The following is a 115,343-nucleotide window of genomic DNA, read 5'->3' on the forward strand; positions in this document are numbered from 1 at the left end:
CCCCGTGCTACGCCCTGTACGCACGCGCGCAAACTCCGGACTGCACCTTGGCGCAGCGCCGGAAAAAACAGGAGAGCGGAGACGCCCACCGCCAGTAAAAAATACAGGGGCAGTAGCAGCAACAAGTTAGGTCCCTCATGTGAAGGCGTAATCTTTTGTTCTATTCGCGCATGAGGCAAGTGATCCGGCGTTGCAAACAGCGTCCGACCCTTAGGAATCGTAACAAGGAGCAATGTTCAAAATAGGCCTATCGGGTATTCTCGTCGAGCTTGGTTACAGGGGGGCTGCACACGCCTCCTGCTGACACGGGAACCCGCATGGCAGAAGAGAAAAAAGAAGCTCGCCCTACGATGACCGCGCCGAGTTTGCTCAGCGCTTCAGCACCCGCGCGCGGCGAGGCCGAGTCGTCGCGAATTCTTGCCGCGCTTGAAGGGCGCGCGCCGGAAGCCGAAGTCAAACATCTTGCGACGCCGCGCGAGGGCCGCGCGCGGCGTTGGGTGGCGCTGGCGGTATTGCTGGCGCTGATGGCGGGCGGCATCAGCTGGATCATTCATGAGGACGGGGCCGCGCCGATGGTGGCGCAGGCTCCGGCGCCTGCCGTGGCATCCGCTTCCAACCCCGTCGCCTCGTTGCCGCAGGCGTCAATGCCGAGCCCGTCTTCGCCATCGGGCGAGCTTGCCATCAAGCCCATGGATAGGCCGCCCGACGTGGCCGCCATCATTGACGAAGCGCCGCCCGCGCGCGATGCAGGCGTGGGCCGTGGTGAACCTGAGCCGCAAAACGAACCCACCAATCCGCTATCCATGCTGGCGATGACGACACCGCCCGCCGCAGGGACGCCTGCCGCAGGGACGCCCGCCGCGGGATCGCCCGCCGCAGGATCGCCTGCCGCAGGGTCGCCTGCCGCAGCTCCCGGTCCCACGCGCCAGGCTGCCGAGCAACGCGCGCAGCATGCCAACGCGCCGCGCGCCGCCAAGCCCGCCAGCACGCCGCCGCGCAAGACCGCCAAGCCCTCTGATACCGACGCCGCGCTGTTATCCGCGTTGATGAACTATGGCTTGCCGCCCGCATCGCCGCCGGGCACGCGTGTGTATAAGTCGGAAGGCGTTTTCATGCGTGAGATGCCCGACTCGCCGCTGTCCGAGCGCTTGAAGGAATGCCGCAAGCTCAGCTTTATCGAAGGCGAACAATGCCGCCTGCGCGTGTGTGCAGGGCAGTGGGGCACCGCGCCCGAATGCCCCACCCCGCAGGCCAACGTCGAACCCTGAAATTTGCCGTCCGTATCGGGCCGGTATCGCTAACGTCCCCCACGAGGTTTTTGCTCCATGGCTGTGAACGCAAGCAACGGCAGCGCCAGCGCCAACTCCCGTCTCTACCGGCTTGACGGCGAGGGCGCGATGGCGTCCCTGCAAGTTGAAGGCTGGGTCGCGCGCGAAGGTTTGTCAGCGTTGGCCGAGATGCGCGTCGTGGCGATGGCCGACGACGCGGCGCTGGACCTGAACGACATGGTGTCGCGGCCCGCTACGTTGTGGACCACGCGCGCCGATGGCAGCGAGACCGGCCGCAGCGGTGTCGTGCGTGCGGCCGAGATGCTGGGCGGCAATGCGGGCAAAGCGCGCTACCGCGTGACGTTGGCGCCGTGGCTGTGGCTGGCCACACAACGGCGCGACAGCCGCATCTATGAAAATCAGCCCGTCCTTGAAATCGTGCGCCACGTGCTGGATAGCTACGAGGGCTACACCTACAAGATCGCCGCCGAGGTCGAGCGCCATCTGGCCGATCTGCCCGCGCGGTCGTACACCACGCAGTACCGCGAAACCGATTACGCCTTCCTGTCGCGCCTGCTCGCGGAATCCGGCCTGGGCTGGACCACCGTCGAAGACGATGCTGCTCCGGCGCGCCACGCCGTACTGATCTTTGCCGACAGCCGCAGCTTGGCTGAAGACGCTGAGTCCGCCGGCGCGGGTGTGCGCTTTCAGCGCGCGCATGCAACGGAATCGCGCGACGGCGTGCAGGCCCTGGCGCGCAGGCAGCGCCGAGGCGTCGAACGCGTCACCGTGCTGGCCTGGCACGACAGCGGCAAACACGCCATCACCGGACAAGCGCTGGCCGGCCCCGCCAGCGGCGCCGACGACGAGAGCGCGGGCCTGGAATGGTTTGAACCCCTGGGCCACGGCGGGCTGCTGAATCAGGCGCACGCGCAGTTCCAGGCCACGTTGCTGATGGAAGCCGTGCAGGCAAGCGCCGAGACATTCTTGGGACGCGGCAATGTGCGTACGTTCCGATCCGGCACGCGCTTCACGCTGCAAGACATGTCGCCGTTGGGGCCGTCAGGGGAATCGGGTTTTGAACCGGTGTTTGCGTTGGACCGCGTGGAGCATGTGGGTGTGAACAACCTGCCCGGTCAGGCCGACGCCAACCTGGCCAACAAGCTGGGCGCGTTGGACGACTTTCTGTGTTTTGAAGACGACGAGTCGGCGGCGGGTGACGAGGATGAATATCACGGACAGCCCGAGGGACAACGCGACGGACATTGCAACGACGGCGACATCGGCGTCGGCCGCCCCGAAGCCGCCGTGCTGGCGCGTGCGCACGAAGTGGGCTACGCCAACCGCTTTCGCGCGGTGCGTTGCGACCGCCCCTGGCGCGCCATGCCGCCCACCGCGCGCGGCGCCAGGCTTGCCGGCGCGCCATCGGCGGTGGGCGTCCACACTGCCATCGTGACGAACGCCGAAGGCGCCACCGAAGCCAGCGGCGAAGACGAGATCTACCGCAACGCGCGCGGTGACGTGCGCGTGCGCTTTCATTGGCAAGCCGACGGCGACGGTCTGGCCAAAAGCCGCTGGGCGCGCGTCGCGCAACGTCAGGCGGGCGCGGGCATGGGCATGAGCTTTGTGCCGCGTATCGGCCAGGAAGTACTGGTGCGATTCCTGGATGAAGACATCGACCAGCCGCTTGTCGTAGGTGCCCTATACAACGGACGCGGCGAAGGCGGCATTCCGTCCACCCCCGGCGGCAAAGCCGGCGAACCGATGAACACCGAGGTCTATGCCGCGGCCAGCGATGGCAAGCCCAGCGCACAAGCCAACTTGGCCAGCGGCAACGCGCCAGCCTGGCACGGCGCGGCGGGCGGCGACGAGCAGCACCGCAATGCGGCCGCGCTAAGCGGCTTCAAGAGCAAGGAGTTCGGCGGCGACGGCTACAACCAGATCGTGTTCGACGACAGCGACGGCCAGCTGCGCATGCAGATCAAGTCCACGCAGTCTGCCAGCGAGCTGAACCTGGGCCATCTGATACACCAAGCGGGTAACTATCGCGGCAACGTGCGCGGCGTGGGCGCGGAATTGCGCACCGACGGCTTCGGCGCGTTGCGCGGCGGCGGCGGTGTCCTGCTGACCACCTACACGGCGGGCGGCAGCGAGCCTGCCGGCGATGCCGCAGCGCCGCTGGCCTTGGCCGGGCAGGCCGACATCATGGCGCAGTCATTCGACGGCGTGGTCGGCGCGCACCAGGGCGTGCGGCTGGCCTCGGCCCGCGGCACGACGTCCGCAGGCGCGAGCCGGCTGGACGGCGAACGTGCGCCGCTGGCCGCAATGACGCACGCCGTGTCCGGCACCGTCGCCGGCGACGCCCTCGGCGGCGCATCGGGCGATGCCTCGGCCAAGCACACGGAAGTGGCCGACGGCAAAGTGCCGCACCTGACCGATCCGCTGGTGCTGATGGCGGGCCGCGCCGGGCTCACGCAAGCCGCCGGGCGCAACGTGCAAATCACGGCCGGCGAGCTGGTGCATTGGTCGTCGGGACAAGACCACAACCTGGCCGTCATCGGCTCGTTGCGCGTGCACACCGGCCAGGCGCTGGGCATTGTGGCCGGCGTGCAGCAGGGCGGCGCCGAGTCGGGCCTGGACCTGATCGCCGGCACCGGCGAAGTCGACGTGATCTCGCAACACGATGTGCTGACCGTACAGGCCCAGCAAGACCTGCGCATGATCAGCGCCAACGCCGGCATTGAATATGCGTCGCCCAAGCGCATCCGCATCGCCAACGCAGCGGGCGCCAGCATCGTCATCGAAGGCGGCAACATCACCGTCACGGCCCCGGGCCGCATCGACGTCAAGACCGGCAACAAGCAATTCGCCGGCCCGACGCAAATGCCGTATCCGTTTCCGCAATTCACCGTGTGCAAGACCTGCATTCTGGACGCCCAGGACAGCGTGCAGTCGATCACTGACAAGGCGTGATGGCGATGGCTTATTCCTGGCAGCAGGCGCTGCTTTCCACGATGGCTGAATTGCCGCAACACCGCGGCCCCTACGGCGAAGCCGCGCGCGCCTATGTGATCGTCGACTTTCGTGGCCACCCCGATCTGCTGGCGCGCATCACCGCCACCGAAGACCTGAGCTTTGGCTCGATCTGGGCGCAGACCGGCCTGGACATCTACGGCGACGTGGCGCCCCTGCTGATCGAAGTGGACGGCGCATCGCAAGGCGTGCTGCGCGGGCCGCGCCGGGCTGATTTCAGTACGTCGCTTGTGCGCGTGTTGAACGCTCTGCATGAACGCAATGGCGGCCGCTACGCAATGATGAGCTTCGCGTCCGCCGTGCCACTGGAAAAACTCATCGCGCACTTCGGAAGGTTTTGCGACTACGCCTTGCCCGACGCCAGCGAGTTCTTCCTGCACTGGTACGACGCCCGCATCCTGGCGCGCGCCCTGCAAGTCTGGACCACCGAGCAGCGCACGCGCTTCGCCTCGCCGCTCATCACCTTGCGCTACGCGCGGCGCGATGGGACGCAGGCGGACGTGTCCGGCACGGGCAGGCTGCCCGCAGACCCGCCCGACGGCATCCAACGCTTCACGCCCGAGCAGCACCAGATGCTGTTTGATCTGGACTACCCGGACAAGCTCGCGGTGCAACTACGCCGTCTGTATCCCGGGCTGCTGCCCGGCGATCCGGATCAGGATGCGCTGGTGCCTCGCGTGCAAGCCCAGCTGGAACGCGCGCGGGCGCATGGAGTGAAGGGCGACAAGGACACGTTTGACTATGTGGCGTGGGGCGTGTCGATTTCACCTGGTTTTGATGAGCATCCGTTGATCCGTGAGGGCTTGCGGGGATATCGGCCGGATGCTGACGGCGCGCTGGCGAAGGCGCTGGCGAGCGTGCCGGATGCGGTGTGGGATGAGGTGCAGGCGTTGCATTGGGCGCGGGGCGGTATGGCGCGGGATGCCAAGTGAGTCACGAATGCGTAAAGGGTTGATCGGCGTACTGATATGGCTGGGCCTGTTGGCGGGCTGCAATGGCGAGCCTACTTACGGGGGAGTCAGCCTCATTGCGTACAACTACACGCCCTGGAGCCTGAATCCAATTCGGATTAGTGATGCATCGGGGAATGTGGCGGGTTCTAGTACCTTGCCCCCCGGCGGGGGCGAGGGAAGTGTCTCTTGCTGCTACATGTTTAAAGGGACTGACTTCACCGTGAAATGGAGTGGGGGCGACCCTGATTTGATGCGCAAGCACATGTATGACGGGAAGTGCGATGAGGTCATCTTCAAAAAGCAAACTGCGGTTCATTTTCCGCCCACGGAAGTGCCCGACGGCGATGGGACGCTCATTCTGGAATTGCATATCTATCCCGATGAACATATGGAGCTTGCGTTGAGCCGCAAGCTGGAGGGACAAGTCAGGATTCCGATCGTAGAAACCACGCACTGGTTGTACGAGAAGTACCGTAACGAGCTGGTCGGCTACGAGCAGGCTTACGAGTTGAGAGACGTGCTTGCAAAGGTGACGAAGCAGGCTTGGATTCAATATGGGATTGAAGATGTCGGGGACATGCGCGGCTACATGTATCTCTACTTCATCGTGGCTTCCGATTTCGACAAGAACGTCGAGGTCGCGAAAATTCTGAAAGATCCCAACCGAAATCCCGGCGACTTTGGTCGCGCGGTAGCCGCCTTGTCCGAAGAGAAAATCGCGCAGATCAAGGCGTCTGGGAAGCCTCCCGGAGAAAAGAATGTCCAGTGATCAAGTCTCGTGTGCAAGCGCAACTGGACCGCGCGCGGGGGGCATGGGTTGAAGAGCGATGTCAGAAGTGAAGATGAACAAAACGTCGCGGCAGCAGAGCGGTATGGCGCGGGACGCCAAGTGAGTCACGAATGCGTAAAGGGTTGATCGGCGTACTGATATGGCTGGGCCTGTTGGCGGGCTGCAACGGCGAGCCTACTTATTCAGGCGTCAGTTTCATTACGTACAACTACACGCCTTGGAACTTGGAGCCGGTTAGCCTTAGTGACGCTTCGGGGAATGTGGCCAGTTCCAGCACGCTCATCCCGGGAGGGGGAGCGGGAAGTTTCTCCTGCTGCTCCTCCTTCAAGGGCACTGACTTCACCGTGAAATGGAGTGGGGGCGACCCCGATCTGCTTCGCAAACACCTGTTCGACGGAAAATTTGATGAGGTGAAATTCAAGAAGGAAACGTCGGTGCATTTTCCAGCTACGGCGGTGCCCGCCGGCGATGGCACGCTAATCCTGGAACTGCATATCTATCCCGATGAGCATATGGAGCTTGCTTTGAGTCGCCAGATGGCGGGGCAAGTAAGGATCCCCATCGTCGAGACCACTCGCTGGCTGTACAGGAAGTATCGCAATGAGCTGGTCGGATATGAGCACTCTGATCAGTTGAACGATGTTCTTTCAAAGGTAACGAAGCAGGCTTGGATGCGGTATCGCATCGAAGATGCCGAAGACATGAGAGGCTATATGTATCTCTACTTCATTGTTGCTTCTGATTTCGACAAGAATGTCGAGGTCGCGAAAATTCTGAAAGATCCCAACCGAAAGCCCGGCGACTTTGGTCGCGCGGTAGCCGCCTTGTCCGAAGAGAAAATCGCGCAGATCAAGGCGTCTGGGAAGCCTCCCGGAGAAAAGAATGTCCAGTGATCAAGTCTCGTGTGCAAGCGCAACTGGACCGCGCGCGGGGGGCATGGGTTGAAGGGCGACCAGGACACGTTGGCCTATGTGGCGTGGCGCGTGATGCGTAGGGGCAAGGCCTGGTGGCATCGGATGCGGCGACGGGAGATAAGCATGTCAAAAGTGAAGATGAACAAAACGTCGCGGCCGCGGGGCGGTGGGGCGCGGGATACCAAGGGAGTCACGAATGCGTAAAGGGTTGATCGGCGTACTGATATGGCTGGGCCTGTTGGCGGGCTGCAATGGCGAGCCTACTTACTCAGGCGTCAGTTTCGTTACGTACAACTACACGCCTTGGAACTTGGCGCCGGTTCGCCTTAGTGATGCGTCGGGGAATGTGGCCACTTCTAGCTCCCTTGCAGCCGGCGGAGGCGCGGGAAGAGTGGCTTGCTGCTACACGTTTACAGGCACTGACTTTACGGTCAATTGGCGTGGAGCTGACCCCGATGTGATTCGCAAGCACTTGTTCGACGGCAAGGTCGACGAGGTGATGTTCAAAAAGGAAACGTTGGTGCATTTTCCTGCCACGAAAGTGCCAACCGGCGATGGCCCACTCATTCTGGAATTGCACATCTATCCCGATGAGCATATGGAACTTGCATTGAGTCGGCAATTGGCGGGGCAAGAGCGGATCCCGATCGTCGATACCATTCGCTGGTTGTACAGAAAGTACAGTAGCGAGTTGGTCGGATACGAGGACGCAGATCAGTTGGGAGACGTTCTCGCAAAGGTTACGAAGCAGGCCTGGATGCGGTATCGCATCCAGGATTCTGAGGATATGCGGGGATACATGTATCTCTATTTCATCGTGGCTTCGGATTTCGACAAGGATGCTGAGATGGCGGCGATTCTAAAAAATCCCAACCGAAAGCCGGGTGAATTTGGTAGTGCTGTGGCAGCGCTTTCGGCCGAGAAAACTGCACAGCTAAAGGCGTCTGGTAAGCCGCCTGGAGAAAAAAATGTCCAATGACCAGATTCCTGAGCAGGACAGAACGCCGGCCTCGGTATTGAAAGCCATGGCTGAAAATGAGGCGGCCTATCCGAAGGACACGTGTACCGAATGCGGTATCACACTGCGCATCGGCTTTTTCTTTGACGGGTTCGGTCGAAACAAGGACCTGGATGAGAACGATCCAACGTTCCTCTCGAACGTGAGCAGGTTATGGATGGCGCACTTCGCCGACGACGATCGAAATATGCCGAGTAAGCAGCGATGGTTCGCGCTCTACTACTCCGGCCTTGGGGTTGAACTGAACGAGAGCGCAAAGGCGGACATCGTCGTCAACGCACTTAAGATTGCGGGCGGCAAAATGGCAGACAAGGCAGTCGCCAGTGCGCAGGATGCCGCGAAGAACATTACGCGTCTTGATGAAGTGCCCAATGTCGACGGTATGGGCCGCGTAAAAAAGGCAACCCAGCAGTCTGTCAAAGATGGTTCCTTCCAACCCATGGTGAAGGTATTCAAGGACGTCGTTAATGATGTCAAAACCCTGCCCGAGAAGACCGTAAGAATCTGGAATGCCATGGATCCAGAGCGGATCGGTGATCGGGCGCGCGCTACCCTTCGCGAATCTTGGGCGAGTTTCAAGAAGAACCCGCTGAAAGTCGCTTGGACGGCGGCGAAGGGCGCCGTCAAAGCCACGATCATGGAAGGTGTTCCGGTAGTGCGCGACAACGCTGCCGTTGCCGAATTGATGGGAACGGGCGTTGACACGCGCTTGGAGGCAGCCAAGCGCCAGTTCGAGCAAACTTATGAAGCATCGAACGCCGGCACTGAAAAGGTCGTGCGTATCGAGATCACCGTATTTGGCGCGGATCGGGGCGGCGTTATTGCAAAGCAGTTCGTCAACGATATCGTCAAGAAGTACAAGCGTCGCCACGATCAAGACTTGGCAATCATCGGTAAGGATGGAGCGCCCGATGCAAAGATACGTATCCGATTCTTAGGGTTGTTTGACTCCGTTGCATCCATCATGGACGAGAACACCTTTCTGGGTTTTTTGCCCTTTACCGATCTGCTTAAGCAAACGCATAAGGACCGCACCCTGACCGTACCCGCGGCGGTCGAGAAGGCCGTACATTTCGCAGCGGCGCACGAACTTCGACGCAATCAGCGACTGGATTCTCTGGAAAAGACTCGTGGCTTGCAGTATCTGTATCCAGGCTCAAGCGGTGACGTGACGGGTGTGGCGCCGTTGGGGACTCTGGGAACTCGCGCGTCGTTATCCCGTGTTCCCCTGCGAGAGATGATGAATTTGGCGCTATCTCACGGCGCGGCAATCCGCAGTATGGAAAGGCTTCAGAAGGGGGCCCCGTATGTTTATCCATTGCTTAGCCTCGCCGTCCCCATCGAAGACGAAGGCCAGAGCTACCACGTCCCGGAACTCGTCGCGGCCTACCGCGAACTCGTCAAGTACGAGCCCGGTTGCGATTTCGCTCCGCACATGGAAATCTTCTTGCGCTGGCTGGCGGTGCGGTATCAGGACCCGGTGTTTCGCGCCGGTCTTTCAGACCCCGCCGAAGCATGGCTCAAAGACCGCGATTACATGACTCCCGAGCAAGAGGCCCAGGAGGAGGCGCGGCGCTTGTCGACGCTGTCGCGGGAAGAGCTTGCCAAGCCCGAAACTACCGCGCGGCATCGCGAACTCCAAGCCCTTGCGAAAGAACGCCGCGAGCGCGCCATGGCGAGCCGGGGCGAAGCGCCACCGCAACGATTCAAGCCACTCTGGGATCGTCTGGAAGAGGAATACAAAAGCCTTGAAAAGGCCGAGCAGCGGGATGCCGACACCGAGCAGCGTCGTCTGGATTTGGAAAAGAATAACCCGCAGATTCTTCGCACGATTGAAATGTGGGATCGAGAACGGGATGCCAACGAAGCCATGCGCAATGGGGCAAAGCCGGGCGACGCCCAGAGCGCACAGAAGGCCCCCGACCCGCTGGCCGACATGAAGGCAGAACGCGCCATGCAAAAGCGCCTGCTGACCGCCTGGCGCGATGCGCGCGACGGAAAAACGCAGTTGCCACCCAAGGTCATGACCTTGTTCGACTGGCTGGTGCACGACGCCATGTTGAGCAGTTGGCCCGATCACCTGTTGGCCAGCACCACGATGTACTTCCGCGTACGCGACAAAGACATATTTGCCAAGACCGATGCGAAGGCGGAAATGGACCAACGTGCCAAGGACATGCGCAACGCGGAGAAGGTGGAAGCTCTGGCGGCCAGATCAGAGCAGAACATGCAACAAATGACACCCACCCGGCCTTGACGGCGCGAGCGACAGGCATGCGTATGGCATGGATCGCGTTGCTGTGTTGTGTGGGCTTGTTGGCCGGCTGCAATGCCGAGCCGGTCTACCAAGGCGTCAGCTTCATCGCCTACAACTACACGCCGTGGAATATCCGCAGCATCAGCGTCAAGGACAAGGGCAATGGCGTTGCGTCGACGATGCAGGTCAGCCCGGGCGGTGGTGAAGGCTCGGTCACCTGCTGCTTCACGCTCAAGGGCACCGAGTTCATCGCCGACTGGCGCGGCGTCGATGCGGAGTTGTTGCGCACGCATCTGCATGACGGCAAGGCCGACTCGCTGTATTTTGATCGGCAGCGCGCCATCAACTTTCCGGCGGCGGAGATCCCGCCCGGTGATGGTCCTCTGTATCTGGAATTGCACATCTATCCGGACGAACACATGGAGCTGGCGCTAAGCCGCAAGCTGCTTGGCCAGACGCGGATTCCGATTGTCGATACCGTGGACTGGCTGTGGCGCGAGCATCGCGCTTCGCTTGGCGACTACCGAAGCGACGCCGAACTGTTGCGGGTGGCTGCAAAGGTGTTGCAGTCTGCTTGGCAGAAATACCGCATTGAAGACAAGCAAGACATGCGCCAATACATGCGGCTGTATTTCACCGTCGCATCGAACTTCGATTCAGATCCGCAGATGAAGACGATTCTGGAGAGGCCGGGACGCACGCCGGGCGACTTTGCTCAGGAAGTCATGGCGTTACCGCGGGCCAAGCTGGATCGGTTAAAGAAAACGGGCAAACCACCGGGAGACAAGAATGCGTAGGCTCGCAGTTGGCGCGCTGTTGGGACTTGGCCTCTTAACGGGTTGCAACGGGGAGCCGGTGTACAGCGGCGTCAGCCTGGTTGCCTACAACTACACGCCATGGAACCTGGAGCCGGTTCGCCTCAGTGATGCATTTGGCAACGTGGCCGGTTCCAGCACCCTCATCCCGGGCGGCGGTGGAGGAAGTGTCTCGTGCTGCTACACGTTCAGGGGAACCGACTTCACCGTGAAATGGAGTGGCGGCGATCCGGATTTGCTTCGCAAACACCTGTTTGATGACAAGTTCGATGAGGTGCTCTTTAAAAAGGAAATGTCTGTACATTTTCCCGCCGCGAAGCCGCCCGACGGCGATGGCACCCTCGTCCTGGAATTGCACATCTATCCAGATGAACATATGGAGCTCGCGTTGAGCCGCAATTTTGGGCGGCATGCCAGGATTCCGATCGTGGAAACCACGCGCTGGTTGTACGGAAAATACCGCAACGAGTTGGTCGATTACGAACACTCTGCCCAGGTGAACCAGGTTCTCTCAAAGGTCGCGAAGCGAGCCTGGATGCGGTACCGCATCGAAGACGCCGCGGACATGCGCGCCTACATGTATCTGTACTTCATCGTCGCGTCCGATTTTGACAAAGATGCGGAGATGGCATCTATGTTGAAAGCCCCCAACCGAAAGCCCGGCGACTTTGGCCGTGAAGTGGGAAAACTTTCAAAAGAAAAGATCGCCCAGATGAAGGCGACCGGCGCGCCGCCCGGTGACAAGAACGTGTGCAGGGAAGTCCGGGGCCTCGTCGCGGCTACGAAAGTGCATGCGCCTGGAATGCTCGCAAATGAAGAATGCGTGTCGGAATGACGCGCGCGTGATGGGGGCTGGCCCGCATCGGGCAGCGCGGCACGCTTCCCGCTTTGCCGCGATTACTTCTTCGCGGCTTCGACCTCGATCGTCACCGTATTCGACTTCACGGTTTCCGCCTCGATATACACCTCGTACGTCGCGGGCGTGGCGGGCAGATGCAGTACCCCGGCCATATCTGTGGTGAAGCGCGTTTCGACGGTCATGCCTGGCGGCAGCGGAATCTTGGGCGGGGGGGCGCCTTCGCTGGGGTCAACCGACACGTTGGGCAGCTTAGGCCGCACGTAGTTGAACGCGATGCCGCGATAGACCTTACCGGTGCGCGTGTCCACCGCCACAAAGCGCGGCAGCTGCGGGTCGTCCACGACGGGCAGGATGCCGCGCGCGCAGACCGGAATCGTCAGCGTGCTGCCGTCGCGGATCGTCACGCGGGTGGGCGCGGCGATGCGCATCTGCGCGTCGTAGCCTTGCAGCGGCGGCATGCAGGCGTGTTCCTTCTGCGAGTGCGAGGGCACCGAAGCGAAGGTGGCGGGTTCAATCCAATCGGTCGTCATGATGGGCATGTCGGAATCTGAATTTGCGTAAGCGGGCGGCGGTGGTCGTCGGGGCTAAGGCGGCGGCGTCAGAATGCCGTCCAGCCTTCGGAGCAGTCAACCTTGCGCACGGCCTTGCTGCAACTGGGGCAGAAATGAATGTTCGCGCAGGTGATGCCGTACATCACGCACTGCCCGATTTCTTCGTTGTACTCGCCATTCTGGTCGGGCAGGCCGTAATAGCAGTGGCCCCCTGCGTTGTAGTAGAAGTGCGGCGGCGGGTCCAGCTTTGAGTCGTCCGCCGACTCGTCCTGGTTGCGCAGCCCAGGCCAGTCGGGGCCGCTGGGCACCATGCCCAGCAAGTGGCCCATTTCGTGGGCAAGGGTTTCGGTCAGGTAGGCTTGCGAATTGGGTTCGTAAGGGTCCAGTGTCGACACGAACAGCAGGTTGGTGCCCGTGATGGCAAGGCCGGCGTAGCTGGCGGCCACGGTGTTGAACTGGATGTTCAGCATGCCGGTCAGCGGGGTGGGCGACACGCGGGTCAGGTCCACTGACACGGACCAGACCGACCCATTGCTCTCGCGGATGGGCGTGATCAGGTGGCGCGGAATCGGAATCGAGCGCTCGGCCCCCGAGGCGTCTGTGTAGAGGTAGCGCGCGTGCACCAGCCAGTCGTCGCTGGCGTCGAATTCGTACCAGAGGCTGGACCTGCTGCGGTCGTCATTGACGATGGGTACGGTCATGACGCGCCCGCCGGGGCCGGCGGGCACCGGCAGCCGCATGTCGCCGCTGACGCCCGGCGCGGCCAGGCGGTCCACGTGGCAAACGACCAGCGTATAGGGTTCGCGCTGCTTGCCTGCGGAACTGGAATAGACAGCGCGCACGGCGTTCATGATGGCTTGCTGGGACTCGGGGGTGTCGGCCGCGTCAACCGCCGAGCGGCCTCGGAATTGCAGGCGTGGAAGCTGGATCATGTCGATGCCGTGCAGCGCGAATTCCGCGGTGACGGGGGTGACGTCAGCCAGGTGGCCGGCCGGATGCGCGCTCATGCACATGACCTCCTGGATGTACAGGCGGCGCACGGTTTCGACGCGTTCGGTCTTGATCAGTTGCCCACGTTCGTCGCGCACTTCGAACAGGTACAGGTTCAGGCCGGCGGCGGGCAGCGTGATGTCGTCAACGATGCGGGTGCCGTCGGCGTTGGTGACGTAGCTGCGCGGGTTGCTGTGCGGTTCCTGATAGCTGGGGCGCCGGCCGCGTTCGCGTGCAGAGTAGGGAATGTTGGCGGGGTCGGGCTTGACCGTGATGGTGAAGCGGTGCTGGCCGGGGCGGTTGAACTCCACGTGAATGCGTGGGCGGTTCGATTGCCGTTCGGTGGTGGTCAGCGCGCTGCCGTCGTTCCAGCGTTCGGCCACTTGGGCCAGATTGACGTATTGCAGGCGCGCGCCGTCCTGGCGGGCGCGGTAGGTGGAGACGCCCGCCACCACGCGGCCGGAGCCCGCGGGGGCACCGCCAGGCAGGTTCGTGCCTTGCGTACGCGCCGTGGTTCCCAGCCCGACCGAGTCCAGCACATCGCGTGCGATCTGCGGCAGCGGTGAATCTGCCACGCCGGGAATTTTCATCAGCACGTCGGCCACCTTGGGCAAGGTTTCGGTGGCAAGCGTGGGGGATTGCAGGATGGCGCCGATCACGCTCGGCACCGACGACGATGACAGGCCCGGCATGCTCAGGATGGCCCCGGCCACGGATGGGATGTTCGATTGATTGACGTCGGGCAAGTTGAACAGCGTGTCAACGGCGGAACTCAAGGCGGCCATGCGGTCGCCACTGGCGTTCAACGCCTGCGTCATGACCGGCACGATCGCCGCGCCAACGTTGGCGCTGACGCCGCCTGCGGCGAACGTGGATGCGCTGGAGATCGCCGTGGACGCGGCGCTGGCCTGCTGCGCAAACGTCGCCAGGCCGCCGCCTGCCGCAACCGCGGCGATGCCGGATGCGCCCGCGCCACTGCTTGAGGCCGCGGTGCTTGCGGCGGCGCCTGCCCCTGCTGCGGCTGACAAGTCAGTCGCGCGGGTGGCGGGCGTGCTGTCTGACATGCCCGCCGCGCGCGCGGTCGTGTTGCCCAGGACGCTGTCGGGGCTGGAGGCAGGGGCGGTGCTTGCGATGGGCGCAGAGGCGGTGGGTGGAGAGGCAGTGGGCGCAGTGGCGGTGGGCGCAGTGCCTGCTGCCGAACCCGTGGCCGCGCTGCTCGTCGCCGCTGCGCCAGTTGTAGCGGATGGCGAAGCCGTGGCAGGGGAGGCGCTGGAGGGAGTATCGACGCCACCCGGGTCCGTGGAACCGGTGGCGGCGGAACCTTGATGCGTGGAGCTGGCCGGGTTGCCGGTGTCGGCGGACGTGGCGGTTGTAGCGGTCCCGGCATTGGCGTGGCTGCCTGCGTTGATGCCAGCGGTAGTGCCGGTATTGGTGCTCGCAGTGCCGCCAGCGTCTGCACCGACGCTCGCACCCGCACCGGACACAGCGTCCGTTCCCGCGACGCCACCCGAGGCAGAACCTGTTTGCGCGACTGTCCCCGCACCCGCACCCGCACCCGCACCCGGCGCAGACGCGGCCGCTACGGTTGCATCGCCGCCTGTCGCAGCCGTCGAGGCCGAGGCAGCGCTGGAACTCGTACTCGCCGCAGCGGCGGTCGCACTGGTTCCCGCGCTGGCGGTGCCAATCGCCGCGTTGCCAGAGGCTGACGCGTCGACGCCGGGAATGCCCAAGCCGCCACCGCCTGCACCCGGAAGGCCCGCGCCTTGCGGCAGCGAGGTTCCTGATGCCGGAACGAAGCCGGGCGTTTGCGGGGCAGCTTGCGGCATGGACGGCGCGCTGTTCAGCACGGCATCCGATCCCGGGACGCTGGTGGTGCTGGCGGTAAGGACGTTGGAGTCGCTTGTGATGCCAGCCTTGGACATCGTGGATAGGCTCGCGTCGTGGCTCGCTTCTGTGACCCGGGAATAAGCCTCAACTTGGGGCAAGGGTTCGGCAACCGACGGGAGCGTACTCGTCGTGACGTCAGGCACGTTGACGCTCGGCATCGCCGTGCCGGCAGGCGATGCAACGTTGGGCAGATCCAGTGCGCCGGACAAGGTGCTGTCAGCGGCGGACAGGGTTGATGCGGCGCTGCTGGCTGCAGAGGCGCTAGCGCTGAACAAGCTGCTGGCGCCTGCCGCGAGCGTCGTCAGCAAGGCCGCGTTCGGGACAGCGGAAGGGCGTTGCGCGGCATCGTCTTTATGCGTGGCGTCTGCTTGGGATGCTGCGTCTGCTTGGGATGCGGCGTGGGCGGACGATGCGGCGTGTGCGGACGATGCGGCGGCTTGCGTGGATTGCGTGGCATGCGCGGATGACAACGCGGATGGCAACGCGGATGGCAATGCCGATGATTGCGCCGATCCGTGTGCCTTCTCGCCGGCAGGAGTCGCGTGCCGCGTATCGCTGCTAAGTGCGGCGGCGGTGTGGTGGTGCGATGCTGCCGCGCCCGGCGTAGCGTGTGTTGGCGTCTGCGTGGTGGCGTCGTCGCGGGCGTCGTCATCCGAGCGCGAGCGTAGCGGCGTAGTCGCCGCCACCGTTGCCGCAACGGCGGCCAACAGGCCGGTGCTGGCGATAGCGGCGTTGTCGATCGCGGTTCCGATCGACAACTGCGTGGCGATGGATTCCGCTGGCGGTGCGTCGGCGGCAACCGGTGTCGACGGCAACGTCGCGGACGCGGTGTTGATTGAGCCGGACAGGGAAGTGTCGCGCGCCGAAATATTTTCGGCGTTGCTATTCAAGCCGTTTGCGTAAGGGGCCACGCTGGTCTTGTCGATGGCCGAAGCGTTGACCGTTGCGCCCAAGGCCGCCGTAGTGGTGGCGGCCGCGCCCAGATTCACCGCGTCAAGGCTGACGGGCGCCGCGCTGGCGGTTCCGAAGCTGGCCGTGCCTGCGTTGGCCGTCCCTGCCTGGGTTGCAATGACGCCCGCCGCATCCGCACCCATCGCGCGCGTGCTTGTCGGGTTGAGCGCCTGAATGGCCGCCTCCGAAGCGACATGCTCTGCCGTCACGCTTTGAACATCCGCCGCGCTGGTAGCGTTGGTCAACCCTGCGGAATTGACGTTCGGCGTGGATAGGTCAGCAGTCGAATAATCGGATGCGAACGTGGCCGGCTTCACGACTGCGGGCGCATCGACTCCTGGCGCATCAATGGCGTTCACGCCGAATGGCGAGTTGCCCAGGCTGGCGGTGTCGATGCCCGTTGTCGCAGGCGCGGTGGCCAACGTGGTGGCCGGGATGGCGTTGCCGGCTGCCGATTGCGCCAACGTGTTCGTTGCAGCAACGCCTGCACCCGCTGCGCCCGCTACGCCCGCTGCGCCTGCACCAGCGGCGACACCAGCGCCTGCACCCGTGCCTGCGGCGGCGCCAGCAATGACGCCCGTGCCGGAGGTGACCCCCGTGCCGGAGGTGACACCCGTGCCGGAGGCGACACCTGTGCCGGAGGCGACACCTGTGCCGGCGGTGACACCCGCGCCGGAGGCGACACCCGCGGCGCCGACGGGCGCGTCCATTCCCGCCACGGCGGGGGCTGAGGCCGTCGAGGCCACCGGCATGTTGGCGGTACTTCCCATCGATGCTGGCGACGTCGCGGATGCTTGCGCTGCGGCCATCGGCGACCCGGCGGCAGTCGTTGCTGCATCAGGCGTACCGGAAGACATGCCGGTGCTGGTGGACGCTGACATCGGAGCGGATGCGGTGGCGGCCGGCGACACGCTGGCAGGCGCGCCATCCGATGCGGTGGCGCTGCTTGTTCCATTTGCGCCAGCCACGTTCGTCGAGGTTGTATTGGGCGAGGAGGCAGCGGATGCCGCAGGCGTCGGCGCAGCAGTAGACGCCGTCGCGGTAGAAGGTGCAGCCGCTGAACTCGGTGCCGTGGTGGCAGGCGCCGATGCGGATGCCGCCGGCGAAGTCGATGCCGAGGTAGGAGCCGAGGCCGATGCCGAAGCGGGAGCCGAAGCAGGAGCAGCAGCCGAAGCAGCAGCCGAAGCAGCAGCAGGAGCAGCACCAGGAGCCGTCGCCGATGCAGATGCCGTTGCAGCACCGCCCGCCGAACTCGCACCCGCCACACTCGCCTGGGGCGCGGCCCCGACGCTCGACCCGACACCTGCACCCGCTTCAGAACCCACCCCCGCACCCGCCCCAACGCCCGCAAAGCCTGCCGCGCTGCTGATCATCTTCGATGCGCCTTCGGGCGCAACGGATGCCAGCATGTCGGTGGCGGCGGGCAGGGCCGATGCGGGGTTCTTGATCAAGTCCGCCGCCTTCGTCACCGTGCCAGCCGCCGACGTCGCGCTGTCGATCATGCCGCTTGCGCCCGGCGCGACGGAGCCCAGCAGGCCCGATGCGGCGGGTAGCGCCGACATCGGGTTGGCGACCATGGCTTGCGCTTGCGACACCATGCCCATTGTGTTCTTGGCGGTCGACATCAGGCCGCCCAAGGCGGGGCTTGCGTTGCCCAGCAAGCCAGAACCTGCCGAGAGTGCGCCCATCGGATTCTTCGCCAGCCCGGCCAGCGTGTTCGCCTGGCCGGCCAGCTGCGACAGCTTGGAGGCGGCGCCGGCCGCGGTCTTGCCCAATTCACTCAAGCCACTGGGCACGACATCGCCCAGCCCTGCCGCGGCACCAGCCCCCGCGCCGGTGCCCGCGCCGCCAAACCCCGCCATCAAACTCGCACCGGCCTTCTTCGCCGCGGTGGCGAACACGCCGTCCTTGTGCACCAGCTCCGCACTGACGATCAGCGGATCGTCAACGGTGGTGCTGGGCAGCGCCGGAAGATTGGCGGCGTCGTTGCCCGGCCCGACGAAGTTGTGCGTTGCGCCCTTGACCGAGAACAGGCCCGGCCCCTTGAAGACGATGTCCGCGCCGTCCAGCGTGACGCTGCCGCCTGCGGCTTGCAAAGTGACGCGCTGGTTGCCCAGGATCTCGATGCCTTCGGCGGACGAGGTGACGGTGATGTCCTGGCCGGCCAGCGCTTCCAGGATGTCGGTGTGCGCGTGCAAGGACACGGGCGCTTGCGCCGAGATGGCGCGGATCGGGCCTTGCTGTGCGAACACGCTGGCAGAGCGCGCCGAGACGGCCGCGTAGGTCTGCTGGGCGGCGACGTGGGCGTCGGACTGCGCGGTGGTGTGCAGGTGCTCGCCCGCGTGCAGCACGGCGCTGGCGGGCGTGGCCAGGTTCAGTGAATTCGGGGTGTCGATAAACAGATGCGGGCCGTTGATGCGTTCGACGGCGGCATCGCCCGTGCGTTGGCCGTTGGCGGCTTTGCCGGCGGCTTGTCCGTTGACTTGCGGCGTGTAGCGGCCGTCTTGCTCGGGGTCCAGCGCCTGGAGCAGGGCGTCGTAGCCCTCGGCCGCAGCCAAGGGGCGCGCCTGATGTTGGCCGGCGCTGTCGTTCAAGCGGCGCGAGGCGTCTTGCGCGCCGCGCAGCAGCAACAGCGCTTCTTCGGCGTCGGCCTGCGTCGACTTGCCTTGTTCGCGTGCCGTGGCCGATATCAGCATGCCCTGGCCCGAACGCGCCACGGTCCAGGCATCCGAGCGTAGTTCGAAGCCGGTGCCGCGCCATTGACCGCGGTTGGCGTCGTCGAGTTCTTGGTCGACCAGGTAACCCAGGCCCAGCTGCGTGGCGGCCGTGGAGCTCGCCAGGCGCGTGCGCAGTTTGCCCTTGGTGTCGTCAAAGACCCATTGGTTGCGTCCTGCGCCGTCCAGCCCCTGGCTGTGCCAGCCGCTTAGTACGCCCGCGTGGTTGGCGTCGCCGTTCTCTCCGGCGGACCAGGGCGGCAGGTCGGCGTCGTTGTATAGCTGGCCCGCAACAACGGGCTGGTCGATATCGCCATCAATAAATTCGACGATGACTTCGGTGCCGCCGCGCGGCAGATGGTGCGCGCCCCAGTTGGGGCCAGCCTGCGAGCTGGCCACGCGCAGCCATGTGCCGGAGCGTTCGTCGCCGGGGGCGTTGCCGCTGGCGTCGCCATGGGTGCGATGGGGCAGGCCGCCGGTCAAGGGCTTTTCCCCGCGTTGCCACGGGAATTGCACCTTCACGCGCAAGTCGCGGTCTGACGTGATGGGCGCATCGGTGGCGCTGACCACGACCGCAGCCAGGCCCTCGGGCGCGGTGGGGCGTGGGCGCCAGACCGGGATCAATGCCGCGGCTTCGGGCTGTGCGCGAAAGCGGTTGCGATACGTGCCGCGTTCCATGTCGGGCGTGTTCAATATTTGCGCCGCCTGGCCGCCCAGATTGTTGGTGGCTTCGTGCGTGACATCCAGCAAGACGTAGCGGTTGACGCCCAGCTCGTCCACAGCCTGCCCGCCGCCGCCTGCGGCATAGCGGTCGTGCTGGCTCAGCGCGAACAGCCGGCCGGGCGCAAGCGAGCGGGCCGTGCCCGCGCCTTCAAAGCGCACCAGCGTGGACTCATGGGCGCGCAAGGCGCGCGCCACGCTTTGTTCAGCGGCGTCGTCATCGGCGTAGCGGCCATGGCCGGAATAGTCGTAGTCCTCAAGCACGGGCAAGGCTTCGACCTGCACCTGCGAACGGGTTTGCGCGGCGTGCGCGGTCAGCGAGCGCTCGTTCCAGGCCGCGCGTGCGACCGAGTTCGGGCGCACCGTCTGCACGGCCGCAAAGCGCGTGATGCTGTCGCGCGTTTCGGTGGCGTCGCTGCGATGAAAGCGCAAGGGCGATGCCGGGTCTTCGGGGCGTGCCGCGTCGGCGTCGAAGATGACGACGCGATGGCGCGCGCCGCCGCCTGCGGATTGCGCATCGTCCTGCTGGTGTTCGAAGCGATAGCTCAGGCCCGCTTCGGCCAGGATGCGCTGCACGAAATCCAGGTCTGACTCGCGGTACTGCGTGCAAGCGGCGCGCGGTGTCAGGGCGGCAGTCACTTCAAAGGCGAACGCGGCCTGGGGATAATCCGAAAACACCTCGCTGACGATGTCTTGCACCGACAGGTCTTGATAGATGAAGCTGTCGCGCCGCAAGGCCAGCGCGGCCATCCACGGCGCGGCGTGCAAGCGGTAGCGGGCCAGGCCGCCATCTGCGCCCAAGGCATCGACCCCGTCGACCACCGCATGCCAGCGCCGCATCGAGCCATCGGCCTGCAACAGGCTGACGCTGATCTCCTTGCCCAGCAACGCCGCCACGTCGAGCTCGGCGCTGGCCGCCAGGCAGTCCAGCGTCAGCGAGAACAGACGCGAGACGCCTTCGCGCAAGGTCATGTGTTCGGCCACCAGCTCTGCATCCAGCGGCGTGCTCACGCGCAGCAGCCGCGCTTGTTGCGACAAGGTGGCGATGTTCAGCGAAGAGTAGGCCGGGGCGTTCGAAGACAAGGCGTTCATAGGACTTGGCGGTGTTCGATCGGCAGTGCCGAAGGCGCGCAGTACGCGCCGGAAGGGGCGGGGGCGGCGTGGCGGTTACGGGCTACGGCAGCGAAATGGTCAGGTGCGCGGCGCGTGGACCCAGCTTGACGATGTCGTGATACGGCGCCATCGCGGTCTGCATTTCGCTGTTCAGGAAGTGGCCCATGCCCAGGAACGCCAGCAGGCCCAGCAGCGCAAACACCGCCATGATCGACCACAGCGGCACGTCGCGCTTGAGCGTGTGGGCCACTTTGTCGGGCAAGGGCCAGTGCGGTGCGAAGCCGGTGCGCTTGCCGCGCAGTAACGCAATTTCGTCGCCCAGGCGCGCAGTCAGATAGCCGAGCTTTTCCTGGCCTTCGATCAGGTACTTGCCCTGAAAACCCAGCAGCAGGCACATGTAATAGATCTCTAGCGATTGCAGGCGCGGTGCGCCTTGGGCACGCAGGTCTTCAAGGCGAGCGAAGAAATTCTCGCCGGCCAGTTGTTCGCCGAACAGCGTCAGCTGCAAGGGTTGCAGCATCCACGCATCACGAATGGCGAAGCGGGAATTCAAGACGGTTTCATCGACGGCCGCGCAGAAGGCGTACTTGGTGGCGTACACGTCTTCGGCAGGAATATCCATTTTCTTGGCGGCGCGCTCGTAGTCCGCCAGGAACTGCTGCACGCGCGCCGAGAAGGCGGCCGCATCGGTGGGCTCCTGTCCGCTTTTCACCAGGAACAACATCAAGAAGCCGTCGTACAACAGGTCCAGCAATGACTTGGCGGGGCGGCTGGCGTGAAAGTCGGCCGCGCGCGGGGGCAGGGTTGCGCCGGACATCAGGGAAGGGGTGTCAGCGGTCATGGCGGTGTCGTTCCTGTCAGCGAGTCACTGCGATCAAATCCAGCTTGAGTTCGGGAATGCCTGCGGGCGCATAGATGGCGATGCTGCGCGCTTGCAGCATGCGGTCGTACAGCGAGCCGCGCGTCTGCAAAGCGAAATAGACGGCGCCGGGCTTTACCGGCACGGCAGGCGGCACTTGCGGCGTGTAGGCCAGCGGCACGCCCGGCATGGCCGACAGCACGAGCTTGTCCACGTCTTCCGGCGCGCCCACCTTGAAGCGCATGGGCACGCTCTCGGAGAGTTCGGCGGCCGGCATCGCGGCCTGCACCGCCAGGTACAGCGAGGTGGTTTCGTCGAGCTTTTCGGAGTCGAGCCGGCCCATGTGGAACGAGGGCCGCAGTTCTTCGAGCACGATGGAGAAGTAGCGCGTGGAAATCACCGTTTCAAGCAGGTCGCGCAGAATCTCGTCCATGCGTGCAAACGCAGGGCCGGGCGCGTCGTGGCGATACACGGGCAGATCGGCCAGCGTGTGGACTTTCGAGAATGTCATCAGCGCGCCGGCCAGCCGCGCCAGTTCCTGGAACAGGCGTTCGGGATGCAGCTGCGGATGATGGAACAGGTGCGAGAGCGTGGCGTAGGCTTCGTTGGCGGTATGCAGCAGCCAGAACGAGGCCACGTCGCCCGAGCGGAATTCAATGATGTTCTTGCTGGGCTCGCGATGAAACCCATAGAGCGCGTTGACCTTCGCTTGCAGCGCGTCGAGCAGGCGGCGCAGCTGTTCATGCAGCGCGCCCGAAGCCGTTAGCGACAGGCTGGGCGCGATGAATGTGCTGTCCAGTTCATAGCCCGCGCTGGCGGTGCGGCGCACGCGCGCAACAGGTATCGCCAGCAGTTCGTCGCGCGGTTCGAATTCGGAAATCAGGCGCACGTCTTTGCGCAGGAAGGCCAGTTCCGCGGTGGTGGCGCCGGTGTAGAGATCCGGCGCGGGCGTGTTGTTGTGCGTGTAGCGCGTGTCGAAACTCGCGGCCTGGCCATCACGGTAGTTGCCGCCAATGGCCTTGAGCGGATGAATCGCCAGATAGAACACCGCTTCGCTCACGCCATCCAGCGCAGTCAGCGCAACCGGGGGCGGCAGCTCATCGCCGTGGGGCGCGTTGTAGAGCTCGCCGTCTGGAAACACGGCGCTCATTTCGGTGGCGCGCAGCATGCCGTTGGCAAGCGCCGACGCATCAAAGCGCGCGGATCGCAACCCCCATGCATAAGGGTGCAGTGCGCGGGCCATCTCGGCCAGCCGGTCTTCGTGATACGCGTCCTGCCGCTGGAAATGCTGCGGTCTCAGGAACAATCCTTCGCCCCAAAGGACTTTGGCTGAATAACTCAAGTTGGCGCTCCCTCTCTTGTCTTTCTATGTCTATCTATATAGAAGGCGGGCGGCCGCGCAGTGCGCGTCAACCAGGGCACTGCACGCCGGATAAGCGTGCGGGGTCAAAGGTTGGTATGCCCGCCGGCAGTGTGGGTTTGCCCGTGGCGACTGTCAGCGCGCACGCATGCGCGCCTAAAACAATGCCACTGTCTTCCACACCGTCGACCTTGAATACGTACTTCCAACGCATTGGCGCGGGGGCGTAGAACAGCCCCGCGATCGCAATGTATTCCGCTTGTTTAGGGACCTTTTCCACGGTCTCGTAACGCTGGCCAGGTGTGAGTGTTAGCTCGCGTACGCCCAACACTGTTTCACCCAGCGCGGCTTTCTCTTGCGCAGTGTCTATCAATTGCGTGAGCGGTGCACGCTGGAATTGCTCAGGATTCTTCAGGTAGTATATTTTTGTAACGACAGCCATCGATTGCCCGCTGCTGGCATTCAAATTTTCTCCGGCGTGAATCGCTAATTTCACTTCCACAGGCGCGTTTTCAGGCTTTTTCAGGCCTGCCATCTCCATCGCATTACCGGTCAAACCGGCCACTGCGCCGATAGCCGAAACGGCCGCACATCCAGTAACGGCGGTGCTTGCAAGCGCGCAAGCCGCCACTGCGAACAAACGTGATAAATGGATATGTTTGGACATGGCCCTTTATACCGGAACTGTGTGAAGCAATACAGATCGCGGCATGATGAATGCAATTTCGATGCAAGTAACATGAAGACACGCGCTGTAGCGCGGTACTAACAAAAGGTTGTTGAAATACGGCCCCTAGTTACAACCTTGCTAGGTGCTTAAAAATGCCCTTTTCCCGCCTCGTTGTTATTGCTGGTGTTGTTGCAGTAATGGCCGGCTGTGCCACCGTCAAACCACAGTCGGAAGCTGAATTCAAACAATCCATGGACGCCGCGCAAAAGACGCTGGAGCAGAAGGGTGCTGACCAGGCTGTTGTGCAATTCGAAGAGATCGCGCAGCGCAATCCGTCCAAGGGCGAGCCCTGGTCTTACATCGCCAAGATTCGTTTTGACGAACAGAAGTATGGGCAGGCGATTGTTGCCGCCGATGAAACGCTGAGCCGCGACCCGCAGGACTTTGTCGCCAAGACCGTGCGCGCCGTGGGTGGCTTGCGGGTGGCGATGCAGTCGCTGGCGGACCTGCGCGCCGATGCGCTGTTGGCGGGCAACGCGCGTGCCGATGCGGTGGCGTTGGCCGAATCCATGCGCGAGACGCTGGGGCAGGATGTGCTGTTCCCTGAAGGCCGCCGCCCGCCGCCGCGTCCCCGCCAGCCTCCGCGCAAGGTGGACCCGGCGCCTGGCGCAGCCACCTCTGGCGCCGCAATCCCGGCCACTACGACTCCTGGCGCCGCAACCCCGTCATCGCAAGCCGCGTCGTCTGGCGCGGCCCCTGCCACCGTTCCCGCAGCACCCCCGGCGGCTCAGCCGTCGGCGCCTCAACCCGCTTCCCCGCCCGCCCAGCAGCCTAACCGCGCGCCGAATCCGTTCGGCGACCTGCTTACCAAGTGATTTGCCTGAGCGTGCGCCGCGCCATGCGGCGCACGCTTGACCGACAGACACGATCCTTTGCACGGAGCCTTCCATGGCCAAGAAAGAAAGCGTACAGAAACGATTGCAGAAAGTTCGTCCGCCGCGCGTTCAGCTCACGTATGACGTGGAGAAGGGCGACGCCATCGAACAGAAGGAGTTGCCCTTCGTGGTCGGGGTGGTGGGCGATTTCAGCGCGCAATCCGAGGCGGAACTGCCGCGGCTGAAGGACCGCAAGTTCGTCAACATCGATGTCGATAATTTCGACGACGTGATGCGCGGGCTGGAACCGCGCGCGGCCTACCGCGTGAAGAACAGCCTGACGGACGAGGGCGGCACGTTCGGTGTCGACCTGAAGTTCCGCTCGATTGAAGATTTTCGTCCGGAAGCCGTGGTGCAGCAGGTGGACCCGCTGCGCGAGCTGCTGGACATCCGCACCAAGCTGGCCGACCTGCGCAACAAGCTTGCTGGCAACGACAAGCTTGAAGACCTGCTGGGCGAAGTGCTGACCAGCACCGAAAAACTGCAACAGCTGACCAGCGAGACCGACAAGGGAGGCCGCAATGAGTAATTCCGCCGCCGCACAGAACACTGCCGCCACATCGGCCGCGTCCGAGAACGGGCTGCTGGACCAAATCGTTGAGCAAAGCCGCGTCGCCAAGTCCACCGCCGAACATGACCGCGCCAAAGACATCATTGGGGAGCTGGTGCGTGAAGTGATGAAGGGCACCGTGGTCGTCTCCGACAACCTGTCGGCCATGCTGGATGCGCGCGTGGCCGAGCTGGACCGCCTGATCTCCGCGCAGCTGAGCGAAGTGATGCACGCGCCTGAATTCCAGAAGCTGGAGAGCACGTGGCGCGGCCTGCACTATCTGTGCCAGGAAACCGACACCAGCCCCATGCTGAAGATCAAGGTGCTGAACACGACCAAGCGTGACCTGGTTCGCGACTTCCAGACTGCGATCGACTTCGACCAGAGTTTGATGTTCAAGAAGGTCTACGAAGAAGAGTTCGGCACCTTCGGCGGCGCGCCGTTTGGCGCCTTGCTGGGCAACTTCGAGATCACGCGCCAACCCGAGGACATGTACTTCATCGAACAGATGTCGCACGTGGCTGCGGCGTCGCACGCGCCGTTCATCGCATCGGCGTCGCCCGAGCTGCTGGGGCTGGACAGCTTTGCTGACCTGGGCCGCCCGCGCGATCTGGCCAAGGTGTTCGACACCGTGGAATACACCAAGTGGCGCAGCTTCCGCGACTCGGAAGACTCGCGCTATGTCGGCCTGACGATGCCGCGCTTTCTGGGCCGCCTGCCGTATGACCCGGTGGAAGGCACCACGGTCGAAGGCTTCAACTTCGTCGAAGACGTGGATGGCACCGACCATTCGAAGTACCTGTGGTGCAACGCCGCGTGGGCGTTCGGCGCGCGCCTGACGGCCGCGTTTGCGGACTTTGGCTGGTGCGCGGCCATCCGTGGCGTGGAAGGCGGCGGCCTGGTCGAGAACCTGCCCACGCACACGTTCAAGACGGACGACGGCGAAATTGCACTGAAGTGCCCGACCGAAATCGCCATCACCGACCGTCGCGAAAAGGAACTGAGCGATCAGGGCCTGATCCCGCTGGTGCACTGCAAGAACTCGGATTACGCGGCCTTCTTCGGCGCCCAATCGGTGCAGAAGGCCAAGAAGTACAACACGGACAGCGCCAACGCCAACGCGGTGTTGTCGGCGCAGCTGCAATACATCTTCTCGGTATCGCGCGTGGCGCACTACCTGAAGGCGATGATGCGCGACAAGATCGGCAGCTTCGCATCGGCGCAGTCCGTAGAGAGTTTCCTGAACCGCTGGGTGTCGCAGTACGTGCTGCTGGACGACAACGCGACGCAGGAACAAAAAGCGCAGTTCCCGCTGCGTGAAGCTTCGGTGCAGGTGGCCGAGGTCCCGGGACGTCCTGGCGTCTTCCGTGCCGTGGCGTTTTTGCGGCCGCATTTCCAGCTTGACGAACTCTCGATCTCGTTGCGCCTGGTTGCCGAACTGCCGGCCCAGGCCCAGAAATCCTGAGCGTCATTGCACTGACAACTTATCCATTAAAAGAGGTTATCAACAATGAAGGACATCTACGTCAAGTTCGGCAATCCGGCGCTCAAAGGCGAGTCGCAAGACAAGGACCACCCGGATTGGATCGAAGTCAGCTCGTGGCGCCACGAGATCATCCAGCCGCGTTCGGCCACCGCTTCGACCTCGGGCGGGCACACCGCCGAGCGTACCGAACATGGGGAAATGGTCTTCACCAAGGACCTGGATGTGGTCAGCCCGCTGCTGTATCAGCACGCCTCGGGCGGCACCACCTTTGACGAAGTCACCATCGACTTCCTGCGCGCCGACGGTGAAGGCAACCGCGTCAAGTACCTGGAAATCAAGCTGAAGTACGTGATCATCGCGCGCGTGGCACCCGAAGTGGTGGCCGAAGGGCTGCCGCACGAGTCGTTCTCGCTGAAGTACGCCGCCGTGCAATGGAAGTACACGCAGCAGAAGGTGGGTGGCAACCAGGGCGGTAACGCCCAGGGCGCCTGGAGCCTGACCAAGAACGACAAGACCTACTCGGTCTGATCGCGGCTGCGCTGGCAAGAAGACCGCGGCCCGAGCCGGGTCGCTGTCTTTTTTTATTTGAGGCCCCGATGAAAGGATTCGAACCGAGTCTGTTCGACAAGCTGTTCGAAGGCGAGGGCCAGTCGCCCTATGCCCTGCGGCGCTTGTCGATCGAGGAAATGAAGGAGACGGTGGCGCGCGACATCGAGGCCTTGCTGAACACCCGCATGGTGTTCACCGAGGAAGACCTGCGGCGTTACCCGAATTGCCAGCGGTCGCTGTTGACGTACGGGCTGTCGGATTTTTCCGGCCTGAGCCTGGCCAGCCACTACGACCGCGAGTTCATCTGCCGTTCGCTGGAACAGGCGATTGCGCGGCACGAACCGCGGCTGACCCATGTGCGGGTGATGCTGCAGGTGGATAGCCGGGCGACGTCGGTGCTGTACTTCGCCATCACGGCCATGCTGGATGTGGGGCCCGCCCACGAACCCGTGACCTTTGATGCGACGTTGCAGCCGTCGACCTTGCAGTACTCCGTCACCAAAGGCTGGGCCAAGAGTCCGGCCACGGTCTGACGCAACACCCATCGCTCATGCGCTGGCGCGCTGGAAAGGAAGACATCAATGGAAGAATTGCTGCCTTATTACGAGCGCGAACTGGGTTTTCTGCGCACCTCGTCGCGCGATTTCGCCGAACGCTATCCGAAGATCGCGGCGCGTCTGGGGTTGTCGGGCGAGACCTGCGAAGACCCGCACGTCGAACGCATGATCGAGTCGTTCGCACTGCTGAGCGCCCGCATCAACAAGAAGCTGGACGACGACTACCCCGAATTCACTGAAGCGCTGTTCGAGGTGATGTACCCGCACTATCTGCGGCCGTTTCCGTCGTGCAGCGTGGCCCAGTTCGACCTGGGCGGCGCGGGCGCGCAACTGACCGCGCCCGTGCGCATTGCGCGCGGCACGGAATTGAAATCGCATCCGGTGCGCGGCGTGTCGTGCCGTTTTCGCACGGCGTACGAGGTGACGCTGGCGCCCGTGGAAGTGCAGCGCGCGGGCTTTGTGTCCAGCGCCAATGCGCCGGCCACCGCCAAGCTGCCCGCCGGCGTCACCGGCCGCTTTGCGCTCACGTTGGGATGCCAGGGTGAAAACCAGCACTTCGGCATGCTGGGTGTGGATAAGCTGCGCGTGTACTTGCACGGCGAGCCGTCGTTCGTGGCGGCGCTGCGCGACGCGCTGTTCCTGCGCACGGCGGCGGCATATGTTGAGCTGCAACCGGGCCGGTGGGACCGCTTGCCTGCGATTCCGCTGGCGCAAGTCGGCCTGGCGGAAGACGACGCGCTGATTGATTTTCCGGCCAGCTCGCATCCGGCCTACCGGCTGCTGGCCGAGTACTTCGTCTTTTCCGAGAAATTCAATTTCGTCGATATCGATCTGGCGGCGTTGCGCCCGTATCTGGGTACGGTGCGCCAGTTCACGCTGCATCTGCCGGTAAGCGGCCTGCGCGCGGATTCGAATACGGCGCGGCTGCTGGAATCGACGTCGGCCGACAATCTGCGGCTGGGCTGCACGCCGGTGGTGAACCTGTTCACGCAGCGCGCAGACCCCATCCGCGTGACGCATGCGGCCGCGTCGTATCCGGTGGTGGCCGATGCGCGCCGCGCCTACGGCTACGAGGTTTATTCCATCGACCGCGTGCGCCAGGTGCGGCAGAACGCACAGGGCGATGCGGTGGTGGACTTCCGGCCGTTCTATTCCCTGCATCACGGCGAATCACCCGAGGCCGCCGGCCATTACTGGACGATGCGGCGCGACGCCGCGATGGCGCAACGCAGCCCCGGGTACGAGACCGAGATTTCCATCGTCGATATCGACTTCGACCCGATGGTGCCGCAAACCGAAACGCTGAGCCTGGACCTGACCTGCACCAATCGCGACCTGCCGTCGCAGATTGCGGTGGGGCAGTCAGGCGGCGACTTGTTCCTGGAAGGCGGCACCGTTGCGCGCAGCATCCGCATGCTGCGCCGGCCGACGAACTCGCACCGTTTCCAGCAGGGGCGCGCCGCACACTGGCGGCTGATTTCGCATCTGGCGCTGAACCATTTGTCGCTGGTGCAAAGCGGTTTGCCCGCGCTGAAGGAAACGCTGCGCCTGTACGACCTGTCGGGCTCGCCGGTGGCGGCGCGTCAGATTGAAGGGCTGGTTGGCCTGGACTACAAGCCGGCTACGCACTGGATGCCGGGCGAGCCGTTCGCAACCTTTGTGCGCGGCATCGAAATCCGCCTGACCGTCAACGAAGACCATTTTGTGGGCACGAGCCTGCACACCTTCGTGGCGGTCATCAACCGATTCTTTGGCCTTTACGTGCACGCCAACAGCTTCGTGCAACTGGTTGTGCTGTCGCGCCGTGGCGCAGAGGAACTTCTACGATGCCCCCCATGCAACGGCGACGCCATCCTAGCGTGATGGACACGCTGCTGGCCGAGCCGCAGCGTTTCAAGTTTTTCCAAGCGGTGCGCCTGCTTGAACAGTGCTTTGCAAAGCAGGAGCGCGGCGCGACGCGCCATACCGTGCCGGTGCACCTGCGCTTTCCCAATTCGCCCGGCCTGGGTTTTCCGCCCAGTGAAATCGTTGACGCCGTGGCCTACGACAAGAACGGCGACGTGCTGGAGGACGAGGCTTCACGCAAGGCAGCGGTAGCCGAAGGGCGGTTGGGCCGGGTGGATCTGACACCCGCCTTCTTCGGCCTGCTGGGCGCGCAAGGGGCATTGCCGCTGCACTATTCCGAGATGCTGGCGAACCGGGAAAGCCTGCGCCGCGACCGGGGCGCGCGCGCGTTCTTCGACATCTTTTCGAACCGGGCGGCGGCGCTGTTCTATGCGGCCTGGAAGAAGTACCGCATGCCGCTGCGGCACGAGACCGAGCAAGACCATCATTACCTGCCGCTCTTGCTGGCGTTGGGCGGCATCGGGCACCCGGCGCTGCGCGACCGCCTGCACAACGGCAAGGGCCGCGTGTTTGATGAGTCCGTCGCGCACTACGCCGCGGCGGCACGCCAGCGGCCCGTGTCGGCGCCTTTCCTGCAACGCGTGTTGCAGGATTACTTCGGCGTGCCGCTGCGTGTTGAACAGTTTGTGGGCCGTTGGTATGACGTGCCGCCGCAAAACCGCACGCAGCTGGGCCAACCGGGCGCGGTGCTGGGCGTGTCGGCGTTGGCGGGCGATCGCATCTGGCAGCGCGACCTGCGCATCCGGTTGTGGATAGGCCCCTTGTCGGGTCAGGCCTTCTCGGACTTTCTGCCGGGCGGCGATCGCGCACAGGCCCTGGAGAAGCTGCTGACGATGTTTGGCGGCATGACGTTCGAATACGAAGTCCGGCTGGTGATGGCCCGCGAAAGCGTCACCCCCAGCCAGCTGGGCGCGGGCGGCGACGTGCGGCTGGGCTGGAATTCGTTCCTGTGCAGCGGCCCGGCCGAGTCGGATCGCGACGACGCCAGCTACGAACTGCACACCATTCACTGATCCTTAAAACAACATAGACACTCATGGCCACACCGCTGAAGACGTTGATCGGGAAGTTGAACCAGACCTGCCGCCAGGCCGCCGAGCGCGCCGCCAGCCTGTGCATGGCGCAAGGCCACTACGAGGTGGATCTGGAGCATCTGTTTCTGGCGCTGCTGGAGAAGCCGGCCAGCGATGTCAGCATCATCGCGCGGCGTTGCCACATTCATACCGACGCGCTGGAGGCCGACCTGAAGGCGGAAATCAGCCGCTTCAAGCATGGCAATACGCGCACGCCGGTGTTTTCGGCGCACCTGCCCAAGCTGTTTGAACACGCGTGGCTGATCGCGTCGCTGGACACGCAGACGACGCGCATCCGTTCCGGGCATTTGCTGTTGGCGCTGCTGACCGAACCCGATCTGGCCCAGCTGGCGCGCCGGGGTTCACCCTTGTTCGAGTCGTTCCGGCTGGACGAACTGAAGCATGACTTCGCCGCGCTGACCGAAGGCTCGGAAGAGGCGGGCCAGGCGGTGGGCTTTGCCGATAGCGCCGCATCACAATGCGAGGCCGGGCAGCCAGCGCCGGGGCTATCGCAATCCCCCGCGCTGGACCAATACACCACCAACCTGACCGAGCGCGCGCGCGAAGGCAAGATTGACCCGGTGATTGGGCGCGATGCCGAAATCCGCCAGATGATCGACATTCTGACGCGGCGGCGCCAAAACAACCCCATCCTGACCGGCGAGGCGGGCGTGGGCAAGACGGCGGTGGTGGAAGGCCTGGCGCTGCGCATCGTGGTCGCAGACGTGCCGCCCGCCCTGGCGGATGTGACCTTGCGGGTGCTGGACATGGGCTTGCTGCAGGCGGGCGCCAGCGTCAAAGGCGAATTCGAAAATCGCTTGAAGAACGTGATCGACGAGGTCAAGAAAAGCCCGTCGCCCATCATCCTGTTCATCGATGAAGCGCACACCATGATTGGCGCGGGCGGGCAGGCGGGACAGAACGACGCCGCCAACCTGCTCAAGCCCGCATTGGCGCGCGGCGAGCTGCGCACCATTGCCGCCACTACGTGGAGCGAATACAAAAAATACTTCGAGAAGGACGCGGCGCTGGCTCGCCGCTTCCAGGTCGTGAAGGTGGAAGAGCCCGACGAAACGCTGGCTGCATCCATGCTGCGCGGCATGGCGCCGTTGATGGAGCGCCATTTTGGCGTGCGCATTCTGGACGAAGCAATCAGCGCGGCGGCACGCTTGTCGCACCGCTACATCACCGGCAGGCAGTTGCCCGACAAGGCGGTCAGCGTGCTGGACACGGCCTGCGCGCGCGTGGCGTTGGGCCGCAGCGCCACGCCGGCACTGATTGATGATGCGCGCCATCGCCTGACGCGTTTGCGCACGGAACAGGCGGCGCTGCGCCGCGAAGCCGCGACCGGTGCGCCGCATGCGCGTCTGGCCGAACTGGATCAGGAGATTGCGGCGGTTGAGCAGACGCTGGCTGATGCCGAGGCGCGCCACGCGGCGGAGACGGGCTTGGTGGAACGCATCCACGCGTTGCGCGCCGAGCTGGAAGCGCAGGGGCAGGATGCGCAGGGGCTGGACACGGCCTTGGCCGAAGGTGCTGCACCGTCGGCTGCACCTGCTTCGAAGCGCAAGTCCGCCGCACCGGCGTTATCGCCGGAACAACAACGCCTGGCCGGTTTGATGGATGAGTTGCGCGCGCTGCAAGGCGAACAGCCGCTGGTGCCGGCCTGCGTCGACGCGCAGATCGTGGCCGAGATCATTTCCGCGTGGACGGGCATTCCGCTGGGCCGCATGGTCAATGACGAAATCCGTACCGTGCTGCAATTGCAGCCGATGCTGGCGGAACGCGTGATTGGCCAGGACCACGCGTTGCATGCCATTGCGCAGCGGGTGCGCACGGCGCGCGCCGGTCTGGAAGACCCGGACAAGCCGAAGGGCGTGTTCCTGTTCGTGGGGCCGTCAGGCGTGGGCAAGACCGAGACCGCGTTGGCCCTGGCCGACATTCTGTACGGCGGCGAGCGCAAGCTGGTCACGATCAACATGAGCGAGTATCAAGAGGCCCACAGCATCTCGGGCCTGAAGGGTTCGCCGCCAGGCTATGTGGGCTACGGCGAAGGCGGCGTGCTGACCGAAGCCGTGCGGCGTCAGCCCTATAGCGTGGTGCTGCTGGATGAAATTGAAAAGGCCCACCCCGATGTGCTGGAGCTGTTCTTTCAGGTGTTCGACAAGGGCGTCATGGATGACGCCGAGGGCCGGGAAATTGATTTCCGCAACACGCTGATCATCCTGACGTCGAACGTGGGTTCCAGCACCATCATGCAAGCCTGCTTGAACAAGCCCGCCAGTGAGCGGCCGTCGCCCGATCAGTTGTCGGAACTGTTGACGCCGCAGCTGTACAAGGCGTTCAAGCCTGCGTTCCTGGGCCGCATGAAAACCATTCCCTATTTCCCGGTGGATGATGATGCGCTGGCGCACATCATCGGGCTGAAGCTCGGCCGCATCGCGCGCCGGGTGCAAGCCACGCACCGCGCCACGTTCGAGTGGGACGATGCGCTGGTCGAAGCCGTGCTGGCGCGTTGCACCGAAGTGGATACCGGTGCGCGCAACGTCGACCACATTTTGAACGGAACGCTGTTGCCCGAAATCGCCGAGCAGGTGCTGAGCCGCATGGCGCAGGGTGAAGCCATCGCCAAGATCCGCGTGGGCGCGGGCAAGAACGGCGACTTCCGTTTTCGCATGAGCTGACGCAGGAGACGCCGACATGGCTCTTGAACTCGCCGCCGCCAGCCTGTTGGGCGCAGGCTTCACCCAAGCGGATCGCCTGCTTGATCTGAGCACGCCGTTGGGCCAGGACAAGCTGCTGGCGGAACGGCTTCAAGGCACCGAGCAACTGAGCGATGGCGGCTTTGCCTTGCAGGTGGATGCGCTGTCTGATGACGCGCACATTCCGCTGAAGTCGTTGATCGGCCAGCCGGTGCAGGTGACGTTGCAGACGGCCTTGGGCCGGGATGAGCGCCGCGTTTGGTGCGGCCTGGTATCGGAAGCCCGCTTTGATGGCGCCAACGGCGGCTTTGCGCGCTACCGCTTGCGCATTGAACCGTGGCTGGCGTTGCTGAGGCAGCGGCGTGACAGCTATGCGTTCCAGGACTTGTCGGTGATCGACATCGTTGACAGCGTATTTGGCGACTACAACGGCCAGGGCGCGGTGGCGCCGCAGTGGCGTTGGGAAGTGAAAGACCGTGACGCGTATGCCAAGCGCAGCCTGACCATCCAGTACCGCGAAACCGACTACGCCTTTGTGGAACGATTGCTGGCGGAAGAGGGGCTGTTTTATTGGGTGGAACACGAAGCCGGCGAAGGCGAACCGGGCACCCATACCGTCGTTATCGCTGACCACAACGGCGCGTTTGAAGCCGGCCCGCAAGAAAGCGTGAAGTTCCAGCGCGCGGACGCCACTGAAACCGAAGACACCATCCAGACCTGGCGCCAAAGCCGCACGTGGCGTACCAACGCCGTGCGCCTGGCCACGTGGGACTACCGCGCGATGCAGGCACGCAAGGTCAGCGCGCAGGTGGATGACAAATTGCCGAATGCCATGGAGCTGGCCGATTCTGATTACCCCGGCCAGTACCTGTTCGAAGATGGCGGCCAAGGCGAGCGTCTAGCGCATAACGCGCTGGCCGCGCAACGCGTGCGGCAGTCGCTGTACGAAGGCGAAGGCACGGTTCGCACGCTGGCGCCCGGCCACCGCTTTACGTTGACGGGCCATTGGGGGCCGTCGCAAGGCGAGGGGGCCGATTTTGTGGTGCTGCGCATGCACCACGACGCCCGCAACAATTTCGATGAAAGCCTGGGCGCGGCGGTGACGCAGGCGTTGGGCGCAGCGGGCGAGCCGCAGGACGGCGATGCGGATTTCTATCGCAATCGGTTCGAGGCCATTGCCGCCACGCTGGAATACCGGCCCAGCACGGTGGATGGTCATGGCGCGCGGCTGCATCCGCGGCCCACGGTGCATGGCTCGCAGACCGCGTTGGTGGTGGGGGCGGGTGACCCGGTCTATACCGACCGCGACCACCGCATCAAGATCCAGTTTCATTGGCAGCGCGGCAGCGCCTCCAGCAATCGCCAAGACCATCCGGCAGGGGCCGACAATGCGCCCGCCAGCGAAGCCTTAGGCACCTGGGTACGCGTGGCGGAACCCGTTGCCGGGTCGGACTGGGGCGGGCATTTCGTGCCGCGTCTGGGGCAGGAAGTGCTGGTGCAATTCCTGCATGGCGATATCGACCGCCCGGTGGTGGTGGGTGCGCTGTACAACGGCGCAGGCACGGATAACGCGGCGAACAATCAGGTGCAAGGCGGCGCGGCCAAGGCCACCGGCAACGCACCCGCGTGGTTCGCGGGCAGCGAGGCCGGTCATGCGCACAACGTGGTGATGTCGGGCTTCAAGACGCAGGCGCTCGCCGAAAGCGGGCAGGGCATGGGCGGCTACAACCAGCTGGTGCAGGACGACACGCCGGGGCAGTCGCGGCTGACGGCGTCGACCACGCAAGCCGAGGCGCGGCTGAACCTGGGCCATCTGAAGCAGCAGCGCGATAACGAACGCTTGTCGGATCTGGGCCATGGCGCGGAGCTCGCGACGAGCGAAGCGCTGGCGCTGCGGGCGGGCGAAGGCCTGCTGATCAGCGCGGATAAGCGCGAAGGCGCGGCGGGTGGTTTGCTGGATAGCGAAGAGGCCATCCAGCAGATGGAGAAAGCCATCGAGCAGGCAAACGAGCTGTCGGCCACGGTGGTGCGGCAGGAAGCGCTGCTGCCGGGCGATAGCGAGAAGACACGGCCGCTGAACGAGCTGGACGCGGTGCGCAAGGTGATGGAAGGCACGAAGGGTGAAGAAGGCGTCACCGTGCCCGCCTACACGCTGCCGCACATCCAGGTGAGCGCGCCCAAGGGCATTGGCCAATACACGCCGAAGAACGCGTACACGGTGGCGGGCACGACGCTGTGCCAGGTTGCGCCGGATGTGAACTGGGCGGCGGGTGCGAACCTGGCGGTGTGCGTGGCGCAGGGCGTGGTGCTGTTCACGAAGGGGCTGGGCGGCAGCGGCCGCGCGGTGGAGGAGCAAGGCATTCGTCTGCATGCCGCAGGCGGCAAGCTGCGCTTGCAGAGCCAGAAGGCCCGCATGCGCCTGGCGGCCGAGAAGGCGGTGACCTTGGTGTCGGCGCAGGGCGCGGTGGATGTCAACGCGTCAAAGAAAGTACTGGCCACGGCGGCGGGCGCCTATATGCGCATCGAGGGCGGCGGTATTCAGCTGCATGCGCCGGGCAAGGTTGAACTGAAGGCGGGCGTGCATAGCTGGGTGGGGCCGCAAAGCGGAACCGGCCCCGCGCAGCCGCCGCAGGGCGATATGGAAGGCTGCGCCGCCGCGCTCGAAGACGCGGCCGGCAGCGGCGCATTGGCGGCATGACGATGACCAGGATGCCGGGCAGTCCTCACCAAGCAACGGCGCGCGCCGAAGACCGTGTTGAACGCGCCATCGCCGGTTTGCGCGCGGTGCTGGATGGCCGCGCCAACCGCCGCGTGCTGCTGCTTTGCGATTCGACGCTGGCCGATCCGCTGGCGGAAGATATCGCCACGGCGGGGCTCGCGCGGCGCGAGGTCAATCTGATTTCCCAAGGTGCGGCCGCGCCGCCGTTGTATCTGGCCGAGGTGCCGGATGAGATCCGTCATGAACGCCTGATCAACGCCAGCATCCGCTTGGCCGTGGACGAAGCCATGCGCGCCGCGCCTGCGGCCAAACGTCCGCGGTCGATGTCGGCATGGCTGGCCACCGACTTGCCGCTGGCGGAAGTGGCGCAGCGTCTGATCCTGCGCGCGCGGCTGCGCGACGCGCAAGGCCGCGTGCGCATCCTGCGGTTCTGGGACCCGCGCACGACTCAATATCAAAGCGAGCTGTATGCCGGGACGGTGCCTGCGTCGTGGATACCGGGCGTGACCTGGATGTCTGTGGACGGATTCGCGCGTTGGCAGGTGTTGCCGGACACGCCCGACCCGATGCAGACGGTGACGCCGGAGTGGCCGCGATTGGCGCGCCTGGGCCGTATCAACGCCGTGCTGCAACGGCTGAACGCAGACGGGCTGTGCTGGGGGCCGTCGGTGCTGGACGCAGTGCGGCGTGGGCTGGATGCCGGGGCGGCTTGCGGCATGGATGACGATGACGACGTGGCGCTGTTCGCCGCCTGGCGCGTGCGCCTGGATGCGCCGCTGGAACAGGCGCCATCGTTTGCGGCCCTGCTGCGCGAAGTGCGTGAAGAGGGCGGCCATTTGCGCAACGCCGCGCAAGACATGGAAGACGAAGATTGGGAGCGGTTTGCGCAGGAAGCGCAAGCGCAGGAGGACTTGCAAGCATGACGACTGACTACGACGCGCTGCCCTGCAAGGGCAAGTTCTGCGGCCGGCCGGGCCTGCCCATCCTGCCGATGCGGATTTCGTATGTTCCCGGCGGCAAGAATGATCTGCCCGATGGGGTCTACACGGACCCCGAGCTCTACTACGAGACCATGCGCCAGGGCGCGTACATGCTGCGCGCCATCACGGCGGGCTATGTGTATATCTGGGACCCGCGCCGCAGCTACGGCTGGCGCGCGTTCGCCGCCACCGCGACGGGGCAGATGAAGGAAGTGCCGGTGGATGACGACGACCGGCCGTCCCAGCAGCCGACGTTCACGTGCACGCGCGAGGGGCATGGCCTGGAATCTGCCTTGATCAATGTGGAGGCGCCGGCCAATGCGTCGCGCACGGTGTGGGTCGGCTATTCCCGCGTGTGGTGGACGCGCGATATACGCCAGGCGCTGGTGCGGGACGACAGGTGGCGCAAGAAGGTCATGCTGGAGCTGGATGCGAAGGCGGTGTGGGCGGGCGGCCACCCCGATCCGCTGGCTGGCTACCGCGTGGCCGAAAACGGCGCGAATCTGGCGAAGCATTCCATCGAATTTCGCGATGCGGCTGGGGCGGCCACCTTGTTTGCCAATACGCTGACGCCGGGCACGAACGTGTTCGGCGGAAAGGCCGCGGAAATGGCGGAGAAGATGCGTCAGATGACGCCCAAGGGCGGCATCGTGCTGGCGCTGCGTGATCCGGTGGGCGTGCTGGCGGACGTATCGACGTGGCGCAACAAGCGCATGGGCGATCTGGCCGACCATCACATGGAGCCGACCCGTCTGCGCGAAGTGGGAGTGGCGCAGATCATCAAGGGTCTGGAAAAGCAGATGGACGCTGGCGGTGACGAAGTCAAACGGATGCGCGAGCGTGTCGATGTTGGCAAGGTCAATAAAACGCTAAGCGACAACACCGCAGCCATCAGCCGGATGAAGGCCCTGATCGATGGCGCCGCCCGGGACTGGACGTGGTGGTATGGCCGCGAGTCGTTCTGGGTGACGCTGAAGACCTATTCGCCCAAGGATGACGCGGCGGGCGTGCGCCTGGAAGATGACATGGCGCTGTGCGTGGATGGCGCCGGGGCGGTGGAGTGCGAGCACAAGGCGATCGACGATTCGCTGAAGGACGACGATTCGGACGGGATGTACGAGGCGATGTGGCGCGGGATGGCCTCGAACGATGGCGAGCTGCTGGCCTTCTTGCAGAAAGAGGCCAAGGGCAAGCTATCGAAAGAGATCTCGAAAGTTCGCAAGATGGTCAAGAGCTACAACGATTGGCTGACCAAGCGGCGGGCGCAAGGCCTGCCGACGCCGATCACGCCGGTGCGGGCCGCCACGACCGCGATTGGCCGGTTTATCGCCACCCAGCTATTGCGGCTGCAATTGGCGCGCGACCCCATTGCGGAGCGGGTCGCGGCGCGCGTGACGTTCACGATGGCCGCACGCATGAATACCGTGATGGTGGTTCGAACCCATACGACCACGGTTCCCAGGCTGATCGCGGATATGCACCAGATCATCTGGGAACCGAACCCCAGGGCGATGGCGGTGATTGCGGGCGGTGGCATGAACGCGACGCAGCACATGCAGGCCGGGTGGATCGGCACGCAGTCCGAGGCATCGCGGCCGGTCACGATGAACTACATCATTCCGCAAGAGGTCGACGCGCAGCTCAACGCGCCACCGCCGACCGGGGCGCGGCCCGGCGCGGGGACGAGGCCTCCGCTGGGGCTGCCAGCGCCACCGACGGTGCTGGCGCTGCCTGCACCCACGATGTCGCCGATGGCCGGGCTACTTAAATGGGCCAAGTCGCGAGATGGCGCCAACGCCGGGGCGACGGGCGTGATGGCGCTGGTGGCGATTTATTCGTCGGTGTCGGATTTGCGAGCGGCGCAAGTGGTTGCGGATGGCAAGAAAGAACGCAAGGCGTGGTTCGGCATCACCTCCGGCATGCTGGGGGTGGGCAGCGTGGCGATCGAAGTCACCGCGGGGGCGATCGGTGCGCGCGTGGGCACCAACACGGCATTCACGATGAACTTGCAATTGAACATGCGCTTGGCGACGTTCCGAACGGCAGGCGCCGTGTTTGCAACGGCGGCAACCCTGGTGGACAGCACGAACAATGCGCTCAGCGCCATCGACCAGTACGACGTCCACAACTACGAAGCGGGCGGCGCGTATGCGACGTCGTCGGCGTTTCTGCTGATGTCAGGCCTGACGGGCGTAGCGACGGCGGTGATCGCTGTGGGCGGGGCGTTCAGCACGGCAGGCGTCGTGGCGGGCGCGGGCGGGTTCGGCGGGGCGATGGTCGGGCTGACCAGCGGCGGATCGGTGCTGCTGGGTATTCCGGTGTGGGGCTGGATCGCACTGGGCCTGTGCTTGTTGGCGGCCGGCCTGTATTTCAAATTCTGGGGCGACAGCGCGACCGACAACGAGCTGGAGGTCTGGTATACGCGCTGCTGCATGCGGTCATCGGAATACGAAGGCGTGGAAGGCCGCGAGCTGTATGCGACCCGCGAAGACGAGCTGGAAGATTTCAACCGGGCCGTGTTCGGCGTGCGCGTGATGCTGCAATGGTATGGGTTCACGGGCGGCGAACTGTTCGGCCGCGACCGGGTGGTGCTAGAGGTGGTGATGCCCGGCTATACCCAGAACAGCGACTACGCCTATAACCTGAAACTGATCGGCCCGGGCATCAGCGTGGTGGTGGCCAGCAAAGGGTCGATGCGTGCGCAAGACCCGGACTTGCAGCCGCGCGGCGCGTCGCAAGCGCAAATGGTGGCGGGCCGGCCAGACCCTGAAACCTGGGCCGACCGCGTGGACAAGTACGTTGATAACTTGAGCGCTCGGCCAGGGTGGGCGGATATCTGGCGCTGGATACGCAAGGACCGCAGCCAATCCGTTGAATTCACCAGCAAGCCTTGGGACGATTCGGTCCAATTTCAGATTCATAATGGCTACGCGGTGTTGCGCACCGAAGTGCTGGTGGATGACGACATCTTCACGGAAGCGCTCATCAAGATCGAGTTTTGGCCTGACCCGGAACGCATGCCGGATATTCGGTCGCTGCCGGTGGGCGGCGCGGGCACGAATGTCGTGAAAGCGACTAATTGAGAAGGCTTCAAGCATGAATAGCAATGTGACAAGGCTTAAAGCATGAATAGCCATGAAGGTATCCAGGCGGCCGTCTACACGCGCTGGCATCAGCTGTCAGTGCCGCTGGCGTTCGCGTTGGCCGCTGGCAGCTTCATGCTGGTTGTGTTCAACCGTGGCCCAATCGCCTTGGCGATCGTGCTGGCGGTGCTGGGCTTACTGGTGCCGCCGTTGGTGGCCTTCAGAGGTTTTCCTACCCGCAATGCAGTGAAGGTCACGCCCGACGGCCTGGAATTCTCGCGCCGTTCGCCTATCGCGTTCGCCGATTTGAAAAGCTGGGGCACGGACGATTATCTGAAGCTGATCCGGCCGGGGCTGCCGACGCTGTTGGTCAGCCCAGTCGACCTGCCCAGCCGCGAGCGCTTGCTGCGCGACTTCGAGCAGGCGCTGGCGGCCTGGCAGAAGCGGCAGCCGGCTGGCACGGATGCTGCGCACCGCACGCACTTCTACGGTTCGACCGGCGGCCGCCTGGTGGGCGCGGTGATCACCGCCTTGGGCGTGGGCTCGGCCGCACTGGCGCTGAACTTGCGTGAGCCCTCGATCTCGCTGGCGATCGTGGGGGGGCTGGGCGCGCTGTTCGGCTTGTCGATGCTGTTTGGCAGGCGGGGCTGAACGGTAGCGCTCGCGTCGCGCTTCATTAAGTTCTGGCTTAACGATGGGTAAACGCCCGCTGAACCACAGCGGGCGCGCGGCTCTTTATAGTGGCCGCACTGCCATCCACGGAGCGCCGCATGTCTTCTTCCCCTTCCCCTGAGTCCTCGTCCACCTACCCCGAAGCGGTGTTGTTCGATCTGCTGACCGCCTTGCTGGATTCCTGGACGGTATGGAACCGGGCGGCCGGCTCCGAGACCGCTGGCCGGACCTGGCGCGCGGAGTATCTGCGCCGCACCTATGGCTGCGGCGCGTATCAGCCTTATGAGCAACTGGTGCAGGAGGCCGCCGCCACCGTCGGCCTGCCGGCAAGCGCGCCGGCTGCGCTGGAAGCGCACTGGGACGAACTGCCCGTCTGGGAGGGCGCGCGCGAATTGTTGACGGCGCTGCGGCCGCATTGCCGGCTGGGCGTGGTTACCAACTGTTCCGACCGCCTGGGCCGGCGTGCCGCCAGCTTATTGGGGGTGGATTGGGATGTGGTTGTCACGTCGGAAGCCGCGGGGTTCTACAAACCCGATCCCCGCCCTTACGAACTGGCCTTGTCACGCCTGGGGGTGCGTCCCGAAAATGCGGCGTTTGTGGCGGGTTCTGGCTACGACCTGTTCGGAACGAGCAAAGTCGGCATGCGCACCTATTGGCACAACCGGGTGGGGCTGACGCTGCCCGACGGCGCGCCGCCGCCCGAATTGGAATCCCCCACGCTGGACGCGGCATTGCCCTGGCTGGCGCGCTTTCACGTAGGCTGAATGCCGGCCTGATAGCGGGCTTGAACTCAGGCCTGAACGCGGTCTTGAACTCAGGCCTGAACGCGGGCCTGCACCGCAGCAATCCCCGGTTTGCCAACACAAAATGTTGCTGGTCGCCTTGCGTCCCCTTGCTAGCATGGTCTACGCCGGAATGATCCGGCACACCGAAGGGATAGTGGAGGTTGCCATGAATTCAAGAACAATACTCAACCGGGTCGCCGTGGTGGCGGCGGCGGGTGCGTTGCTGGCGGGGTGCGCCACGCAACAGCAAACCAACACCGCCGTGGGCACGGGGGCGGGGGCCGCGGTGGGCGCGGGCATCGGCGCGCTGATCGGGCACGGCAAGGGCGCGGCCATTGGCGCCGGTATCGGTGCGGTGGCGGGTGGCCTGGTCGGCTACAACTGGAAGGTCGTCAAGGACGACGTGCAGCAGTCGGGCGCGTCGTCGTTGGGGATCGACGTGGTGGAAATGCCCGATGGCAGCCTGAAGGTCAACATTCCCAGCGGCGTGTCGTTTGACACGGACAAGACGCAACTCAAGCCGGCCTTGCTGCCGGTGCTGGACAGCGTGGCGCGGTCGCTTAATCAGCATCCCGAACTGCGCACCAAGGTCGTCGGCCACACCGACAGCACGGGCGCCTTGGCGCATAACCAGACGCTGTCCGTCAACCGCGCGAAAAGCGTGACGGACTATCTGGCCAAGCAGGGCGTGGCGTCGGGCCGCATGGCGGTTGAAGGACGCGGGCCCAATGACCCGATCGGCGACAATGCGACCGCCGAAGGCCGTGCGCTGAACCGGCGCGTTGAAATCTATTTGTATGCGGTCAAACAATAAGGTCTAGCCATGAGCATGTTTCCCCCCGCCCGTATCGGCACTGATATCGCCGTGGCCGCGCTGACCGGTTGGCAGGCAGACGCCACGCGCGACGCGATCGAGAAGCGGTTTCGCTTCCCGAATTTCAACGCTGCGTTCGGGTTCATGGCCCGCGTGGCCATGTTTGCGGAGAAACTGAATCACCACCCGGAATGGACCAACGTCTACAACCGGGTGGATGTGACCTTGACCACGCATGACGCGGGTGGCGTCACGGAGCTGGACGTGCGCATGGCGCAGTTCATGGACGAGGCCGCCTCGCAGTTGGGGGCGACGGCGCCGAAGGCGGACGCCTAGCTGTCGTCGTCGCCTGCGCGATCTTCGCGGTCTTGCAGATGCTCGATCAGGCGGTCGAGCATCCCGCCCAGCGCGGTTTGTTCGGCGGCGTCCAGGCAGCCGAAGATCTCTTCATTGCGGCGCGCAATCAGCGCGATGATGCGCTGATAGTGCGCCATGCCGGCTTGGGTGGGCGTCAGCACCACGCCGCGCCCATCTGACGCGGACAGCGCTTTTTCCACCAGCCCGCGATCCACCAGCGCTTGCGCCGAACGGCTGGCCTGGCCTTTGTTCAGGTTGGCCGCGCGCGCCAGATCGTTCACCGATAGCGGCGCGTATCGGCCAATGGCGGCCAGGCAACGCGCCTCGCCCAAGGGAATGCCGCAGTCCGACAGGTAGGCGCGATTCGTCTCCCGGTCGGTGATCTTGTTGAGCACGTGCAGGCGGTAGGTCAGGAATCGTTCCAGGGCCGGCGTTGGGTCGTCTTGCGGCGGAGTGCGGCGCGGGTTCTCGTTCACGGCGGGCGGCGTTGAATCTTGCGTTGTCACGTGGGGTGGGCGGCGGTGGGGGCGGGATAGTCTGCCACAGCGCGTTCGCCCAGGCAGGCGCTTTCGGCTTGCGCCAGCAAGGCCAGGGCGGTGCCGGCGTCGGCTTGGCGGCTCAGCAAAGACAAACCCAGTATCGACAGGAATAGCGGCGCCTGGGATTCACCCACGCGCGTCAGCGCCTGCGCCATGCTGGTGTAGATCTGGTCCAGTTCATCGGGATTCATGCTTGGCCTTTCGGTTGGGCGCGCGAGGCGATTGAAGGATAGTAGGGCGCGAGTGCGCTGAGCAACGTGCCGGTGTCGGGGGTGGCCCAGCGGCCCAGCACATAGCCGTCGGGGCGCATCAGGCAGACCATGCCGTCAACTGCGCCATAGCGTTGGCGCAACTGGCCATGCGCGTCATCCCAGCCGCCGTCGCCCGTGCGCACGATGCGCAGGGGATGGGGCGCGTCTTGCGTGGCCGCAGCCAATGCGGCAAGGTCTGCAGCCAATGTGGCATCGGGCGATACCGCCAGCATGACGAAGCCGCGGCCGAAGCATTCACTCAGGTAGCGCGGCGTGTCGCCGTCTTGCAGACGCGCGTCGGGGGCGGGCTGGCCCGGCGCGGCGGCGATGCCGGCTTGGCGGGCGCCGTCGTGCAGATTCAAGGGCGAGGTGTCGTACGAGATGGGCGCGGATTGGCGGGGGTTGATCAGCGAGCGCACGGTGTCGTCCGCCAAGGCCAGCCGCAATGCGGCTTCGCGCATCAGGCGGAAGCCGAAATCGGGCGGAGCCATGAATTCCGTGCTCTTCGCGCCATAGGCCAGGTTCTGGCGGGTGGCGTGAACGCGTTCGATGCTATAGCTGTCCAGCAGGCTGTCGGGCGCCTGGCCCTTCAGCACCCAAGCCAGCTTCCAGGCCAGGTTGCCCGCGTCGTCCAGGCCCGAGTTCAGGCCGCGCACGCCGAAGATCGGCACCAGGTGGCCGGCGTCGCCCGCGAACAGCACGCGGCCGTGGCGGTACTGGTTCAGCGTCAGGCATTTGGCGTTGTAGACGGAAATCCACAGCGGCTTCCACGGTGCGGTCTCGCCGATCATGTCCAGATGGCTTTGCACGCGCGGCAGTACGTTTTCGGGCTTGACGGCTTCTTCGGGATCTTCGTCGTCGCGGATTTGATAGTCCACCCGCCAGACGTTGCCGGGCTGGCGATGCATCAGCAAGGTCGAGCCGGGGTTGGAGGGGGGATCAAACCAGGCCAGGCGTTCGACCGGGCGGTTGGAGGCCTGCTCGATGTCGACGATGACGTAACGGCCTTCGTACTGCATGCCTTCCAGCTTCAGGCCCATGGCCTCGCGCACGGTGCTGCGGCCGCCGTCGCAGGCGATGAGCCAATCGGCGCGCACCGTCTGGCGCTGGCCGCCGGCGTCGATTTCAACATCGACGCCGTCAGCGTGCGCCTGCACGCCGGCAACACGGGCCGACCATTGCAGCGTGGCCAGCCCGGGGTGGCGTTGCATGGCCTGATGGGCATATTCCTCGACCGAGTATTGCTGGATGTTCACCATCGGCGCGTAGCGTTGCAGCGGATCGTGCGGCATTTCAAAGTGCAGCACTTCGCGGTCGCGGTAGTAGCTGCGCCCGCCGGTCCAGGCCAGGCCCGTCTCCACGAGCGGCCGGTCCGCGCCCGCCCAGCCCAGGATTTCCTGCGAGCGGCGCGAGATGCAAATGGCGCGGCTGCCACTGCAATAGTCATCGTCGGCTTCCACGGTCAAGGAAGCGATGCCGTATTCGGCCAGCAGCGCGGCCAGCGTCAGGCCGACGGGGCCTCCGCCAGCGATCAGGACGGGTACGTGCGCGGGTAGCGGCATCTTGTCTCCAGAATCTATTTGGTTGTTTGCGCAACTATATTCCCGAAAAGTTGCGCACGCAACTAGTTATGAAGGGCGAAAAAAAACCCGCCGGTTCGGGCGGGTTTGGTTCGGGCGGGTTTCTTGGCGGGCGCGTCAGGATTTGTCGCGCACGTCTTCGCTGCCGAGGTATCAGTTGCGCACGTCTTAGTTGCGCACGTAATAGATACGCATCGCTTGCTGCTTCTGCGCGCCGTCCATCACGCGCAGCACCACCACCTTGGGGGTGAAGCCGTCGGGCAGCTTCAGCTGGCCGAGTGCGTAGTCGTAACGGTCGACATTCAGCGTCGGACCTTCGGGCGTGACGGTGGCGGCGCGGCCGTTGGGGTAGCTGCCGTCGATGGAGAAAGTCAGCGTGCCTTTGAAGGGGGCGCCGGTGCGCTCTTCGCGCATGACCAGCACTTGGTAGTCCAACTGGCCGGGGGCGCGCTTGAACGTGGCCGAGCGGATGCCCAGGTTGCCGCCGCGCGGGTCGGCGGGCATGGCGTCCTGGAACAGAACCAGTTCTTTGTTCAGGGTGTCGATCTTGGCGCGGGCGTCAGCCAGATCGGTTGTCAGCTTTTCGTGGCCCGACTTGTTGGCGTCGCGCTGCTGGGTGGCTTCTTCCAGCTGCGTTTGCAGACGTTGGCGCTCAAGGTTCGAGGCGCTGAGTTCGCTGTGCAGCGATTCCGATTGCTCGACCGTCAGGCGTTGCGGGCCATAGTTGGTTTGCAGGAAGAGCACGCCGCCCGCACCCAGGGCGATCCCCACAAGCAGCAGGACGAGCCAGCGCGGCAGGCGCCGCGTGCGTTGACCGGGTTGGTATACGGAGGGCTTGAATACAGCCCGTTGCGATCTTCCAAACATCCCCATTCCTAGAAAACTTCCTGTGTGTTGCTCGTCCGCGCGGTGCCCGCGCGTGCCAAAGCGTCAGAGAATACCCCGTTAGCCGGGGCCGTTGGGTGCGCGGACAAGCCTGGTTGCGCACCTTGATATTGTGAAATATGTGAGCATTAACGCGCCATGGCGCGGAGCTCTGCGTCAAGATCAGCAAGCCGTTGCGGGGTGCCGACATCCGTCCAGCGGCCGGTGTGGTGAGCGCCTTGCGCCAGACCGTCAGCCATGGCTTGCCGGAAAAGGGGCAGCATGGGCATTGCCGTGCCGCGCGGGACGGTCTTGAACAACGAGGGATGGTAGACGGCGATGCCTGCGTAGGTCAAACGCGGCTCGCCCTGAGCGTGCAGGCGGCCGTCGGACGCCAGATGAAAATCGCCATTGGGGTGCTGGACGGGGTTATCCACCATCAGCATCCAGGCGCCGCCGTCGGGCAGGCCGGCCGCCCGCGCCGGGGCGGCGGCGGGATTCCAGTCGCACCAGACGTCGCCATTCATCACCAGAAAGGGGGCATCACCCAGCAAGGGGAGTGCCTGCGCGATGCCTCCCGCCGTTTCCAGCGCGGTGCTTTCCGGCGAATAGCGGATGCGCACGCCGTAAGCGCTGCCATCGCCCAAGGCGTTTTCGATCTCGTGACCCAGCCACGCATGGTTGATGACGACGTCGCGGATGCCGGCCGCGGCCAGCCGTTCCAGATGCCAGACGATCAGCGGCTTGCCGCCCACCGCCAGCATGGGTTTGGGCAGGCGGTCGGTGAGCGGGCGCATGCGTTCGCCGCGGCCCGCGGCAAGAATCATCGCCTGCATCAGAACGTGTACCCGACGCTGACCTGGCGGTCATCCATGCGGTCCAGCAAGCGCAGCAGCGGCGTGAAGACGCCATAGCGCTGGGCGACCTGGCGCACGTAGCCGTTCACGCGAGGCATGTGGGCCAGGTAATGGGCCTTGCCATCGCGATGGTTCAGGCGGGCGAACACGCCCAGGATGCGCAGGTTGCGCTGCAAGCCCATCCATTCATAGGCGCGGTGGAATTCCGCGAAATCGGCATCGACCGGCAGGCCGGCGGCGCGCGCCATTTCCCAGTAGCGGATCGCCCAGTCCAGTTGCTGCGGTTCTTCCCATGTCGTGCGAGCATCCGTCACCAATGACGCGAGGTCATAGGTGATTGGGCCGGCCAGCGCATCCTGGAAGTCGATGATGCCGGGGTTCGGGCCGTACTGCGGCTGGTCGCAGACCATCAGGTTGGGCGAGTGAAAGTCACGGTGCACCAGCACCTGCGGCTGGCCGCCATTGCTGGCCGACAGCAGCGCGAAAATCTTGTCCAGCGCGTTCGCGGTCTTGTCGTCCAGCGTCACGCCGTGGTGCTTTTCCACGTACCACTCGGGAAAGAGCTTGAGCTCGTCAGCAAGGCGGGGGGTGTCGTAGTTGCCCAAACCGGCCGTGGACGCCTGTTGCAGGCGGACCAACGCGGCGAGCGCTTCGCGGTACAGCGTCTGAAGCTGGCTGTCGGACAGGCCAGCCTGGATGCGCTGGTAATAGGTCTGCTCGCCCAGGTCGGACAGCAGCAGCAGGCCCTGGTCCAGATCCTGTGCCAGCACCTTGGGCACGTTCAGGCCGGCGTCCGCCAGCAACTGGCCCACATGCAGGAACGGGCGGCAGTCTTCATGCGCGGGCGGGGCGTCCATGACAATCAGGGTGCGCTCGCCTGCGTCCAGCCGGAAATAGCGGCGGAAACTGGCGTCGGCAGAGGCCGGGCGCAGCGTGCCGATGGCCAGATTCAGGGAGGCGGACAGGCTTTCCAGCCAGTTGCGGATCTGCACCAGGCGGGGGTCGTGATCGTTTTTCAAAGAAGATCCGTGTCAGAAGGGCAATATTGCTGAAATTTGCGTTCGGCGCACATAAGGCTGGGCGTATGGCGCGGCTTCTCTATAATACCGGCTCGTTTCCATTCGCATTGGGGCCTTTTCGGGCGCCGATGCCGGATTTCCCATCGTAGATAAGGGCTGTTTTCACTCGTGCGCAAGGTTCGGTGGTTGATCCTCTCTGCTGTCAGCGTCGCCGCCGGAGCCGTTCAGGCTCAAGGCAGCCAGACCGCGACACCAGCTGCATCGTCGGCGACCGCCGCCTCCTCGGCTCCCGTGCTGCGCACCTCTCCCGGTTTGCGCATCCACCGCCTGCCGGACGACAGCATCCCCGCCTATATGGAAGCGGACAGCATTGAAGGCGATCCGGATTCCGACCTGACCCTGACGGGCAGCGCGCAGGTGCGCCGCATCGACGGCGTGATCAAGGGCGACCGCATCAACTACCGCAAGGATACGGGCGAGGTCGACGTCCAGGGCAGCGCGCGCATGATGCGCGACGGCACGCTGGTGACCGGCCCGAACGCCAAGTTCAACGTCGACAAGTATTCGGGCGAAGTCGAAAAGCCCAACTTCTGGATGGGCGCCACCGGCGGTTTCGCCGTGGCCGAACACGCGGATATTTTCAGCAAGTCGCAGATGCGGCTGCATACGGTGACCTATAGCGGCTGCTCGTGCGAGACGCCGTCCTGGTACATCAAGGCCAACACCGTCGACATCGATTTCGACGAGAACGAAGGCGTGGCGCGCAACGGCGTGCTGTATTTCAAGGACGTGCCAATTCTGGCGTCGCCTTACATGACCTTCCCGGTCAAGAAGGAACGCAAGTCGGGCTTTCTGATGCCGACCTACGGCACGACCAGCCAGGGCGGTTTCGACTTCTCCCTGCCTTACTACCTGAACCTGGCGCCCAATTACGACGCAACCATCCAGCCCCGCTATTTCTCCAAGCGCGGCATGCAGTTGGGCGGCGAATTCCGGTATCTGGGCAACAGCTACGTCGGCACGATGGATGGCACCTATCTGCCCAATGACAACATTACTGGCGAAGACCGGTGGATGTACTGGTGGCGCCATCAGCAGGTCTTATCGCATGGCTTCTATGCGGACTGGGACATCGCCAAGGTCTCGGACGACAACTATTTCCGCGATATTTCGCAGTTGGGCCTGAACCAGGCATCGACGACGTATCTGCCGCAGCGTGGCCGAGTGGGCTGGAGTTCCAATTACTGGAGTGCGTACGCACAGGTCTACAAGTATCAGACGCTGCAGGACCCGGATGCGCCCCTGGTGCCGCCCTATGACAAAGAACCCGAGCTCTTTTTGCGGGGTGCACGCTATGACTGGGGTGGTTTCGACGTAGATTGGACCACGACGGCAGTGCGTTTCCGCCGTCCTGATTTTGGCTCCACATTGCGTTATCCAGATGGCGACCGCTTGCAGAGCTATCCGACGGTGTCGTATCCGGTCATTCGCCCGGGTTGGTTCATTATTCCCAAGGCTGGTGTCAATTACACCCAGTACCAAACGAAATGGTATGGCGTGGACGCACTCGGTCTCAATGGGGGGGCGGCGGATGGACTTCCGCGTTCGCAATCGCGCACCGTCCCCATCATGTCCTTGGACGCCGGCATGATCTTCGAACGCGACACCTCGCTGTTCGGCAAGGCCTCCACGCAGACGCTCGAACCGCGTCTGTACTACCTGCGCGTGCCGTACCGGGATCAGTCCAAGATGCCCGTCTACGATACGTCGCTGGCGGATTTCAGCTTCTCGCAGGCCTTCGAAGAGAACATCTACACGGGCGGCTGGGATCGTATTTCCAACGCCAACCAGCTGACCGCGGCGTTGACGACGCGCTGGCTGGACGCCAGTACCGGCTTCGAACGCATGTCGCTGGCCGTGGCCCAGCGCCTGTACTTTGAAGACCAGAAAGTGACCCTGCCGGGCGAGACGCCGCGCGAAAATGTGCGGTCGGACTTCCTGGTGGGCGCCAGCGCGGCGCTGACCGATACGCTCAGCACCGACGTGGCGGCGCAGTACAACCCGTATGACAACAACTGGTCGCGCGGCTTGGTCAGCGCGCGCTGGTCGCCGCAGCGTCTGACGACGGTGGCGCTGTCGTACCGCTATCAGCGTGATCCTCAAACGGGGGTCCAGTATCAGCCGCAGGGGCAGAACCAGATCAGTCTGGCGATGCAATGGCCCTTCAGCAAGCGCTGGTATGGCGTTGGCCGCGTCGACTATTCCTTGCGCTCCGGGCCGTCGAGCACGGTCGCCAATACGACGGAATCCCCCCGCGTTACGCAGGCCATCGCCGGCCTGGAGTACAAGGGTGATTGCTGCTGGGTGGGCCGCGTGGTCTATCAGCGCTACGCCGTGTCGGCAACGGACGCCAACTCCGCAGTGTTCTTCCAGCTTGAGCTGACCGGTCTGGGTTCCTTGGGAACCGATCCGATGAACCTGCTGAACAGAAGTATCCCTGGCTACACCGGCATTACCCCGCCTGCGCCGGCCGGGACCACATTTGAAAGGTATGAATGATGCGTAGGTTGCACTCTTTGCGCCGCCTGTCCGGCAGTGCGCTGTTGCTGGCGCTGTGCGCCGGCCTGCCCGCCGCACACGCGGCCGAGCAGACGGGCCGGCCCGCAAGCAATGGCGGCAAGGCCGCGCCCGCCGCTTCGCAGAAGGCCGCGCCGGCCGCACCCGCCGCCAAGGGCGAACAGTTCGTGGACGGCATTGCCGCCGTGGTCGACAAGGACGTGATCACGCTGCGCGAATTGCGCGATGCGTCGGTCCGTATTGCGTCTGAACTGAAGTCGCGCGGCATCCAGGTGCCGGACGACCAGACCTTGCAGCATCAGGTGCTGCAACGCCTGATCATGGAACGCGTGCAGCGCCACGAAGCGGATCGCCTTGGCATTCGCGTGGACGACGCCCAGGTTGATCAGGCCATCACGACCATTGCCGGCCGCAACAAGATCAGCGTGGCGCAACTGCGCGCCGAAATCGAAAAGTCGGGCACCTCGTGGGATGCCTACCGCAAATCGCTGCGCGATGAGATCCGCACGGATCGCCTGCGCCAGCGCGCGGTGGATTCCACCATCGTCATCTCGGACGCCGAGGTGGATGCCTTCCTGAAGGACCAACGCCGCAATCCGGCGTTCGGCGCATCGCCGCAAGCGGCCGCTCAGCAGCAAGCGCAACAGCAGGCCCAGCAGCAACCCGCGCCAGAACAAGCCGCGGCGCCGTCGGGCCCGATGCTCTACGCGTTGGCGCAGATTTTGGTGCGCGTGCCGGAAGGCTCGACACCGGAGCAATTGGCGGCCTTGCGCAAGAAGGCCGAAGGCGTCCTGGCGCGCGCCAAGCGCGGCGACGACTTCGCCAGCCTGGCGGCCGCCGCCTCGGACGGCCCGGAAGCGCTGCAAGGCGGCGTCATGGGCGTGCGTCCGCTGGATGGATGGCCCGACCTGTTCGTCAAGGCCATCGGCAATCTGCAGAAGGGCGATGTGTCGGGCTTGATCCAAAGCGGCAACGGCTTCCACATCATCAAGGTCATGGACCGCGGCACCGCCCAGCCGGCGCCTGGCCGCACCGCGCGCGCGCCGGCGCCCACGCCGGCTCCGCAACCCGCTGCGCGCCCGCAAGCGCCGGCGCAGCAAGGCCCGACGGAAGTGATGCAGACCCGTGCGCGCCACATCCTGATCAAGACGTCCACCGTCATGAGCGACGAAACCGCGCGTCAGCGTCTGGAGCAGGTGCGTCAGCGCCTGGTGGCTGGCGACGCCAAGTTCGAAGACATGGCGCGTCAATACTCGCAGGATTCGAACGCGCCTCAGGGCGGCGAGCTGGGCTGGTTGAACCCGGGCGAAACCGTGCCGCCGTTCGAAGCCGCCATGAATGCCTTGAAGCCGGGCGAAATCAGCCCGCCGATCCAGTCGCCTTTCGGTTGGCACTTGATCCAGGTTGAAGAACGCCGTCAGCACGACGTCACCGACGAGCTGGCCCGCATGAAGGCGCGCCAGATTCTGTTCGAGCGCCGTGCCCAGCCTGCCTTTGAAGATTGGCTCGACCAGTTGCGCGCTCAGGCGTACGTCGACAACCGTCTTGAGAAGCAGCAGAAGATCCAGCAGAACAACCGCTAAACGCATTACGGGCTTTTCATGTCTCAACACCAGGCGCGCAAGCGCTTTGGCCAGAACTTTCTGACCGACGAAAGTGTCGTCGAGTCCATCGTCCGGGCGGTTGCACCCGCCCGTGACGATGCCGTGGTCGAAATCGGCCCGGGTTTGTCTGCGCTGACCCGGCCGCTGCTTGAGCGGCTGGACCATCTGACCGCGGTTGAGATCGACCGCGATCTGGCCGCCCGCCTGCGCAAGCAGTTCGAAGCCGGCCGCCTGACGGTGGTCGAGGCCGATGCGCTGACAGTCGATTTTTCACAGTTCGGCAGCGCGCTGCGTGTCGTGGGCAATTTGCCCTACAACATTTCCAGCCCGCTGCTGTTCCATCTGATGACGTGGGCCGACCACATTCGCGACCAGCATTTCATGTTGCAGCGCGAAGTGATCGACCGCATGGTCGCGCAACCGGGCTCGGGCGATTTCAGCCGCCTGTCCGTGATGCTGCAATCGCGCTATCGCATGCACAAGCTGTTCGACGTGCCGCCGGAAGCGTTCGATCCGCCGCCCAAGGTGGTGTCGGCGATTGTGCGCATGGTGCCGCTGCCGGCAGACCGGCTGCGTCCGGTCAGTGTCCGCGCCTTTGAAACGGTGGTGGCGCGCGCCTTCTCGCAACGCCGCAAGATGCTGCGCCGCGTGCTGGCCGACTGGGCGCCGCAAGTGCCGTGGGAAGCGCTGGACATTGCGCCGACCGCACGCGCGGAAGATATCTCGGTCGACCGCTATATCCGCTTGTCGGACGCGCTGGTGGAAGCGGGCGTACTGCAAAGCGCCTGAATTCCGGCCGCACATGAGAAAGCCCGCGATGATGCGGGCTTTTTTTTATGGTGCCGGGCGCGTTATGGCTGATGGACAGAACGACGCCGATGGGCAGCGTGCCAGCGGTGCCCCCGGCCCCTTACAACATCCGTTTCTGCGCCGCCATCCACAGCTGCATCACGTCGCGCGCACGATCCGCCAGCAGCTTTTCTGCGTCCGTCAGCGCCTGCTGCAACGTGATCGGCCCCGGCGCCAAGCTGAACGCCGCGCTGATGCCGACGGCATGCAGCGCTTCATAGCCATCCCCCAGCGACCCCGCCAACGCCACGACCGGCACGCCCGCGCGTTGTGCAATCTTCGCCACACCGGCCGGTGTCTTGCCGCGCAGCGTCTGCGCGTCCATGCGGCCTTCGCCGGTGAACACCAGCGTGGCGCCTTCGATGGCTTCAGCCAAATGGCCCAGCTCCGCCACGATCTCGACGCCCGGGCGAAAGTGCGCTTGCAGAAATGCCTTGGCGGCGAAACCCAAGCCGCCTGCCGCGCCCGCGCCCGGCTCATTGCGATGGTCCACGCCCAGATGGCGCGCGCAGACATCGGCGAAATTGCCCAGCATCTGATCCAGCGTTTGCACCTGTTCCGGCGTGGCGCCTTTTTGCGGGCCGAAGATATGGGATGCGCCGTGCGGGCCGCATAGCGGGTTGTCGACGTCCGAGGCGATATCGATGCGGATCTTGGCCAGACGCGGATCAAGCCCGCGCGTGTCGATGCTGGCCAGCTTGCCCAGCGCGCCGCCGCCGGGCGGCAGGCTGTGGCCGTCGGCGTCCAGCAAACGCACGCCCAGCGCGGTCAGCATGCCGGCGCCGCCGTCGTTGGTGGCCGAACCGCCCAGGCCCAGGATGATGCGCGTGGCGCCGGCGTTAACCGCCGCCAGGATCAGTTCGCCCACGCCGTGGCTGCTGGCGCGCATCGGGTCGCGCTTGCTGGGCGAGATCAGTTCAAGCCCGGCTGCTGCCGCCATTTCGATCACCGCGGTGCCGTCTGCCAGCAGCCCCCAGATAGCGTCGACCTTGTAGCCGAGCGCATCATTTACCGTCAGCTCGTGTTCCTTGCCGCCGGTTGCAGCCAGCACGGCTTCAACCGTTCCTTCGCCACCGTCGGCCATCGGCACGCACACCGTGTGGGCGCCGGGAAACGCGGCTTTGACGCCGCGCGCAATGGCCGCCGCCGCATCGGGCGCGGACACGCTTTCTTTGAAAGAGTCGGGAGCGATGACAATTTTCACGGGTTTGACTGGGCTCGTAAAAGGCTGCGATGAAGGTGGCGAGAAGGCCGGCGTGACGACCATGATACCCGTGCGAACGCAGGCGGCGTACCATAGCGCTTTCGTTGTTTTTGCGAGAGTGGACCGTCATGCCTGTATTGCGCCGCACAAAAATTGTCGCTACCTTGGGCCCTTCGACTTCGTCGCCCGAACGCATTGAAGCCTTGATCCGCGCAGGTTTGGATGTGGCCCGTTTGAACTTCTCGCACGGCAGCGCGGACGATCACCGCGACCGCGCCCGCCTCGTGCGCGAGATCGCCGCCAAGCAAGGCCGCTTCGTCGCCATCATGGGCGACCTTCAAGGCCCCAAGATCCGCATTGCGCGCTTCACCGACAAGCTGGTGCAGCTGCAAGTCGGCCAGCCGTTCACGCTGTCGCGCGTGCATCCCAAGGATGCCGGCAACGCCAGCATCGTCGGCATTGACTACCCCGAACTCGTGACCGACTGCCGCGTGGGCGACGAGCTGTTGCTGGACGACGGCCGCGTGGTGCTGGTGGTTGACCGCGTTGAAGGCGACGAAGTCCACACGACCGTCACCGTCGGCGGCCCGCTGTCGAACAACAAGGGCATCAACCGCCGTGGCGGCGGCTTGTCTGCGCCCAGCCTCACCGACAAAGACCGCGTCGACATCAAGCTGGCCGCCGAGATGGAGCTGGATTACGTCGCGGTGTCGTTCCCGCGCTATGGCAGCGACATCGACGAAGCCCGCACCCTGCTAGCCGAAGCGGGCAGCCAGGCCTGGATCATCGCCAAAATCGAGCGCGCCGAAGCCGTTGCGGACGACGAAGCGCTGGACTCGCTGATCCGCGCGAGCGACGGCGTGATGGTGGCGCGCGGCGACCTGGGCGTGGAAGTGGGCGACGCCGAATTGGTGGGCATTCAGAAGCGCATCATCCAGCACGCCCGCACGCTGAACAAGGTGGTGATCACGGCGACGCAGATGATGGAATCCATGATCTCCAGTCCCATGCCCACGCGCGCCGAAGTGTCCGACGTGGCCAACGCCGTGCTGGATTACACCGACGCCGTGATGCTGTCCGCCGAAAGCGCGTCAGGCCAGTACCCCGTGGAAACCGTGCAAGCGATGGCGCGTGTGTGCCTGGGCGCGGAAAAGCATCCCACGTCCACGAAGTCGCATCACCGCATGGGCGAAACGTTCACGCGCTGCGATGAAACCATCGCGCTGGCGGCCATGTACGCGGCCAATCATTTCCCGGGCGTCAAAGCCATCATCGCGTTGACCGAAAGCGGCCACACGCCGCTGATCATGTCGCGCATCCGGTCGGGCGTGCCTATCTACTGCTACAGCCCGCACAGCCTGACGCAGAACCGCGTGGCGATGTTCCGTGGCGTCTACACCATTCCGTTCTCGCCGTCGGATTACGAACCGGCCGATCTGAGCAACGCCGCCATCGACGAACTGCGCAAGCGCAATCTGGTGCAGACGGGCGATTGGGTCATTCTCACCAAGGGTGATTTCTACCGCGACAGCGGTGGCACCAACGGCATGAAAATCCTGCTGGTGGATTGATGCGCGGCGCCTGCGGGGCTTGCCCCGCAGGCAGTTATCGCCTTCAGCCGAAGAACCAGTAGCACACGCCGATCGCGGCCAGCACACCGGCCAGATCGGCGATCAGCGCGCAGCCCACCGCGTGGCGCGCGCGCAGAATTCCCACTGATCCGAAATACACCGCCAGCACATAGAAGGTGGTTTCGGTGCTGCCTTGCATCACCGCGGCGAGCAGCGCGGGGAAGCTGTCGACGCCGAAGTGCGTCATGGTTTCCAGCATCATCGCGCGCGCTGCGCTGCCGGAAAACGGCTTGACCAGCGCGGTGGGCAGCGCGTCAACGAAACGCGTGTCCCAGCCCGCGTGCTGCGCCATCCAGCGGATACCGTCCAACAGAAAGTCCAGCGCGCCCGAGGCCCGCAGCACGCCCACGGCGCACAGCATCGCCACCAGATAGGGCAGCAGGCTCTTGGCGATGTCGAAGCCTTCTTTGGCGCCTTCGATGAAGGCTTCGTACACTGGCACTTTTTTCCAGGCGCCCGCAATCAGGAACGCCAGCAGGATGCCGAACAGCGCCAGATTGCCCATCAGCGACGACAGCGACGCGATGGCCACGGCTGACATGCTGGCCAAGAGCGCCATGAATCCGCCCATGACGAGCGCCGCGCCGCCCAGCCACAGCATGACGACGGGGTCGGCCAACCGCAGCCGCTGGCACAGGGCAACCGCCAGAAAGCCCGCCAGCGTGGATGCGCTGGTGGCCAGCAGGATGGGCAGGAATACCAGCGTCGGGTCCGCCGCGCCCTGTTGCGCGCGGAACATGAAGAGCGTGACGGGCAGCAGCGTCAACGATGACGCATTCAGCACCAGGAACAGGATCTGCGCGTTGGTGGCGGTCTCGGGCGTGGGGTTCAGCGATTGCAGCTCGCGCATGGCGCGCAGGCCGATCGGTGTGGCGGCGTTGTCCAGCCCCAGCCCATTGGCGGCGAAGTTCAGGGTGATAAGACCAATGGCGGGATGATTGCGCGGCACCTCGGGCATCAGACGGGCAAACAGCGGCCCCAGCAAACGCGCCAGCCGCTCCACCAGGCCCGCGCCTTCAGCGATGCGCAGAAAGCCCAGCCACAAGGTCAGCGTGCCAAACAGCAGCACCATGACTTCCACGGATACGCGCGCCATGTCGAACAGGCTGGCCACCATCAGGCGGAAAACGTCGGGGTCTCCGATGGCCAGCCAGCGGTACAGCGCGGCGGCGGCGGCGGTCAGGAAGAAGCCCAGCCAGAGTTTGTTCAGCATGCGTCTTGATGCCCGGATAGCGGTTGATTGCGCACCAGCGCGGGGGACGCCCATTGTCGCAGAGTCAGCGCTGTCCGGCTTGGCCGCGCGCCGCCAATTCTGGTACTTTGACCCGAACCGCCCTAGGGCCATAACAGTGAGGGACACTCATGGATTTCAATGCCTGGCGCCGCCGCCGCATCTCGGAACCTGCGTACCGCTGGGCGCGCAACGCCTTGCCTCCCATGTCGGCGACCGAGCGCGAGGCCATCGAGGCCGGAGACACCTGGTGGGACGCAGACCTGTTCACCGGCAACCCCGACTGGCGCAAGCTGCTCGACGTGCCCGCCGCCACGCTGACTCGCGAAGAACAGGCATTCATCGACGGCCCGGTGGCGCAACTGTGTTCCATGCTGGACGAATGGGACATCACCTGGAACCGGCGTGACCTGCCGCCAGCGGTCTGGGCGTTTCTGAAATCGCAGCGCTTCTTCGGCATGATCATCCCGCGCCGCTACGGCGGGCTGGGCTTTTCGCCCTATGCGCATTCGGAAGTGGTGCGGCGCATCTCGGCGTATTCCATCACCGCGGGCGTGACGGTGATGGTGCCCAACTCCCTTGGGCCGGGCGAATTGCTGATGCAGTTCGGCACGCCCGCGCAACGCGACTATTGGCTGCCCCGGCTGGCGGATGGCAGGGAAGTGCCGTGCTTCGGCCTGACCAGCCCCGAGGCCGGGTCGGACGCCGCCTCCATGGTCGACACCGGCGTCGTCTGCCGCCAGGTGGTGGACGGCCGCGAGCTCATCGGTATCCGGCTGAACTGGCACAAGCGCTACATCACGCTGGGGCCGGTTGCGACGGTGCTGGGCCTGGCGTTCAAGATGAGCGACCCCGACGGCATTCTGGGCGGCGCGAAAGACATCGGCATTTCAGTGGCGCTGGTGCCCACCGAGGCGCCGGGCGTGGAGATCGGACGGCGCCATTTGCCCGCGATGCAGGTCTTTCAGAACGGCCCCAACAAGGGGCGCGATGTGTTCGTGCCGCTGGACGCGCTGATCGGCGGCGAGGCGCGTGCGGGGCAGGGCTGGAAGATGCTGATGAGCGCGCTGGCGGCGGGGCGTGGCATATCGCTGCCATCGCTGTCGGCCGCAGCCGCGGTCATGTGCGCGCACACGACCGGCATGTATGCCCGCGTGCGTGAGCAATTCGGCATCCCGGTCGGTAAATTCGAAGGCGTGCAGGAACAGCTGGCTGTGCTGGCGGGCAACGCCTATCTGGTCGAAGCGGCCCGCCGCCTGACGTGCGCGGCGTTGAACCAGGATGTGAAGCCGGCAGTGGTATCCGGCATCATGAAATATCACGCGACTGAACGCATGCGCGGCTCGGTCAATGCGGCAATGGATGTGCACGCCGGGCGCGCCGTCATCGACGGGCCCAGCAACTACTTGGGGGCGCTGTATCGCTCGGTGCCCATCGCCATCACCGTGGAAGGCGCGAACATCCTGACGCGCAATCTGATCATCTTCGGCCAGGGCGCCATCCGTGCGCATCCGTACCTGATGCCGGAAATGCTGGCTTTGGCCAACCCGGACGAAGAGCGCGGCATCGAGGTTTTCCACGATGTGTTCTGGCGGCATCTGCGCCACGCAGGCAAGAACACGCTGCGCGCGATTGGCCGCGCGTGGACGGGTGGAATGCTGGCGCCGTCGCCGGTGTCAGGCCCCACGGCGGGACACTACCGCCGGTTGGGGCGTTATTCGGCGGGGTTTGCGTTGCTGGCGGACGCCACCTTGGCGCAGTTGGGCGGCGGCTTGAAGCGGCGCGAAATGATCTCGGCCCGATTGGGCGATGTGCTGTCCGAGCTGTATCTGCTATCCGCCGTGCTCAAGCGCTGGGAGGACGACGGGCGCAAGCACGACGACCTGCCGCTGGTGCATTGGTGCATGGAGCAGGGCTACGCCACCATCGAAAAGAGCCTGGATCAGGTGCTGCGCAACCTGCCGGGCCGCGTGCTGGCCTGGGGGCTGCGCGCGGCCATCCTGCCGCTGCGGCTGGCCCGCGGGCCGAACGACGCGCTGACCCGGGAATGCGCGGAGCTGCTGTTGAAGCCGTCGCCCACACATGTGCGGCTGGCGGCGGACCTGCATCGGGAACCGTCCGGCAATCCGGCGGCGGGCGTGCTGCTGGGGGGCGGACGGCGGGCGCACGACCCGTTGGCCGATCTGACGCGTGCGTTTGCGCTGGTGGACGCCGTGCAGCCCATCCGCGACCGGCTGCGGCAATCTGGCGTGCGTGATTGGCGCGAGGCGCATCAGCGCGGCGCCATCACCGACACACAGGCCGCGCAGCTGGAAGCTGCCGAGGCGCTGGTGTCGCAGGTCTTGCAGGTGGATGATTTCGCGCCGGAGGAGTTGTCGCCGCAGGTGGCCAAGGCGTCTGGCGAGGCGGCGGGCGATGCATCCGCTAACGCATCCGATACCGCGTCCCCCGCGCCTGCCCCCCGCCCGGACGCTTAATCGTCGGCGTTCGGGTCCATGCCCGGGAACAGGATTTCCGTGAAGCCGAACTTCGAGAAATCCTGGATGCGCGACGGGTACAGGCGGCCGATCAGGTGATCGCATTCATGCTGCACCACGCGGGCGTGAAAGCCTTCGGCTTCGCGCTCGATCGGTTTGCCATAGGGGTCGAAGCCGCTGTAGCGGATGTGGCGGTAGCGCGGCACCAGCCCGCGCAGCCCCGGCACCGACAGGCAGCCTTCCCAGCCGTCTTCCTTTTCGTCGGAAAGCGGCGTGATGACGGGATTGCACAGGATGGTCTGCGGCACGGCGGGCGCGTCGGGATAGCGCTCGTTGCGGTCGAAACCGAAGATCACCAGTTGCAGGTCCACGCCAATCTGCGGCGCGGCCAGGCCCACGCCCTGCGCCGCCGCCATGGTCTCGAACATGTCTTCGATCAGGGCGTGCAGCTCGGGCGTGTCGAAACGCTCCACCGGGGGCGCCACGCGCAGCAGGCGCGGGTCGCCCATTTTGAGGATGGGGTGGATCATGGCGGGCGTTCCTGATTAGTCCTGGCGGTCTTTCTTCTGAATGAACTCGATCTTGTAGCCGTCCGGGTCTTCCACAAAGGCGATGACCGTCTTGCCGTGCTTCATCGGACCGGCTTCGCGGGTGACCTTGCCGCCGCGTTCCTTGACCTTGTCACAGGCTTCGTAGGCGTTGTCGACTTCCAGGGCGATGTGGCCGTAGCCGGTGCCCAGGTCGTACTTGTCGGTGTCCCAGTTGTGGGTCAGTTCGATGACCGCGCCTTCGGATTCGTCTTGATAGCCCACGAAGGCCAGCGTGAACTTGCCTTCCGGGTAGTCGTTGCGGCGCAGGACGCGCATGCCGAGCACGTTGGTGTAGAAATCGATGGACTTGTCGAGGTTGCCGACTCGCAGCATGGTGTGGAGCATACGCATGGGATTTTTCCTTAAGCGATGAGGGGTTGGGGGAAGAACCGGGCAGCGCCGGCGCCTTCCCGTGTAATGCCGATGTCGCGCAGTGCGCCGCCCATGGCGTCGACCGCTAGCCGCATCTGGTCTGCGCCAAAGGCGCCGATGCAGCCGACCCGGAACGTGGGTTGTTCGGTGTTGAAAAAATTGCTGAGCACGTAGCCGCGCGCTTTCAAGGCGTCGACGAACAATTGCAGGTGCCAGTTAGGCGAATCCGGCGCATGGACGTTGACGACAATCGGGCCTTGCAGATCGCGCGGCAGGTAAGGCGTGAGCCCCAGCTCGCTGACGCCATCATAGAGCGTGCGCATGTTGGCGGTGTAACGCGCCAGACGCGCTTCGCGGCCTTCCTGGTGATACAGCTCCAGCGCCACGGCCAGCGCGGCAATCGTTGGCGCGGGGGGCGTGAAGCGGGGGCCGGCGTTGGGCGCCAACGTGTGCTGATAAATGTCGGCCAAATCCAGCGACCAGCTGCCCGCGTTGCCGCGTGCGGCGTCCAGCGCGTCACGGCGCGCCACCACAAAGGCTGCGCCCGGCAGCCCTTCCAGGCATTTGTTGGCCGTCAGCACGACGGCGTCTACCGCCGGCAGCAGGGACAGATCCAGCGGCAACGCGCCAAAGGCCGACACCGCGTCGACGATGACGCGGCGGCCCAGCGCGTGCGCGATGCGGGCCAGCTCAGGCACGTCATGGCAGATGCCGCTGCCGGTTTCGCTGTAGACCAGCGCCAGATGCGTCAGCGTCGGGTCGCGTTCCAGCGCGGCGGCGACGGCTTGCGGGTCAACGCGTTCGGTGGCGCCCACGGGCAAGGGCACCGCCACACGGCCCGCGTCGCCCGCCAGCTTCTGCAAGCGCGCGGCGTACGCGCCTGTGGACGGCGCCAGCAGGCGGCCGCCCGTGGGCACGAAGGTACGGATCGCGGCTTCCACCGCAAAGTGGCCGCAGCCGGGCAGCGCCAGCGCGGCGTGCGTGTCGGACGACGCCTGCGCCACACGCAGCACCCCATCGCAGACCTGCCGGTAGGTCTCGCGGAAGTCGTTGTCCCACGGCGCATAGTCTTGCGCCATGGCGGCCTTCACCCGCGCGTCGGTCGTGACCGGGCCCGGAATCAGCAGCAACATTGTCTAGTCTCCAAAGCGCCTCAGAACTGAGGCAAGGATGCGGGGTCGTGACGCCGCAGGATGTTCTTGGCGTCTTCGAAGTCGGGCAGAATCTGGCCCACTTCGCGCCAGAAGTCCTGACTGTGGTTCATCTCGCGCAGATGAGCAAGCTCGTGCGCGATGACGTAATCAATGATGCCGGGCGCGAAATGGATCAGGCGCCAATTCAGCATGATGTTGCCGTCGCTGGTGCACGAGCCCCAGCGCGTGGCGGCCGATGACAATCTCCAGCGGCGAATCTTCAGCCCGCTGATTTGCAGGAAGTGCGCCAGCCGCGCGCCGAACCATGCGCCGGCGCGCTGTTGCAGCCAGGCTTGGGCAGAGTCGCGGATGCGGCTTTGGTCGGCATGCGAGGGCAGCGCCAGCCAGAGCGTGTCGCCGTCTGTGGGCGCATCGGCGTCACCGGACAGCCAGGCTTGACGGCTGTCACCGCCCACACCAATCAGGATGCGCTTGCCCAGATACGGCAGTTCGCCGCCCGCCTGCCAGCGCGTGTGCGCCATGGCCAGCTGCTGCTTGCGGGCATGCCATTCACGCAGCTTTGCGAGAATCCAGCGGGCCTTCTCGCGCACGGCGTCGTCAATCTGTGTCAGCGTGACCCAGCTGGGCGCGGTGACTCGAAGGCCGTCGTCGGTGATCACAAATCCGATGCTGCGGCGGCGCGAGCGCAGCAGCACGAAGCCGATGGGCTGTTGCTCCGTTGGCACTTCGCGCCAGCGCGCGCCGGGCGGTAAAGGATCAGGGCAGGGCGTGGGTACGCGCGACGACGCGTTCGGCGACAACGTCAGCAGCGGCTCGCCGGAGGGGGCGGCGTTGGACGGGGGGCCGGACGGCGAGCTGAGGGGCGTGTGGGGTTGACTGTCTGGCCGGGTGCCGGCCTGCGCGTCGGGGAAAAGTGTCTTGGGGGTGACCGGCTGCGGGGGCGCCGCCTTGGGAGCGGGGCGGGGCGCGGCCGGTGGCTTCGGCGTGGCGATCAGCGGCGACGCGCCCTGGGGCGCGTCGTCTTCGTGCACGTCGAACAGGAGTTCGAGCTGATCAGTGCTGGACATACCTTTCGGGGTTGAGACGCCGCATTTCCCCTTCGATCCATGCCTGAACCTTCTGGTTCAGTTCTTCGGGGGAGAGTCCTTTGGATTCTATCGCGGGACCGATCGATAGGGTGATCATGCCGGGATATTTGACGAAAGCGTTGCGCCGCCAGCACTCGCCGGCGTTATGCGCGACGGGAATGACGACGGCGCCCGTGCGCGAAGCCAGCAGCGCGCCGCCCATCTTGAAGCGCGCCGTCTTGCCCGGCGGCACGCGAGTGCCTTCGGGAAACAGCAGCGGCCAGCGGCCTTCATCCATGCGGGTCTGGCCTTGCTTGACCACCTGATCAAAGGCGTCGCGGCCTTTCGAACGGTCGATGGCGATCATGCGCAGCAGCGCCAGGCCCCAGCCGAAGAACGGCACCATGTGCAGTTCTTTCTTGTAGACGAAGCAGACTTCGCGCGGCATGTGGGCCGGGAAGAACAACGTTTCCCAGGCCGACTGGTGTTTCGACAGGATCACGGCAGGGCCGTCGGGCAGGTTTTCCCAGCCCTTGACCTGCCAGCGGATACCGCAGAACACCTTGGCGCCCCAGATGGCCAGACGCGGCCAGCCCACCGTCAGCTTGTAGCGCCAGTGCAGCGGCAGCGGCGCCCACAGGATGCAGGCGAAGGCGTAGGGGATGACCGTGACGGCCAGGAACATGAAGTACAGCAGCGAACGTAGCCGGGCCATTGAATCAGTTGTCCTGAAGCAGAAGGTCGACCACGGCCGACAGGTCTTCACACACGCGCGTGTTCTCGGGCAAGCCGCCCTTGGCCAGCGTCTTCTTGCCATTGCCGGTTTGCACCAGCCACGGCGAGCAGCCCACGGCCGACGACGCCTGCAAGTCGCGCAGCGAATCGCCCACGGCCGGCACGCCAGCCAGATGGATGTCGTAGCGATGGCCGATCTGTTCGAACAGACCCGGACGCGGTTTGCGGCAGGTGCAGTTGTCGTCCGGCCCGTGCGGGCACAGGAAAACGGCGTCAATCGCGCCGCCCGCGGCAGCGAGCTCGCGCCGCATCTTGGTGTGGATGGCGGTCAGCGTGTCCATATCGAACAGGCCGCGCGCCAGGCCGGACTGGTTGGTGGCAACCACCACTTTCCAGTCGGCCTGCGTCAGCCGGGCGATGGCGTGCAGGCTGCCCGGCAGGGCAATCCACTCGTCGGGATTCTTGACGAACGCATCGCTGTCCTGATTGATGACGCCGTCGCGGTCAAGGATGATCAGTTTCACTGTGCCAGCCTGGAAATGTCGGCCACCTGGTTCATCAGGCCATGCAGCTGGCTCAACAGAGCCAGGCGGTTGGCGCGCACGGCCGGGTCTTCGGCCATGACCATGACGTCGGCAAAGAAGGCGTCTACAGGCTCGCGGGCCTGAGCCAGCGTGGACAGGCTGCCGGCGAAGTCGCCTGCGGCCAGTTGCGCTTCGGCCTGCGGACGCAGCGCGGCCACGGCGGCGGCCAGCGCGCGTTCGGCGGGCTCGACCAGCGCGGCGTCATTCACCGCACCGATCTCGCCTTCTGCCTTCTTCAGCAGATTGCCGATGCGCTTGTTGGCGGCGGCCAGGCTCGCGGCCTCGGGCAGCTGCGCAAACGCGGCGGCGGCGCGCACGCGCTCGGCCACTTGGTGCAGCGGCGGCGTCAGCGCAATCACGGCTTCCACCGCGTTGCGGTCGAAGTCGTTGATGAGCTGGTTGCGATAGCGTTCGTAGATGAAGGTGCGAACTTCAGCCAGCGTGTCGGCGGGAATCTTGCCGGCGGGGAAGGTGCCCGCGGCCAGTTCCAGCAGCCCGTTCAGGGACAGCGGGCCGTCTTCGCTGATCTTCAGCCAGCCGCCTGCGGCCAGTTGTTCGAACGCGCTGATCAGGCCCAGCGCGGCGCGGCGCAGGCCGAAGGGGTCGCGTTCGCCCGTGGGCGCCAGACCGATGGCCCAGATGCCGACCAGCGTTTCCACGCGTTCGGCGATGAAGAGCGTGGCGGCCGTCAGCGTGTCTTGGGTGACGGGCGCGTCGTAGCGGTTGCGGTACTGCGTGCGCAGCGCCTCGACGACGCTGGCGGGCTCGCCGTCGCCCGCGGCGTAGTAGGCGCCCATGATGCCTTGCAGCTCAGGGAATTCGCCCACCATGTTCGAACCCAGGTCGGCCTTGGCCAACATGGCGGCGCGGTCTGCGGCGGCGACGTCACCGCCCAGCTGGCCGGCCACGCCGCGCGCGATGGCGCGCACGCGTTCAACGCGTTCAAGCTGGGTGCCCAGCTTGTTGTGATACACGATGGAACCCAGCTGCTCGACACGCGCGGCCAGCGGCGTCTTGCGGTCGGTTTCGAAGAAGAACTGGGCGTCCGCCAAGCGCGGGCGCACCACGCGCTGGTTGCCTTCGACGATGTTCACCGGCTTGTCCGTGTGCATGTTGCTCACGATCAGGAAGCGGTGCGTCAGGCGGCCGGTGGCCGGGTCGAACAGCGGGAAGTACTTCTGATTCAGCCGCATGGTCAGGATCAGGCATTCTTGCGGCACTTGCAGGAATTGTTCTTCAAACTCGCCCACATAGACGGTGGGGTGTTCGACCAGTGCGGTCACTTCGTCCAGCAGCGCGGCCACTTCGGGGTCGTCGCCCAGCGTGGCCGACAGGCGGCCGGCGTGGTCCAGCAACTGGCGCTGGATGTCGTCGCGGCGGCCTTCGAAGGACGCCACGACACGGCCCTTTTCTGCCAGGGTGGCGGCGTAGGAATCGGCGTCGGCGAACGACACGGGGCCCGTGCTCATGAAGCGGTGGCCAAGGGTGTCGCGGCCCGCTTGCATGCCCAGCGCCGACACCGGCACCACGTCGGCGCCAAACAGCGCGACCAGTCCGTGCGCCGGACGCACGAACTTGACGGTGGTGACGCCGTCAGCCAATTGGTAGCGCATGACCTTCGGAATCGGCAGGCTGTTCAACGCTGTGTCGATGCCTTCCTGCAAGCCGGCGGCCAACGACGCGCCGGGGGCGGTGCCGCGAGCGACCAGGTAGTCCTGCTTGCCATCGGATTCGCGGTCCAGCGTGGCCAGATCAATATTTTCCAGGCCCTTGGCGGCCAGCTTCTTTTGCAGCGCCGGCGTGGCTTTGCCGTCTTCGGTCAGGCCGATCTTGGCGGGCATCAGCTTTTCAGCGTAGGGCTGGTCGGGCGCCTGCGCCAGTACGGCGGACAGGTGCACGGCCAGACGGCGCGGCGTGGAATACGCGGTGACCGCGCAGCCTTCGGCCAAGAGGCCGTGGCGTTCCAGCGTGGCGCGCACGCCTTCGGCATAGGCCTGGCCCAGCTTTTGCAGGGCCTTGGGCGGGAGTTCTTCGGTCAGCAGTTCGACCAGCAGCGGGCGGATGTTCGTCGTCATTTATGCAGCCTCCCCGCGGCGCAGCATGGGAAAGCCCAGTCGTTCGCGGGAATCGAAATAAGCCTGCGCAACAGCGCGCGACAGGTTGCGGATGCGGCCAATGTAGGCGGCGCGCTCGGTGACGCTGATGGCGCCACGCGCGTCCAGCATGTTGAACGTGTGCGCGGCTTTCAGCGCGGCCTCGTAGGCCGGCAGCGCCAGCGGCACTTCCATCAGGCGCTTCGCTTCGGCTTCGTAGTCATTGAAGTGCGCGAACAGCATGTCGGCGGACGAGTGCTCGAAGTTGTAGGTCGATTGCTCGACCTCGTTCTGGTGGAACACGTCGCGATACAGCACGCGGTTGCCGTTGGCGCCTTCGGTCCAGACCAGGTCGTACACGCTTTGCACGTCCTGCAGATACATGGCCAGACGCTCCAGACCGTAGGTGATTTCACCCGTGGTCGGCGTGCAATCCAGGCCGCCCACTTGCTGGAAGTAGGTGAACTGCGTGACTTCCATGCCGTTCAGCCAGACTTCCCAGCCCAGGCCCCAGGCGCCGAGCGTGGGGTTTTCCCAGTCGTCTTCGACGAAGCGGATGTCGTGTTGGGTGGGGTCAATGCCCAGCGCCTTCAGCGAACCGATGTACAGGTCCAGAATGTCCGGGGGCGCCGGCTTCAGCACTACCTGGTACTGGTAATAGTGCTGCAGGCGGTTGGGGTTTTCGCCGTAGCGGCCATCCTTGGGGCGGCGCGACGGCTGCACGTAGGCGGCGCGCCACGGCTCCGGGCCGATCGCGCGCAGGAACGTGGCCGTGTGCGAGGTGCCGGCGCCGACTTCCATGTCGTAGGGTTGCAGCAGGGCGCAACCCTGCTTGTCCCAGTATTCCTGGAGCGTAAGGATGATTTGCTGAAAGGTGAGCATAGGATTCTTGGAATTCGGTCGCCCGGGCAAGGCCTGCCATGGGCGTGGGAAACCCGGCATTTTAACTGGCCCGGGCCAGTCCTGTTTCCCCATGGCCGATGGACGGTTACATCTACGTCTTTTGGGCATCGTTCGGAAGGCGTCGGGGGCTTGCCGGGCGGCCGGCTGCGGCGCTGCGGGTGTGCCGCTGGCGGACGCTTCGGCAGACCTCGGCTGCGCCTGGAAACCAATGGTCGTATGATTCCAGGTTACGTCCCAAGTCTTATATAAAACCCGGAACCCGATTCCGAGAATTCCCGGAAGGAGCAGTCCCAATGTCAGACCTGATCACGGTGGAAGTCACCGACGGCATCCAGATCATCACGATCAACCGCCCCGAAGCCAAGAACGCCATCAACCTGGAAACCGCGCAGGTCATGGCCGCCGCGCTGGACCAGCTGGACAGCCGCGACGATATCCGTATCGGCATTCTGACCGGTGGCGGCGGCACGTTCTCGTCGGGCATGGACTTGAAGGCGTTTGCCAAATCCGGGCAGCGCCCCTACGTGGAAGGCCGTGGTTTCGCCGGCCTGAACGAACGCCCGCCCAAGAAGCCGCTGATCGCCGCCGTGGAAGGCTATGCGTTGGCCGGTGGCTGCGAAATGGCGCTGGCCTCTGACCTGATCGTGGCCGCCAATAACGCCAAGTTTGGCCTGCCCGAAGTCAAGCGTGGCCTGGTGGCCGGCGCTGGCGGCATGCTGCGCCTGCCGCGCCGCCTGCCGTACCACATCGCCATGGAAGTGATCTTGACGGGCGAAATGCTGACCGCCGAGCGCGCCTACTCGTTTGGTCTGGTCAACCGCCTGACCGAGCCGGGCGGCGCACTGGCCGGCGCGCTGGAACTGGCGCGCGCCATTGTCGAAAACGGCCCGCTGGCCGTGCAGACCGCCAAGAGCATCGTGTCGCAATCGGGTGACTGGGAGCAGGAAGGCATGTTCGACCGCCAGCGCCCGCTGATCGCCCACATTTTCTCGTCCGCCGATGCCAAGGAAGGCGCGACCGCTTTCGCTGAAAAGCGCAAGCCGGTCTGGCAAGGCAAGTAAAGCGTATCCCCGGCCGCCTTGAAAGGCGGCCGCAAAGCAACAACGATCTGTTCTCCCTTGTGGTTGGTTTCACCCGCCAGCCGCGTTTTCATGTTTTCCATCTAGACCCGCAAATCGCCATGTCCGTCATCATTAAAGAAGAAGACTTCATCCAGTCGATAGCCGATGGCATTCAGTTCATCAGCTATTACCACCCCGTGGATTACATCCGCCACCTGGCGCGCGCCTACGAGCGCGAGGAAAGCCCGGCCGCGCGTGACGCGATGGCGCAGATCCTGACCAATTCCCGCATGTGCGCCGAAGGCAAGCGTCCGCTGTGCCAGGACACCGGCATCGTCAACGTTTTCCTGAAGATCGGCATGAGCGTGCGCTTTGACACCAAGCGCACCCTGCAAGAGCTCTGTGACGAAGGCGTGCGCCGTGGCTACCTGAACCCGGACAATCCGCTGCGCGCCTCGGTGCTGGACGACCCGCTGTTCGCGCGCAAGAACACGCGCGACAACACGCCCTGTATCCTGCACGTCGAGCTTGTCCAGGGTGACAAGGTCGATGTGCAAATCGCTTCCAAGGGCGGCGGTTCGGAAAACAAGTCCAAGTTCGCCATGCTGAACCCCAGCGATTCGCTGGTGGACTGGGTGCTGAAGACCGTCCCGACGATGGGCGCCGGCTGGTGCCCCCCGGGCATGCTCGGCATCGGCGTCGGCGGCACCGCTGAAAAAGCCATGCTGATGGCCAAGCAGTCGTTGATGGAAGACATCGACATGTACGAACTGCTGGCCCGCGGCCCGCAGAACAAGCTGGAAGAGCTGCGCATCGAGCTCTACGAAAAGGTCAACGCGCTGGGTATTGGCGCGCAGGGCCTGGGCGGCCTGACGACCGTGCTGGACGTCAAGATCAGCACCTTCCCGACGCACGCGGCCTCCAAGCCCGTGGCGATGATCCCGAACTGCGCCGCGACGCGTCACGCCCACTTCGAGCTGGACGGCACGGGCCCGGCGCGCCTGGACCCGCCGTCGCTGTCCGAATGGCCGGAAGTGCACTGGGCGCCCGACTACAACAAGTCCAAGCAGGTGGACCTGAACACGCTGACGAAGGAAGAAGTCGCCAGCTGGAAGCCGGGCGAGACCCTGCTGCTGTCGGGCAAGATGCTGACCGGCCGCGACGCCGCGCACAAGCGCATCCAGGACATGCTGGCCAAGGGCGAGCCGCTGCCCGTGGACTTCACCAACCGCGTGATCTATTACGTGGGCCCGGTGGACCCGGTGGGCGACGAAGTGGTCGGCCCCGCAGGCCCGACCACCGCCACGCGCATGGACAAATTCACCGACATGATGCTGGAGAAGACCGGCCTGATCTCCATGATCGGCAAGTCGGAACGCGGCCCCGTGGCCATCGAAGCCATCAAGAAGCACGGCTCGGCCTACCTGATGGCCGTGGGCGGTGCAGCGTACCTGGTGTCCAAGGCCATCCGTGGCGCCAAGGTTCTGGGCTTTGCCGACCTGGGCATGGAAGCCATCTATGAGTTCGACGTGAAGGACATGCCGGTGACCGTGGCGGTTGACGCCCAAGGCACCTCGGTCCACACGACCGGCCCCAAGGAATGGCAAGCCAAGATCGGGAAGATTCCGGTCGCGGTGGCGTAAACCCCCTGCACAGAAAAACGGCCGCTGACGATTCAGCGGCCGTTTTTTTTGGGGGTGACGATAACGATAACGACAACGCGTCAGGCGCCGCCCAAGGTCTTGGTCTTGAATGTGGCAATGGCCTCGGCCGATTTCCCCAGCACGTCCCGCAACACTTCGTCCGTATGTTCGCCCAGCAGCGGCGGCGCGCGCCGGTACACCACGGGCGACCCCGAGAACCGCAACGGGCTGGCCGTGACGGGCGCCGTGCTGCCTGACGGATGCGGCAGATCGCGGCGCAGCTGCCGTGCTTCCGACTGCGGATGCGCAAACGCCTGTGCGATGTTGTTGATCGGACCGCAAGGCACGCCCACCGCTTCCAGCTTGGCGATCCAGTCGTCGCGCCGGCCTTCCTGCATGATGGCCGTCAACATGCCAATCAACAATTCGCGGTTCGTGACGCGCAGCCGGTTAGTGCAAAAGCGCGGGTCGTCGCCCAGCTCTGGCACGCCGATGGCGCGGCAATACGCGCGGTATTGCGATTCGTTGCCCGTCGCCACAATCAGATGGCCGTCGCTGGCCGCGAACACCTGATACGGCACCACGTTCTGATGCGCGTTGCCCGCGCGCGTGGGCGCCACGCCCGAGTTGAAATAGTTCGAGTTCTGGTTGGCCAGCAGCGCCACGTGGCAATCCAGCAAGGCAATGTCCAGATGCTGGCCCAGCCCGCTGCGATGGCGCTCTTGCAGCGCGGCCAGGATGGCGACGGTGGCGTACATGCCGGTGACGATGTCGGTAACCGCCACGCCCGCCTTCTGCGGGCCGCCGCCGGGCAGATCATCGCGTTCGCCGGTGATGCTCATCAGCCCGCCCATGCCCTGGATCATGAAGTCGTACCCGGGGCGTTGCGCGAAGGGCCCGTCTTGCCCGAAGCCGGTGACCGAGCAATAGATCAGGCGCGGATTGATTTCTTTCAGGCTGTCGTAGTCCAGCCCGTACTTGGCCAGCCCGCCCACCTTGAAGTTCTCAACCAGGATGTCGCTGACGGCCGCCAGTTCGCGGATCAGCGCCGCCCCTTCGGGCGTGGCCATGTCGGCTTCCACCGAACGCTTGTTGCGGTTGGCGCTGAGGTAGTAGGCGGATTCGCTGGTGTCCTGGCCGTCGCCATCCTTCAAGTAAGGCGGCCCCCAGGCGCGCGTGTCGTCTCCCACGCGCGGGCGTTCGATCTTGATGACGTCGGCGCCCAGGTCGGCCAGGTTTTGCGTGCACCAGGGGCCGGCCAGGATGCGTGACAAATCCAGCACGCGGATGCCATCGAGCGCGGGCGGCCGCGTCATGATTGCACCGTCGCGGTGCCGTGGCTCATGACCACGATGTCGCGTTCGCGCGCTCGCGCCCGAAAGCGGATCTGCCCATCCGGCATGCGCCAGATATCGCATTGCAGCGTCTCGCCGGGGTACACCGGCGCCGAGAAGCGCGTGTTCAAACTGGTCAGCCGCGACGCGTCGTAATCGCAGCAGCTTTTCACGATGGCGTGCGCCGCCACGCCATACGAACACAGCCCATGCAGAATGGGCCGGGGATAACCCGCTTGCTTCGCGACGTCGGGGTCGGCGTGCAGCGGATTGCGGTCGGCGTTCAAGCGGTAGAGCAGCGCCGCGCTGGGCGGAATGCGCAACTCGCAACGCAGGTCCGGCGCGCTATCCGGCGCGGCGGGCAACGGTTCGGGGCTGGCGTCGCCTTGCCCGAAACCGCCGTCGCCCCGGCAGAAGGTGCTTTGCTGCAAGGTGGCCAGATGCGTGCCGTCTTCGCCATGCAGCGTGCGCTCGGTGATGACGATGGCGCCTTTGTCTGCGCCCTTGTCGATCACGTGCGTGTTGCGGCTGCGGCCGGTGACCATGCCGGATGCCGGCAACGGCGCATGCACTGTCAGCCGTTGCTCGCCATGCACCACCTTCACCCAGTCGATTCCCGCGCGCGGCTCGCGCACCCAGAAGCCCGGGTAGCCCAGCACCACGCTCATCGTGGGAAAGGCCTGCAAGTCCTTTTCGTAGACGTAGCGCAACTGGCTGGCGTCTTCCGGGTCTTGCCCCAGGCCGATGCCCAGCGCGTACAGCATGGTGTCTTTCTGCTCATAGCGCTGACGGACCTCGTCAAAGCGCCAATCCTTCACGGTTGCGTAATCCAGCGGCATGGCGGTCTCAGATGGGGTCCCAGTCGATGACGTCAGGCGAACGCTCCAGCGCATAGAAGTGCTTGCGCATGGCGGGCACGGCGATCTCGGCGATACGTTCCGGCGTCCAGCCTTCGCTGTTGTGCACCGTGCGCAGCGGCCGCGGCTGGCTCATCAGCATGATTTCGTTGGCGCGCACGGCGAAGATCTGCGCGGTGATCTCGCTGGCCGCGTCGCTGGCCAGATACACCGCCATCGGCGCGACCTTGCCCGCTTCCATCTTCTTCAGCTTTTCGACGCGCGCCTTTTCTTCGTCTGTTTCGGCGGGGATGGAACTCGTCATGCGGCTCCACGCAAAGGGGGCGATGCAATTCGAGCGCACGTGGTAGCGCGCCATGTCGAGCGCGATGGATTTGGACAGCGCCACGATGCCCAGTTTGGCGGCGGCGTAATTCGCTTGGCCGAAGTTGCCGATCAGGCCGGAGGTGGACGTCATGTGCACGAAGGCGCCCGATTCCTGCTCGCGGAAATAGGGCGCGGCCGCGCGGCTCATGTAGAACGAGCCGTTCAGATGCACGTCAATCACCTGACGCCATTCCTCTTCGCTCATCTTGTGGAAAACCCGGTCGCGCAAATTTCCCGCGTTGTTGATGACGGCGTCAATTCGGCCGAACGCGTCGATCGCGGTCTGCACCACGCGGCTGGCGCTGTCATACGCCGCCACGCTATCGGTGTTGGCCACGGCCTGGCCACCCGCCGAAATAATCTCTTTCACGACCGCTTGCGCAGGCCCTTCGGCGCCGCCTTCACCGGTGAGCGATACGCCGATATCGTTCACGACCACCTTGGCGCCCGCCTGCGCCATCGCCAGCGCAATGCTGCGCCCGATGCCGCCGCCCGCGCCCGTGACGACCACTACCTTTCCGGAAACCATGCCGCTCATTGAATCGACTCCTTTGCTGCGGCGCGTGCGCCGTTTGTGGAAAACAGTTCCGCATCAACCGGTCTGGTTCACGGGAAAACACCATGGTAGATTCGACCCGGCATTCGAAGAATTCAAAATTAGAAATGCCCCCCTTCTGCGTGGTGGAACATGAGACATGATTTGACGGACCTGCGTTTGTTTCTGAACGTGGGCGAAACACTCAACCTGACCCGGGCGGCGGAACGCACGTTCCTGTCCTTGCCGGCGGCAAGCGCCCGGGTCAAGCACATGGAAGAAGCCTTCAAGGCGCGCCTGCTGGTGCGGCTGGCTACAGGCGTGGCGCTGACGCCCGCGGGCGAAGTGCTGCTCAAGCACGCCAATGCCGTCTTCCGGCAACTGGAATGCCTGAACGCCGATCTGCAACCCTATGCCAGCGGGTTAAAGGGACGCTTGAGATTGCTGGCCAACACCACCGCCACGAACTCGTTCCTGGCCGATGCGCTGTCCACGTTTCTTGCGGAAAACCCTGACGTGGACGTCGAGCTTGAAGAGAAAATTTCGGGCGACATCGTCATTGCCATCCGCGCGGGGGCGGGAGACCTTGGCCTGGTGGCGGGCAACATCGACGTCGAAGGCCTGGACGTCACGCCGCTGTTCCGCGACGAACTCACGGTGGTGACGGCGCTGGATCATCCGCTGGCCGCGTCACAGTCGGCGCACTTTGCAGACCTGGTCGACGCCTACCAGTTCGTGGGCATCCATCCCGACAGCGCCATCCAGACCTTCCTGGAAGACATTGCCAGCGGTCTGGGCAAGCGCATCTGCCAGCGCGTGCACGTCGGCAGCTTCGAAGCGGTCTGCCGCATGGTTGAAGCGGGTGCCGGCATTGCCGTGGTGCCACGCGCGTGCGCCGCCCGCTACAGCCGCCCCAACGCTTTGCATGTGCTGAAGCTGGACGACCCCTGGGCCTTGCGTGACCGCCTGCTGTGCCGGCAACGCGGCCGCGACTTGCCGAGCTTTGCCGAGTGCTTCATCGAACACGTGCAGCGCGCGGCGCGCGGGCAGTAGCATCGGGACGTTGTCCTAACTTGCCATCGTCCTTTTGGCGTGCGCCGGATGTCGTATCCGCGCATCGCCATAGGGAAAATCCTGTTCGGTCAGCGAACCCAGGTGCGCTGCGAAAGAGGGGCTTTTGAAAATATGTAGCGGCGAATCCGGGCGCTCGGAAAATAATAAAAAAGAGTTAGCAAACACACGCTAGCCAATAAGAGCGGCGGGCAGCAGTTCTGAACGCTTGACCGTGAACAAGACCAAGAATCAGGAGACTGCTGTGATCGATCCTCAACGCCGCCGCGTCGTCGCGGGGCTGGGCGCCGCCTGCGCCGCCGCTGCTTTGCCTGTGTTGTTCCCCAAGGCCGCCCGCGCCGCCACCTGGCCGGGCCACGCCGTCACGTTCATCGTTCCCTTTCCTGCGGGCGGCCCGGTGGACACCACCGCGCGCTTCACCACGCAGCCGCTGGGCCAGCTGTGGTCGGTGCCCACCGTTGTGGACAACAAGTCAGGCGCGGGCGGCATCGTCGGCGCGCAGTTCGCGGCCAAGGCCGAACCCGATGGCTATAACTTTTTCTTCGCGTCCATTCACCATGCGGTGCTGCCCAGCCTGCGCACCAACCTGACGTACGACATCACCACCGACTTCGTGCCGGTGGGCATGGCGGCGGTGTTCCCCATCGTGCTGGTGGTGAATGCGTCACTGCCCGTGAACACGGTGAGCGAACTGATCGCGTACGCCAAGCAGAACCCCGGCAAGCTGTCGTTCAGCTCGTCGGGCACGGGCGGCGGCACGCACCTGGCGGGCGAACTCTTCAACGCCATGGCCGGCATACGCATCCAGCACGTGCCATATCGCGGCAGCGCTCCCGCCATGCAGGACTTGTTGGGGGGGCAGGTGCAAGTGATGTTCGCGGATGGCCCGTCTGCCGTGCCGCACTTGAAGGGCGGCAAGGTGCGTGCGCTGGGCGTAGGCAACCCCACGCGGTCCAGCATGCTGCCCGATGTGCCGACCATCGCCGAGTCCGGCCTGCCGGGCTACGAAGCCTATTCCTGGAGCGGCGTGATGGCGCCCAAGGGCACCCCGCCCGACATCGTGAAACGCATGAACGCCGACATGGTGAAGGTGCTGTCAGACCCCGCCACGGCCAAGGGCATGATCGCGGCGGGCGCCGAGCCGAAACCAGGAACGCCCGAGCAGTTCGGCGAATTCGTGCGCGATGAAATCGTGAAGTGGCGCGACCTGATCAAGACGGCAAACATCAAGCTGGAGTAGGGGCGGGAAGGGGAATCAAGTCCCCTCACCGCAAGGAGGTGATCAAGCTGCCATCACCGCCTTGTGGTGATCAAGCTGCCATCACCGCCTTGTGGTGATCAAGCCCCCATCACTGCTTTGCGCGCGTTGCGATATTCCAATTCCAACTGATCCACCAGCGTCGCTATCGGCAGGATCTCTTGCGCTGCGCCCACGCCCTGGCCGGCGCTCCAGACATCTTTCCAAGCCTTGGGCCGTGAGTTCTTGTCCATGTTGGCGGGCGGCGCCTCGCCGTTCTTGGCCAACACCAGCGGGTCCAGTCCGGCGGCCTGGATGCTGGCCGACAGATAGTTCGCGGGCACGCCCGAGAAGTAGGGCGTGTAGGTGACATCGGCCGCTTGCGCTTGCAGCACCATTTCGCGATACGCCTCGCCTGCCAGCGATTCTTGCGTGGCGATGAAGCGGGTGCCCATGTAGGCGAAGTCGCAGCCCAGCACTTGGGCGGCCAGGATGTCTTTGCCGTGGCTGATGCAGCCCGACAGCGCCAGCGGGCCGTCGTAGAACGCGCGGATTTCATTGACGAGCGCAATCGGATTGATCTGGCCCGCGTGGCCCCCCGCGCCCGCGGCAACCAGGATCAGGCCATCAACGCCCGCTTCCAGCGCGCGCTTGGCGTGCCGCACGTTCGTGACGTCGTGATAGACCAGCCCGCCATAGGGATGCACCGCGCGCACCACCGCTTCGGGTGCGTGCAGTGACGTGATGATGAGCGGCACGCGCCGTTCCGCGCAGATGGCCAGGTCACCCTGCCAGCGCGGGTTGCTGGGATGGATGATCAGGTTCACGCCATACGGTGCAACCTTGGCCGACGGATCGGCGCGCCGCTTGGCCGCCAGCCCGTCTTCGATGCGGGTGATCCAGTCTTGCAGCTGCTCTTGCGGGCGGGCATTCAGGGAAGGAAAGGTGCCGATGATCCCCGCTGCGCATTGCGCCACGACCAGCTCTGGCCCGGAGACCAAAAACATGGGGGCGCCGATGATGGGCAGGCGGGTCTGGGCGTGTAGCGCAAGCGGAGGATGCATCTGTGGGCTCCGGTAAGGGTCAGCGGGGGTCAGTTGGCCTGGATGTTGGCGCTTTGGATAACGTCAGACCACAGGGCGTATTCGCGGTCGATGCGGGATTGCAGCGCCTGGGAATCGCCCGTGTTGATGGTGTAGCCGCCTTCGGTCATGGCTTGCCGGAAGGCGGGGTCTTTGGACACGTCGGCCAGCGCCCGCGTGAGCCGTGCGGAGACCGCGTCAGGCAGTTTTTTCGGCCCGACCAGCGCGTACCAGCCGACCACTTCGTAGTCTTTCATGCCGGCTTCCATCATCGTGGGCACGTCGGGCAGTTCCGGGTTGCGGGTCTTGGACGTGACGGCCAGCGCGCGCGCCTTGCCGCTTTTGATGAAGGGGATGGCGGTGCTGGTGATGTCGAACATGAACGTCACCTTGCCGCTGATCACGTCCATCATCGCGGGCGAGTTGCCGCGGTACGGCACGTGCAGCATGGACGCGTCGGCCTGCTTCTTCAAGAGTTCGGCAGACAGGTGGTTGGACGCGCCGATGCCGGCGGAGCCGAACGACACGGCATCGGGATGCGAACGCGCGTAGTTGACAAGCTCGCCCACATTCTTGGCGGGAATCTGCGGGCCGATCAGCAGCACGTTGGCGTAGTCGACCACCAGCCCGATCAACGAGAAATCGCGGCGCGGATCGAACAGCGTGCTGCGTTGAACCAGCGGCGACATGGTCAATGTGGGGCTGGCGGCAAAGCCCAGCATGTAGCCGTCGGGCGTGGCCTTGGCGGTGGCGTCCGAGGCGATCATGCCGCTTGCACCCGCACGGTTTTCCACCACGACGGGCTGGCCGAGCTTGTCGCCCAGGTACTTGGCGAACACGCGCGCCGTGGTGTCCACGGGGCCGCCGGGGGCGTAGCCCACCAGCAGGCGGATGGGGCGTTCGGGGTAGGCGTCCGCGCTTGCGGGGGCCGCAAGTGCGCAAGCCGCCACGGCGGCGGCCGTAGCGAATAGGGTCTTGATGTTCACGCTGTTGTCTCCTTGGGGGTAGGGGGCAGGTCGTGGAGCGGAACAGCGAGTCCGCGCCTACGCCAGCCTTTCTTTCAACGGCTGCTTCAGGATCTTGCCGCTGACGGTCGTGGGAATCGTGTCGATGGGGATGATGCGAGCGGGGCGCTTGTACGGCGCCAGCTGCGCGCGCAGATGCAAGCCCAGCAGGTTGGTGTCGATCGTGGCGCCGGGCAGCGGCTCGACAAACGCGATGACTTCTTCATTCTGGTCAGCGGTGTTGCGCCCCACCACGGCCGACAGCCGCACGCCCGGGTAGGCGTTGATGACCGACTCGACTTCAATGGGATACACGTTGAAGCCCGAGCGGATGATCAAGTCCTTGGTGCGGCCCGCGATGAACAACGCGCCGCTGCCATCGACATAGCCGATATCGCCGGTGTTGAGCCAGCCGCCGGGCAGCAGCGCGTCGGCGGTTTGCTCGGGGTTGCGGTAGTAGCCCAGCATGACGCCGGGGCCGCGGATCAGGATGTCGCCGCGTTCGCCGGGCGTGGGGGCGCCCGCGTCGGGGCTGCCGATGCGCAGTTCGACGCCGTCCACCGCATAGCCCGCCGAGCAATCGTCGCGCGGCGCGTCGATGTTGGTGATGAACATCGACCCGGCGTATTCGGTGATGCCGTAGCCGTGATGCATGGGCACGCCAAAGTAGCGTTCGGCGTCGCGCTTGAGCGTCGGGTCAAGCGCCGCGCCGCCCGTGTACACGTAGCGCAGGGCAGGGGCGCGCAGTTCTGCGCGGGGCGGGGCTACCGCCATCATGCGGCTGAACATGGTGGGCACGCCTTGCAGAATGCTGACGCCGGGATGCGCCAACGCGTTGAAGGCGTCGGCGGCATCGAAGCGGCTGCGCAGCACCAGGCTGGCGCCCGCATGCACGGTGGCCATCAACACGGTGGCGATGCCGAAGATGTGCGACATGGGCAGCGCCGCGTAGCCGATGTCGTGCGGCGTCAGGCGGCGCGATGCCGCCGACACGCGCGCAAAATGCAGCAGGCCGCGATGCGGCACCAGCACGCCCTTGGGTGCGCCCGTGGTGCCGGACGTGTAGATGACGGTGGCGACTTCCGCCGCGAGCGCGCCGGTTTCCGCTGGGGTTGGCGTGCTGGCGCGCGCGGCCTGTACGCCAGGCCCCCAGACGGCCGCGTCCGCATCCACGGCGCCGGCGGCGGACGCATGATCAGCCGCTGCCGCCGAGATGCCGGTGGTGTAGAGCAGCAGCTCGGGCTGCGCATGCTGGCGGATGTTGTCGACCTCGCGGGCGGACAAACGGGCGTTCACGCCCACCGGCCACGCTCCCACGACGCCGCATCCGAACAGCGCCGCCACCATCGCCGCGCAGTTTTCCCCCACCATCAGCACACGATGGCCGGGCTGCACGCCTTGATCGCGCAACCAGCCCGCCACGGCTTGAACGCGCTGCCACAGCTGCGCGTACGTCAGCGTGCCGCCACCTTCTTCGTACAGGCAGATGGAGTCGGGCTGCTGGCGCGCTTGCTGCGCCAGCACGTGATGGATACGGGTGATGGGTTCTGCGTGAGACATCGGAGTCGCCGGTGAAATCAAAGCGTGGCTTGGGTGCCGAGGATGGCGGTGGATTGGCTGGACAGCGTGCCGCCATTGCCGTGCACCAGCGCAAGCTGGGCGTTGGCGACCTGGCGCGCGCCACCTTCACCGCGTAGCTGCCTGACGGCTTCGATCATGATGAAGACGCCGTACATGCCGGGATGCACGCAGCACAAGCCGCCGCCATTGGTGTTGACGGGCAGCCTGCCCCCCGGGGCGATGGCGCCGTCCGCGATGAAGTCTTTGCTTTCGCCTTTGGCGCAGAAGCCCAGGTCTTCCAGGAACAGCAGCGTGTTGATGGTGAAGGCGTCGTAGAGCTCGACAACGTCGATCTCTTTGGGCGTTACGCCCGCCATGGCAAAGGCGCGCTTGCCGGATTCGGCGGCGGCGGTCACCGTCAGGTCTTCCATTGAAGAGATCTGCCGGTTCCAGACGGCGGTGGCGTTGCCCAGCACGTAGACGGGCGGACGCGGCAGGTCGCGCGCACGGTCGGCGCGCACCAGCACGTAGGCGCCCGCGCCGTCGGTGACCAGGCAGCAGTCGCGCACGCTCAAGGGGTCTGACACCATGCGGGCGGACAAAATCTGGTCCAGCGTGGCGGGTTCGCGCAGTTGCGCCTCGGGGTTCAACTGCGCCCACTGGTTGGCCGCCAGCGCCACCTGCGCCAGATGTTCGCGGCGCGTGCCGTACTGGTGCATGTGGCGCGCGGCCGCCAGGGCATAAGACGACAATGGGCTCAGCGGGTCGTAGGGCGTTTCGTAGGGTTGGGGGTCGAACTGCTTGCGGACGCGGCCGACTTCGGCGCGGCTCAGCGTGGACGTGCGTTGCGTGCTGCCATAGCAGACCAGCACGGCGTTGCACTGGCCGGAGGCCAGCGCATGCAGCGCCGGCATCAGGTGCGCAACGAAGCTGGAGCCGCCCAGCATGGTGCTGTCGATGAAGGTGGGGCGGATGCCCAGGTGTTCGATGACCGGCATCGCCCACATCGGCGCCGCCACGCTGGCGGTGCAGATGCCGTCGATGTCGCGCATCGTCAGCCCGGCGTCGGCCACGGCGCGTTGCGCCGCCTGTACCAGGATTTCCATTTCGGTGTAGCCCGTGGCTTGCCCCAGGCCAGCGTGGCCCACACCGGCCACGGCGACGGCGCCGCGTAGATCATTAAGCGTCATGCCGCCTCCTTGTTGGGTACGAAGATCACCAGGCCGTGGCCATCCTGTTGCGCGACCTGGGCGCGCACCGCCATGCCGATGTGTACGTCGCCCGGAGCCACGCCTTCCACGCGGCTCATCAGCCGCACGCCTTCTTGCAGGTCGATCAACGCTACGTTGTAGTCGCCACCGGCTTCGGGTTTGCGCCGCACGACGGTGGTGGAATAAACGGTGCCGCGTCCGTCGGGCGTGGCCCAATCGAGTTTGTCTGCGCCGCAATGCGGGCAGATCATGCGGGGGTAGAACACGGCGCGGTCGCAGCCGTTGCAATGCTGGATAAGAAAGCGGCCTTGATCGAGCGCCTGGCGGTACTGCGCCTCGACGCCTTGCAACCCGCTTTCCTTGGGATCGGAAACAGTCATGGTGGGAGGGGATTCCAGTGGATGACGCTTGCTAGTGTCGGCACAGCCGCCGCGTTCGGCCATTCTTCATTGCTGAAGCAGGCCTTTTGCGCGCCTGTAGTGGCGGCGCCCTACATCCTGCGCGAAGCCGGTCTTCGGAAGAGGCAGATTGTCCGGCTGCACCGGCCATGGCTAGATACCGGGCAAAGGAGGTAGACCATGAACCTGACCTGGACGCCCGAAGAGCGCCAATTCCGCGACGAGGTGCGCGCGTTCGCCATCTCGAAGCTGCCGGACGATATTCGCGACAAGGTGCTGCGGCATCAGCGGCTGGAGCGCAACGACTATGTGCGCTGGCACAACATCCTGGCGGATCAGGGTTGGGGCGCGCCCAACTGGCCCGTCGAACACGGCGGCACGGGTTGGAACGCGTTGCAGCGTCTGATCTTCGAAGTGGAATGCTTCAAGGCCGGTGCGCCGCGTCTGCTGCCCTTCGGCCTGTCCATGATCGGCCCGGTGCTGATGAAGTACGGCAGCGCCGAACAGCAGGCCCGCCTGTTGCCGCGCATGCTGCGCGTGGAAGACTGGTGGTGCCAGGGCTATTCCGAGCCGGGTTCCGGGTCTGATCTGGCGTCGCTGAAAACGCGCGCCGTGCGCGAGGGCGATGACTACATCGTCAACGGCCAGAAAACCTGGACCACGCTGGCGCAGTACGCCGATTGGATGTTCTGCCTGGTCCGCACCGACCCCGACGCGCGCGCGCAGCGCGGCATCTCGATGCTGTTGCTGGACATGCGCTCGCCGGGCGTGACGGTGCGCCCCATCCGCACGCTGGACGGCGGCCATGATGTGAACGAGGTCTGGCTGGAAAACGTGCGGGTGCCGGTGTCGAACCTGGTGGGCGAAGAGAACCAGGGCTGGACGTACGCCAAGTATCTGCTGGGCCACGAGCGCACGGGCATCGCCGGCTTGGGCCATTGCCATCGCGAGCTGGGCATCTTGAAGGACATGGCTGCGCGCGCGCGTTCGCACGGCTTGCCGCTGCTGGCCGACAACCGTATCCGCGACCGCATCTCGCGCATCGAAGTGGACATCATGGCGCTGGAAATGCTGCTGTTGCGCGTGGCGTCCAGCAATGACGGCACGCCGGGGCCGGAAGCGTCGGTGCTGAAGATACGCGGCTCCGAGATTCAGCAGGATCTGGCCATGCTGCAAATGGAAGTGGCGGGGCCGGATGCCTGGCCTTACGACCCCGATTGGCTGGAAGCGGACAACGACGGCCACGGGCCAGGGCCAGAGATGGCCGCCGCGGCCGGCGCGGGTTACGCCGATATGCGCAAGACCTCGATCTACGGCGGCACGACCGAAGTGCAGAAGGGCATCATCGCCCGCCTGGTGCTGGGCCTGTAGGCCGGCTGACGCGCAACCCGACAGGAAGAGACGCATGGATTTCATCTATACCGAAGAACAGCGCATGCTGGCCGACAGCCTGCGCCGCCTGGTGGACCAGGCATGGACCTATCCCCAGCGCCGCGCCCGTCAGGCGGCTGGCCGGCTTGACCCCAAGGCATGGGGCGCGCTGGCGGAACTTGGCGTGCTGGGCCTGACCATTTCGCAGGATTTTTGCGGCTTTGGCGAAGTGCCGGCCAGCCTGCTGCCGGTGCACGTGGAGCTGGGGCGCGGGCTGGTGTCCGAGCCGGTCATCCCCAGCGCCGTGATGGGCGCAGCCTTGCTGGATGCCTGCGATGACGCGGTGCGCACGCGCTGGTTGCCCGGCATTGCGTCGGGCGAGTCCATCGTCAGCGTGGCGTATCAGGAACCCGGCCGGCGCTACGACACCGACCCGCAAGATTGCCGCGCCGCCAAAACGGCTGAGGGCTGGCGCGTGGACGGCGTCAAACATCTGGTGTGGCATGGCGCCGCCGCCACGGCGTGGCTGGTCAGCGCGAAGGGCGCAGACGGCCAGACGCTGTTGCTGGCTGTGCCCGCAGATTCGGCGGGCGTACGCGTCACCGACACGCCCACGTTGGACGGCGCGCGCTGTGCGCGGCTGGATATGGATGCGGTCGGCTTGCCTGCGGATGCCTTGCTGGCGGAAGGGCCGGCTGCCGATCAGGCGCTGGCGCAGGCGTTGCAATGGGGCACGGCGGCATTGTGCGCGCATGCGGCGGGCGCGATGGACCGCCTGTTGGAAATCACCGTCGACTATCTCAAAACGCGCAAGCAGTTCGGCCAGCCGCTGGCGACGTTCCAGGCGTTGCAGCATCGTTTGGCCGAGATGTTGGTGGCGAAGGAACTGGCCCTGTCCATGGCCTATGTGGCAGTGGCGGCGTTGACCGAGCCGGACGTGGCGGAGCGCCGCCGCATGATTGCGTCGGCCAAGCTGGAAGCGGCGCGCGCCGGGCGTCTTGTGGCGCAGATGGCGGTGCAGCTGCATGGCGGCATGGGCATGACGGACGAGCTGGATGTGGGCGACTACTTCAAGCGGCTGACGGTGATCGATCAACTGTTGGGCGACACCGCCGAACAGCTGGCGGTGCTTGAGCAACTGGCCGCTGCAAAGGAATCCGCCACTGAAAAGAAATCCGCTACTGAAAAGAAATCCGCTACTGAAAAGAAATCCGCCACTGAAAAGGAATGGGCATGAGCGCACAACCTTCCCACGCGGCAGCGGTTGACAACAAAGCCGGCAACAAAGCCGACAACAAAGTGGGCAACAACGTCGGCAACCCCGGCGACTACACCCAGATTCAATTCACGCTGGACCGTGGCGTCGGCGTCATCACGCTGAACCGGCCTGACCGCCTGAACAGCTTCACTGAAGTCATGCACGCCGAGTTGGCGCGCGCGTTGGATGTCATGGAAGCCGATGCGGACTTGCGCGGCCTGGTCATCACCGGCGCCGGCCGTGGCTTTTGCGCTGGCCAGGACTTAAGCGAACGCAAACCTGCCGAAGATGGTTCGCGGCGCGACCTGAGCCAGATTCTTGAGGCATGTTATCGGCCCTTGATCACACGACTGCGCGCCTTGCCGGTGCCGGTGGTGTGCGTGATGAATGGCGTCGCGGCGGGTGCGGGCGCGAGTCTGGTGCTGGCTTGCGATGTTGTATTTGCCGTGCAGTCCGCGCGCTTCATTCAGGCCTTCAGCAAGATCGGCTTGCTGCCGGATGCGGGCGGCACGTGGTTCCTGCCGCGTCTGGTGGGGTCGGCCCGCGCGATGGGCGCGGCGCTGTTTGGCGAAGCAGTGACCGCCACGCAAGCGGAATCCTGGGGCCTGATCTGGCGCGTGGTGCCTGACGACGCGCTTGCCGCCACACTGTCTGATGTGACGGCAACCCTGGCGGCGGGGCCAACGCGGGCTTACGCCGCGACGAAAGCCGCGCTGCATGCGTCCAGCGGCAACACGCTGGCGCAGCAGTTCGATATGGAATGCCGCTTGCAGCGCGAGCTGGGCTACACCGACGATTACCTGGAGGGCATGCGCGCGTTTGCCGAAAAACGGCCGCCGGCCTTCAGCGGGAAGTGAGCCCGGACGTGATGCCGGACATCACCCAACCCACCGTGCATCACGGCGCGTGCGGAACCTGGATCTGTTCGATGAGTTCGCGCGCGCAGCCGGGCAGGGCGTCAATGTCGCGCACCAGCAGCTTGCGTTCGCGTACCACCCAGGGTTCATCCAGTTCCACCACTCGCAACTTGGTGTCGGCGCCGTAACGGCGGGCAGCGGAATCCGGAATGACGCCTACGCCCACGCCCGCCTGCACCATCCGGCAGATGGAATCGAAGCTATAGAGCTGGATGCGCTGCGGCAGGCGCTGGCCGTTGCGTTCCAGCTGGTCTCGCAGGAAGGCGACGAGCGTTGAGCCTTCGTGCATGGTGATGAACGGGTAGCGCACCGCGTCGATCAGCTTGACCTTGTCCTGGTCTTGCAGCGGGTGGCCATTGGGCACGACCAGCACCAGCCGGTCGGTGCTGAAGTGGATGGCTTGCAGTTCGGGCGCGTCCACGGGGCCTGCCACGATGCCCAGGTCGGTTGTGCCGTCCAGCACGCCGCGCACGATGTCGCGTGTCAGGCGTTCCTGCAAGTCCACCGTCACGCCCGGGTGGCCCGCCAGGAATTGCGCCAGGATGTCCGGCATGAATTCGGTCACGGCCGTGGTGTTGGCGAAGATCCGGATATGCCCGGCGTCGCCATCTGATTGCTCCTGGAAGTCATGCTTCAGGTGGTCGACCTGGCGCATGATCACGCGGGCATGCTGCAGCAGCTTCTGGCCGGCGGGCGTGATTTCCACGCCGCGGCTGTCGCGGTACAGCAGTCGGGAATTGAGCTGGTTCTCCAGCGCCTTGATCCGCACGCTGACCGCGGCCAGGGACAGATGCGCCCGCTTGGCCGCCTGGGTCAGGCTGGGGGATTCGGCGATGTGGATGAACAGGCGAAGGTCGGCAAGGTCGAAGTGCATGGGGTGTAGTTTACGGCGCGCGGCGCCGGGACTGGGCGTGGGCTGTCGATTCAGGCGCCGCAAACCCCGCCTTGAGGAAAAACGAATTCACAACGGGGACGGCTTGCGGGCATTCTTCATCCTTGAGAAAACCCCACCAAAGGATATGGCATGACTTCTACAGATCCGGCAGCCTGGATCGGCAGCGGCGAACGCAAGGCGGACGCCATGGACCCCGGCCATGCCGCGCGTATCGCCGCCACCCTGGGCGGGGCCGCGCCCGCGCAGGGGGAAGCCTTGCCGCCGCTGTGGCAATGGGCGTTTTTCATCAGCACGGTGGGCATGGATGGCTTGGGGACAGATGGGCACCCCTCGCGCGGCGGTTTCCTGCCGCCCGCCCAGGACCGCAACCGCATGTGGGCGGGCGGCCGGGTTGAGTTCCGCCAGCCGCTGAAGGTGGGTGTGCCGGCCGAGCGCGTGTCCACCGTTGCCGACGTCAAGGAAAAAACGGGCCGCACGGGCGCCTTGCTGTTTGTCACCGTGCGCCACGAATACCACCAGGCGGGCGAAATCGTCATCCAGGAAGAGCAGGACATCGTGTACCGCCAGCCGTCGCCGCCCAAGCTCGCAGGCAGTGAACCGGCCCCCGAGGCGCAATGGCGCGACACCGTCAACCCGTCTTCCATTCTGCTGTTCCGTTATTCCGCGGTGACCTTCAACGGCCATCGCATTCATTACGACCACCCCTACGTGACGGGCACCGAGGGCTATCCCGGCCTGGTTGTGCATGGCCCGTTGATCGCCACGGAAATGGTCGCCGCCTTTGCGCGCGCCCATCCCAAGGCGCGCCTGACGCATCTGGCCTACCGTGGCCTGCGCCCGCTGATTTCGCCCACGCCCTTCCAGGTAGCCGGCCGCTTGACCGAGCCGGGCCTGGCCCAGCTGTGGGCCGAGCAGGACGGCACGCTGGCCCACCAAGCTGAACTGAGGTTTACCGAATGAGCACACAGGCATCCCGCCCCTTGGACGGCATCACCGTCGTCAGCCTGGAACACGCCATCGCCGCGCCGTTCTGCACCCGCCAGCTGGCGGATATGGGCGCCCGCGTCATCAAGATCGAACGCCCCGGCAGCGGCGATTTCGCGCGCGGCTACGACGAGCGCGTGCGCGGCTTGTCGTCGCACTTCGTCTGGACCAACCGGTCCAAGGAAAGCCTGACACTGGACCTGAAGCGCGACGAGGCCGGCGGCATCATGGACCGTCTGCTGGAATCGGCCGACGTGCTGGTGCAAAACCTGGCGCCGGGCGCGGCGGCCCGGCTGGGCCTGTCGTTTGACGCCCTGCACAAGAAATTCCCGCGCCTGATCGTGTGTGATATCTCGGGCTATGGCGAAGGCGGCCCGTATCAGGACAAGAAGGCCTACGACCTGCTCATCCAGAGCGAAAGCGGCTTTCTGTCGGTCACCGGCACGCAGGACGACCCGGTCAAGGCCGGGTGTTCCATCGCCGATATCGCGGCGGGCATGTATGCGTATTCGGCCATTCTGAACGCGCTGCTGCTGCGCCAGAAAACTGGGCTGGGCAGCCGGCTGGACGTATCCATGCTGGAAAGCATGGTCGAGTGGATGGGTTTTCCCATGTACTACGCGTTCGAAGGCGCAAAGCCCCCGGTGCGCGCAGGCGCGGCGCACGCCTCCATCTACCCCTACGGCCCGTTCCCGGTGGGCGACGGCTCGACCATCATGCTGGGCCTGCAGAACGAACGCGAATGGCGCGTGTTCTGCGCCCAGGTGCTACGCCAGGCCTCGCTTGCCGAAGACCCGCGCTTCATCTCGAACTCGCAGCGCACCGCCAACCGCGACGCCTTGCGCGATCTGATCGTGGCGGCGTTTGCCGACTTGTCCATCGACCAGGTCACGCAACGGCTGGAAGATGCGCAAATCGCCAACGCCCGCGTCAACGACATGGCAGGCGTCTGGGCGCACCCGCAGTTGCAGGCGCGCGCCCGCTGGAGCCAGGTGGACAGCCCCGCCGGCGTGCTGCCCGCGCTGCTGCCGCCCGCCAGCAGCAACGCCTTTACGCCGCGTATGGCCGCCGTGCCTGCCGTGGGCCAAAACACGGATGCGGTGCTAGCATCGCTGGGATACGCGCCAGAACAAGTGGCGCAGTTCCATGATTCGGAGGTCGTGTGACCCATCCCGTCGTTCGTAGCGCCCTGTTCGTGCCGGCCTCGCGCGCCGAGCGCATCCCTAAAGCGCTGGCCGCTGGCGCCGACACCGTCATCGTCGATCTCGAAGACGCCGTCGAACATCTGGCCAAGGCGTCCGCCCGGGAATCGCTGTGCGACTTCCTGGGGACGCATCGCGAGGCCCGTTTGTGGGTGCGCATCAACGACGCATCAACCTCCTGGCACGACGACGACTTGAAAGCGTGCCGTGGCCGGCCCGGCGTGGCCGGCATCTTGTTGCCCAAAGCCGAAAGCCTGGCCCAGGTGCGGCATGTGGCGCAGACGGGTTTGCGGGTCATCCCCATTATTGAAACCGCGCGCGGCCTGCTCAACGCCGCCGAGGTCGCCTCCACGCCCGGCGTGGCGCGGCTGGCGTTCGGCAGCCTGGACTACGGCTTGGACATGGGCCTGACGCCCGACACGCCCGGCGCCGATACGGTGCTGGACCATGCGCGGGTGCAAGTCTTGCTGCATAGCCGTTCGGCGGGCCTTGCGCCCGCGCTGGACGGCGTGTTTCCCGGCGTGCAAGACGTGGCCGGGCTGGCGCAGGCGGCCGGCCGCGCCCAGCAGATGGGGTTTGGCGGCATGCTGTGCATCCACCCAGCGCAGGTTCCGGTGATCCACGCGGCCTTCGTGCCTGCGCGGGAAGAACTCGACTGGGCGCGCCGCGTCGTTGCCGCGCATCGCGAGACGGCGGCCGGCACCTTCATGCTGGAAGGCAAGATGGTCGATGCGCCCGTCATCGCGCGCGCCCGATTGGTGCTGGCCCAAGCGGGCGAGCAGGCCCCCGCATGAGCGACGCGCTGTTTATCGGGCATACCTATATCGACGTCACCGTGCTGGCTGACACCTGGCCCACCGGCGACGAAAAAAGCGTGGCGCGTGACTACGCCGTGTCCTTTGGCGGCAACGCCGTCACGGCGGCGTTTGCGTGCGGACGGCTGGGGTCGCCGCCCGATCTGATCTGTTCATTGGCGCCCGACTGGCTGGGCCATATGTACTCCGACATGGCGGCGGCGCACGGCGTGACGCTGCACGCGCGTCATGTGCGGCGGTCGTCGCTGTCGTTCATCATGCCCAACCACGGCAAGCGCGCGATTGTTCGCGCGCGCGATGTGGACTACCTGAATGAATTCCCGCGGCTGGATATCAGCGGCTACCGCGCCCTGCATCTGGATGGCCACCAGCCCGACGCCGCGCTGCACTATGCGCGCGCTTGCCGGCAGGCGGGGGTGCTGACGTCACTGGATGGCGGCGGCGTGCGCGAGAACACTGACGAGCTGCTGCGCTACATCGACGTCGCCGTCTGCGCCGAACGCATGTGCGAACAGCTGGACCTGACGCCCGAAAGCTTGCTGGATCTGCTCAAGGCCCGCGGCTGCCGCATCGGCGCCGTCACGATGGGCGAGCGCGGCATGCTGTGGTACGACGAAACGGGCCACGTCGATATCCTGCCGTCGCTGGACGTGCCGGGTCATCGCATTGTGGATACGTCGGGGGCGGGTGACGTGTTCCACGGCGCCTATGTGTGGTCTTACCTGAACCGCCCGGATCAACCCTGGGCGGAACACTTCACCTTCGCGCGCGCGGCATCGGCGCACAAGATTCAGCATCTGGGCAATGAAGCCGGGCTGCCGAAGGTGGAAGATGTGGAACGGGCGATGATGGCGTTTGCGCCGAAGGGGTAGCGCTGCGGTGGTGTGATGGGTTGCGCGTGAGGGTATGAGGGATGCTTGAGCGTGCGGGGGGCTTGAGCGTGCGGGATGCTTGAACGTGCGGGATGCTTGGTCCAGACGGTGCCGCGCTTCACGCATCCTGCGAAACGCTACCCATTCTAGGATGCTGCAAGCCCATTCCGGCCCGCGCCCCTCAAACCGCAATTCGCTCAATCGCCTGATCTTTGATCTCTGCAATCCACGCCGAAACCGGCCGTCCCATGACGCTGATTTCCGGCGCAATATCCCGTAGCGGCAGCAACACAAACGCCCGTTGATGCATGCGCGGATGCGGCACGATCAGGCGTTCGTGATCCATCGACCTATCTCCGTACAGCAATAGATCCAGGTCCAGCGTGCGAGGCGCGTTCTTATAAGGACGCTGCCGGCCGTGCTGGTTTTCCAGCGCTTGCAGCGCGTCCAGCAAGGCCAAAGGCGGCAAGTGCGTATCCAGCGCCGCCACGGCATTGACGAAGTCGGGGCCGGTGGCCTCCACGGGGGCGCTGCGGTAGAACGGCGATGCCGTCACGGCGGCGATGCCGTCCGTGGCTTGCAGCTCGGCCAGCACGTGGCGCAGCGTGGCCGCGCCATCACCCAGGTTGGCGCCCAGGCCGATATACGCGCGGACCATGGCAGGCGGCACGGTGTTACTCGGCGCTGGACGGGCCGCGCGACGGCGAACGGCGCGGACGGCGGCGCTTGCGCGGGCCTGACGACGTGGACGGGCCTGCGCCACCACCGCCACCCGCATCACCGGCTTCACGCGGCAGGCGCGAGACTTCTTCGATCATGTCGGCGCGGGTGACGTCATCGGCGTTAGCCAAGTCCATCCACCATTGCGCCAGCACGCTGTCGAACTCGCCGGCCGCGGCGCGCAGTTGCAGGAAATCGCAGGCGGCGCGAAAGCGCGGCTGCTCGATCATGCGGAAAATCGTCTTGCCCATGCGGCGTTCGAAACGCGGCTGCATGAACCAGATTTCGCGCATGTCGGACGAGAAGCGGCGCTGGATGGCGAGCTTCTCGGTCTGTTCGTCCAGCACGGAATCCGCCGCTTGCGACAGCGCGGGAATGGTGTGCTCGCCCTGGGCGCGCAGCTGCTTCCAGCGCACGTCCACCTGCTGCCACAGCAGGGCGGCAAACAGGAAGCTGGGGCTGATGGTCTTGCCGGCGCGCACGCGGGCGTCGGTGCGTTCCAGCGCGAGTTCAACGAAGTGCTCGCCGCCCGGTTGTTCCAGCACCACATCCAGCAACGGCAAGAGCCCGTTGTGCAGGCCGTCTGCGCGCAACTGGCGCAGGCAATCCATAGCGTGGCCGCAGGTCAGCAGCTTCAGCATTTCGTCGAACAGGCGGGATGCCGGCACGTTTTCAATGAGCTCGGCCATGGTGCTGATCGGCTGGCGCGTGGCCGGGTCGATCGTGCCATTGAGCTTCGCGGCAAAACGCACGGCGCGCAGCATGCGGACCGGGTCTTCGCGGTAACGCTTGACCGGGTCGCCAATGATGCGGACCTGGCGCTTTTTCAAGTCGGCCACGCCATTGTGGTAGTCGATGACTTCCTCGTTGTGCGGGTCGTAGTACAGCGCGTTCATCGTGAAGTCGCGGCGCTTGGCGTCTTCTTCCTGCGAACCGAATACGTTGTCGCGCAGGATGCGGCCGTGCTCGTCGGTTTCCTGCTCTTCCGAGGCGGGCGCGCGGAAGGTGGACGTTTCGATGATTTCCTGGCCGAACACCACGTGCACCAGCTGGAAGCGGCGGCCGATGATGCGGGCGCGGCGAAACAGCGGGCGGATCTGTTCGGGCGTGGCGTTGGTGGCCACGTCGAAGTCCTTGGGTTCCAGCCCCACGATCAGGTCGCGAACGGCGCCGCCAACGATAAAGGCGTCATAGCCGTGCTGGCGCAGCACTTCGCAGACCTTGATGGCGTGGCGCGAAACGTTACGGCGGTCGATGCCGTGCTTGTCGCGCTCGATGCGCAACGGCCCCCGGGGCGCCGGCGCGAACAAGCGGCCGACGAATTTTTTTATGGTGTCAGTGATCATTTAGGACTTCGAGTCTTCCATGTGGTCGAACAAGTCGATCACTTGCCAGCCACGTTCCTGAGCGATATTGCGCAGGGTCGGGCTGGGGTTGGCGGCGATCGGACGGGTCACCTTTTCGAGCAGCGGTACATCATTGACCGAATCGCTATAGAAAAACGATTCGGAGAAATCCGCAAGCCCCAGGCGCATCGCGGACAGCCAATCGTTCACGCGCACCACCTTGCCTTCCTTGAAACTGGGCGTGCCCAGGATGCGGCCGGTGTAGCGGCCGTTCAGGTATTCGGCGTCGGTAGCCACCAGGTGCGGCACGCCAAAGGCGCGGGCGATGGGGGCGGTGACGAAGCTGTTGGTCGCCGTGACGATGGCGCACAGGTCGCCAGCATCCAGGTGGGATTGCACCAACGCGCGGGCGTCGGCGGTGATGGACGGGCGGATGACTTCACGCATGAATTCTTCGTGCCAGTCCGCCAGGTCATAAGGAGAATGCGCCGCCAGCAACCCCAGCATGAACTCGGCGGCCTGTTCGGCGGTGAGTTCGCCGCGGTTGTAGCGGTCCATCAGGTCGTCGTTCTGACGGCGGGCTTCGTCCGGGTCTCCCGCACGGCCCGTGCGTGCCAGATAGTCGGCCCATTGGTAGTCGCTATCCAGCGGCAACAGGGTGTGATCCAGGTCGAACAGGGCGAGACGTCGGGAGGTCATGTGCGTTGTGAATCAGGGTCTGCGAGCATGGCCCGCAACAAAGGCAAGGTGATGGGACGGCCGGTGGCCAGGGAATAGCGGTCAAGCGCGTCGATCAGCGCGGCCAGTTTGCGGATGTCGCGTTCGTGGTGAATCAACATCCAGTTGATGATTTCAGGCGCCAGATGCATGCCGCGTTCGGCGGCCTGCGCGGATAGCGCGGCGAGCTTGTCGGCATCCGACAGCGGGTCCAGGCGGAACACCAGGTCCCAGCCCAGGCGGGTGCGCAGGTCTTCGCGCAGCGGCATCGACAGCGGGGCGCGGTCGCCCGCCAAGGCCAGCGCAAAGGCGCGGCCGGTGGCGGCGGATTCGCGCCAGCGGTTGTACAGCGCGAACAACGCGGCCTGACGGGTGTCGTCCATGCGGTGCACATCGTCCACGGCCACGAACTTGGGCATGGGCGATTTGGAATCGGCCTCGGCCAGGCGGCGCAGCATCGTTTCACCCTTGGCGGGGTCGATGAAGACGGCGTCGGGGCGGGCGGTCAGCGCGCGCAGCAGATGCGTGCGGCCACAACCGGCTGCGCCCCAGATATACAGGGCGCGGCCCGGATTGAGCGCGCGCACCGCTGCCAGCGCTTCCCCGTTGGGGCCGGCGATGTAGTTGTTCAGCGATGGCGCTGGCGCGGGAAGAACGTCGAGCAGCAGCTGGCGGTTCATGAGAGGTTATCAATCAGGCTGGTTCGGTACTGCCGCAGCCCGGCACAAACACGGCCCGGCACGACAATTGCATCGCGGGGGCGCGCAGCGGCGCAGGACATGCCGGTGTTGCCGGAAAAGCCAAAAAACGGTGAAGCAAGGGGCCGGGGCAAGCCCTTTCCAGGCGCTATCCGCCAGAAACTGGCAAAATCCATACCGGCCAACCCGACACTTTAAACCACCTGGGGGGATGGTGTCGCGCCCAAGGGCTTTGCCTGGCTTGGGTTTGCGCCCTTTTTTGCCCCCTGGCCGGTCAGACCGGCCCCTGCCGCAATCCCCACGCGCGGCCGGTTCGATCCCTGCTCAACGCCGCAACATCGTAAAATGCAGGGCGTTCCACCAAATTCCCAGCAATTGTTACATACCCCACGGCATTTCTCATGACGAATCAACCTAAAGCCCCCTTGACCTACCGCGATGCCGGTGTCGACATCGACGCAGGCGACGCCCTGGTCGACCGTATCAAACCCCTCGCCGCGCGCACCATGCGCCCCGGGGTGCTGGCCGGTATCGGCGGCTTTGGCGCCTTGTTCGAAGTGCCGAAGAAGTACAACGAGCCCGTGCTGGTCTCGGGCACCGACGGCGTGGGCACCAAGCTGCGCCTGGCCTTCGAGTGGAACCGCCACGACACCGTGGGTATCGACTTGGTCGCCATGAGCGTCAACGACATCCTGGTGCAGGGCGCTGAACCCCTGTTCTTCCTGGACTACTTCGCCTGCGGCAAGCTCTCGGTGGACACGGCGGCGTCGGTGGTGGGCGGCATTGCCAAGGGCTGCGAATTGTCGGGCTGCGCGCTGATCGGCGGCGAAACCGCTGAAATGCCGGGCATGTACCCGGACGGCGAATACGACCTGGCTGGCTTTGCGGTGGGCGCGGTGGAAAAGTCCGCCATCATCGACGGCAAGTCCATCAAGCCGGGCGACGTGGTGCTGGGCCTGGCCTCCAGCGGCGTGCATTCCAACGGTTTTTCGCTGGTGCGCAAGATCATCGAACGCGCCGACGCCAAGCCCACCGACGACTTCCACGGCCAGCCGCTGGTTGACGTCGTGATGGCGCCCACGCGCATCTACGTGAAGCAAGTGCTGGCCGCGCTGGCCAAGCACGGCACCGACATCAAGGGCCTGGCCCACATCACCGGCGGCGGTCTGCTGGACAACGTGCCGCGCATTCTGCAAGCCGGCCTGTCGGCCAAGCTGCACCGTGACGGCTGGGAAATGCCCAAGCTGTTCCAATGGCTGCAAGAGCAGGGCGGCGTCGAAGACACCGAAATGCACCGCGTCTTCAACTGCGGCATCGGCATGGTGCTGGTGGTGGACGCGGCCCAGGCCGACGCCATCGCCGCCACGCTGCGCGAGCAAGGCGAAACCGTCAACAAGATCGGCGAAATCGTCGAGCAGACGGAAGGCATGGCGCAGACCTTCGTGGTGTAAACCGCGTTCTGGTCTTTGACCTTGCATGAAAAAACCCGCCGATGGCGGGTTTTTGTTTTTTGGGATGGGCGACGTGGAGAAAACGCCTTAAGCCTTGCCGGCCAGCGCCATCGCCACCGCATCGATCGTCTGCGCCACGGCGTCGGGCGCCAGGCAATCCACGATGACGCGCTCGGGCTGGGCGCGCAGCCACGTGATCTGGCGCTTGGCCAGTTGGCGCGTGGCGGCAATGCCCTGTTCGCGCGCGGTGGCCAGATCGATCTCGCCATCCAGATGCGCCCACATTTGCCGGTAGCCCACGCAGCGCACGGATGGCAGGCCGGGATGCAGATCGGGGCGCGCGTGCAAGCCCCGGACTTCATCCAGCAGGCCGCCCGCCAGCATGGCGTCAAAGCGCTGTTCGATGCGTGCGTGCAGCGCGCTGCGCTCGGACGGTTCGAGGCTGATCGTCAGGTATTGATTGGCGTCGTCGTCCGGCTTGCGCTCGCCGCGTTGCAGCAGCGCCGACATGGGCTGGCCCGACAATTGGCAGATCTCCAACGCACGCTGAATGCGCTGGCTGTCGTTGGGCGCCAGGCGTGCGGCGGTGATGGGGTCCAGCACTGCCAGTTCGGCATGCAGCGCCGGCCAGCCGTGGACGGCGGCTCGGGCTTCAAGCTCGGCGCGCAAGGCGGGATCGGCCTGAGGCAGGTCGTCCAGCCCGTCGCGCAGCGCTTTGTAGTACATCATCGTGCCGCCCGCCAGCAGCGGGATGCGGCCACGCGCACGGATCTCGTCGATCAGGCGCAGCGCATCGGCGCGGAACTCGGCGGCGGAATACGACTGCGCCGGGTCCAGGATGTCCAGCAGATGCTGCGGCACGCGTGCCTGTTCTTCGGGCGACGGCTTGGCGGTGCCGATGTCCATGCCGCGATAGATCGTGGCGGAATCGACGTTGACGATTTCCATTGGCCAGCGCTCGGCCAGCGCCAACGTGGACGCGCTCTTGCCTGCGGCGGTGGGGCCAGCCAGGCAAATGACCAGCGGCGTTTCGGTTGCGGGGGTAAGGGAAGACGGCAAACTTATTGTCCGCGCAGAAAGAGCTTGTCCAGGTCGGACACCGACCACTGCACCCAGGTCGGGCGGCCATGATTGCATTGATCGGCGCGCTCGGTGGTTTCCATCTGCCGCAGCAGCCCGTTCATTTCTTCAATGGTCAGCTTGCGGTTGGCGCGCACGGAACCGTGGCAGGCCATGGTGGACAGCAGTTCGTTGCGTTGCTCCGTCAGCAAGCGCGACACCCCCACGGCGCCCAGATCGCGCAGCACGGCGCGGGCCAGCGTCTCGATGTCTCCACGGGCCAGGATGGCGGGCACGGAACGCACGGCGATCGACGTGGGGCCTGACGGGCGCATCTCGAAACCCAGATCGCTGAGTTGTTCGTCGAATTCTTCCACGATGGCCACGTCCTTTTCCTGGGCGTGGAACACGACTGGCACCAACAGGTCTTGGCGTGGCAGGCTGCGGGCGTCCAGCGCCTGCTTCAGCTGTTCATAGACGACGCGCTCGTGCGCCGCGTGCATGTCCACCAGCACCATGCCCCGGCGGTTCTGCGCCAGGATGTAGATGCCGTGCAACTGCGCCAACGCCATGCCCAGCGGATGTTCCTCATCGGCGGGCAGCGTGGCGGCCGCGCGGGGTTCGCTGACCGGCGTGACCTTGGCGGCCGTGTCGTCGCCAAGCGGGCGGTACAACGATTGCCAATCCGCGGCGGGAATGCCGGCGGGTTCTGCGTGCAGCCGGAACGGCACCTGCGTGTGGGCGCGTTGCGGGGTGGGCGACGGGCGCAGGCCATACGTGGCGTTGGATGTGTTGCCGCCGGTGTAGCCGGGGCGAGGCGAGTCCGCAGCGGGCGCCGGGGCCGCCGTGTTGACCGGCGCGCTTTGCGAAGTACTGTCAGGAGCGCGATACGGCGGGACCGGGGCAGCGTTCGCAGACCCGCTTTCAGCAGGACGCGCCACGGTTTCAAAGCCGCCGTCTTCCGACTCGTTCTGTGCGGCGGAAGCGCCGGGGGGCGTGACCGCGGACGAACCGCCCGTCTGCGCCAGCGTCTGGCCAACGGCGTGCGACACAAACCGGTGCACCGCGCCGCTGTCGCGGAAACGGACTTCATGTTTGGCCGGGTGCACGTTCACGTCCACGGCGGCGGGGTCAATGTCCAGGAACAGTACGTAGGCGGGCTGACGGTCACCGTGCAGGACGTCGGCATAGGCCGCGCGCAGCGCATGGCTGACGGTGCGGTCGCGCACATAGCGGCCGTTTACGTACAGGTATTGGCGGTCGGCGCGGGCGCGGGCGGCGGTGGGGCGGGTGATCATGCCGGCCAGGCTGACCGTGCCAACCGCATGCGACAGCAACAGGCCATGTTCGGCGAATTCCGCGCCCAGCACGTCGCGGATGCGCTGCGGGGGCTCGGCGGGCAGCCATTGGCGCTGCGCGCGGTCATGGTGGAACAGCCGGAACGCAATCTGGGGGTGCGCCAGCGCAATGCGCTCCATGGCGTCAACGCAATGGCCGAACTCGGTGGCTTCGGATCGCAGGAACTTGCGGCGTGCGGGCACGGCGTCAAACAACTGGCGCACATCCACGGTGGTGCCCGGCGGGCCGGATGCCGGGCTGACCTGCATGCTGCCGGCGTCGATTTGCCAGGCGTGTTCGCCGTCGCGGGTGCGCGAAATGATGGTGACCTGGGCGACCGACGCAATGGAGGCCAGCGCTTCGCCGCGAAACCCCATCGACGCCACCGACTCCAGTTCGTTCAGCGAGCGGATCTTGCTGGTGGCGTGGCGGGCCAGCGCCAGCGGCAGTTCTTCAGGGGGAATGCCGCCGCCGTCGTCGGTGACGGCAATCCGCCGGATGCCGCCGCCTTCCAGGCGCACTTCGATGGCGCGACCGCCCGCGTCAATCGCGTTTTCAAGGATTTCCTTGAGCACGGAGGCGGGGCGCTCAATCACTTCGCCAGCGGCAATCTGGCTGATGAGCAGGTCGGGAAGCGCAAGAATGGAACGGCGTTCGGTCATTAGGCTCAAGTCTGGTGGGGCTATGTGGACGATTTTAGCGTCATGGGCGGGTGGGCTATAGTCGCTGGGAAATTTCCTTCCTCCGATCCTTCCGGGCTGCTGAATGCTTGAATTTTTCAATATGGTGCTCCACATCGACAAGACGCTGGGCGTCTGGGTCGCGCAATACGGCGTGTGGGTGTACCTGGTGCTGTTCCTGATTGTTTTCGCCGAGACGGGCCTGGTCGTGCTGCCCTTCCTGCCGGGCGATTCGCTGTTGTTCATCGCGGGCGCGTTCGGCGCCACGGGCCATATTGATCCGGTCTTGATGGCCGTGCTGCTGATTGTGGCCGCCATCACTGGCAACACGCTGAACTACATGATCGGGCGCTACATCGGGCCACGCGTGTTCTCGATGAACCTGCGCTTCCTGGACCGCGGCGCGCTGATGCGCACGCATGCGTTCTATGAAAAGCACGGCGGCAAGACGATCGTGATGTCGCGTTTCATTCCCGTCGTCCGCACGTTCGCGCCCTTTGTCGCGGGCGTGGCCGACATGCCGATGTCGCGCTTTCAGCTGTTCAACATTCTGGGCGCGCTGTTCTGGGTGGTCAGCCTGGTGGCAGCCGGTTATTTCTTCGGCAACATCCCGTTGGTGCGCGAACACCTGAACACCATTGTGCTGCTGGGTCTGGCCGCCGCCATCGTGCCGGTCGTGGGTGCCGGCGTGTTCAAGCTGATCAAGTCTCGGCGCGCGTAAACATTCACGATCGAAAATGCAGTCTGACTGCAATTAAAAATGTAGTCAGACTGCAATTTACTCAGCAATCAGACTGCATTTTCTCCCACGGACACTGTGGGTTGCCAGTCAGTCGCCAGAACAAAAAAAGGGGCGATGCGCTTGACGGCGCATTGCCCCTTTTTTACGTCAGCGTGATCAGCTGACGTCGCCCAACCGCGCCAGCGGCGGGTTGGCGGTGAAGTAACGCTGGATGCCGGTCATCATGGCTTGGGCCAGCTTGTCCTGGTGCGAATTGCTGCGCAGCAGGGCTTCTTCCTGCGGGTTGCTGATGAAGGCGGTTTCGACCAGCACGGACGGAATATCCGGCGCCTTCAGCACGGCAAAGCCCGCCTGTTCGACGCTGTTCTTGTGCAGGCGGTTGATCTTCTTGATCTCGTCCAGGAAGGCGTTACCGACCTTCAGCGAATCGTTGATCTGCGCGGTGGTGGACAAGTCCAGCAGCACTTTGGCGACCTGGCGGTCGTGGCTGCCCAGGTTGACGCCGCCGATCAAGTCGGCCGCGTTTTCCTTGTCGGCCATCCAGCGGGCCTGCGCGCTGGTGGCGCCGCGCTGCGACAACGCGAACACCGACGAGCCATTGGCCGACGGCTTGACCCAGGCATCCGCGTGAATCGAGATGAACAGGTCGGCATGCACCCGCCGCGCCTTTTGCACGCGCACATGCAACGGCACGAAGTAATCGTCGTCGCGCGTCAGGTAGGCGCGCATATAGGGCTGGCTGTCGATCAGCGCCTTCAGGCGCCGGGCGATGCGCAGCACCACGTCTTTTTCACGCAGGCCGCTGCTGCCGATGGCGCCCGGGTCTTCACCGCCATGGCCGGGGTCCAGCGCGATGGTGAGCATGCGCTGCTTGCCGCGGCCGGCGGTGGCGGGGGGAGGCTTGGGGGCCGTGGGCAGGGGCGGCGCCGGCTGCTGGCCGCGTACGCGCGGCGGCTCCGGCGGATCGGCGCGGGTGACCGGGTTGCGCTGGATGTCTTCCAGAATGCGGGCGAGCGGGTCGTCCACATCGGGGCCGCTCTTGTTCAAAATCGCAATGAGCGGGTCTTGGGCGATCTTGGGATACAAGTCCAGCACCAGTCGGTACTGGTAATCGGCCACGGGCTTGAGCGTAAACACCTGCGGCGCCACGGGCTGCTTCAGGTCGAACACCAGCCGCACCACGTTCGGGCGGTTCTGCGCCACGCGCAGGCTTTGGATATAGGGGTCGTCCGGGCGGACTTTGGAAACCAGGTCGTTCAGCGCGGCGCTGATGGTCAGGCCTTCGATATCCACCACCAGCCGGTGGGGGTTTTCAAGCGTGAACTGTTCCGCTTTGAGCTCGCTGTCGAGCTCCAGCGTGACCCGGGTGTATTCGTCGGCCGGCCAGGTACGCACGGCCAGGATGGTAGCCGCCTGCGCCAGACGCGGCAGAACCGGCAGGACGAGCAGAGTGGCAGCTACGCTGATCAGGCGGCGCCGGGTGGCGCCTGCCGAGGGAAGGGCGCCGTCTTGGGCGGGGGGACAATCGCGTTCAACCATGTTTGTCCTCGAGCGGTGTACGCGGTCAGGGTGGCGTTGCGTCCCTCATCGGCATAAGCCAGGGAAATCAGCAGGTCGGGAGGGGGCAAAAGGCCCTCGGCCCGCTCCGGCCATTCGATCAAAACCACCGCGTCTTCACGCAGTAAATCCCGAAATCCTGCGTCCAACCATTCGCGCGAATCACTAAATCTATAAAAATCAAGATGATAGAAGTATAAGTTAGAAATTTTATAGGATTCAAGCAGCGCGTAGCTAGGACTTTTGATTCGGCCGGTGATGCCGCATTCGCGCAACAACGCCCGTGTGAACGCCGTTTTGCCTGCGCCAAGGTCGCCTTGAAGGTGGATGCAGGCACCGGCCGGGCCGGTCTGTCCCCCGGAAACCAAAGGGGCAAGCTCGCGCGCCAGCGATTCCGTGGCGGCTTCGTCGGGCAGGTGCAAGGTCAGGCTGCAAAGAGGGGCGGACATGGCGCGGGGCGAGTGGTAAAAAACGGTGGAGGGATCTCGGATTTTCGCAATTATAGGAATTCGGGTTTCTGCTAATCTAATAACTGATTGCTATTCTCAATATGTCGCTTCAGGCGGACGCCGCCAATTGCGACTGACAGCCGCCACACGGAGTTGTACGCGCCATGAAGACCCGCATCGAAAAAGACACGTTTGGGCCCATCGAAGTCCCCGAGGATCACCTCTGGGGCGCCCAAACGCAACGTTCGCTGCATTTTTTCGCGATTTCCACCGAGAAGATGCCTGTCCCCCTGTTCAACGCCATGGCGCGCCTGAAGCGTGCGGCCGCCAAGGTCAACGCCGAACTCGGCGAACTGGACCCGAAGATCGCCGACGGCATCATCCGCGCCGCCGACGAAGTCATCGCCGGTAAATGGCCCAATGAATTCCCGCTGTCCGTCTGGCAGACCGGGTCGGGCACGCAAAGCAACATGAACATGAACGAAGTGCTGGCGAACCGCGCTTCGGAATTGCTGGGCGGCGTGCGCGGCGAAGAGCGCAAGGTGCACCCGAACGACCACGTCAACCGCGGCCAATCGTCCAACGACACTTTCCCGACCGCCATGCACGTGGCGGCCGCCGTGGAAGTCGAACACCACCTGCTGCCGTCGCTGAAGAAGCTGCGCGCGACCTTGGCCGAGAAGAGCGCCAAGTTCTACGACATCGTCAAGATCGGCCGCACCCACCTGCAAGACGCAACGCCGCTGACGCTGGGCCAGGAATTGTCGGGCTATGTGGCCCAGCTGGATCTGGCCGAACAGCAGATTCGCGCCACGCTGCCGGGCCTGCATCAGCTGGCCATTGGCGGCACGGCGGTTGGCACCGGCCTGAATGCGCATCCGCAATTCAGCGCCAAGGTGTCCGCCGACCTGGCGCACGCCACCGGCACGGCTTTCGTGTCGGCCCCCAACAAGTTCCAGGCGCTGGCCTCGCACGAAGCGCTGCTGTTTGCGCACGGCGCCTTGAAGTCGCTGGCCGCGGGCCTGATGAAGATCGCCAACGATGTGCGCTGGCTGTCCAGCGGCCCCCGTTCGGGCCTGGGCGAAATCAGCATTCCGGAAAACGAACCGGGCAGCTCGATCATGCCGGGCAAGGTCAACCCCACGCAGTGCGAAGCCATCACGATGCTGGCCGCGCAAGTGCTGGGCAACGACGTGGCCATCAACATCGGCGGCGCCAGCGGCAACTTCGAACTGAACGTGTTCAAGCCGCTGGTGATCCACAACTTCCTGCAATCCGTGCGCCTGCTGACGGATGGCATGGCCAGCTTCAACGAGCACTGCGCGGCCGGCATCGAGCCGAACCACGAGCGCATTGCTGAACTGGTCGATCGTTCACTGATGCTGGTGACGGCGCTGAATCCGCACATCGGCTACGACAAGGCCGCGCAGATTGCCAAGAAGGCGCACAAGGAAGGCTTGTCGTTGAAGGAATCGGCGCTGGCATTGGGTTATGTGACCGAGGCGCAATTCGCGGAATGGGTCGTGCCGGGTTCGATGACCAACGCGCACAAGTCGTAATCGCGCGACACGACACGAGCAGGCTGAAAGCCTACTGGTGACAGGGCCGCCCAATGTGAATTGGGCGGCTTTTTTTATGAGGTGGATTTTTCTATGAGGCGGCTTTTTCTATGAGGCGACTTTTTCTATGAGGCGGATTTTTTAATTTGGCGGCCTTTGATTCGGCGGCGACTTTCACGGATCTCAGGTCTCGGATCGCCGATCAGCCCTGCCCAGCCAATAACAGCCACATCGGAATCGTGGCCGCGGAACACAGCGTACCCAGTGAAATCAGCACCGCCACCATGCGGCCGTCGCCGCCCATGCGCATCGCCAGCACGTACGCGGCGGAGGCCGTGGGCAATGCGGCGAACAACAACAGCATTCGCGCCTCAAGCGGCGGCAGCCCAAGCAGGTGCGCCACGCCTAACGCCACCGCGGGCAGCGCCACCAGCTTGACCGCCAGCATCCACGCAATCAGCGAGCCATATCCCTTGCCGCCTTCCCACGCCAGGCTGGCGCCCACGCAGAGAATGCCCAGCGCCAGGGCCGCCGCACCGAGCCGGGCGAAGACCGTGTCGACCGGACCCGGCAACTGCAAGCCCGCCAGGTTGCAGGCCAGGCCCAACAAGGTGGACACCACCAGCGGATTGCGCGCCAGCTCTCGCAGCAGGTTGCCGCCGTTGTGGCGCGCCAGCCCGTAGACGGCGGCCACATTGGCCATCGGCACCGCGAAGCCGATGATCAGCGCCATCACAGTCTGGCCCGCCGAACTGGCCAGGCTGGCCGATAGCGCCAAGCCGATATACGTGTTGAAGCGATAGCCGCATTGCGCGGACGACGCCAGCCCCAGCGATGATGGCCGCAACACCAGCCCGGCCAGCCACGACAGCGCCACGCCCGAGGCCACAACAGCCGCCGTCGCCTGCAAGAGCACGACGGCGTTGCCCGCCGTAATGGGCGTGCGCAGAATCGATTGGAACAACAGCGCGGGGAACAGCACGAAGTAGACAAGCCGCTCGGTGCCCGCAAAGAATTCGCGCGTGAAACCCAGCTTGTGTCGCAGCGCCCAACCGAGCGCAACCAGCATGAAATCAGGGAAAACCAGAAGAGCAACCGACATGAGGCAGAGTCGTTTTTATGGGCCGTTGGCGGAGGATGAACGCGCTATGCGTGTGTAAGCATTTGCTGCTATTCTCCGTCATTCTGGCGGGCGCGTCTGCCACAAGCAACTCATAAAAGCAGCGCCACACACGCTGCACAGAAGCAATGCGCTCCCACCGTTATCTGCTGGCCGTCTACAGACGAGACCATCTCAAAACGGTCCGTTTACATACGGGCTCGCAAATCTTGGAGGAAACACATCTATGAATAAAGTTCGCTCCCTGGCCGTGGCTATCGCCGTGGCGACTGGCGCCGTTGGCACCTTTGGCGCGTCTGTTGCGCACGCAGCCGACAAGTATCCCAGCAAGCCTATCCGCGTGATTGTTCCGTTCGCGCCCGGCGGTTCCACCGACATCATCGCGCGCCTGGTGACGCAGCGCATGAGCCAGGAACTTGGCCAACCGATGGTTGTGGAAAACAAGGGCGGCGCAGGCGGCGCCATTGGCGCATCTGAAGCCGCGCGCGCGGATGCCGACGGCTACACGCTGTCGATCGCCACGGTGTCGACGATGGCCGTCAACCCGGCATGCCGTCCGAAGGACCTGCCGTACGACCCGATCAAGGACTTCCAGCCGGTCACCAACTTCGCCAATACCGCGAACGTGGTTGCCGTGAACCCGAAGTTCCCGGCCAAGGACTTCAAGGGCTTCATCGAAGAGCTGAAGAAGAACCCGGGCAAGTACTCCTATGGCAGCTCGGGCACCTGCGGCGTGCTGCACTTGATGGGCGAATCGTTCAAGATGGCCACGGGCACCGACATCGTGCACGTGCCGTACAAGGGTTCGGGCCCGGCCGTGGCGGACGCCGTCGGCGGCCAGATCGAAATCCTGTTCGACAACCTGCCGTCCTCGATGCCGCAAATCCAGGCGGGCAAGCTGAACGCCATGGCGATTGCATGGCCTGAGCAGATCGCTGCGGTCAAGGGTGTGCCCACGTTCAAGGACGCGGGCTTCCCGGTGCTGAACCAGCCGGTCTGGTACGGTCTGCTGGCCCCCAAGGGCACGCCGATGGAAGTCGTGAACAAGCTGCGTGACGCCGCTGTCGTGGCCCTGAAGGACCCGAAGGTCATCAAGGCGTTGGACGATCAAGGCTCGGCGCCGTCGGGCAACACGCCGGAAGAGTTCGCCAAGGAAATCAAAGAGCAGTATGACTGGGCTCAAGACGTGGTGAAGAAGCAGAACATCAAGCTGGATTGATGCTGCGCGAAGCGGGCTTCAATGCCCGCTTCGGCCACAACAGAACGGGCATCTTCGGATGCCCGTTTTTTTTGGGTGCGCGCTTTCTTGGGCGGACTTTCACGTTGCGATTTCACGCTGCCATTTCAGGCTGCGTCTTCACGCTGCCATTTCAGCCTGCGCCGTCAAGCTGCCACTTCACGCCGCCGCATCCAGCGCCGCACCACTCGCATCACAAGCGGCCCGCAAGCGGTCGATCAAGTCGCGATGCAACGCTGACAGGGGATCTTGATTGCGCACCATGATGCTGATCGGCACGCGCAGCGCGGGGTCCAGGCGGCGCAGGCTCATGCCGGGGCGCAGCATCGCCTGCGCGGTGATGGCGTCAACAATCGCGTCGCCGCAACCCGCATCAACCAGCGCGCAGGCCACGTAATGCGTCTGCACCTGGATGGCGACTTGCGGCTCCAGGCCTTGCGCATCCAGCGCCATTTGCAGCAGCGCGCCAGAGGCATCGCTGGCATCCAGCACGATCAGCGTCTCGCGGGACACGCCGGCCAGCTCCGACAAGGGCATGGGGCCGGATGCGGGCTTGCGGCTCAAGTGCACCAGTTCGGTATGGCCCAGGCCCATGCGCGTCAGGCCGGGATAGTCGTTGGTGTCAAACGTGATGGCCAGGTCCAGCTCGCGCGTCAGCAACCCCTGCACGAGCTCGGTGCTGTGATGGGTGTGGATATCAAAGGTGATGCCCGGTTGCGCGTCGCGGCTATCGCGCACCACACCAGGCAGCAGCCCCAGGCCGAGTGCCGGCGCGCAGCCCAGTCGCAGATGCCCGTTGGGCCGATCACGCAGGCTGGCGACCAGCCGGCGCACACTGTTCAGATCCTGATTCAAGCGCGCGACTTCGGGCGTCAGGATTTCGGCCTCGCGCGTGGCGACGAGCCTGCCCTTGACGCGTTCAAACAGTTTGAAACCCAGCTGTGCTTCGGCATGCGCCAGCAATTTGCTGGCGGCGGGCTGTGAAATATGCAGCGCCGCAGCCGCTTCGGTCAGGGACCCGGTACGGCGGATCGCTTCGAAAATCTCGATGTGACGCAGGCGCATGACAAATGGCATAAGAGAGACCAGAACCGCGATTCTATGTCGGATGCGTTGAAGGCGGGCTGACCGTGACAAAACCAGCTCGCTGGCGCGACAGCGGCGGTTGGCTTGACTATCATGAACGCCTGCCGAACTACCGGCGCCACTCCGGAGCTGATCATGCGCGCCTGCCGCCCCGCCGCCGCCTTCCTGCTTGCCGCCACCTTGGCTGCCTTTGCGGCCCCGCCCGCCGCCTGGGCGCGCGGGCCGCAGGCGGTTGAAGACATCAACCCCGAAGCCGCCAGTGGCGCCCGCGCACGCGCGCTTGTGCGCGCGCCGCACTTCATGATGGTGTCGGCCAATCCGCTAGCCACGCAAGCCGGCGAAGCCATGCTGCGCCAAGGCGGCAGCGTGGTAGACGCCGCCATTGCCACGCAGCTGGTGTTGAACCTGGTCGAGCCGCAATCATCCGGCATTGGCGGGGGCGCCTTCATGGTGCTGTATTCGGCTAAGACCGGCCGCATTCAAACCTATGACAGCCGCGAAACCGCACCGGCCGCCGCACGCCCGGATCGCTTCCTGCAAGCCGATGGCAAACCGCTGCCATTTGCGCAGGCCGTTAACAACGGCATGTCGGTGGGCGTGCCGGGCCTGCTGCGCGGCCTTGAGCTCGCGCACAAGGAAGGCGGTGTGCTGCCCTGGGCGGACCTCTTCCAGCCCGCCATCCGGCTGGCGGAACAGGGCTTTGCCGTGTCGCCGCGGCTGCATACGCTGCTGACGGGCAACAAGACGCTGCCCAAACAATCGGCGGCGGCCGCGTATTTCTATGCGCCGGACGGCGCGGCGTGGCCGGTGGGCCATGTGCTGAAGAATCCGGAGTTCGCGCGCACCTTGCGTGCGGTGGCGAAGCAGGGCGCCGATGCGTTCTACCAGGGCGACATCGCACGCGACATCGTGGCCGCCGTGCATGGCCACGCCACGCCGGGCGACCTGAGCCTGGACGATCTGGCAAGCTACCGCGCCAAGACGCGCGAGCCTGTGTGCGGCGCGTATCGCGGCTATCAGCTGTGCGGCATGGCGCCGCCCAGCAGCGGCCCCATCGCGGTATTGCAGATGCTGGGCGAGCTAGAGCAATACCCCATCGCCACCTATGCACCGAACTCCGTCGAGGCCGTGCATTACTTTTCTGAAGCTGGCCGGCTGGCGTTTGCCGACCGCGACTTCTACGTGGCCGACCCTGACTTCGTCAACGTGCCGGTAAGTGCATTGCTGAACCCCGCGTATTTGCGTGCACGCGGTGCGTTGATCAAGCCCGATCGCAGCATGAAGGTGGCGCTGCCCGGCGACCCGGAAGGCAAGCTGCTGACACTGGGCCGCGACAACGCGCTGGAATTGCCGTCCACCAGCCATCTGGTGGCCGTGGATAAACAGGGCAATGCGCTGTCCATGACGACCACCATCGAAAGTGAATTCGGCAGCAAGATTTTCGTGCGCGGCTTTTTGCTGAATAACGAGATGACAGACTTTTCATCGTCGTTCAAAGACCCGGAAGGCCGGCTCGTGGCCAACCGCGTCGAACCCGGAAAGCGCCCGCGCAGCGCAATGGCGCCGATTATCGTGCTGCGCGACGGCAAGCCCGTGATGCTGGTGGGCTCGCCCGGCGGCAGCGCCATCATCAACTATGTGGCCAAGACGATCGTGGGCGTGCTGGATTGGAAGCTGGATATCCAGACGGCCATTGCGCTGCCCAACATGGGCAGCCGCAACAAGGAAACCGAACTGGAAAAAGGCACCGTGCTGGAAGCCTTGGCGCCCGCGCTTGAAGCCATGGGGCACCCCGTGCGCATCACCGAATTCCCCAGCGGCATTCACGGCATCGTGATCGATGGCAATGCCTTGCAAGGGGGCGTGGACCCGCGCCGCGAAGGACTGGCGGCGGGGGGCTGAAACGGATCAATCCCGATTGCAGCGGGCGGCATGATGCGCCCGCTGCTTCCAACGGCTATTCCAACGACGCCGGATCAAGTTCCATACGCGCTTCGCGGCGATGCGCCATGTACGTCACGCCCCACATCACCACGCCCAGCAACAGCAGCCAGCCCGCCACCTGATACTGGATCACGTCACGGCCCGTCAGCGGCGTAACCAGGAACAGGCAGGCCGCCGCGCCCAGCCACGGAATGATGCGGTTGATGCGGAAGTGTTCGTGCTTGACCTTGTCGCGGCGCAGGACCAGCACCGCCACGTTGACGAAGGCGAACACGCCCAACAGCAGCAACGCGGTGGTGCCGCCCAGCGCGCGGATGGCTTCGGAGTCCGCCAGCGCCACCAGCACAATCAAGGCCAGCGCCAGCACGGTGGTGAACAGAATGGCCGTCCACGGCGTTTGGTTCTTGCGGTGCACGTGCGCCAGGAATGCCGGCAGCACGCCTTGGCGCGACATGCCATACAGCAGGCGGCTGGCCATCATCATGTTGATCAGCGCGGAGTTCGCTACCGCGAACATCGAGATGATGGGCATGATGTATTCCACCGGCAGATCGGGGGCTGCGCGCTTGACCACCAGCACCAGCGGCGTCGAGCTCTTGGCCAGCTCGCCCACCGGCACCAGCGCCACGGCGCAGATCGACACCAGCGTGTAGATCACGGCAGTCAGGCCCAGGCCGGTCAGCATCACCTTCGGAAAAATGCGGCTGGGGTTATGCGTTTCTTCGGCCATGTTGACCGAGTCTTCGAAGCCGACCATGGCGAAGAAGGCGAGCGCGGTGGCCGACGTCACGGCCAGGAACACGCTCTTGTCTTCCGGCGTGTCGAACGCGATCACGCGAGAGAAATCCGCCTTTCCTTCCGACATGGCGTAGAAGCCCAGCAGGATCACCATCAGCAGGCCAGACAATTCGATCAGCGTCAGCACCACATTCGCTTTGACGCTTTCGGCCGCGCCGCGCAGGTTCACCAGCATCACCAGCAGCATGAAGCCCAGCGCGCCGAACGTAATCCACGCCTTGTCGGCTTTGATGCCGAACGCGGCGAACAGGTTGGCGGCGAACGCCTGCGAGGCCGTGGCCGCGGACGTCAGGCCCGAACACATGACGGTGAAGCAGACGATGAAGGTCAGGAAGTGCACGCCAAACGCCTTGTGCACATACAGCGCCGCGCCGGCCGCTTTGGGGTACTTGGTGACCAGTTCCAGATAGGACAGCGCGGTCAGCAACGCCACCGCGAACGCCACCAGAAAGGGCACCCAGGCCGCGCCGCCCACTTCGGCGGCGACCTGTCCGGTCAGTGCGTACACACCGGTGCCAAGGATGTCGCCCACGATGAACAACAACAACAGCTTGGGTCCCATCACCCGCTTGAGCGGGGCGTGTCCATCTTGCTGGACTGGGCTTTTCGTTTCGTTTGTAGCCAAGGTCCTTCTCCTCTTTCTTGGACTTGGGGGAGTCGACCCGAAAAGTCTAAGGGGAGGAGGTTGCGGACGATGCTACAGCGGTGCAACGAAATGTCTTAGTTGTTGGGATTCGTTGGCGCGAGCGCCGGTGGCAGCTTGCGCAGCGTGGCGGGCGTGCGCGACAGCTTGATGGGCGAGCCCACGCCTTGGTAGTCGCCGTGTTGCAGCACCATGCCGCGATGCTTCGTGTGCGGATGCGCAAGCGCCTGGTCCACCGTTTGCACGGCCGCTGCCGGCACGCCCGCGCGCAGCAGGCGGTCGGCCAGTTCCGCGGCGTTCTGGCCCGCCAGCAAGGCGGACAATTCGTCGCGCAGTGCTTGCCGGTTTTGCAGACGATCAGCGTTGTGGGCGTAGCGTGCATCGGCCGCGAGCGCCGGCGCTTCAAGCACCTGCGCCAACTGCGCGAACTGGCGGTTGTTGCCCACGGCCAGGAAGATCGGGCCGCTGGCGGTGGGCAGCGTTTCGTAGGGCGCGATGTTCGGATGCGCATTGCCGCTGCGCTTGGGAACCTTGCCGCTGTAGAAGTAATTGGGGGCGTGCGGATGCAGCAGCGACAGCGCGCAGTCGTACAGCGTGATGTCCAGGAATTGGCCCAGGCCGCTGCGGGTGCGCTCGTTCAAGGCCAGCAGAATGGCGACGGCCGCGTTCAGCCCGGTCACCATGTCTACCACCGGCAGGCCGACGCGGGTGGCCTCGCCATCTGCTTCGCCGTTCACGCTCATCAGGCCGCACATGGCTTGCGCGCAGGCGTCATAACCCGGCAGGCCGCCCAGCGGGCCATCGGCCCCGAAGCCGCTGACGCGGCAATGGATCAGCTTGGGAAAGGCCTGGCTTAGCGTGTCAAAACCCAAGCCCCATTTTTCCAGCGTGCCGGGCTTGAAGTTCTCAACCAGCACGTCGGCATCGGCCAGCAGATGGCGCAGCAATTCCTGGCCTGCGGGTTGCGACAAGTCCAGCGTCATGCCTTCCTTGTTGCGGTTCACGCCAATGAAGTACGACGCCGTGTCGCCCAGAAAGGGCGGGCCCCATCCACGCGTTTCGTCGCCGCCGGGCGGCTCGATCTTCAGCACGTCGGCGCCGTGGTCGGCCAGAATCTGCGTGCAATACGGGCCGCCCAACACGCGGGACAAGTCGATCACTTTGCACCCGGCAAGCGCGCCGGCATTCGGTAGGGTGGGGGCCATGGGGTTCAGCTTCAGTCGATGGAAACGTTGGCGCTCTTGATGAGCTCGCGCCACTTGGGGACTTCGGTGGTGATGAAGGCGGACAGGCCTTGCGGCGATTGGTCCTGCGCTTCGACGATGCCTTGCGAGTGCAGCGTCTGCTTGATGCCCGGGTCCGCCAGCGCGGTCTTGAAGGCTTGGTTCAAGGTGTCCACGACGTCGGCCGGCGTGCCCTTGGGCGCGACGATGCCGAAGAAGACGCTGACGTCATAGCCTTTCAGCCCTTGCTCGGACAAGGTGGGCAGATCGGGCAGCGCGTCGGAACGCTGCGCGCTGGCCAGGCCGATGGCGCGCAGCTTGCCGGCCTTGATGTAGGGCAGCGCGGTCAGGATGTCGGTGAACGACATCGACACCTGTCCGCCCAGCAAATCATTCAGCGCGGGGCCGGTGCCCTTGTACGGAATGTGCATGATCTGCGTGCCGGCCATCTGGTTGAACAGGATGCCCGCCAGATGCGACGACGCGCCGTTGCCGGACGACGCATAGCTGAGCTTGTCCGGATGCTGCTTGGCGTAGGCGATGAGCTCTGCTGCGTTGTTCACCGGCACCGACGGATTCACGACCAGGATATTCGGCAGGTGACCCAGGCGGATGATGGGCGCGAAGCTGGTCTCGGGGTTATAGCCCTGGCGCTTGTACAGGCTGACGTTGATGGCCAGCGGCCCCGAGGTGCCGAACAGCAGCGTGTAGCCGTCGGGCTTGGCCGACGCCACGTATTCCGAGCCGATGTTGCCGCCCGCGCCGCTGCGGTTTTCAACAATGACGTTCTGCTTCAGGGGCTCGCGCAGTTTTTCAGCCAGCCGCCGCGCCATGGCGTCGGTGGGGCCGCCGGGCGGGAACGGCACGATCAACGTGATCGGGCGGGCGGACGGGTAGGCGTCGGCCGCCAGCGCAGGCGTGGCCGGGGCGACGGCGGTGGCCGCCGCCATCAGCAGGGGGGCGAAAAGGCGTTTCATGGTGGTGTCTCCTGTGTGGGGCGCGCCGGCTGTGCCGCCGGCGTCGGATTACAACGCGTATTGCAGAATGGTCTGGCAGGCCGCGCTTTCGTTGGGGGGAATGGCGTAGGGGTCGCGCGCCGCCAGGCGGTGCAGCAGCACCTGGTCAGCCAGTTGCGCGCGGGTTTCCAGGCCGGGGCCGGTGGCTTCCCAGCGCAGCGCAGCCATCGACACCGCGTGGTACAGCAGGGATGCGGCCTGACGCGCCAGTTCGGCATGGTCGCCTTGGGCTGCGTGGTCGGCCAGCGCAAAGCTCTTGTCCAGCGCCTGGGCTTGCAGATCAGCCAGCGCGGGCGGGCAGGGCACGCCATCGGCCAGCAGCTGGTTGATATGGGCGCGCAGCGCGGGCAACGACCCTTCCTTCTTGATGGCGCGCAGCACATCCAGCGCCACGATGTTGCTGGTGCCTTCCCAGATGGAACCCAGATGCGCGTCGCGCACCAGGCGCGGCTCGGTCCATTCCTCGATATAGCCGCAGCCGCCGCGCACTTCCATCGCGTCGCCCGTGACCTTGCGCGCATCGCGGCAGGCGCGGAACTTGATCAGCGGCGTCAGGATGCGGGCCAGCGCCGGGTCGGCCGTGCCGTGGTCCGCATCGGCCAGCGCACGCGCCGTCTGGAACATCACGCTGCGCGCCTGTTCGGCCCACACAGTCATCTTGACCAGCTGACGCTGCATCAGCGGCATATCGATCAGGCGTTTGCCGAAGGCGCGGCGGTTCTGCGAGACGAAAATCGCTTCGGTGACGGCGCGGCGCATCAGGCCGGCCGCGCGCATGCCGTTGGACAAGCGCGAGTTGTTGATCATGTCGGCCATGTGCTTGAAGCCGCGGCCGCGTTCGCCGACAAGCCACGCCACCGCGCCTTCCAGGCGGATTTCGCCGCTGGCCATTGAGCGCGTACCCAGCTTGTCTTTCAGGCGCAGGATGCGGTAGTGGTTGTGGCTGCCGTCGGCCAGGTCGCGCGGCAGGAGAAAGAGCGATACGCCCTTCAAACCGGCGTCGGGCTCGCTGCGTGCCAGCACCATCGCGAAGCCCGCGTCGGGGTTCGAGCAGAACCATTTGTCGCCATGAATGCGCCACGTGCCATCGGCTTGCGCTTCGGCCGTGACTTCGGTGGCGCTGACGTCCGACCCCGCGCCTTGTTCGGTCATGAACATGGCGCCTTGGCGCAGCGCGTCGAAATCTTGCGACGTGACTTGCGGCAACACGCGTTCGACCAGCGCGGGGTCACCGAACTTGCGCAAGGTGCGCGCTAGCGAATCCGTCATGCTGACCGGGCAGCACAGGCCGAATTCGGCTTGCACGAATAAATGGCTCAGCGCGTACTTGGCCGCGGCCGGCATGGGTTCCGGCCAGCCCAGCACGCCGCCGCGGTGCGACAGCGCGGCCAAGCCAAACTCGCTGTATGCCAGACGTTCAAGCTCGACATAGGCCGGGTGCTTGTCGATACGGGACTCATCGGTGCCAGCGCGGCTGCGCACGGACAACGTGGGCGGATGCTTGTCGGCGGTGGCCGCCAATTCGTCCATGACGCCGCCCGCCAGCCCGCCCAGACGTTCCAGATGGGGCAGCAGATGGGCGTACAGCTTGGGCGGCAGGTAGCGCTGGCCGAGCGCGGCCGCATAGGGGTCCGCGTTGAACAGGTTCAGGCCACGGGAATCGGGGACGGGGGTGGCGCCGACAGACGAAACAGCGGCGGGAACAGAGGTGGGGGCAGCGGTCTTCACGGGGGTATCCATGGCGGCATCCTGCGCAAAACGGGGGTGATTGGCCGATGGTGCGCGGATGGATTAATCTACGCAAATACCGTTTTCGTGTAGAACAATCCATAAAAAATATAGATAAGGGGGAGACCATGGATCTGGACCCGCGCCTGTTGCGCTATTTCATTGCGGTGGCCGAAGAGCGCCACTTCAGCCGCGCCGCCCACCGCCTGCACATTTCCCAACCGCCGCTCAGCTACGCCATCCGCCAGCTTGAAGACAACGTCGGCGCACGCCTGCTGGCGCGCACCAGCCGCCATGTCGAGCTCACTGACGCCGGCCACGTGCTGTACCGCGAGGCGCTGACGCTGCTACGGCAAGCCGAAGAGGTGCGCACGCTGGTGCAGCGCGTGGATGCGGGCCTGCGTGGCCGGCTGCGTATCGGTTTTGTGGGGTCGATGCTGTATCGCGGCTTGCCCGCCTTGTTGAACGCGATGCGCGCCGAACTGCCGGATGTGGAGCACGTGCTGACCGAGCTGAACTCGCATGAGCAGATCGAGGCCGTGCGGCGGGGCGAGCAGGACCTGGGCTTCATCCACGCCAACCCGGTGCCTGACGAAGTGCAGGCGCGTGACCTGATGGCCGAACCCTTCGTCGTTTGCCTGCCGGATTCCCATCCGCTGGCGGGCCGCCAATCGTTGCGCCTGGCCGAGCTGGCGGGCGACGATTTCGTGTTCTTCGCGCGCGCGGCATCGCCCAGCTATTACGAGACGGTGCTGTCGATGTGCGTGTCAGCGGGGTTCATGCCGGTGGTGCGGCACGAGGTGCGCCACTGGCTGAGCGTGGCGTCGCTGGTGTCGCAGGGTTTGGGGGTGTCGATCGTGCCGGCGTGCTTGTCGCGCAGCGGCTTGGCGGGCACGCGCTTCATCACGTTTGAGCACGAGGCGCGCTCGATCAGCCAGGTGATCTGGCCGGCCGAGGCGCGTTCGCCATTGCAGCACAAGGCAATGGCGCTGGTCGCAAACCAGTTTCCGTCGGTGGCTGCGGTGGCCGATGCTGCGGCGGCCGATGCTGCGGCGGCCGATGCCGCGGCGCCCGGTGCGGCGGCCGGCTGAAGATCAGCGGAAGACGACGGTCTTGTTGCGGTTCAGCAGAATGCGATGTTCCACATGGCTGCGCACGGCGCGCGACAGCACCAGCGATTCAATGTCGCTGCCGACCTGCGTGAGGTCTTGCGCAGTCATCGTGTGGTCGACGCGTTCGATGTCCTGATCGATGATCGGGCCTTCGTCCAGGTCAGACGTCACGTAGTGGGCGGTGGCGCCGATGATCTTCACGCCGCGCGCATGTGCCTGGTGATACGGGCGCGCGCCCTTGAAGCTGGGCAGGAAGCTGTGGTGGATGTTGATGGCGCGGCCATTCAGCGCGCGGCACATGTCCGCCGACAGAATCTGCATGTAGCGGGCCAGCACGACGAGATCCGTGTTGGACTGCTCGACGATCTTCAGCACCTGCTTTTCCTGTTCCGCCTTGGTCTCCGCCGTGACGGGCAGGTAGTGGAACGGGATGCCATAGGACGCAGCCAGCGCGGCGTAGTCGTTGTGGTTCGACACGATAGCGGCCACTTCGGCGTGCAAATGCCCGCTATGCACGCGAAACAGCAGGTCGTTCAGGCAGTGCCCTTGCTTGCTGACCATGATCAGCAGGCGTTCCTTGCGGCGCGCGTCATGCAGCTTCAGGTCCATGCCGTAATCAGCGGACAGCGTGTTCAGGCGGCCGCGCAGGTCGTCAGCGGCCACGGCGGCCGGCAGGTCGAAGTGCACGCGCAGAAAGAACTGACCCGTTTCCTCGTCGCCGAATTGCTGCGAATCCAGGATGTTGCAACCCAATTCGAACAACAGGCCGCTGACGCGGTAGACGATGCCCGTGCGGTCGGGGCAGGACAGGGTCAGGATGTAGTCGTTGTGCTGCATGGTGCGGGAATAGACCGAAGTAAGAATGAGGATAGGGGCGGAATCAGGCGGCCAGGCGCGCCAGGGTTTCTTCCGCCAGGGCCAGGCTGGAGGTCAGCCCGGGGGATTCGATGCCAAACAGGTTCACCAGGCCGGGCACGCCATGCACGGCGGGGCCGGCAATGACGAAGTCGGCGGCGGGTTCGTGCGGGCCCGAGATTTTCGGCCGGATGCCGGTGTAGCCGGGCGCCAGGGCGTTGTCGGGCAGCGCGGGCCAATAGCTGCGTACGGCGGCGTAGAACACGTCGGCGCGCGCGGGGTCCAGCGTGTAGTCTTCCGTGCCGACCCATTCGGTATCGGGGCCAAACTTGGCTTGGCCACCCATGTCCAGCGTCAGGTGCACGCCCAGGCCGGCGTGTTGCGGCACGGGGTAGATCAGGCGCGAAAACGGCGCGCGGCCAGACAGCGTGAAGTAGCTGCCCTTGCACAGATAGTCGGTGGGAATGCTGGCGGGCGGCACGCCGTCAATACGTCGGGCCAAAGCCGGCGCCTGCAAGCCTGCCGAATTGATCAGCACGTTGCAGGTCAGGGTCATGGCTTCGTCGCCGCCGAATTGCAGTTCGAAGCCGCCTTCGGGCCGGACGCGGCCGGACACCAGCGGCGTATGGAAGACGAATTGGGCGCCCGCGTTTTCCGCATCGCCCTGGAACGACAACATCAGCGCGTGGCTGTCCACGATGCCGGTCGACGGCGACAACAGCGCGGCCGTGCATTGCAGCGCGGGCTCCAGGCGCATGGCCTCTTCGCCCGAAATGAATTGCAGGTCGTCCACGCCATTGGCGCGGGCGCGTTGGGCAATGCCTTCCAGTTGGGTGGCCTGGTCGCGGTCTGTCGCCACGATGAGCTTGCCCAGACGCTGATGCGGCACGCCGCGTTCGGCGCAGTACCCGTACAGCAGGTGCTTGCCGCGCACGCACAGGCGCGCCTTGAGACTGCCCGCCGGGTAATAGATGCCAGCGTGAATGACTTCGGAATTGCGCGAGCTGGTGCCGGTTCCGATGGCTTCCGTGGCTTCAGTCACGAGCACGTCGCGGCCGGACTGCGCCAGCGCGCGTGCGATTGCCAGGCCGACAACGCCCGCGCCGATGACGACGCAATCAATATCCACGCTCATGGGGCTTTCCTTTCGGATCGTGCGCCGGCGGGCGTCAGATCAAAGCCGCCCGCGTGGAAGACCAGCGGCGGCTCGGTGCTGTGACCGCAACGTTCCACTTCGCCCACCATGATGATGTGATCGCCTTCTTCGTAGCGGCTGCGGTTGCGGCATTCGAACCAGGCGGCGCAGTGGCCGTCCAGCATGGGCGTGCCGCCCGGCGCGTGGTGCACGGTCAACCCGGCGTAGCGGTCCGGCGTTTTGCCGGTCGCGAAGCGCCGCGCCAGTGCAATCTGCTCGGCGCTCAGCACGTTGACCACGTAGCGCTCGCACTGCTCAAACGCCGCCAGCGACGACGATGAGCGCGACAGGCTCCAGAGGATCAGCGGCGGGTTCAGCGATACCGAG

Annotated in this window: 94 protein-coding genes (2 of these 94 cut by a window edge); 46 read left to right on the forward strand and 48 right to left on the reverse strand. The window is 65.0% G+C overall.

What is annotated here, in order from left to right:
* Positions 1-125 carry the 5' portion of a M15 family metallopeptidase gene (locus HV765_RS19975; RefSeq protein ID WP_175170731.1) on the reverse strand. The gene continues 727 nt to the left of window position 1, outside the view, so the window shows 125 of its 852 coding nt (coding positions 1-125); it begins with the start codon at positions 123-125; its stop codon lies off the left edge, out of view.
* A gap of 225 nt (positions 126-350) precedes the next feature.
* Here HV765_RS19975 and HV765_RS32300 point away from each other — a divergent pair, with 225 nt between their 5' ends.
* From HV765_RS32300 to HV765_RS20035, 9 genes are all read left to right on the forward strand, one after another.
* Positions 351-1,268 (forward strand): hypothetical protein, encoded by a 918-nt coding sequence (locus HV765_RS32300; protein WP_254600650.1) that lies wholly within the window; start codon positions 351-353, stop codon positions 1,266-1,268.
* Positions 1,269-1,325: 57 nt separating this feature from the next.
* Entirely contained in the window at positions 1,326-4,241 is a 2,916-nt protein-coding gene (locus HV765_RS20000; RefSeq protein ID WP_175170736.1) for a type VI secretion system Vgr family protein, read from the forward strand.
* A gap of 5 nt (positions 4,242-4,246) precedes the next feature.
* Positions 4,247-5,233, forward strand: a complete 987-nt coding sequence (locus HV765_RS20005) for a DUF4123 domain-containing protein (RefSeq protein WP_175170737.1) — start codon at positions 4,247-4,249, stop codon at positions 5,231-5,233.
* A gap of 7 nt (positions 5,234-5,240) precedes the next feature.
* Positions 5,241-6,023, forward strand: coding sequence for a DUF3304 domain-containing protein (locus tag HV765_RS20010; protein ID WP_175170738.1), 783 nt, complete (start codon positions 5,241-5,243; stop codon positions 6,021-6,023).
* 131 nt (positions 6,024-6,154) lie between these two features.
* On the forward strand, positions 6,155-6,937 hold the full coding sequence (locus tag HV765_RS20015; protein ID WP_175170739.1) for a hypothetical protein: 783 nt from the start codon (positions 6,155-6,157) through the stop codon (positions 6,935-6,937).
* 217 nt (positions 6,938-7,154) lie between these two features.
* The gene (locus tag HV765_RS20020; protein WP_054420526.1) at positions 7,155-7,937 is read left to right on the forward strand and encodes a DUF3304 domain-containing protein; all 783 of its coding nucleotides are present in this window, start codon (positions 7,155-7,157) and stop codon (positions 7,935-7,937) included.
* Entirely contained in the window at positions 7,927-10,233 is a 2,307-nt protein-coding gene (locus tag HV765_RS20025) for a DUF2235 domain-containing protein (RefSeq protein WP_175170740.1), read from the forward strand. Before HV765_RS20020 ends, HV765_RS20025 begins: the two co-directional genes overlap by 11 nt.
* Before the next feature lie 23 nt (positions 10,234-10,256).
* Positions 10,257-11,030 carry a DUF3304 domain-containing protein gene (locus tag HV765_RS20030; protein WP_254600651.1) on the forward strand — a complete coding sequence of 258 codons (774 nt, stop codon included), beginning with the start codon at positions 10,257-10,259 and terminating at the stop codon, positions 11,028-11,030.
* Positions 11,023-11,883 carry a hypothetical protein gene (locus HV765_RS20035; RefSeq protein WP_175170742.1) on the forward strand — a complete coding sequence of 287 codons (861 nt, stop codon included), beginning with the start codon at positions 11,023-11,025 and terminating at the stop codon, positions 11,881-11,883. The genes HV765_RS20030 and HV765_RS20035 overlap by 8 nt, the downstream gene beginning before the upstream one ends.
* A gap of 62 nt (positions 11,884-11,945) precedes the next feature.
* Here the strand turns inward: HV765_RS20035 and HV765_RS20040 are convergent, their stop codons facing one another.
* The 5 genes from HV765_RS20040 to tssJ form a co-directional block, all read right to left on the reverse strand.
* Entirely contained in the window at positions 11,946-12,446 is a 501-nt protein-coding gene (locus HV765_RS20040) for a hypothetical protein (RefSeq protein ID WP_054420529.1), read from the reverse strand.
* A 59-nt stretch (positions 12,447-12,505) separates the two neighbouring features.
* Positions 12,506-20,812, reverse strand: coding sequence for a type VI secretion system Vgr family protein (gene tssI / locus HV765_RS20045; protein ID WP_175170743.1), 8,307 nt, complete (start codon positions 20,810-20,812; stop codon positions 12,506-12,508).
* 82 nt (positions 20,813-20,894) lie between these two features.
* A complete protein-coding gene (gene icmH, locus HV765_RS20050; RefSeq protein ID WP_054420533.1) occupies positions 20,895-21,674 on the reverse strand; it encodes a type IVB secretion system protein IcmH/DotU in 780 nt (259 codons plus the stop codon).
* A 16-nt stretch (positions 21,675-21,690) separates the two neighbouring features.
* On the reverse strand, positions 21,691-23,034 hold the full coding sequence (tssK, locus tag HV765_RS20055) for a type VI secretion system baseplate subunit TssK (protein ID WP_175170744.1): 1,344 nt from the start codon (positions 23,032-23,034) through the stop codon (positions 21,691-21,693).
* 67 nt (positions 23,035-23,101) lie between these two features.
* Positions 23,102-23,719: a type VI secretion system lipoprotein TssJ gene (gene tssJ / locus HV765_RS20060; protein ID WP_082386884.1), complete on the reverse strand. Its 618-nt coding sequence runs from the start codon at positions 23,717-23,719 to the stop codon at positions 23,102-23,104.
* A gap of 254 nt (positions 23,720-23,973) precedes the next feature.
* On the opposite strand from tssJ, the gene HV765_RS20065 reads away from it, so the two are divergent.
* The 15 genes from HV765_RS20065 to HV765_RS20135 all read left to right on the forward strand — a co-directional run bounded on the left by HV765_RS20065 (position 23,974) and on the right by HV765_RS20135 (position 42,868).
* Entirely contained in the window at positions 23,974-24,597 is a 624-nt protein-coding gene (locus tag HV765_RS20065; protein ID WP_254600652.1) for a tetratricopeptide repeat protein, read from the forward strand.
* Positions 24,598-24,670: 73 nt separating this feature from the next.
* Positions 24,671-25,186 (forward strand): type VI secretion system contractile sheath small subunit, encoded by a 516-nt coding sequence (gene tssB, locus HV765_RS20070; protein ID WP_054420537.1) that lies wholly within the window; start codon positions 24,671-24,673, stop codon positions 25,184-25,186.
* Positions 25,179-26,672: a type VI secretion system contractile sheath large subunit gene (gene tssC, locus HV765_RS20075; RefSeq protein ID WP_054420538.1), complete on the forward strand. Its 1,494-nt coding sequence runs from the start codon at positions 25,179-25,181 to the stop codon at positions 26,670-26,672. The genes tssB and tssC overlap by 8 nt, the downstream gene beginning before the upstream one ends.
* A 45-nt stretch (positions 26,673-26,717) precedes the next feature.
* On the forward strand, positions 26,718-27,221 hold the full coding sequence (locus tag HV765_RS20080; protein WP_006226591.1) for an Hcp family type VI secretion system effector: 504 nt from the start codon (positions 26,718-26,720) through the stop codon (positions 27,219-27,221).
* Positions 27,222-27,289: 68 nt separating this feature from the next.
* Positions 27,290-27,775 (forward strand): type VI secretion system baseplate subunit TssE, encoded by a 486-nt coding sequence (gene tssE, locus HV765_RS20085; protein WP_006226590.1) that lies wholly within the window; start codon positions 27,290-27,292, stop codon positions 27,773-27,775.
* Between the two features lie 48 nt (positions 27,776-27,823).
* A complete protein-coding gene (gene tssF, locus HV765_RS20090; protein WP_175170746.1) occupies positions 27,824-29,662 on the forward strand; it encodes a type VI secretion system baseplate subunit TssF in 1,839 nt (612 codons plus the stop codon).
* Positions 29,626-30,717, forward strand: coding sequence for a type VI secretion system baseplate subunit TssG (gene tssG, locus HV765_RS20095; protein WP_054421336.1), 1,092 nt, complete (start codon positions 29,626-29,628; stop codon positions 30,715-30,717). Before tssF ends, tssG begins: the two co-directional genes overlap by 37 nt.
* Before the next feature lie 23 nt (positions 30,718-30,740).
* Positions 30,741-33,461, forward strand: coding sequence for a type VI secretion system ATPase TssH (gene tssH / locus HV765_RS20100; RefSeq protein ID WP_175170747.1), 2,721 nt, complete (start codon positions 30,741-30,743; stop codon positions 33,459-33,461).
* Between the two features lie 16 nt (positions 33,462-33,477).
* Positions 33,478-36,177 carry a type VI secretion system Vgr family protein gene (locus HV765_RS20105; RefSeq protein ID WP_175170748.1) on the forward strand — a complete coding sequence of 900 codons (2,700 nt, stop codon included), beginning with the start codon at positions 33,478-33,480 and terminating at the stop codon, positions 36,175-36,177.
* The gene (locus tag HV765_RS20110; RefSeq protein ID WP_254600653.1) at positions 36,174-37,121 is read left to right on the forward strand and encodes a DUF4123 domain-containing protein; all 948 of its coding nucleotides are present in this window, start codon (positions 36,174-36,176) and stop codon (positions 37,119-37,121) included. Before HV765_RS20105 ends, HV765_RS20110 begins: the two co-directional genes overlap by 4 nt.
* Positions 37,118-40,261 carry a T6SS effector BTH_I2691 family protein gene (locus HV765_RS20115; protein ID WP_175170749.1) on the forward strand — a complete coding sequence of 1,048 codons (3,144 nt, stop codon included), beginning with the start codon at positions 37,118-37,120 and terminating at the stop codon, positions 40,259-40,261. The genes HV765_RS20110 and HV765_RS20115 overlap by 4 nt, the downstream gene beginning before the upstream one ends.
* A gap of 42 nt (positions 40,262-40,303) precedes the next feature.
* On the forward strand, positions 40,304-40,912 hold the full coding sequence (locus tag HV765_RS20120) for a hypothetical protein (RefSeq protein ID WP_175170750.1): 609 nt from the start codon (positions 40,304-40,306) through the stop codon (positions 40,910-40,912).
* 119 nt (positions 40,913-41,031) lie between these two features.
* The gene (locus HV765_RS20125) at positions 41,032-41,697 is read left to right on the forward strand and encodes an HAD family hydrolase (RefSeq protein ID WP_175170751.1); all 666 of its coding nucleotides are present in this window, start codon (positions 41,032-41,034) and stop codon (positions 41,695-41,697) included.
* 187 nt (positions 41,698-41,884) lie between these two features.
* On the forward strand, positions 41,885-42,532 hold the full coding sequence (locus HV765_RS20130; RefSeq protein ID WP_054420545.1) for a YiaD family glycine zipper/OmpA-like lipoprotein: 648 nt from the start codon (positions 41,885-41,887) through the stop codon (positions 42,530-42,532).
* Positions 42,533-42,541: 9 nt separating this feature from the next.
* Complete coding sequence (locus HV765_RS20135) at positions 42,542-42,868, forward strand: 4a-hydroxytetrahydrobiopterin dehydratase (RefSeq protein WP_175170752.1); 327 nt, start codon at positions 42,542-42,544, stop codon at positions 42,866-42,868.
* On the opposite strand, the gene HV765_RS20140 is transcribed toward HV765_RS20135, so the two are convergent.
* The 6 genes from HV765_RS20140 to HV765_RS20165 all read right to left on the reverse strand — a co-directional run bounded on the left by HV765_RS20140 (position 42,865) and on the right by HV765_RS20165 (position 47,999).
* On the reverse strand, positions 42,865-43,365 hold the full coding sequence (locus HV765_RS20140) for a MarR family winged helix-turn-helix transcriptional regulator (protein ID WP_175170866.1): 501 nt from the start codon (positions 43,363-43,365) through the stop codon (positions 42,865-42,867). The genes HV765_RS20135 and HV765_RS20140 overlap by 4 nt on opposite strands.
* 26 nt (positions 43,366-43,391) lie before the next feature.
* Entirely contained in the window at positions 43,392-43,619 is a 228-nt protein-coding gene (locus HV765_RS20145) for a hypothetical protein (RefSeq protein WP_054420547.1), read from the reverse strand.
* Entirely contained in the window at positions 43,616-45,241 is a 1,626-nt protein-coding gene (locus HV765_RS20150) for an FAD-dependent monooxygenase (RefSeq protein WP_175170753.1), read from the reverse strand. Before HV765_RS20150 ends, HV765_RS20145 begins: the two co-directional genes overlap by 4 nt.
* 186 nt (positions 45,242-45,427) lie before the next feature.
* Positions 45,428-46,126 carry a DUF6776 family protein gene (locus tag HV765_RS20155; protein ID WP_175170754.1) on the reverse strand — a complete coding sequence of 233 codons (699 nt, stop codon included), beginning with the start codon at positions 46,124-46,126 and terminating at the stop codon, positions 45,428-45,430.
* Positions 46,127-46,272: 146 nt separating this feature from the next.
* The gene (gene murU / locus HV765_RS20160) at positions 46,273-46,959 is read right to left on the reverse strand and encodes an N-acetylmuramate alpha-1-phosphate uridylyltransferase MurU (RefSeq protein WP_175170755.1); all 687 of its coding nucleotides are present in this window, start codon (positions 46,957-46,959) and stop codon (positions 46,273-46,275) included.
* A complete protein-coding gene (locus HV765_RS20165; protein WP_175170756.1) occupies positions 46,959-47,999 on the reverse strand; it encodes an aminoglycoside phosphotransferase family protein in 1,041 nt (346 codons plus the stop codon). Before HV765_RS20165 ends, murU begins: the two co-directional genes overlap by 1 nt.
* A 168-nt stretch (positions 48,000-48,167) precedes the next feature.
* On the opposite strand from HV765_RS20165, the gene HV765_RS20170 reads away from it, so the two are divergent.
* The 3 genes from HV765_RS20170 to rsmA are packed head-to-tail and all read left to right on the forward strand — an operon-like array spanning position 48,168 to position 52,969.
* Positions 48,168-50,558: an LPS-assembly protein LptD gene (locus HV765_RS20170; RefSeq protein WP_175170757.1), complete on the forward strand. Its 2,391-nt coding sequence runs from the start codon at positions 48,168-48,170 to the stop codon at positions 50,556-50,558.
* Positions 50,555-52,159 carry a peptidylprolyl isomerase gene (locus HV765_RS20175; protein ID WP_175170758.1) on the forward strand — a complete coding sequence of 535 codons (1,605 nt, stop codon included), beginning with the start codon at positions 50,555-50,557 and terminating at the stop codon, positions 52,157-52,159. The genes HV765_RS20170 and HV765_RS20175 overlap by 4 nt, the downstream gene beginning before the upstream one ends.
* Positions 52,160-52,177: 18 nt before the next feature.
* Positions 52,178-52,969 carry a 16S rRNA (adenine(1518)-N(6)/adenine(1519)-N(6))-dimethyltransferase RsmA gene (gene rsmA, locus HV765_RS20180; protein ID WP_054420554.1) on the forward strand — a complete coding sequence of 264 codons (792 nt, stop codon included), beginning with the start codon at positions 52,178-52,180 and terminating at the stop codon, positions 52,967-52,969.
* 121 nt (positions 52,970-53,090) lie between these two features.
* Here rsmA and HV765_RS20185 read toward each other — a convergent pair whose 3' ends face one another.
* Positions 53,091-54,233 (reverse strand): glycerate kinase, encoded by a 1,143-nt coding sequence (locus HV765_RS20185; RefSeq protein ID WP_054420555.1) that lies wholly within the window; start codon positions 54,231-54,233, stop codon positions 53,091-53,093.
* A gap of 128 nt (positions 54,234-54,361) precedes the next feature.
* Here HV765_RS20185 and pyk point away from each other — a divergent pair, with 128 nt between their 5' ends.
* Positions 54,362-55,804: a pyruvate kinase gene (gene pyk / locus HV765_RS20190; protein ID WP_054420556.1), complete on the forward strand. Its 1,443-nt coding sequence runs from the start codon at positions 54,362-54,364 to the stop codon at positions 55,802-55,804.
* Between the two features lie 43 nt (positions 55,805-55,847).
* Here the strand turns inward: pyk and HV765_RS20195 are convergent, their stop codons facing one another.
* Positions 55,848-57,077 (reverse strand): nucleoside recognition domain-containing protein, encoded by a 1,230-nt coding sequence (locus HV765_RS20195; RefSeq protein WP_054420557.1) that lies wholly within the window; start codon positions 57,075-57,077, stop codon positions 55,848-55,850.
* 149 nt (positions 57,078-57,226) lie between these two features.
* Here HV765_RS20195 and HV765_RS20200 point away from each other — a divergent pair, with 149 nt between their 5' ends.
* The gene (locus HV765_RS20200; protein ID WP_054420558.1) at positions 57,227-59,572 is read left to right on the forward strand and encodes an acyl-CoA dehydrogenase; all 2,346 of its coding nucleotides are present in this window, start codon (positions 57,227-57,229) and stop codon (positions 59,570-59,572) included.
* Here HV765_RS20200 and def read toward each other — a convergent pair.
* From def to glyQ, 8 genes are read right to left on the reverse strand one after another with little or no spacing between them, the layout of a single operon-like run.
* Positions 59,569-60,102 (reverse strand): peptide deformylase, encoded by a 534-nt coding sequence (def, locus tag HV765_RS20205; RefSeq protein ID WP_054420559.1) that lies wholly within the window; start codon positions 60,100-60,102, stop codon positions 59,569-59,571. The two genes, HV765_RS20200 and def, sit on opposite strands and share 4 nt — an antisense overlap.
* A gap of 15 nt (positions 60,103-60,117) precedes the next feature.
* The gene (gene gloA / locus HV765_RS20210) at positions 60,118-60,513 is read right to left on the reverse strand and encodes a lactoylglutathione lyase (protein ID WP_054420560.1); all 396 of its coding nucleotides are present in this window, start codon (positions 60,511-60,513) and stop codon (positions 60,118-60,120) included.
* Positions 60,514-60,524: 11 nt separating this feature from the next.
* On the reverse strand, positions 60,525-61,667 hold the full coding sequence (locus tag HV765_RS20215) for a 2-aminoethylphosphonate--pyruvate transaminase (RefSeq protein WP_175170759.1): 1,143 nt from the start codon (positions 61,665-61,667) through the stop codon (positions 60,525-60,527).
* A 20-nt stretch (positions 61,668-61,687) separates the two neighbouring features.
* Positions 61,688-62,755, reverse strand: coding sequence for a M48 family metallopeptidase (locus HV765_RS20220; protein WP_175170760.1), 1,068 nt, complete (start codon positions 62,753-62,755; stop codon positions 61,688-61,690).
* Positions 62,742-63,470, reverse strand: a complete 729-nt coding sequence (locus HV765_RS20225) for a lysophospholipid acyltransferase family protein (RefSeq protein WP_054420562.1) — start codon at positions 63,468-63,470, stop codon at positions 62,742-62,744. The genes HV765_RS20220 and HV765_RS20225 overlap by 14 nt, the downstream gene beginning before the upstream one ends.
* Before the next feature lie 4 nt (positions 63,471-63,474).
* Positions 63,475-64,014, reverse strand: coding sequence for a D-glycero-beta-D-manno-heptose 1,7-bisphosphate 7-phosphatase (gene gmhB / locus HV765_RS20230; protein WP_054420563.1), 540 nt, complete (start codon positions 64,012-64,014; stop codon positions 63,475-63,477).
* Positions 64,011-66,149, reverse strand: a complete 2,139-nt coding sequence (glyS, locus tag HV765_RS20235; RefSeq protein WP_054420564.1) for a glycine--tRNA ligase subunit beta — start codon at positions 66,147-66,149, stop codon at positions 64,011-64,013. Before glyS ends, gmhB begins: the two co-directional genes overlap by 4 nt.
* A complete protein-coding gene (gene glyQ / locus HV765_RS20240; protein ID WP_054420565.1) occupies positions 66,150-67,049 on the reverse strand; it encodes a glycine--tRNA ligase subunit alpha in 900 nt (299 codons plus the stop codon).
* A gap of 314 nt (positions 67,050-67,363) precedes the next feature.
* Here glyQ and HV765_RS20245 point away from each other — a divergent pair, with 314 nt between their 5' ends.
* The gene (locus tag HV765_RS20245; RefSeq protein ID WP_175170761.1) at positions 67,364-68,131 is read left to right on the forward strand and encodes a crotonase/enoyl-CoA hydratase family protein; all 768 of its coding nucleotides are present in this window, start codon (positions 67,364-67,366) and stop codon (positions 68,129-68,131) included.
* A gap of 119 nt (positions 68,132-68,250) precedes the next feature.
* Positions 68,251-69,774: a fumarate hydratase gene (locus HV765_RS20250; RefSeq protein WP_054420567.1), complete on the forward strand. Its 1,524-nt coding sequence runs from the start codon at positions 68,251-68,253 to the stop codon at positions 69,772-69,774.
* 80 nt (positions 69,775-69,854) lie between these two features.
* Here HV765_RS20250 and HV765_RS20255 read toward each other — a convergent pair whose 3' ends face one another.
* From HV765_RS20255 to HV765_RS20265, 3 genes are read right to left on the reverse strand one after another with little or no spacing between them, the layout of a single operon-like run.
* Positions 69,855-71,090, reverse strand: a complete 1,236-nt coding sequence (locus HV765_RS20255; RefSeq protein WP_175170762.1) for a CaiB/BaiF CoA transferase family protein — start codon at positions 71,088-71,090, stop codon at positions 69,855-69,857.
* A complete protein-coding gene (locus HV765_RS20260) occupies positions 71,087-71,947 on the reverse strand; it encodes a MaoC/PaaZ C-terminal domain-containing protein (RefSeq protein ID WP_054420569.1) in 861 nt (286 codons plus the stop codon). Before HV765_RS20260 ends, HV765_RS20255 begins: the two co-directional genes overlap by 4 nt.
* Before the next feature lie 7 nt (positions 71,948-71,954).
* Complete coding sequence (locus tag HV765_RS20265) at positions 71,955-72,869, reverse strand: SDR family NAD(P)-dependent oxidoreductase (protein WP_054420570.1); 915 nt, start codon at positions 72,867-72,869, stop codon at positions 71,955-71,957.
* 150 nt (positions 72,870-73,019) lie between these two features.
* On the opposite strand from HV765_RS20265, the gene HV765_RS20270 reads away from it, so the two are divergent.
* Both HV765_RS20270 and HV765_RS20275 read left to right on the forward strand, forming a co-directional pair.
* A complete protein-coding gene (locus HV765_RS20270; RefSeq protein WP_054420571.1) occupies positions 73,020-73,919 on the forward strand; it encodes a LysR family transcriptional regulator in 900 nt (299 codons plus the stop codon).
* Positions 73,920-74,181: 262 nt separating this feature from the next.
* Positions 74,182-75,177 (forward strand): Bug family tripartite tricarboxylate transporter substrate binding protein, encoded by a 996-nt coding sequence (locus HV765_RS20275; RefSeq protein WP_054421340.1) that lies wholly within the window; start codon positions 74,182-74,184, stop codon positions 75,175-75,177.
* Between the two features lie 98 nt (positions 75,178-75,275).
* Here the strand turns inward: HV765_RS20275 and HV765_RS20280 are convergent, their stop codons facing one another.
* Genes HV765_RS20280 through HV765_RS20300 form a run of 5 tightly spaced genes read right to left on the reverse strand, consistent with a single transcriptional unit; the run spans position 75,276 to position 80,411 of the window.
* Entirely contained in the window at positions 75,276-76,238 is a 963-nt protein-coding gene (locus HV765_RS20280; RefSeq protein WP_175170763.1) for an NAD(P)H-dependent flavin oxidoreductase, read from the reverse strand.
* Between the two features lie 29 nt (positions 76,239-76,267).
* Positions 76,268-77,242: a Bug family tripartite tricarboxylate transporter substrate binding protein gene (locus tag HV765_RS20285; protein ID WP_054420573.1), complete on the reverse strand. Its 975-nt coding sequence runs from the start codon at positions 77,240-77,242 to the stop codon at positions 76,268-76,270.
* A gap of 57 nt (positions 77,243-77,299) precedes the next feature.
* Positions 77,300-78,820 (reverse strand): class I adenylate-forming enzyme family protein, encoded by a 1,521-nt coding sequence (locus tag HV765_RS20290; RefSeq protein ID WP_175170764.1) that lies wholly within the window; start codon positions 78,818-78,820, stop codon positions 77,300-77,302.
* 17 nt (positions 78,821-78,837) lie between these two features.
* The gene (locus tag HV765_RS20295; RefSeq protein WP_175170765.1) at positions 78,838-80,010 is read right to left on the reverse strand and encodes a thiolase; all 1,173 of its coding nucleotides are present in this window, start codon (positions 80,008-80,010) and stop codon (positions 78,838-78,840) included.
* Entirely contained in the window at positions 80,007-80,411 is a 405-nt protein-coding gene (locus HV765_RS20300) for a Zn-ribbon domain-containing OB-fold protein (RefSeq protein WP_054420576.1), read from the reverse strand. Before HV765_RS20300 ends, HV765_RS20295 begins: the two co-directional genes overlap by 4 nt.
* A 198-nt stretch (positions 80,412-80,609) precedes the next feature.
* On the opposite strand from HV765_RS20300, the gene HV765_RS20305 reads away from it, so the two are divergent.
* From HV765_RS20305 to paaG, 3 genes are read left to right on the forward strand one after another with little or no spacing between them, the layout of a single operon-like run.
* Positions 80,610-81,800: an acyl-CoA dehydrogenase family protein gene (locus HV765_RS20305; protein ID WP_054420577.1), complete on the forward strand. Its 1,191-nt coding sequence runs from the start codon at positions 80,610-80,612 to the stop codon at positions 81,798-81,800.
* Positions 81,801-81,834: 34 nt separating this feature from the next.
* Positions 81,835-83,037: an acyl-CoA dehydrogenase family protein gene (locus HV765_RS20310; RefSeq protein WP_175170766.1), complete on the forward strand. Its 1,203-nt coding sequence runs from the start codon at positions 81,835-81,837 to the stop codon at positions 83,035-83,037.
* The gene (gene paaG, locus HV765_RS20315; RefSeq protein WP_254600654.1) at positions 83,034-83,915 is read left to right on the forward strand and encodes a 2-(1,2-epoxy-1,2-dihydrophenyl)acetyl-CoA isomerase PaaG; all 882 of its coding nucleotides are present in this window, start codon (positions 83,034-83,036) and stop codon (positions 83,913-83,915) included. Before HV765_RS20310 ends, paaG begins: the two co-directional genes overlap by 4 nt.
* A gap of 40 nt (positions 83,916-83,955) precedes the next feature.
* On the opposite strand, the gene HV765_RS20320 is transcribed toward paaG, so the two are convergent.
* The gene (locus HV765_RS20320; RefSeq protein WP_054420579.1) at positions 83,956-84,849 is read right to left on the reverse strand and encodes a LysR substrate-binding domain-containing protein; all 894 of its coding nucleotides are present in this window, start codon (positions 84,847-84,849) and stop codon (positions 83,956-83,958) included.
* Between the two features lie 150 nt (positions 84,850-84,999).
* Between HV765_RS20320 and HV765_RS20325 the strand changes: the two genes are divergently transcribed.
* The 4 genes from HV765_RS20325 to HV765_RS20340 are packed head-to-tail and all read left to right on the forward strand — an operon-like array spanning position 85,000 to position 88,743.
* The gene (locus HV765_RS20325; protein WP_175170767.1) at positions 85,000-85,830 is read left to right on the forward strand and encodes an HTD2 family dehydratase; all 831 of its coding nucleotides are present in this window, start codon (positions 85,000-85,002) and stop codon (positions 85,828-85,830) included.
* Positions 85,827-87,020 (forward strand): CaiB/BaiF CoA transferase family protein, encoded by a 1,194-nt coding sequence (locus tag HV765_RS20330; RefSeq protein WP_054420581.1) that lies wholly within the window; start codon positions 85,827-85,829, stop codon positions 87,018-87,020. The genes HV765_RS20325 and HV765_RS20330 overlap by 4 nt, the downstream gene beginning before the upstream one ends.
* The gene (locus HV765_RS20335) at positions 87,017-87,850 is read left to right on the forward strand and encodes an HpcH/HpaI aldolase/citrate lyase family protein (RefSeq protein WP_175170768.1); all 834 of its coding nucleotides are present in this window, start codon (positions 87,017-87,019) and stop codon (positions 87,848-87,850) included. The genes HV765_RS20330 and HV765_RS20335 overlap by 4 nt, the downstream gene beginning before the upstream one ends.
* Entirely contained in the window at positions 87,847-88,743 is an 897-nt protein-coding gene (locus HV765_RS20340) for a sugar kinase (RefSeq protein WP_175170769.1), read from the forward strand. Before HV765_RS20335 ends, HV765_RS20340 begins: the two co-directional genes overlap by 4 nt.
* Positions 88,744-88,924: 181 nt before the next feature.
* On the opposite strand, the gene HV765_RS20345 is transcribed toward HV765_RS20340, so the two are convergent.
* The 4 genes from HV765_RS20345 to hda are packed head-to-tail and all read right to left on the reverse strand — an operon-like array spanning position 88,925 to position 92,206.
* Complete coding sequence (locus HV765_RS20345) at positions 88,925-89,401, reverse strand: 2-amino-4-hydroxy-6-hydroxymethyldihydropteridine diphosphokinase (protein ID WP_175170770.1); 477 nt, start codon at positions 89,399-89,401, stop codon at positions 88,925-88,927.
* Between the two features lie 16 nt (positions 89,402-89,417).
* On the reverse strand, positions 89,418-90,809 hold the full coding sequence (gene pcnB, locus HV765_RS20350) for a polynucleotide adenylyltransferase PcnB (RefSeq protein ID WP_175170771.1): 1,392 nt from the start codon (positions 90,807-90,809) through the stop codon (positions 89,418-89,420).
* A complete protein-coding gene (locus tag HV765_RS20355; protein ID WP_054420586.1) occupies positions 90,810-91,508 on the reverse strand; it encodes an HAD family hydrolase in 699 nt (232 codons plus the stop codon). It abuts the gene before it with no gap.
* Entirely contained in the window at positions 91,505-92,206 is a 702-nt protein-coding gene (gene hda / locus HV765_RS20360; protein WP_054420587.1) for a DnaA regulatory inactivator Hda, read from the reverse strand. Before hda ends, HV765_RS20355 begins: the two co-directional genes overlap by 4 nt.
* 419 nt (positions 92,207-92,625) lie before the next feature.
* Between hda and purM the strand changes: the two genes are divergently transcribed.
* Entirely contained in the window at positions 92,626-93,675 is a 1,050-nt protein-coding gene (gene purM / locus HV765_RS20365; protein ID WP_175170772.1) for a phosphoribosylformylglycinamidine cyclo-ligase, read from the forward strand.
* Between the two features lie 87 nt (positions 93,676-93,762).
* On the opposite strand, the gene miaA is transcribed toward purM, so the two are convergent.
* Both miaA and mutL read right to left on the reverse strand, forming a co-directional pair.
* Positions 93,763-94,734 (reverse strand): tRNA (adenosine(37)-N6)-dimethylallyltransferase MiaA, encoded by a 972-nt coding sequence (gene miaA, locus HV765_RS20370; protein WP_175170773.1) that lies wholly within the window; start codon positions 94,732-94,734, stop codon positions 93,763-93,765.
* A 2-nt stretch (positions 94,735-94,736) separates the two neighbouring features.
* The gene (mutL, locus tag HV765_RS20375) at positions 94,737-96,734 is read right to left on the reverse strand and encodes a DNA mismatch repair endonuclease MutL (protein WP_054420590.1); all 1,998 of its coding nucleotides are present in this window, start codon (positions 96,732-96,734) and stop codon (positions 94,737-94,739) included.
* Between the two features lie 103 nt (positions 96,735-96,837).
* Between mutL and HV765_RS20380 the strand changes: the two genes are divergently transcribed.
* Positions 96,838-97,473 (forward strand): VTT domain-containing protein, encoded by a 636-nt coding sequence (locus HV765_RS20380; RefSeq protein ID WP_156336307.1) that lies wholly within the window; start codon positions 96,838-96,840, stop codon positions 97,471-97,473.
* A gap of 177 nt (positions 97,474-97,650) precedes the next feature.
* Here the strand turns inward: HV765_RS20380 and HV765_RS20385 are convergent, their stop codons facing one another.
* Positions 97,651-99,033: an N-acetylmuramoyl-L-alanine amidase gene (locus HV765_RS20385; RefSeq protein ID WP_054420591.1), complete on the reverse strand. Its 1,383-nt coding sequence runs from the start codon at positions 99,031-99,033 to the stop codon at positions 97,651-97,653.
* A complete protein-coding gene (gene tsaE, locus HV765_RS20390) occupies positions 98,961-99,500 on the reverse strand; it encodes a tRNA (adenosine(37)-N6)-threonylcarbamoyltransferase complex ATPase subunit type 1 TsaE (protein WP_082386885.1) in 540 nt (179 codons plus the stop codon). Before tsaE ends, HV765_RS20385 begins: the two co-directional genes overlap by 73 nt.
* Positions 99,501-99,664: 164 nt before the next feature.
* Here tsaE and fumC point away from each other — a divergent pair, with 164 nt between their 5' ends.
* Positions 99,665-101,059, forward strand: coding sequence for a class II fumarate hydratase (gene fumC, locus HV765_RS20395; RefSeq protein WP_175170774.1), 1,395 nt, complete (start codon positions 99,665-99,667; stop codon positions 101,057-101,059).
* Between the two features lie 202 nt (positions 101,060-101,261).
* On the opposite strand, the gene HV765_RS20400 is transcribed toward fumC, so the two are convergent.
* Entirely contained in the window at positions 101,262-102,161 is a 900-nt protein-coding gene (locus HV765_RS20400; RefSeq protein ID WP_175170775.1) for an AEC family transporter, read from the reverse strand.
* A gap of 244 nt (positions 102,162-102,405) precedes the next feature.
* Here HV765_RS20400 and HV765_RS20405 point away from each other — a divergent pair, with 244 nt between their 5' ends.
* On the forward strand, positions 102,406-103,398 hold the full coding sequence (locus HV765_RS20405) for a tripartite tricarboxylate transporter substrate binding protein BugE (RefSeq protein WP_054420594.1): 993 nt from the start codon (positions 102,406-102,408) through the stop codon (positions 103,396-103,398).
* A 177-nt stretch (positions 103,399-103,575) separates the two neighbouring features.
* On the opposite strand, the gene HV765_RS20410 is transcribed toward HV765_RS20405, so the two are convergent.
* A complete protein-coding gene (locus HV765_RS20410) occupies positions 103,576-104,481 on the reverse strand; it encodes a LysR family transcriptional regulator (protein ID WP_054420595.1) in 906 nt (301 codons plus the stop codon).
* Between the two features lie 156 nt (positions 104,482-104,637).
* On the opposite strand from HV765_RS20410, the gene ggt reads away from it, so the two are divergent.
* Complete coding sequence (gene ggt, locus HV765_RS20415) at positions 104,638-106,404, forward strand: gamma-glutamyltransferase (RefSeq protein ID WP_175170868.1); 1,767 nt, start codon at positions 104,638-104,640, stop codon at positions 106,402-106,404.
* 55 nt (positions 106,405-106,459) lie between these two features.
* Here the strand turns inward: ggt and HV765_RS20420 are convergent, their stop codons facing one another.
* The 4 genes from HV765_RS20420 to HV765_RS20435 all read right to left on the reverse strand — a co-directional run bounded on the left by HV765_RS20420 (position 106,460) and on the right by HV765_RS20435 (position 111,866).
* Positions 106,460-107,869: an APC family permease gene (locus HV765_RS20420; protein WP_175170776.1), complete on the reverse strand. Its 1,410-nt coding sequence runs from the start codon at positions 107,867-107,869 to the stop codon at positions 106,460-106,462.
* Between the two features lie 95 nt (positions 107,870-107,964).
* Positions 107,965-109,092, reverse strand: a complete 1,128-nt coding sequence (locus HV765_RS20425; RefSeq protein WP_054420598.1) for a CaiB/BaiF CoA transferase family protein — start codon at positions 109,090-109,092, stop codon at positions 107,965-107,967.
* Positions 109,093-109,103: 11 nt separating this feature from the next.
* Positions 109,104-110,087 carry a Bug family tripartite tricarboxylate transporter substrate binding protein gene (locus HV765_RS20430; RefSeq protein WP_175170777.1) on the reverse strand — a complete coding sequence of 328 codons (984 nt, stop codon included), beginning with the start codon at positions 110,085-110,087 and terminating at the stop codon, positions 109,104-109,106.
* 48 nt (positions 110,088-110,135) lie between these two features.
* Complete coding sequence (locus HV765_RS20435; RefSeq protein ID WP_254600655.1) at positions 110,136-111,866, reverse strand: acyl-CoA dehydrogenase family protein; 1,731 nt, start codon at positions 111,864-111,866, stop codon at positions 110,136-110,138.
* A 116-nt stretch (positions 111,867-111,982) separates the two neighbouring features.
* On the opposite strand from HV765_RS20435, the gene HV765_RS20440 reads away from it, so the two are divergent.
* Positions 111,983-112,945, forward strand: coding sequence for a LysR family transcriptional regulator (locus tag HV765_RS20440; RefSeq protein WP_175170778.1), 963 nt, complete (start codon positions 111,983-111,985; stop codon positions 112,943-112,945).
* A gap of 3 nt (positions 112,946-112,948) precedes the next feature.
* Here the strand turns inward: HV765_RS20440 and purU are convergent, their stop codons facing one another.
* The 3 genes in view from purU to HV765_RS20455 are tightly spaced (at most 43 nt apart) and all read right to left on the reverse strand, a layout consistent with a single transcriptional unit that may run on beyond the window.
* Positions 112,949-113,803 carry a formyltetrahydrofolate deformylase gene (gene purU, locus HV765_RS20445; RefSeq protein WP_054420600.1) on the reverse strand — a complete coding sequence of 285 codons (855 nt, stop codon included), beginning with the start codon at positions 113,801-113,803 and terminating at the stop codon, positions 112,949-112,951.
* Between the two features lie 43 nt (positions 113,804-113,846).
* Positions 113,847-114,956, reverse strand: a complete 1,110-nt coding sequence (locus HV765_RS20450) for an NAD(P)/FAD-dependent oxidoreductase (RefSeq protein ID WP_175170779.1) — start codon at positions 114,954-114,956, stop codon at positions 113,847-113,849.
* Positions 114,953-115,343, reverse strand: partial view of a flavin reductase family protein gene (locus tag HV765_RS20455; RefSeq protein ID WP_054420602.1) — the 3' portion only. The gene runs 134 nt beyond the window's last position; the window shows 391 of its 525 coding nt (coding positions 135-525); its start codon lies beyond the right edge, outside the window — the gene reads right to left on this strand; it ends in the stop codon at positions 114,953-114,955. Before HV765_RS20455 ends, HV765_RS20450 begins: the two co-directional genes overlap by 4 nt.

Origin of the sequence: Achromobacter kerstersii, assembly GCF_902859595.1 — a bacterium.
Classification (GTDB): Bacteria; Pseudomonadota; Gammaproteobacteria; order Burkholderiales; family Burkholderiaceae_B; genus Achromobacter; species Achromobacter kerstersii.

Bases quoted from the DNA above. Each gene is read 5' to 3' on its own strand.
- HV765_RS32300 (WP_254600650.1), top strand. From the start codon at position 351: ATGACCGCGCCGAGTTTGCTCAGCGCTTCAGCACCCGCGCGCGGCGAG.
- HV765_RS20000 (WP_175170736.1), top strand. From the start codon at position 1,326: ATGGCTGTGAACGCAAGCAACGGCAGCGCCAGCGCCAACTCCCGTCTC.
- HV765_RS20005 (WP_175170737.1), top strand. From the start codon at position 4,247: ATGGCTTATTCCTGGCAGCAGGCGCTGCTTTCCACGATGGCTGAATTG.
- HV765_RS20010 (WP_175170738.1), top strand. From the start codon at position 5,241: ATGCGTAAAGGGTTGATCGGCGTACTGATATGGCTGGGCCTGTTGGCG.
- HV765_RS20015 (WP_175170739.1), top strand. From the start codon at position 6,155: ATGCGTAAAGGGTTGATCGGCGTACTGATATGGCTGGGCCTGTTGGCG.
- HV765_RS20020 (WP_054420526.1), top strand. From the start codon at position 7,155: ATGCGTAAAGGGTTGATCGGCGTACTGATATGGCTGGGCCTGTTGGCG.
- HV765_RS20025 (WP_175170740.1), top strand. From the start codon at position 7,927: ATGTCCAATGACCAGATTCCTGAGCAGGACAGAACGCCGGCCTCGGTA.
- HV765_RS20030 (WP_254600651.1), top strand. From the start codon at position 10,257: ATGGCATGGATCGCGTTGCTGTGTTGTGTGGGCTTGTTGGCCGGCTGC.
- HV765_RS20035 (WP_175170742.1), top strand. From the start codon at position 11,023: ATGCGTAGGCTCGCAGTTGGCGCGCTGTTGGGACTTGGCCTCTTAACG.
- HV765_RS20040 (WP_054420529.1), bottom strand. From the start codon at position 12,446: ATGCCCATCATGACGACCGATTGGATTGAACCCGCCACCTTCGCTTCG.
- tssI (WP_175170743.1), bottom strand. From the start codon at position 20,812: ATGAACGCCTTGTCTTCGAACGCCCCGGCCTACTCTTCGCTGAACATC.
- icmH (WP_054420533.1), bottom strand. From the start codon at position 21,674: ATGACCGCTGACACCCCTTCCCTGATGTCCGGCGCAACCCTGCCCCCG.
- tssJ (WP_082386884.1), bottom strand. From the start codon at position 23,719: ATGTCCAAACATATCCATTTATCACGTTTGTTCGCAGTGGCGGCTTGC.
- HV765_RS20065 (WP_254600652.1), top strand. From the start codon at position 23,974: ATGGACGCCGCGCAAAAGACGCTGGAGCAGAAGGGTGCTGACCAGGCT.
- tssB (WP_054420537.1), top strand. From the start codon at position 24,671: ATGGCCAAGAAAGAAAGCGTACAGAAACGATTGCAGAAAGTTCGTCCG.
- tssC (WP_054420538.1), top strand. From the start codon at position 25,179: ATGAGTAATTCCGCCGCCGCACAGAACACTGCCGCCACATCGGCCGCG.
- HV765_RS20080 (WP_006226591.1), top strand. From the start codon at position 26,718: ATGAAGGACATCTACGTCAAGTTCGGCAATCCGGCGCTCAAAGGCGAG.
- tssE (WP_006226590.1), top strand. From the start codon at position 27,290: ATGAAAGGATTCGAACCGAGTCTGTTCGACAAGCTGTTCGAAGGCGAG.
- tssF (WP_175170746.1), top strand. From the start codon at position 27,824: ATGGAAGAATTGCTGCCTTATTACGAGCGCGAACTGGGTTTTCTGCGC.
- tssG (WP_054421336.1), top strand. From the start codon at position 29,626: ATGCCCCCCATGCAACGGCGACGCCATCCTAGCGTGATGGACACGCTG.
- tssH (WP_175170747.1), top strand. From the start codon at position 30,741: ATGGCCACACCGCTGAAGACGTTGATCGGGAAGTTGAACCAGACCTGC.
- HV765_RS20105 (WP_175170748.1), top strand. From the start codon at position 33,478: ATGGCTCTTGAACTCGCCGCCGCCAGCCTGTTGGGCGCAGGCTTCACC.
- HV765_RS20110 (WP_254600653.1), top strand. From the start codon at position 36,174: ATGACGATGACCAGGATGCCGGGCAGTCCTCACCAAGCAACGGCGCGC.
- HV765_RS20115 (WP_175170749.1), top strand. From the start codon at position 37,118: ATGACGACTGACTACGACGCGCTGCCCTGCAAGGGCAAGTTCTGCGGC.
- HV765_RS20120 (WP_175170750.1), top strand. From the start codon at position 40,304: ATGAATAGCCATGAAGGTATCCAGGCGGCCGTCTACACGCGCTGGCAT.
- HV765_RS20125 (WP_175170751.1), top strand. From the start codon at position 41,032: ATGTCTTCTTCCCCTTCCCCTGAGTCCTCGTCCACCTACCCCGAAGCG.
- HV765_RS20130 (WP_054420545.1), top strand. From the start codon at position 41,885: ATGAATTCAAGAACAATACTCAACCGGGTCGCCGTGGTGGCGGCGGCG.
- HV765_RS20135 (WP_175170752.1), top strand. From the start codon at position 42,542: ATGAGCATGTTTCCCCCCGCCCGTATCGGCACTGATATCGCCGTGGCC.
- HV765_RS20145 (WP_054420547.1), bottom strand. From the start codon at position 43,619: ATGAATCCCGATGAACTGGACCAGATCTACACCAGCATGGCGCAGGCG.
- HV765_RS20150 (WP_175170753.1), bottom strand. From the start codon at position 45,241: ATGCCGCTACCCGCGCACGTACCCGTCCTGATCGCTGGCGGAGGCCCC.
- HV765_RS20155 (WP_175170754.1), bottom strand. From the start codon at position 46,126: ATGTTTGGAAGATCGCAACGGGCTGTATTCAAGCCCTCCGTATACCAA.
- murU (WP_175170755.1), bottom strand. From the start codon at position 46,959: ATGCAGGCGATGATTCTTGCCGCGGGCCGCGGCGAACGCATGCGCCCG.
- HV765_RS20175 (WP_175170758.1), top strand. From the start codon at position 50,555: ATGATGCGTAGGTTGCACTCTTTGCGCCGCCTGTCCGGCAGTGCGCTG.
- rsmA (WP_054420554.1), top strand. From the start codon at position 52,178: ATGTCTCAACACCAGGCGCGCAAGCGCTTTGGCCAGAACTTTCTGACC.
- pyk (WP_054420556.1), top strand. From the start codon at position 54,362: ATGCCTGTATTGCGCCGCACAAAAATTGTCGCTACCTTGGGCCCTTCG.
- HV765_RS20195 (WP_054420557.1), bottom strand. From the start codon at position 57,077: ATGCTGAACAAACTCTGGCTGGGCTTCTTCCTGACCGCCGCCGCCGCC.
- HV765_RS20200 (WP_054420558.1), top strand. From the start codon at position 57,227: ATGGATTTCAATGCCTGGCGCCGCCGCCGCATCTCGGAACCTGCGTAC.
- def (WP_054420559.1), bottom strand. From the start codon at position 60,102: ATGATCCACCCCATCCTCAAAATGGGCGACCCGCGCCTGCTGCGCGTG.
- gloA (WP_054420560.1), bottom strand. From the start codon at position 60,513: ATGCGTATGCTCCACACCATGCTGCGAGTCGGCAACCTCGACAAGTCC.
- HV765_RS20215 (WP_175170759.1), bottom strand. From the start codon at position 61,667: ATGTTGCTGCTGATTCCGGGCCCGGTCACGACCGACGCGCGGGTGAAG.
- HV765_RS20220 (WP_175170760.1), bottom strand. From the start codon at position 62,755: ATGTCCAGCACTGATCAGCTCGAACTCCTGTTCGACGTGCACGAAGAC.
- HV765_RS20225 (WP_054420562.1), bottom strand. From the start codon at position 63,470: ATGGCCCGGCTACGTTCGCTGCTGTACTTCATGTTCCTGGCCGTCACG.
- glyS (WP_054420564.1), bottom strand. From the start codon at position 66,149: ATGACGACGAACATCCGCCCGCTGCTGGTCGAACTGCTGACCGAAGAA.
- glyQ (WP_054420565.1), bottom strand. From the start codon at position 67,049: ATGCTCACCTTTCAGCAAATCATCCTTACGCTCCAGGAATACTGGGAC.
- HV765_RS20245 (WP_175170761.1), top strand. From the start codon at position 67,364: ATGTCAGACCTGATCACGGTGGAAGTCACCGACGGCATCCAGATCATC.
- HV765_RS20250 (WP_054420567.1), top strand. From the start codon at position 68,251: ATGTCCGTCATCATTAAAGAAGAAGACTTCATCCAGTCGATAGCCGAT.
- HV765_RS20255 (WP_175170762.1), bottom strand. From the start codon at position 71,090: ATGACGCGGCCGCCCGCGCTCGATGGCATCCGCGTGCTGGATTTGTCA.
- HV765_RS20260 (WP_054420569.1), bottom strand. From the start codon at position 71,947: ATGCCGCTGGATTACGCAACCGTGAAGGATTGGCGCTTTGACGAGGTC.
- HV765_RS20265 (WP_054420570.1), bottom strand. From the start codon at position 72,869: ATGAGCGGCATGGTTTCCGGAAAGGTAGTGGTCGTCACGGGCGCGGGC.
- HV765_RS20270 (WP_054420571.1), top strand. From the start codon at position 73,020: ATGAGACATGATTTGACGGACCTGCGTTTGTTTCTGAACGTGGGCGAA.
- HV765_RS20280 (WP_175170763.1), bottom strand. From the start codon at position 76,238: ATGCATCCTCCGCTTGCGCTACACGCCCAGACCCGCCTGCCCATCATC.
- HV765_RS20290 (WP_175170764.1), bottom strand. From the start codon at position 78,820: ATGTCTCACGCAGAACCCATCACCCGTATCCATCACGTGCTGGCGCAG.
- HV765_RS20295 (WP_175170765.1), bottom strand. From the start codon at position 80,010: ATGACGCTTAATGATCTACGCGGCGCCGTCGCCGTGGCCGGTGTGGGC.
- HV765_RS20300 (WP_054420576.1), bottom strand. From the start codon at position 80,411: ATGACTGTTTCCGATCCCAAGGAAAGCGGGTTGCAAGGCGTCGAGGCG.
- HV765_RS20305 (WP_054420577.1), top strand. From the start codon at position 80,610: ATGAACCTGACCTGGACGCCCGAAGAGCGCCAATTCCGCGACGAGGTG.
- HV765_RS20310 (WP_175170766.1), top strand. From the start codon at position 81,835: ATGGATTTCATCTATACCGAAGAACAGCGCATGCTGGCCGACAGCCTG.
- paaG (WP_254600654.1), top strand. From the start codon at position 83,034: ATGAGCGCACAACCTTCCCACGCGGCAGCGGTTGACAACAAAGCCGGC.
- HV765_RS20320 (WP_054420579.1), bottom strand. From the start codon at position 84,849: ATGCACTTCGACCTTGCCGACCTTCGCCTGTTCATCCACATCGCCGAA.
- HV765_RS20325 (WP_175170767.1), top strand. From the start codon at position 85,000: ATGACTTCTACAGATCCGGCAGCCTGGATCGGCAGCGGCGAACGCAAG.
- HV765_RS20330 (WP_054420581.1), top strand. From the start codon at position 85,827: ATGAGCACACAGGCATCCCGCCCCTTGGACGGCATCACCGTCGTCAGC.
- HV765_RS20340 (WP_175170769.1), top strand. From the start codon at position 87,847: ATGAGCGACGCGCTGTTTATCGGGCATACCTATATCGACGTCACCGTG.
- HV765_RS20345 (WP_175170770.1), bottom strand. From the start codon at position 89,401: ATGGTCCGCGCGTATATCGGCCTGGGCGCCAACCTGGGTGATGGCGCG.
- pcnB (WP_175170771.1), bottom strand. From the start codon at position 90,809: ATGATCACTGACACCATAAAAAAATTCGTCGGCCGCTTGTTCGCGCCG.
- HV765_RS20355 (WP_054420586.1), bottom strand. From the start codon at position 91,508: ATGACCTCCCGACGTCTCGCCCTGTTCGACCTGGATCACACCCTGTTG.
- hda (WP_054420587.1), bottom strand. From the start codon at position 92,206: ATGAACCGCCAGCTGCTGCTCGACGTTCTTCCCGCGCCAGCGCCATCG.
- purM (WP_175170772.1), top strand. From the start codon at position 92,626: ATGACGAATCAACCTAAAGCCCCCTTGACCTACCGCGATGCCGGTGTC.
- mutL (WP_054420590.1), bottom strand. From the start codon at position 96,734: ATGACCGAACGCCGTTCCATTCTTGCGCTTCCCGACCTGCTCATCAGC.
- HV765_RS20380 (WP_156336307.1), top strand. From the start codon at position 96,838: ATGCTTGAATTTTTCAATATGGTGCTCCACATCGACAAGACGCTGGGC.
- HV765_RS20385 (WP_054420591.1), bottom strand. From the start codon at position 99,033: ATGGTTGAACGCGATTGTCCCCCCGCCCAAGACGGCGCCCTTCCCTCG.
- tsaE (WP_082386885.1), bottom strand. From the start codon at position 99,500: ATGTCCGCCCCTCTTTGCAGCCTGACCTTGCACCTGCCCGACGAAGCC.
- fumC (WP_175170774.1), top strand. From the start codon at position 99,665: ATGAAGACCCGCATCGAAAAAGACACGTTTGGGCCCATCGAAGTCCCC.
- HV765_RS20400 (WP_175170775.1), bottom strand. From the start codon at position 102,161: ATGTCGGTTGCTCTTCTGGTTTTCCCTGATTTCATGCTGGTTGCGCTC.
- HV765_RS20405 (WP_054420594.1), top strand. From the start codon at position 102,406: ATGAATAAAGTTCGCTCCCTGGCCGTGGCTATCGCCGTGGCGACTGGC.
- HV765_RS20410 (WP_054420595.1), bottom strand. From the start codon at position 104,481: ATGCGCCTGCGTCACATCGAGATTTTCGAAGCGATCCGCCGTACCGGG.
- ggt (WP_175170868.1), top strand. From the start codon at position 104,638: ATGCGCGCCTGCCGCCCCGCCGCCGCCTTCCTGCTTGCCGCCACCTTG.
- HV765_RS20425 (WP_054420598.1), bottom strand. From the start codon at position 109,092: ATGGCCCCCACCCTACCGAATGCCGGCGCGCTTGCCGGGTGCAAAGTG.
- HV765_RS20430 (WP_175170777.1), bottom strand. From the start codon at position 110,087: ATGAAACGCCTTTTCGCCCCCCTGCTGATGGCGGCGGCCACCGCCGTC.
- HV765_RS20435 (WP_254600655.1), bottom strand. From the start codon at position 111,866: ATGGATACCCCCGTGAAGACCGCTGCCCCCACCTCTGTTCCCGCCGCT.
- HV765_RS20440 (WP_175170778.1), top strand. From the start codon at position 111,983: ATGGATCTGGACCCGCGCCTGTTGCGCTATTTCATTGCGGTGGCCGAA.
- purU (WP_054420600.1), bottom strand. From the start codon at position 113,803: ATGCAGCACAACGACTACATCCTGACCCTGTCCTGCCCCGACCGCACG.
- HV765_RS20450 (WP_175170779.1), bottom strand. From the start codon at position 114,956: ATGAGCGTGGATATTGATTGCGTCGTCATCGGCGCGGGCGTTGTCGGC.